Source organism: Streptomyces sp. NPDC090106, assembly GCF_044747265.1.
Classification (GTDB): Bacteria; Actinomycetota; Actinomycetes; order Streptomycetales; family Streptomycetaceae; genus Streptomyces.
On record NZ_JBIVDS010000009.1, the window covers coordinates 115,343 to 230,685 of the forward strand.

The window sequence follows — 115,343 nt, forward strand, 5'->3', positions numbered from 1 at the left end:
GCGCCGAAGGACTCCGCGTGCGACTGCTCGGCGCGGGAGCGGCGGCCGCTCCCCGCGTGCGGGCCGTCGGCGCAAGCCCCAGGCTGAGATCATGGCCACTGATCAGCCTGTCGTCATCTATCCGCCCGCCGAGGACGGAGGCCGACGCGTCCGTATCGGCGACCACTTCACCGGTATCGCCTACGGCCTGGTGGACATCGCCGCCTTCGTCCAGGAAGCCGGGCTCCAGGACTGGGACGAGATGGATGTGGTCCGGTCCGCGCTGGTCGAGTGGCGGGGCGGAGGCCCCGACGCCTGGGCGGCGGTCGGACCGGACTAGGCCGTGTCCGCACCGTCCCGCCTGCCCCGCGGACACGCCCTGGGCCGGGGGTTCCAGCGCTCTCCCCCGGCCGGCCCGGCGGTCACCCGCTCATCCGGTCCTCCCCGTTGCCCGCCGTGGTCACCGAAGCCGTCGCGGGGAGCCGGAATCCGGGGAGGTACGGGCCGCCGCCGGTGAGGCCGCCGGCTCCGGCGAAGGGCCACAGGCCCGGGACGGACGCGGAACCGGTGCCGTAGAGGGCGTGGCCGCTCTCCGTGCGGTGGAAGCCGACCGTGTAGGTCCTGGTGTGCGCCCCGTTCGCCGAGGTCACCGTGATGGTGCGGGTCGTGAGGCGGGACTCGGCCGAGGAGAGCACGGAGCTGCCGTTCGTGACCTTCACCCGGGCACCGGACTGGGCGGGGCGGGCGGTGACGGACGGGACGGCGGCGCTCTTGGGCAGGTCGACGACGTAGGTGGACACGTCCGGGTCGAAGCCGTCGATCGCGAGGCCGCCCACGGTGATCGCCTCGGCGTCGGCGACGCTCGCCTTCGTGGCGTCCACCATGTCGGTCACGGTCACGGTCCCGTCGGCGCCGACGGTGACGTGCGCCGCCATCGCCGCGGCGAGGTTGATCCGCTGCCAGCTCGCCTCGCCGTCCCCGGTGAGGTCGAGCGGGTAGCCGGAGTCCGTCGCGGTCTGCTGGAGGATCTGGGTGCGCTGCCCGGCGGTGAGGTCCGGGAACGCCGTGGTCAGCAGCGCCGCTGCGTCCGACGGGACGGTCAGGGCCTGGCCCGCCTTCCCGACCTGTGAGAACCCGTAGGTCAGGCGCTGGGTGTAGAGGCTGATGTCCTGGGCCGTGCCCAGGCCGTCGTAGGGGTCGCCCTGACAGGCCGTGAGGGTGTCGCCGTACCCCTGGGCCCGGCACCGGGCGAGCAGGACGTTCTCCATCTCGGTGTGCGCCTGTGTCAGGAGCCTCGCGAAGTCGGGATCGGCCCACCGGTGGGCGACGGTGGCCTGGGCCGTGATGCGCCCGCCCATCACGTCCAGCGGGTAGTGGAAGCCGAGGACGACGCGGTTGTCGCCGTACTCCGAGGTGCGGGCGAGGATCGACGGTGCCAGTTCCGGCAGGAGGGTGGCGAGGATCGTGCCGGCCTCGTAGCCGCCGTAGGTGTGGCCGCTGGGGTAGGAGCCGCTGGTGGTGAGGCTGCCGTAGGAGCCGTCCTGCGACTCGTAGACGGAACCGCCGTCGCCGACGAATCCGAGCCGGACGTACGGACGCAGGTAGCCGTAGTGGTTCTTGGCCGCCTCGACCTTGTCGAGGTTCTGCGTCACGCGGGAGAACAGGGCACTGGTCTTGGGGAGTCGGCCGCCCTTGAGGGCGTCGAGATAGAGCTGGCCGAGCCGTGAGCCGAGGCCGTCGGCCATCGTGACGGTGGAGCTGTTGGTGGCGTCGACCTCGGCCCTGTCGACGTCCTTCTGGGTCGCCGCGTTGTTGATGCCCACGGCGATGCGGTCGTTCTCCGCGGTGACCGAACTGCCGCCGTTGAGCTTGGCGTTGGCGCCGAGGATGCCGGAGTCGAGGTCGTCGATGCCGTTGAGGAGGCCTTGGAAGTAGGCGGTTCCGTCACCGGTGCCGGGCCATGTGTCGGACGGGTAGGTGGCCTTGAGGTCGTCGTCCGGGAAGGGGGACGGCTCGTAGGCCGGGTCGGTCGCCTCCTCGGTCGCCTGTTCGGTCGCTGAGACGGCCGTCTCCTGGGCTGCCGAGGTGCCGGCCAGGGTGAACGCGGTGACGGTGGCCGAGTGGGTCCTGGCCCTGCCGGTGGTGGTCAGCAGTGCGGTGTCGGTCGTGGGCGACACGTGTGCGGTGGTGCCGTCGTCCAGGGTGACGGTGTAGCCGATGACGGGTGTGCCGCCGTCCCCGGCCGGCCGCCAGGTCACGCGGACCCGCTTCCCGTCGGTGACGACGGCTGTGACGGACGGCTGCTGCGGGGTGGCGCTCCCGGTCGTCACGGGGGCCGTGGCGGTGCTCGACGGCGAGGCCCCGACGGCGTTGACCGCCTGGACGCGTGCCGTGTACGACCTGCCGCTGCGCAGCCGGGTGAAGGTGGCGGCACGGCTGTCCGGATCGGCGATCGTGATCCGGTGGCCGTCGCTGAGGCTGACCTTGTAGCCGGTGACGGGCGAGCCGCCGGTGTCCTCGGGTGCGGACCAGGCGACGGTCACGCTCGTGCCGGACGAGGTCGCCGAGACGGCGTCCGGCGCGGCCGGTACGGTCCGGGGCTTCGCGGTGAGCGCGGCCAGGGCCTTGCGCAGGGCCTCGTACCGGGCGGTGAGGGTGGTGTCGTCCGCCGTGGTGTCGGCGGTCGCCTCCTTCGCCTCGTCGAGTGCGGTGGTGAACGCCGTCCACGAGGCCCGGGTGTAGCGCTCGTCGGTGATCGCGGAGGCCGTCGTGACCAGGTTCTCCAGTCGGAGTCTGGGCAACGGGACCAACTGCCCGGCGGCGAGGGTGAGGCTGCGGGTGTGGGTGTCGACCTCCAGCTGGGTCGCGTCGTCGGCGTCGACGAGGGCGCGGGCGGCGGCGAGTTCACGGCGGTACACGCCGAAGTCGACGGTGTCGTAGCGGGCGGCGTCGTCCGCGAGGCCCGCGTACCGGTCGACGGCCTTGCGCAGGGCGGACTTGTCGGTGACCGCGGGGGTGTCGACGTGGTCGAAGGTGATCCGGCCGAGGTTCGCGACGTAGGGGTGCGAGGAGTCCGGGGTGGTGGTCAGACGCAGGAAGACGGTGTGGGTGCCGGTGATCGCCTCGGGCAGGGTCAGGGTCGTCGTCCCGCCGGATGACCAGGCGGAGCCCGTCACCGGGAGCGGCACGGTCGCGTACGGCGTGCCGGGGGCGGTCGCATCGAAGGCGTCGAGGTAGAGCTGGACGGCAGAACCGGTGCCGCAGCGGGCGGAGTTGTTGACGTAGGTGATCGTGACGGTGCTCTTCGCGGAGCCGCCGAAGTCGATGGCGCCGTAGTCGAGCCAGGCCCCGTTGTAGGTGCCGCCGAGGTCGGTGGTGGATCCGGCGCCGCTCCAGCCGACGGGCTCGCTCTTGAGTCCGCCGCCGCTGTGGGAGGCGAACGCGGTGGCGTCGAAGCCTACGGGGGCGTCGGCGGTCCGCGTCAGGGTCAGTGCGTAGACGTTGGCGACGTACGGCTGGGACGACGTCTGTGTGCTGGAGACGAAGACCGCGTACATGTCCTGGACGCCCGCGAAGACCTCCGGGTCGAGCCGCACGCTGGTGGTGGCGACGGTTCCCCAGCCCGAACCGCTGTAGTCGAGGGGGATGTCGACGCTCCTGGGACCGTCCTTCGTCCCGAGGTGGAGTTCGATGTGCGAGTCCGACGCCGCACGCGACTGGGGCTTGTCGTAGCGGACGGTCACGGTGTCGGCGCCGTCGCCGAGGCCGGTGTCCTTCCACTCGGCCCAGGCGCCGTTCGTCACGTTCTCGAAGATGCCGTTGGCCAGGTTCATCGCCGCCGAACCGGCCCCGGTCGCGGTGCTGTTGACCGCGGTGAGCGTCGCACGTGTGGTGACCGGGGACGTGGAGACGTCGTACGGGGAGAACTGGTACCAGTCGAAGTTCGACACCCACTGCTGCCCGGACGGGGCGTGGAAGACGAACGTCGCGCTCGACGCCTCCAGCAGGGCTTCGGGATCGGTGACGGCCGCCTGGACCGTGCTGTAGTACTGCCAGCTCCCGGTTCCGGGAAGCTGCACGGTGGCCACGACGGGCCCGTCGGCGGTCCCCGCGTGGATGTCGACGCTGCTCGCCTTGGCGTTCGTGGCCTGGGAGTTGGCGTAGCGGACCGAGACGCTGCGCGGGGCGAGTCCGCCGAAGTCCAGCTTGGCGTACCGCTCCCAGGCGCCTTCGGTGACGCCGCCGAGGTCGCCGTCCGAGTAGTACGCCTCCTTCACCAGGCTGGGGCCTTCCATCTGGTCGGGGGCCTCGGCCTGGAGGACCGCGTAGCCGCCTTCGTCGATGGTGAGCGTGTCGACGGCGGAGCGCAGCGCGTCGGCGGCGGCCATGAGGGTGCCCGTCGCGGAGGTGGTGTCGGCGAGGACGGTCCGCGCGCGTTCGAGCGCCGAGCGGAACAACGTCCAGGAGCCGTCGGAGTAGTTGGCGCTGCGCACCAGCGAGGCCTCGTCGACGAGTGCGCTGAGGTCCTGGCGGTGCACGGGCGCCGCGGAGAGCGTGAGCGGGTCGGTCGGGGTCACCCCGGTGCCGCGGACCGTCGAGGCCCGCACTCCGTGGGCGAAGGCCGCGTCGTGGAAGGTGATGCCGAGGCGTGCGTCGACCCGCGCGGTGCCCGTGAGCGACAGTGTGGCGGTGCGTGAGCCGGTGACGCGCAGGTCCGCGGTGACACCGCCGGGCAGGCCGGTGACGGTCGCGGCGCCGGTCCTGGTCAGGCTGGTTCCGGTGCGGGCGGCGAACTTCGCCGGTCCGGACAGGGTGAGCTTCACGCTGCCGTCGACCTTGCCGTCCGTGCCGGTGGCGACGCTGTCGGGCCGGGCGGAGACGACGGTGTCGCCCTTGCCCGTTCCCGTGCCGCCGCCCGTGTCGCCTCCGTCGGTGTTCAGCGAGTACGCGGGTTCCGAACGGGCGCCCCACTGCGACGGCTTGGAGCCCATGGTGAAGTCCAGGGTGCCGCCGGAGATGATCTGCGCGTAGTCGAGCCAGGTGTTGTCGAACCGCTTGCCGTTCAACGTGGCGTTCTGCACGTAGTAGTTGCTCGGCGACACCCCGTCGGCCTTCACCGTGAACCGGCTGCCGTTGGCGTAGGTGATCGTCGTGGAGTCGAAGAACGGGCTGCCGATCTGGAACTGGCTGGAGCCGGCGGTCACCGGGAACAGGCCCAGGGCGGCGGCGACGAACATGGTCGACATGGTGCCCGCGTCGTTGTCCATGGTCGGCAGGAAGCCGTTCGGGGACAGCTTGTACACCTGTGTCCTGACGGGCGGGGTGAACTGGCCGCCGGAGCTGGGGGCTTCGCTTGTGGAGCCCGTCGCGATGTAGCGGTTCCAGGTCGTGCCGGTGTAGATGGCGCGCACCCACTTCTGCGTCAGGCTCGGTTCACCGACGTAGTTGAACAGGTACGGGGCCTGGAGGTCGATTTCGTTCGCGTTGGAGTGCAGCATGGTCGAGCCGTCGTCGACGGTGGAGTCCTCGCCGAACATGTGCTTGACGGCGGCCTTTCCGGCCTTCTCGCCGCCCATCGCCTCGATGAGGCCGCCCATGTCATAGGCGTCGTACCAGTGGTACTGCCACAGCGTGCCCTGGTAGAGGCCGGCCGCCTCGAACTTCTCGTAGTCCGCGCTCTGCCAGTCGCCGCCCGTGGCACGCGGGGTGAGCAGGCCGACCTTCGTGCCGTCGGCGGCGGTCCAGGCACCGGACCTGACGAGGTTCTCGATGGCCATCGTCGACTGGTCGCGGAGCTTCTCGGCGTCCGTGTCCTTGCCGAGGGCGTCGGCGATCACGGACAGCGCCCACTGGTCGTAGCCGCGCTGGACGGTCGTACCGGGATCGCCGGAGACGTATCCCTGCCTCAACTGCGCGCCGGTGTAGTAGCCGGAGTAGGACAGCAGCGCCGGATAGGCCTCGTCGAGCCGGTCGAAGTTCTTGAAGCCCTTCGACAGCGCGTCGGCGACCAGCACCGCCGATCGCTCCCAACGCACCGTCGGCACCGAGTGGGTGATGCCGCTCAGGCTCTTGCCGGAGGCCCGTACGTCGGCGAAGAGGACGATCAGCGACTGGATCATGTCCCGGTAGGTCGCCGGGTCGATGTACGCCTCGACGGAGTACTTGCGGAAGTCGTCCCAGGTGGACCAGCCGTCGTAGTACGTGAACCCGTTGGCCGTGTGCACCGCCCCGTCCGCGCCCCGGTACGTCCCGCTGGTGCTGGTGGCGTTCACCGGCAGGGCGTACATGCGGTACAGGTGCGTGTAGAACTCCTTGGTCAGCGTCGAACCGGGGTCGGACTGGGCCGAGTTGCGCACGTCGACGGCGCCGAGCGCCTGGTTCCACTCCGCCTTGGTCCGGGCACGGGCCTGGTCGAAGGTGAGGTCGCCGACCTCGACGCGCTGGTCGGTCGCGGCCTGCTCGGCGCTGATCGGCGAGAGCGTGACGCGCAGTTCGATGTCGTCCCCGGCCGACGGGTCGAACCCGAGGACGGCGCCGGTGTCGGAGCCGTCCTGCGCGCTCGCGTCGGACAGCTTGCCGTCGCCGCCCCAGGTCTTCAGGGAGGTCACGGGGACGTTGGTGGTGGCGTGGTAGTACAGCTGGTACGAGGCGCCGTTGAACGATCCCGCGATGAGACCGCCGATCGCGGTGGTGCCGTCCGCCTGCGTCGTCGCCTTGAGGGTCGAGCGCGTGCGGCTGGTGAAGTTGTTCGCGAGGTCGAGGACGAGTTCGGGGTTCGACCCGGCGGGGAAGCTGTAGCGCTGCAACGCCGTGCGCGTCGTCGCGGCCACCTCGGCCCTGATGGTCCCGGCGTCCTGCCGCACCGAGGAGGCGGTGCCGGAGATGGCGCCGAGCCCGACCTGGTAGGCGCCGGGCGTCGCGCTCTCGTCGTCGTGGCTGTAGGTGTGGGCGTAGGTGCCGGTGGCGGGGCGGCTGTCGTAGCGCACGGAGGTCGGGACGACGAGCAGGTCACCGCCGCCGCCGGACCCGCCGACGCCGTCGAGGTTGGTCGCGGTGAACCCGGCGATGTGGTCCTCGTCGTAGTCGTACCCGGTGTGGTTGCGGTTCGGCACGGTCAGCGGGTTGACCTTGGCCAGGCCGTGCGGCGCCTGGGCGCCCGGCAGGTCGTTCCCGTCGTCGCCGGCGGTCGACACGAACGGGTCGACGAGTTTCGTGTAGTCCGTGCCGTCGGCGGTTCCCCTGTCCGCCAGGGCGGTTGGCGCGGCGACCGCGCCACCTCCGGTCAGCGCGGTCAGTCCGAGGGCCGCCGCGAGCAGTGCGGCGACCGTCGTGCGCAGTGGCCTGCGGCGCCTGCCCGCAGGATGCGCGACGACCGTGCGCGGCACGGGGAGGGCGGTGCTCGGGCGTTGCGCACGAGGTGCTCTGCGGGGACCGGATCTGAGGGGCACGTGACTCTCCAGCGATGCGGTACGCGCGGTCGGCCGCACTGTTGGACAACGTTGTCCAAGCGAGTGCCGAACGTGCGGGGAACGGGAGACGGCAGGGGCACGGCGGATCACTCCGCCGCGTCCGCGACCGTACGCGCAGGAGGTGCGAAGAGGGAATACGGCGGGGGAACAATGACCGTACGGTGGGTGCGGCGAGCGGCGTGCCGCACCGGCGGGCGCCCGCATGACCGGGGCCACGTCAGCCTGGCCCCGGTCGGCCTGTCGGCGCGGTCAGGTCCTCGGGAGCGTGTCAGGGCTCCTCGGTTCGTCGAGGATTCCGTGCCCGGCCTCGCCGTCGGCCGCCGCGTCGCCCGTCACCGCGCCGACGAAGTCCGTTGCGGTCAGGCCCTGTTCGGCGTCGATCGGCTCCCGTGCGCCGCCAACGCCGTCCGGGGCGAGCTCCTTCGGGTTCGGTCCCGGGGTGGGCCGCTGATCGAGGCGGAGTTGGCGGAGCCGTGCGAGGAGGTCCTGCACCGCGGGCAGGGGCATGGTCGACAGGTACGTCGAAATGTCGCCTCCGCCGCCGATGAACTGCGGGACGTCGAACCCCGCGAACTCGCGGACGATGCGGATCATCGCCACGTTGTCCCGGCCCAGCGCCTCCACCTCGGCCTTGATCTCCAGGCCCACGCGGCGGGCTTCGGCGCTCGCGAGGTACTGGTCGATGACGTCCTCGCGCTCGGCGTTCCTGACGGTCTGGTCGAGGGTCTTGCCCCGCATCTCCTCCATGAGTTCCGCCTTGAGCGCGGCGAGCATGGACGGGTCGGTGGGCTCGAAGTCGCCGAGGTTGGTCTCGAGGATCTCCACGCCCCATTTGCCCAGCGCGTGCTTGACCCGGTCGGTGAGGTTCTTGCGCACGTCCTCGTAGCTGTCGAGGAACTCGAAGACGGAGTACGTCATGGCGATCTCGTTGAAGTAACCGGTGACGGCGACGCCGAGGACGTCCCGCACGAACCGCTTCATCGGCGCCGGATCGTCCACCAGGCCGCCGAGATCGCCCGTGTCCGCGGCGCTGGAGCCGCCGAACTGGCCGACGAGGGTCGGCGCCACGTGGGGCGGGATCTGGAGGTTCTGCCACAGGTCCACGGACAGTTCGAAGCGCCCCTGGACCTTCACGGTGATCTGTCCGAGATCCGCGTCGTAGTTGTCGGCCTCCGCCTGCTGTTTGTTGTGCCACTTGAGGATCAGCACACGTGTGGGGATCAGCAGCACGCGCACGAACCACGGGTTGAGCGCGTAGGAGGGACCCTTGCCCAGGGTCTCCTGCTGGACGCCCCGCCGCCCGTCGTTGTCGAGGAAGACCCATGGCAGGCGGAAGTTGCGGTGGCCGGGCACCCGGGGGGCCACGGCGTTGTCCGTCTCCTCCTCGGGATCGGCGCCGTCCAGCGCGATGACCACGCCGGTGTAGTCCTCCTTGACGGAGATCTCCCGCAGATGTGTCGCGGTGAGGCCCTCGCGGGAGGCGGCCACGTTGTCGACGGTGATGACGTCGAAGAGTTCCGGGTTGATGTCGTAGCTGTTCCCCCCGCCCAGGATGGCGAGTTGGCGGCCCTGTTCACCGCCACCGGCGAGAAAGGCCTCCCCGTCCTGGAAGTCGTCGCACCACACGTGCCGGCCGAATCGGCGGTCCGGCGGCCGGACGCCGCCTTCCCTCGCCTGGACCAGTCCGATCGTGCCCGCGGGGACGTACGTGCGCGGCCTCATCTCCACCTGGAAGAGGCGCGTGTTGATGTAGTACGACTGGCCGCCGCTCAACGTCCGCAGCTGGATGCCCTGTTCGCCCTTGATCCCGTCGGGCCCGCCCAGCAGGAACCCTTGTCCGTCCTGGAAGTTGTCGCAGTCGACAGGGCGCGCCAGGCGTCCGCGGCCGGACCTGTTCTGCCCTTCGAGGGCCGTCACCACGCCGATCATGTCCGTCGGCACATGCACCCTGGGCACGCAGTCGACCGAGTTGACCACCGGCCACAGCCAGTGGACGCCGGGAGACAGGGTGCGGGCCAGCACTCCGCGCGCGTTGTGCGGGTTGACGTGCTGGTACGACCTGTCCGGATGCTGGGGTACGTACCTGCGGGTGATGACGCCGACATGGTCGGCGGGCACGACGATGCGCGTGTGCCAGGCGACCGCCGCGGCAGCGGCGGCCAGGAGGATCAGCAGTACCAGGGTCACGGGTCATCTCTCCATTCCCGCAGCCGCGCGTGCAGCGCCAGCACGGTGGAACTCCAACGGTCGTACCAGTCCGGGTCGTTCTCATGACCCGGGTCGCGCAGGGTCGGGTAGAACCCGGATCGCCGCCCGGGGCCCGCCAGTTGGGCGAAGTCCCGGTAGAGCCGGGGCACGGCCGACTCGGCCGCGTCGCGCCAGCCCAGCGCGGCGCTCAGCTCGGGGAAGCGCGGGCCGCGCCGTCCCCCGGCCGGGGTGAGCGAGAGCTGACGCCGCAAGCCCTGCCGTCCGGCGGTGTGTCCGGCCCACACGGCGTCGATGCCTCCCAGCAGCCCGCGGGGGACGGCTGCGGCATCGCGGGCGCTCAGCCAGCCCTGCGTGGTCCGGTCGGCCGCCTCCATCACCAGCCGGGTGGTGAGCAGGTCCGCGTGTTCGTACTCCCCCTCGGCGAGGTGGGCGCGGAGTCGCTCCAGTCCGGAGGACGGCGTCAGCCGCGCGGCCGGGCGGTGTGCGGGGCGCGGGGGCTCGGGCAGACGGGGCGCCCGCCGACGGGTGACGTCCTCGCGCAGACGGCGCAGCAGGTCCAGGGCGGTGTCGTCGAGGAGGGCACCGTCACGGGCGTCGACGTGCCAGACGGTGGCGAGATGGTAGTCGGCCTCCCCGTCCAGCAGCACGGGGACGAACGGCCGTCCGTGCACCTGGCCTTCGAGGATCATCCGGGTGACGTCGTCCGAGTCCTGCGACTGCGGGGTCATCACCACGACGACGGCCAGCGCGGCACGCAGTTGGCGGCGGATCGCCCAGAACTGGGCATCGCCCGGGCGCAGATCGTCGACCGACCAGACCGGCAGTTCCGCCGCACGCAACTGACCGGCCAGCGCCCGGCCGTACTCGGCGTCGGCGGGGGCGTAACAGACGACGAAGGCGGGAACTCCGGGTGGGGTGACGGGCCGGGACGGGGACCGTTGGGCGGCGGTCAGGTTGTCCCGGACGCCCGCCCGGCCTGCCCGCCCCGGCCGGTCCGCGATGACCGCGGCGAGTTCGGCGGCCTTCTCGGCGAACTGTTCGTCGTCGAGGTCGCTGAAGTCCCGCCAGACCCGGTTCGCGGCGAACGGCGGTACGGCGACACGGCCCAGCAGGACCGGGATGAAGCGCAGTCCACGCTCGGCCGATGCCGTGGCGAGCGCGGCGTATTCGTCCATGGTGCGGGGTGAGCGCACGGAGGCGGGGCTGATGACGGCGATCCCGTTGCGGGACCGAAGCAGTGCGCTGTCCAGACGGTGGACGATGACGTCCGACGGCTCGATGCTCCAGGGCGCGAAGAACGGCGTCAGCCCGTGCCTGACCAGTTCACCGGCCAGTCGTCCGGCCCAGGCGGCGTCGTCGTCCGCGTAGGAGAGAAACACGTCGTGCGAGAGGTCGTTCAACGGCTCGGCCCTCCCGGGCCTGGTCGTGCAGGGGTCGCCCCGTTCGGGACAGCAGCCCGCGGGGACATCAGATTAGGGCTTGAATCCCGCATTCACGGCGGGAGTTCGACATGTCCGACTTTTCAAAACTTTGGTGCGTGGCGTCGTGCCGAAGGAGTCCGCGGACGGGGCCGGTGCGGGCTCCTGGTGCGTCCGCCGGAGCCGACCGGCCATCGCGGGAAGGCCGATGCCGCCGGAGGAGAACTCGGCAGCCGCCGGACCAAGGGCGCGGCGAGCGCGCCCAGTTCGGACCTGCCCTGCTCCTCCCGGTCGAGAGCTGCCGAGCGCTCCGCCTCGGCCAGCAGGAATGCGGCCCGGGGGCGCCGCTCCGGGTCCTTCGTCAGCCCGGCGGCCAGCAGTTCCCGCAGCGGTGCGGGAATACCGTCCAGCGGCACCGGCCCGGTGGTGTGCCCGGCCATGAGACGGAACAGATTGCGGGTGGGGAACGGCTGGTGACCGGTCAGGCAGAGGTGCAGCAGGCATCCGGCGGCGTAGACGTCGGATGCCGCGGTCGCCAGGCCGGGGCCGCGCCAGACCTCGGGCGCGCGTGCTTCCGGGGCCCCCGTGCCCAGTGCCGCGAGGCCGAGACCCGTCACCGTGACACCGCCGTCCACGCGCACCATCACCTTCGCCGCCCGCAGATCGCCGTGTGCCGTCCGGCGGTCGTGGACGGCGACCAGTGCCCGCAGGACACCGCGGAAGAGCGCGGCGGCGGCGGACGCGGAGAGCGCCTCGCGTCTCTCCAACAGGCGTGCGAGCGGGGCTCCTTCCGCCGCGTCACTGACGAGCGCTCCACCGACGGCGACACTGGACCGCTCGTACGCGGCACGGAAGGCGGGCGCCTGGACGTACTTGTACGGCACCGCCACCTCGGGCAGGAGCAGCCCGGCCAGCCGGTCGACGTCCGCACGGAACGCGGTCGCCCGAGCCCGGTGCACCAGCAGCCGTGCGGGCACGTACCGCACCACGACCGGGCGCACCTCCTCCGCCCCGGCTCCGCCCAGCGCTCCCCCCGCGCCCCACCCGTCGCCCGCGAGCGCGGTGTCCCTGCGGCGTTCCGGCACAGGGGCCGGCCACGCCAGCACGATCCGGCCGCGCGGCCCGTGGTGCAGTTCCCGCACCTCGGTCCACCGCGGCAGCCGCCACTGCCGGACGACGCCCATGTCAGGCCCCCGCCGTGCGCGGGGCCGCGGAGATGGTCCGCACGAGACGGGCGACCTCGCGGTCGTAGTGCTCGGTGTCCGGCCGGGTCAGGTCGAGTGCCTGGTGGATCGCGGCGAACGGAGGCATCGGATCGCCGCTGGTCCTGACCGGGACGAACCGCAGTCCCGCCTCGAACTTGCGGTGCAGCAGGGCCGCGTACTCGTGGCTGGCGCGCTCGTCGGCCGTGGTCCCCGGGCCGAAGACCAGCACTCCCCATCCGGCCTCGGTGAGGGCTTGGTCGGCCTCCAGGAGCGGGACCAGGCCGGGCGCGACCCAGCGCGCCAGGAACACCTCCAGGTCCACCGCGCGCAGCCGTCCGGCGAGGAGTTCGGCCGCGTCGCCGTCCCCGGACGCGTACGACACGATCACGTCGTACGCCCTCCGCGGCGCCGTGGAGTCCGGCGGCCGGGGTGAGCGGCGGGTGCCGCCGTCACCTCGTCCGGGGCCCGATCGCCGCTCGCGGTACTCGTGATGGGCGTAGTAGACGCCCGCCACGGCGGCCACCCCGCTGACGATCCCGATGACCTGGTTGACCCAATCGACCCCCGTCATGACGAGGAGTGTAGGCGTGATGGCTCTGCGTGGTTGTCAACTTGCCCTTGCTGGTACCAGTTTGCGGCGGTGGACGGGCGCCCCGTACGAGATCGGCGCGTGGTCAGGCGCCCGCCGCGAGGAGCACGGCGATCGTTTCGGGGTAGGGCCCGGTCCTCGCCCATTCGAGCGGGGAGCGGCCGGTGCCGTGGTCTTCGCGGAGCCGGGGGTCCGCGCCGTGCGCGAGCAGGGCACGCACCGTTGCGGTGGAGCCCCAGCAGGCCGCGGCACACAAGGGGGTGCCTTCGCTGCCGTGCCCGCTCTCGGCGTCGGGGGACGCTCCGGCCTCGAGCAGCCGCAGGACACTGTCCGTCGCCCCTTGGACCGAGGCCGCGTAGAGGGGTGTGGTGCCGTCGGCGTCGCTGGTGTGCGGGCAGGCTCCGGCCCGCAGGAGAAGGTCGAGGCGGGTGACGTCACCGGACGCCGCCGCCTCGACGAGGCGCCTGGACAGTTTCTTCCGCCGTCGTCTGTTCACGATCACTCAGGCTATGGCCGGCGGCCCGGTGAAGCGGATTATTTATGAGCGCCGAGGTCGGCGGGTTCGTATGATCGCGGGCGGGATGGGGCTCGTAGCGCAGCGGTCGTCGCGCCTTCACCTCATGTGGGAGGACGCCGGTTCGAATCCGGCCGGCCCCATCCCGCTCCGGCTCACGCTCCTTCCGCCGCCTCCTCCAGTTCGGTCGTCTCGTCCGACTCGTCCGACTCGCCCTGCTCGCCTGCCAGATAGCCTCCGAACGGCCGGGTGACGACGAGGCGGCGCACCTCGTAGGACATCTCGCGCGTCCCGGGTTCGGGGGCGGGGTGGTAACGGCCCGCGCACACGGACAGGTTGACGATGAGGTAGGCCTGCCAGCCCGAGCCCACGCCCCGCCTGTCGGCGAAGATCCGCTCGCCGTTGAGGGTCCACACCACGTTGCGCCGCCCGAAGGTGACGCCGAGGTCGAGGACGGCTCCCGGGCTCACGGCGCCGTGGCGGACGTAACTCTGGCCCTGTCGTACGTGGTTGGTCAGTTCGAGGAGGTCCGGGTTGTCGGGGTGGTACTCGAAGATGTCGACCTCGTCGCCACCGTCCCGCCAGGTCCAGATGGCGGGCCAGGCACCCAGGTGGGTGGGTAACCGTACGGTGGCCGCCAGATGGTCCCCGGTTCGCACCATGAACCCGTCGGCGCTTCCCTCCGTGGTCAGCAGCCCGGCGTCCCACAGGCCGTCCGCCCTGCGCCGCGCCCTGAACGTTCCCGTCCGGGAGTAGGCGGGGTCGGCCGTGAGGTGATCGAGTTTGTTGTCACCCCGGTTGGTGGGCCCTCCGTCCGGATAGGCCCAGGACCGGCCGGCGACCCACTGGCGTTCCGAGGAGAAGTCGGCACTGAACACGACTCCACTCACATCTGCACTCCTCACTGTCCGTCACGATCCCCCTTCCGTTGCATCTCCTGCCCCCTTCGCCCCCATGCGCCATCCGCCCACACCAGAAGCGCAATTCAGCCTTGAGGGTGACAAACCCTTCCGGACGCGACCTTTCGCGCTCGGCGTGCGCGCTCACCCGGCCGCGCGAAACGCGCCCGCCCCCCTACGCCGCGCCGTCGCCTGCCAGGCCGCCGCTCCCGGCGCCGCCGCTGGCTGCGCCTCTGTCGTCAGTGGCAGGGTGCGGTGGCGTCGCCGCCAGCGGCACGGGTGCGGTGACGTCGCCGTCAGTGGCACGGGTGCGGTGGCGTCGCCGCCAGCGGCACGGGTGCGGTGGCGTCGCTGTCAGTGGCGCCTGCGATGCTCCGGAACGGATCGGGGACCGCACGGTGGGAGGGTTCATGTCTTTCGGCTTCAAGACGTCATGGCTTGCCGTGCGCGACGCCGGGCCGCAGGAGGTGGCAGATGCCCTCGGCCTGCGGCATCAGCGGCCCCTGGACTGGAAGACCGGCACCGAACTGGCCTACCGGCACGGCGTCTTCGTCGCCAGACCCGTCCCGGAATGGACGCTCGCGCACGGGAGGATCCACCTCCCCCACCACACCGACCCCAGCCGCCCGGACTTCCCCGCCTGGCTGCGGACGCTGGCCGCGCGCGTCGGAGACCTCCAGTTCTTCGTCACCGACCGTGTCACCGACTGTCACGGCTGGGCGAAGGTCGAGTCGGGCCGGCTGACCCGCGCCTACTGCTCCATCGGACTGAGCGGCGACATCCCCCTGCACCTGGGCGAGCCCACCTCCGTCGAGAGGGAACTCGGCGTCGGCCTGACAGGGCTCGAGCAGGTCCGAGAGGACTGGACCGAAGCCGACTGGGACGCCTGGCACGACGCCCTGCCGACCGAGCGACAGGTGATGCGCATCGCCGCCGACTGGAGCATCTGCCCGCCGCTCATCGACGACACCGCCATCGGCCCCGGCATCCACGGACTCCCGGCGGGCGTCCGCCCCGAGAGCACCCCCGGATGACCTGAAGCCGGCCCGGGGCGCGAGCCGTTCGCGAGGAGCATCCCGCCTCAGGCGTTCGGCAGGAGCTGGCTCGTCAGCGCCTGGCGGGCCCAGGCACGCCACGCGCCATGGGTCCAGTGACGCTCGGACACGAGCAAGGTGTACGTCTCCGGCGACAGGGTCGCGAGCGCGATGTCCGCGGCGAGGTCCAGGGTGACCCCTTCCCGCAGGGCGGTCTTGCGGGCCAGGGCCTCGGCGAAGACACGCTGCACCGTCAGCCGCTGCTCCAGGTTGGTGCGCCACAGCCGGGACAGGTCGGGGTCGGTGGGTGCGGCACTGCGCACCACGTCCAGCAGGGGTGCCGCACGACGGAGGATGTCGCCGGCGCCCGCGGCCTGGAGCTCCAGCTGCCGGTGCGGGTCGGGTTCGGCGATCACCTGGTTCGCCCAGGAGCGCTCCAGGGTGGGGACGGGCTCGTCGTCGCCCGCGACGGCCTGGTCCAGGGCGGCGGCCAGGACGGCCTTCTTCGTCTTGAGGGCGTAGTAGACGGTCTGCTCGCCCACCCCGGCCGCGGCGGCGATGGCGCCGATGCTGGTGGCGGTGTAGCCGTGCGCGGTGAAGAGATCGGTGGCGGCGGCCAGGATGCGGGCGCGGGTGGCGCGCGACCGTGCGGTGCGGCCATCGACCGTCGTGCCGCCCCGGCCCGTGGGGTCTGTGTGCTGTGACTCGGCTCTCACCCTCTTGATTATAGCGGCACTACAAATATCTTCTTGTAGCGTGACTACGAAAACTACGGGGCCGGGCGGCACGCCCGTCCTCCTCCTGCTCACGTCCGTCGAACTGCTGGTGTTCCTGGAGGTGTCGATCGTCAATGTCGCCCTGCCCGCACTGGGCACGGCACTGGCCCTCGGCTCCGCCGGTCTGGCCTGGGTCGTCAACGCCTACCAACTCACCTTCGGCGGCTTTCAGTTGATCGCCGGTCGGGCGGTCGACGTCCTGGGCCGCCGCCGGATGTTCCAGGCCGGAGTCGCCCTGTTCACCGGCGCCTCGCTGCTGGCCGGACTGGCTCCGGACGCCGCCACCCTGCTGGCCGCCCGCGCTCTCCAGGGGATCGCGGCAGCCGTCGTCGTACCGGCCGAACTCGCCCTGCTGACCGCACTGTTCACCGAGCCGGCCGCCCATCGCCGGGCCTTCGCGGTGTGGAGCGCGATGGCTGCGGCGGGAGCGGGCGCGGGGGTCGCGCTGGGCGGTGTGCTGACCCAGGTGGCCGGCTGGCCGTGGATCTTCTTGATCAACGTGCCCGTCGGAGTCGCCGCCCTGATCGCGGCGCCGCGCGTCCTGCCGGCCGATCCACCCGTCGACCGCGCGTCCGTCCTGCCTCGCCTCAACCTGCCGGGCGCCCTGGCCGGCACCGGCTGCCTGCTCGCCGCGGTCTTCCTCGCCGCCGAGCTGCCCGGTCGCGGCGTCACCGACCCGGTCGCCGTGACCGCCGGGATCACGGCCGTGCTGCTGGGCGTCGCCTTCACCGTCAACCAGCGCCGCCACCGTGCGCCGATCCTGCCGCCGCACCTGCTCACCCTGCCCGGGGTGCGTGCGGGCGCGGTGTCCAACGCCCTGGTCGGGGCGTCGCACGTACCCGCGTTCGTCCTGCTGTCGATGCTGTTGCAGGAGACCATGGGCTACTCGGCCATGGCGGCCGGATTCGCCGTCCTGCCGATCGCCGCGATCAACATGGCCGTCGCCCGGACCGCCCTGCCCCGCGCGCTGCGCCGCTACGGGCACCGCGCCGTCCTCGCCGCCGGCATGACGCTGGTGGCCGTCGGCACGGCGGGACTCGCCGCCGGACTCCACCCCGGCGCGACGTACGCCACCGCCGTTCTGCCCGCGAGCGTCCTCTTCGCCGCCGGACTGCCCGCCGTCTTCGTCGGCGCCACCGCCCCCGCCCTCAAGGCCGTGCCCGCGGAACACACCGGCTCCGCCTCCGGCCTCCTCAACACCGCCCAACGCCTCGGTGCCGCACTGGGGTTGACCGCCCTGACCCTGCTCGCCACGCACTGGACCGCGCGGCACGGCGGCACGGCCGACCCGCACGCCCTGTCCGACGGTCTGCGGCTCGCGCTCGCCGGGGCGGCCGGGCTCGCGGCGGTCGGCACCGTCACCACCCTGGCCATGCTGCCGCGCCACGGGCCCGCCCCGACCCGGCAGAGCACGAGCGCCGAGCCCGTCCCGGCCACCATCGACACCACCGACGGAGAGACACGATGACCACCGTCCTCATCATCGGCGGCTACGGCGCCGTCGGCCGGCACACGGCCGCGGCGATCAACAGCCTCGCGCCCGACACCACCGTCCTGACGGCAGGCCGTCACCCCGAACGGGCCACCCCGGTCCCCGGAACCACCGCCCTGCGCTTCGACGCGGCCGATCCCGACGCGATGCGTGAGGTCCCGAGGGACGTCGGCACCGTCGTGATGTGCGCGGCACGGGACAACGTCCGGATCGCCGAGGCCTGCCTGGAACGCGGCATCGACTACGTGGACGTGTCCGCCTCGCACCCCGTCCTGGAGGCGATCGAAGCGCTGGACACGGCCGCCGGCCGCACCGGCGCCACCGCGGTCCTGAGCGTCGGCCTCCTACCCGGGGTCAGCAACCTCCTGGCCCGCCGCCTCACCGACCGGCATCACGGCGCCGACCTGCACATCAGCGCGCTGCTCGGCTCCGGCGACCGGCACGGCCCGGCCGCGCTGGAGTGGACCCTCGACGGCCTGGGCAGCCTTCACGGCTCCTGGAGCGCGGAGTTCCCGGCCCCGTACGGCCGACGGACGGTCCACCGGTTCCCCTTCTCCGACCAGTACACCCTGCCCGCCACCACCGGCGCCGCGACGGCGGCCACCGGCCTGTGCCTGGACTCACGCCTGATCACGGGCCTGCTCCACGCCGCCGGCCGGCCCGCCGTGGCGCGGCTGCTGCGCCGCCCCGCCGTCCGCCGCCCGCTGCTGGCCGCACTCGGCAGAGCCCACATCGGAGGGGACGGTTTCGCCGTCACGGTCCGCACCGAGCACGCGTCCCTCGCCTTCAGCGGTCGCGACCAGAGCCACGCGACCGGCCTGACCGCGGCACTGACCGCCACCCGCATCGCGGACATGGCACCGGGTGTCCTCCACCTCGATCAGGTCGTGGAACCCCTCGGCTTCCTGGAGGAACTGGCGGCCCGCGGCGGCTTCACCCTCCACCCGCCACGTACCGCGTCCGAAGCCCCGCACTGATCAGCCGCCCAAGCGCTCCGCAGCCCGGCGGCGGGTGGACCGATGCAGCGGCGTCGCCGTGTCGGTCACCGGCAGGCCGGTCGTCACCGGGCGGGGAGTGCGGCGGCGGGCCGGGTCCGCGGCACCGCCCGCAGCGCGACGTCCACAGTGGCGTGGAGCGCCTCCCGCTCCGCGCCCGCAGCCGCGTGCACGGCGTTGCCCTCGCTGACGACCATGACGTAGCGGGCGAGGACGTCGGGGTCGGTGTCCGCGGGCAGGTCGCCCTCCTCGACGGCACGGGCCAGCCGCCGCGCCAGAGCCCGCTCTCCGGCGAGGCGGCTGTCGGCGAGGAACCTGGCGATGCGCCCGCTGTCCCCGCCCTCGGCCAGGCCGCCCTGGACGGACAGGCACCCGGAGGGGCGGTCGGCGCGGGTGAGGGCGTCGGCGTTGGCGCGGAGGAAGGAGGCGATGACGTCGTACGCGGTCGGCTCCGCGAGGGCCTCGCGGGCATAGGCCATGTCGGCCTCGGCGTAGCGGGCGACGGCCTGGTGGAACAGCTCCTCCTTGTTGCCGAACGCCGCGTACATGCTGGTGCGGTTGATCCCCATGGCCTCGGTGAGGTCCGTGAGCGACGCGCCCTCGTACCCCTGGCGCCAGAAGACCTCCACCGCACGGTCCAGGGCCGCGTCCGCGTCGAAGCCCCGGGGTCTCCCGCGTACCGCCATGGCGCCCTCCCGTGTCAGCCGTCCCGTGTGGGCCCTCGAAATTTTAACCGAGCGGTACGGAATAGGTCTCACGATGCCGTGGTTCTGGTCTACCGAACGACTTGAGTACCGAACGGTACAGAAATGGAGAACCCATCATGGGACAGCTGGACGGCAAGACCGCCCTCGTCACCGGCGCCACCTCCGGCATCGGTCTGGCCGCCGCCCGGCGCCTCGCCGAGGAGGGCGCCCACGTCTTCCTCACCGGCCGGCGCCAGGAGACGATCGACAAGGCGGTGGCCTCCATCGGAGACCGCGCCACGGGAGTACGTGCCGACGTCGCGGACCTCGACGACCTCGACCGCCTCTTCGCGCGGATCGAGCAGGAGCGCGGCAGCCTCGACATCGTCTTCGCCAACGCCGGCGGCGGCGAGTTCGCGGCCCTGCCCGACATCACCTGGGACCACTACGCCGACACCTTCAACACCAACGTCGGCGGCACCCTGTTCACCGTGCAGAAGGCACTGCCGCTGCTCTCCCCCGGCGCCTCGGTCATCGTGACCAGTTCCAACATCGACACCAAGGGAGCGGCCTCCTTCAGCGTCTACGCCGCGACCAAGGCCGCGCTGCGCTCCCTGACCCGCAGCTGGGCGGCGGAGCTCGTCACCCGTGGCATCCGCGTCAACAGCATCGCGCCCGGACCGATCGAGACGCCGGGACTCAGCGGACTCGCGGGCGGCCCCGAGGCGGCCGAACAACTGCTCCAGGGGCTGGCCGCCGGGGTCCCCATGCAGCGCCTCGGCCGCCCGGAGGAGATCGCCGAGACCGTCCTCTTCCTCGCCGGTGCGGCCAGCAGCTACATGACCGGCGCCGAGATATACGTCGACGGCGGAGCCAGCCAGATCTGACCACCGCCACCGATCACCCGCACCCCCGCCCCTGACACCATCACAGCGGGGCGTCCGACCGAGCTCCCCCGAGCCGGCCGGACGCCCCGCCCCGGCACCCCGAACACCTTGAAGGAAGCACCATGCGATCCGTGACCGACCTGCTCGCGGCCAACCTCCACGAAGTCTTCGGCAACCGCGACCCCGCGTCCCGCCGCGCGGCCGTCGACCGCATCTACACCGACGACGTCGTCTTCACCGACCCGGAAGGTGTCTCCACCGGCCGCGACGCCGTCGAGGACAAGGCAGGCGCCCTCCTCGCCAAGGTGCCCGCCGACTTCGAGTTCACCGAGGACGGCCAGCGCTACGCGGGCCCCGACACCGGCGCTCTCGCCTGGGCCTTCGGCCCGCCCGGGACACCCGCCGTCCGCGGGATCGACATCATCACCGTCCGCGACGGAAGGATCGCCACGATCGTGACCCTCTTCACCGCCTGACCGCTCGTCCCGGCATCCGCACGCCGGACACAGGCCCTCACCGCCCCGCAGGACCGGGACGGTGAGGGCCGTCGCGCTGCCGCCCACGCAAGGCACAGGATGTCAGTGGCCCCTGCTTGGATGCGGGCAGGCCGATGACCGACCGGGGGTGGGCGCACATGTCCGAGCATGTGATCGAGGATCTGGTGGCGGACTCGATCCGTCTGCTGGACGCACACGCCCCACCGGACGATCCGGACGATCCCCGCGTGCGCGACCGGTTCGCGAGGCTGTACGGCTTCCAGGACGGGTTCGACTGCTCGTTCACGCACTTCCGCGTGATGGACGTCCTGCTGCGCCGCGGACACACCTACCGCTTCCCGCTCGACCGGCACCCCGACCACGCCGAACGGACCGCGTACTTCGCCGCGTTGACCGGGTTCACCGCGCTGCGCACGGTCGACGAGGGCTCCCCCGACGTCGAGGGCCACAACTCCTGGCTCCAGGACGGTTACGTCGACCCGCCGTTCCTCTACTGCGACGCCGGCACCGCTCTGTGGCGGCGCATGGTCGCCGCCGGTGAACTCCGCGGTCCCGACGCCGTCCCGCCACGTCACACCCCGCTGATCGACGTCGTCCGTGAGATCGCCGTCGCCGCCGAGCGGAGCGGTCAGCCCGAACTCATCGGTGAGTGGTACGCGTTCGGCTGCGAGACGCTGCTCGGCGGACCCGCGGGCTGTCCCTTCGACACCGGCGAACTCGCCGACATGCCCGCGGTACGCGACCTTCGCGCCATGGTCCGGCGCACCGGCGTACTGGCCGTCGCCCGGAAGTCGCCCTACGCGGCCCCGGTGGAGTGCGCCGACGACCAGGAACTCGAAGCCTGGTGGTGGGACCTGTGACGAGCCGATCCGGCAAACCCTCAGACGGACGGCGGCAGGCGGAGAACGTGTTCGCCGCCGACGACCGTCCTCGTGGACCCGTCGGGAAGCAGGATGTCGGCCTCGACGCCCTCCGGGACCCGGACTCGGAACTCGATGTCCGTGCCCTCGCGCCGCCAGTGCGACTCGATGCGCCCGTGCGGGCTGTCCAGGCCGGCGCTGACCCGGTCGAGGCCGGGCCCGGGAGTCGGGGTGAAGCGCACGCGCGCGTAGCCGGGCGCGGCGGGCTGGATGCCTGCGACGACCTTGTAGAGCCAGTCCGCGACGGCGCCCAGGGCGTAGTGGTTGAAGCTGGTCATCTCGCCGGGGTTGATGCTCCCGTCGGGGAGCGTGGAGTCCCAGCGTTCCCAGATCGTCGTCGCGCCCATGGTGACCGGGTAGAGCCAGGACGGGCACTCGGTCTCCAGGAGGAGCCGGTACGCCTCCTCGACGTGGCCGGTGTCGGTCAGGGCCCAGGTGACGAAGGGGGTGCCCGCGAAGCCGGTGGTGATCCGGTACCCGTGCTCGCGGACGAGTTCGGCCAGCCGGGCGCCCGCGGCCGTCCTGGTCTCCTCGGCCAGCAGCCCGAAGCGGATCGCCAGGGCGTAGACGGTGGCGCAGTCGGACAGGACGCGCCCGTCGGGCTCGACGTAGTGGGTGAGGAACGCCTCGCGGGTGGTGGCGGCCAGGGAGGTCCAGCGAGCGGCGTCGGCGTCCTCGCCGAGGATGCGCGCGGCGTCGGCGGCGAAGGACGCCGAGCGGTGGAGGCAGGCGGTGGCGACCACTCCGGGGTGTGCCTTGGCGGCCCAGGGCTCGTGCGGGGAGGCGTCCGGGTCGAGCCAGTCGCCGAACTGGAAGCCGGTGTCCCACAGACCCGTGGCGGACAGTCTCGGCAGCACGCTCTCCAGGTGCAGCACCATGCCCGGGTAGTGCGCGGCGAGCCGGTCCCGGTCGCCGTAGGCCTCCCAGAGCGCCTGGGGCACCCATACGGCGGCGTCGCCCCAGATCGCGGTGGGGCCGGTCCAGTCCTGGAAGAGGGTCGGGTCGGGGAAGTCGGCCAGTCCGAGGACGTCGGGGACGATGTGGGGGACGCCCTCGGCGCCTGCGGCGCGGGTCTCGGCGGCGAGGTCGAGCAGCCAGCGGTGCAGGAGGTCCGCGGTGTCGAACTGGTAGGAGGCCGTGGCCGCGAAGGCGGCGATGTCGCCGGTCCAGCCCAGTCGTTCGTCACGCTGCGGGCAGTCGGTGGGAACGTGCAGGAAGTTGCCCTTCTGCCCCCACACGGAGTTCTCGACGAGCCGGTCGAGCAGGGCGTGCGACGACGTGAAGGTGCCGAGGCGCCTCATGTCGGAGTGCACGACCACGGCCTCCAGGTCGTCGGCCGTCAGCGGCCGGGGGTAACCGGTGACCTCGGCGTAGCGGAAGCCGTGGAAGGTGAAGGTCGGTTCGAACGCGTCGTCGCGGCCGGAGAGGACGTAGGTGTCCGTGGCCCGGGCGCCGCGCAGGGGCCGGGTGCCGAGCACGCCGTTCTCCAGCACCTCCGCGTGCCGTACGACGATCCGGGTGCCCTCGGGGCCGTTGGCCCGCAGCCTGATCCAGCCGACGAGGTTCTGCCCGAAGTCCACCAGGGTCTCGCCACCGGGCAGGGTCCAGATGCGTTCGGGGCGCAGGATCTCCTGACGGGAGGCACGCGGTCCTTCCTGAGCCACCAGGACGGAACGGTCGAAGGGGATCTCGCGGACGTCGAGGGGGGTGTGGACCTCCCGCAGCCGGGCGTCGACGGTCTGGCCGTCGTAGAGGCTGTTGGCCGTGACGTCGCTGACGCGGGCGGCCCAGGAGCCGTCGGTCGGGGCGAGTTGACGGTGCCCGTCCGTGAAGGCGATGTCCAGCTCACCCACGAAGCCGATGTCGGTGCCGTAGTTGGCGTTGGCCTCGGCGAAGCCGAGATCGCCGCGCCACCAGCCGTTCCCGAGCAGGACCTCGATCGTGAACGCGTCGCCCGAGCCGGTTCCCAGGAGCGGGGTCAGGTCGAACTCCTGGACCTCCAGGCGCCATTGGAACGACGTCCAGCCGGGGTCCAGGACGGATCCGGACACCGGCCGCCCGTCGACACGCGCCTCGTACACGCCGTGAGCCGTCGACCTCAGCACGGCACGAGCGATCTGCGCGCGGGGGCGGTCGAGGGCGACGGTGCGGTGGAGGACGACGGCCGCCTCGCGGCTGTCGCCCGCGGTGATCATGTGTGCGTGGTCGAGCACGGTGAAGTACCTGCTTCGTTTCGGCGGCCCTGTCCGCGACACCTTCCGGGGAGGAGGCGCGGGCGGACACGGGCCGGGGTGGGACGGCTGGGTTCCGCTCGGGTCAGGTCATCGGCCGGCGGTACGGGGCCTCGGGCTCACACCTCACCTCGCTCCTCCGGACGCGGCCACGGCACACGGAACTCGTGCGCACCGCCGCCGACCTCCTTGGACAGGCCCGGCAGGTCGACCTCCGCGGTGGTGTTGAACGGCACGGTCGCGCGCACGGTCAGCTCGGCACCGGCGAGCGACCACTCGACCTCGGCGGGCCCGTACGGCGTCAGCAGCCGCGCCCGCGCGTGCGTGAGTCCGCCACCGGGACGCGGCGCGATCCGCAGGCGCCGGTAGCCGGGAGCGGCGGGCGCGAGTCCGGCGACGACGCGGTGGAGATAGTCGGCTACGGCCCCGAGCGCGTAGTGGTTGAAGGAGTTCATCTCCCCCTGGTTGACGGTGCCGTCGGGCAGCATGCTGTCCCAGCGCTCCCAGATCGTCGTCGCCCCCATGGTGACCGGGTACAGCCAGGACGGGCGCTCGGTCTGGAGGAGCAGGCCGTAGGCGACGTCGTCATGGCCGGTGTCGTTGAGCGCGTCGCACACTTCCGGTGTCCCGGCGAAACCGGTGGCGATCCGATGTCCGTCCCTGGCCACGAGTTCTGCGAGCCGCTCCCCCGCAGCGCGCCGGGTACCGGCGTCCGGCAGGAGGTCGAAGCGGAGCGCCAGGGCGTAGGCGGTCTGGGTGTCCGACGTCAGCCGGCCCGACGGTTCGGCGAAGGCGGCGAGGAACGCCGTCCGGGCCTGTTCCGCGAGGGCGAGGTAGCGCTGCTCGTCGTCGTTCTCGCCGAGTTCGGCGGCGATCGACGCGAGGGTCCGCGCGGAGCGGAACAGATAGGCCTGGGCCACCAGATGCGGCTCGGTACGGGACTGCCAGGGGTCCTCGGGCGGCGAGGCGGGGTCCAGCCAGTCGCCGAGCTGCCGTCCCGCCCGCCACACGCCGTCGGGCCCTCGCTGGGAGTCCACCAGGTCGACCCAGGCGCGGGCGCTGTCGTACTGGGCGCGCAGCACACCTGTGTCGCCGAAGCGCTGGAACAGGGTCCAGGGGACGAGCACGGCCGCGTCGCCCCACAGTGCGGCGGCCCACGCGGGGGTCCACTCGGCGATCGGGATCGACGGGACGATGAAGGGGACGGTGCCGTCGTCGTACTGGTCGTGGGCGAGGTCGGCGAGCCATGAGGCGAGCATGCCCGCGCAGTCGTAGAGGAAGGAGGCGGCGGGGGCGAAGACCTGGATGTCGCCGGTCCAGCCGAGCCGTTCGTCGCGCTGGGGGCAGTCGGTGGGGACGTCGAGGAAGTTGCCGCGCATGGACCAGCGGATGTTGTCGTGCAGCTGGTTGAGCCGGGAGTCGGAGGACGAGAACCAGCCGGTGCGCCGCATGTCGGTGTGCAGCACCTGTGCGGTGACGTCGAGGGGCGAGCGGTCCTCGGGCCAGCCGGTGACCTCGACGTAGCGGAAGCCGTGGAAGGTGAACCGGGGCTCCCACTCCTCCGGTCCCCCGCCCTTGAGGACATACGTGTCGAGGGAGGTGGCGTGGCGCAGGGGGCGGGTGTAGAGCTCGCCGTCCTGGAGGACCTCGGCGTGCCGGAGGCTGACGGTCGTACCGCGTTCGCCCTGGACCCGGATGCGGACACGGCCGGTGAGGTTCTGACCGAAGTCCAGGACCGTGCGACCACTGGGCGTGGTGAGGACGGCCTCGGGTGCGCGGCTCTCGATGCGGCGGACCGGGGGGCCGGGCGGTGCGCACAGGGCGGAGGCGTCGAAGTCGATCCGGTCGACGGGCCGCCATCCGCGGGCGTCGAACCGGGGGCGGGACCAGCCGGTGAACTCCGCGCGGGCGTCGTACCGTTCACCCTCGTACAGTCCGGCGAAGGTGATGGGGCCGTAGGCGTAGCGCCAGTCACGGTCGGTGCCGACGACGACGCGGCTGCCGTCCTCGCAGTCGATCTCCAGTTGGGCCAGCAGCCCGGTATGCGCTCCGTAGTGGCAGGTCTGGCCGCCGTGGATGCCGAAGCGGCCGGTGAACCAGCCCTCGCCGAGCCAGGCACCCAGGACGTTCTCGCCTTCGGAGAGCAGGGCGGTGACGTCGTGCGTGGCGTAGCGCAGCCGGTGGTGGTAGCTGCTCCAGCCGGGCGCGAGGACCTCCTCGCCCACCCGGGAGCCGTTGATCTCCGCCTCGTACAGGCCGTGGGCCGTGATGTAGAGGCGGGCCCGTTTCACGGGGGCGCCGAGCTGGAACGAGGTGCGCAGCTGGGCGGGGCGGGTGAGTTCGGGCACGGACGGGGAGACCATCGCGGCGGTGAAGTCGCCGGGTGAGAGCAAGCCCGCTTCCACGTGCAGCACCGGGCTCCAGGCCGAGACACCGGTGTCCTGGCCCCAGACCCGGACACGTATCTCGCGCCGGTCGCGGGAGGCCAGCGGGGCAACCCCGTCCGGCCAGGCGACCAGCACCGATGCGCCGCTCTCGATCCGGCCGCTGCTCCACGGTGGACCGGCCTCCGGCGCGATCTCCAGTTCGTAGGCCTCCTGTTGCCATCCGTCGGGCGCGGTGTCGACGGTCCAGGAGAGCCGGGGACGGTCCACACCGATACCGAGCCCGCTCCTGCGGTGCTCGACCGTGGGCTGGGACAGGGTCACGTGGTGGCCGGAGGGGTGGTTCCGGGGCATGAGTCAGCTCCTGTTCCCGGGCGGGGCGGACGGCGTCGTCGGTCGTCCGTGGCGGTCCCGCCTCGGAAGTGAGTGAAACGCTTCATTAGTGGACCGGGCTCACCGTAGGGAGGCCGGTCCGATCCGGTCAAGCGATCTCCCTCGGGAACGTGGCGCGACACGACGCCGGGGAGCACCGACGCCTTCAGGGCGCACGCCTTTGAACTGCCCTTTTCTTGATTTACCGGCCGCCCGGGCGCAGTTCGTCGGCGGTCCTCGGACGGCACCATCCACAGCGCCGGCCGCCTCACACTTCGACGACTCTCTCGAAAAATGACGGTGCAGAGGCATTGAAACGCTCCACAAGCCGTCATAGCATCCGGCCGTCTGAAGCGCTTCACAGTGGGCGCGCACCATTTCAAGGAGGAAATGTGACCACAGCGGCCCGGCCCTCGCGCCGTCTCTTCGCTGTCGGGGTGTTCACCACGGCAAGCCTTCTCGCACTCAGCGCCTGCTCCTCGTCGGCCGACACCGGCGGCGTGGGCAGCTCGACGTTCACGTTCACCGGGATCACCAGCAACCAGACGCCGGCCGACACCCTGAAGGCGCTGAGCACCGGCGCCTGCAAGGCCGCGAACGCCGACGCGCCACTGAAGACCGACAACGTCGAGCAGAGCACGCTCGACCAGAAGGTGCAGCTGCTCGCGGGCCAGAACGCGCTGCCGAGCGCACTCATCGCGCCCGGCACGCCGAGCCTGGTGACGGACCTGATCAAGAACAAGCAACTCGTCGACCTGACCGACGAATTGAAGAAGGCAGGGCTGAGCGACGCGGTCCTGCCCGCCGCCTCCTCCACCATCGAGAAGCTCTACGGCCAGAAGGGCGTCCACGCCCTGCCGAACGAGTTCAACATCGAGGGCATCTGGTACAACAAGAAGATCTTCGCCGACCACGGCATCGAAGTCCCGGCCACCTGGGACGAGTTGGTGGCCGCCACGGAGAAGCTCCAGGGCGAGGACGTCCAGCCCCTCACCGCGGACGGCAAGGACGGCTGGGACGTGACCCGTTGGGTCGGCGCCTACCTGTTCCGCTCACTGGGCGCGGACGCGCTGGAGAAGGTCGCGGACGGTTCCGCGAAGCTGACCGACGCCGAGTACGTGAAGGCGGCGGACGCCGTCGCGGCCCTGGGCAAGGCGGGGGCGTTCGGCTCCAACGTGGCCTCCAACGACTACAACGGCACCGTCAACGACTTCCTCACCGGCAAGGCCGCCATGGTCTACATGGGCTCCTGGATGCTGTCGAACATCAACGACGCCGAGCAGAACAAGATCGGCACGGAGAACGTCGGCTTCATGCCCTTCCCCGCGGTGACCGGCGGCAAGGGCAGCATCGACGAGGTGCCCGCCAACGTGGGCCAGCCGATTGTCTTCAGCCAGAAGTCCTTCGGCACCAACACCTCCGCCTGGGTCAAGTGCATCGCCCAGAACTACGGCGACGAGGTCCTCGACACGTCCGGTGTGATCTCCGGCTTCAAGCTCCGCAAGGACCACGACCTGCCCGAGGTGACCCAGGTCGTCCAGGACGAGGTCACGAAGGCCAAGTCGAGCGTGCTCTGGTTCGAGGCCCTCTTCAACGCCAAGGCGAGCACCGTCTCGCAGCAGCAGGGCGGGCTCCTGGGCAGCGGCGGCCTCAGCGGCGCCGACTTCATGGCGAAGGTCCAGGCCGCCCTCTAGTCATCACGCCGACGGGGGCGCCGCCGGGCGCCCCTGCCGTAAGGAGAACCATGAAAGACGTCCTCGGCGACAAGCGCATGGTCGCGCTCCTGATCGGACCCGCGCTGCTGCTGTACACGCTCGTGACGATCGTCCCGATCGTGTGGTCGCTCGTCTACACCCTCTTCTCGGGCGGCCTCATCAGCGGCATGCACTTCACGGGCCTGTCGAACTTCACCAAGTTCTTCACCGACGAAAGCGCCCTGGACGCCCTGTGGTTCACCGTCCGGTACGCGCTGATCATCACGGTCGGCCAGGTCACCCTGGGCTATCTGCTGGCCCTGCTGTACGTGTTCTTCCTGCGCAGGGCCTCCGCGTTCATCCGTACGCTCGTGTTCTTCCCCGTGGTGCTGCCCACGGTCGCGGTGGCCCTGCTCTTCCAGCAGATCGTCCAGGTGGCCCCGACCACCGGCCCGGTCAACGCCGCCGTCCAGTACTTCGGAGGCGACGGCACCGACTTCCTCGGCAGCACCACCGGCGCGTTCTGGGTCCTCGTCGTCATGGACCTGTGGCGTTCGATGGGGTTCTACGCCGTGCTGCTGTACGCGGGCCTGGTCGACATCCCCGACGAGGTCCTGGAATCGGCCCGGCTGGACGGCGCCGGCGGCTTCACCCTGATCCGCCGGATCGTCCTGCCGCTCTCCCTGCCCGTCCTGCTGTCGTCACTCATCTTCAGCATGAACGGCACCCTCAAGGTCTTCGACTCCATCGTGGCCCTCACCAACGGCGGCCCGGGCAGCTCCACCACACCCCTGACGCTGTACATGTTCCAGACCTCGTTCAGCTACGGCGACTACGGATACGGCTCCACCCTCGCGACGATGCTCACCCTCCTGTGCCTGCTGTTCACCCTGTTCATCTTCCGGTCCACGCGCCGCGACCTCACGAAGGGCTGACCGATGAGCACCCCGCACGCGAACCATCGCGTCATCCGCTTTCTGCGGCGCCTACCCCTGCATCTGGCCGTGACGTTCCTGCTGGTCATCGTCGCGTACCCGCTGATCTGGCTGCTGCTGGGCTCGTTCAAGACCCAGGACGAGTTCCTCAACGAACCGTTCTGGACCCTGCCGGACCACTGGAGCCCGGACAACTACACCAGCGCGTTCCGCGACGCGGGACTCGGCACCTACCTGCTCAACAGCGTCCTCACGGTGATCCCCGCGCTGCTGCTGTCCCTCGTCATCGGCGTCGCGGCGGGCTTCGCCCTGGAGGTGATGGTGTGGCGGGGCCGGGGCCCGGTCCTGCTCTACTTCCTGGCGGGGATCATGGTGCCGGGGCAGATGCTGCTGCTCCCCCTGTTCACCTCGTACTTCAAGCTCGGCCTCACCGGCACACTGTGGCCGCTGATCATCACCTACACGGTCATGGCGACCCCGCTGACGGTGTTCATGGTCGCCACCTATTTCCGCGCGGTGCCCCGGGACCTCTTCGAGGCCGCCACCATCGACGGCTCCGGCGTGCTGCGGATGTTCTGGTCGATCGGGGTTCCCGTCGTGCGCAACGCCATCATCACCGTCGCCATCGTGCAGTTCTTCCTGCTCTGGAACGACCTGCTGATCGCGCTCACCTTCACCAACGACGAGAGCCTGCGCACCCTCCAGGTGGGCCTGCTCAACTTCACGGGCCAGTACGGATCGGTGCAGTACGGGCCGCTGTTCGCCGCCATCTCCGCCAGCATCGTCGGCATCCTCGTCCTCTACCTCTTCCTGAACCAGCGCGTCATGAAGGGCCTCGCGGCCGGGGCGGTCAAGGGATGACCGGGCGGCACCGCCCACGGGCCGCCCGGCGGTCCCGGGAACAGCGCCCAGGGCGCCGGGCACCTCCCGTTCCGCACGCCGGCCGGTTGGCGCCGGATATCATTTCCCCAGCCGATTGAAGCGTTACAACAGACGGCCGCACCACGGCCACCGGAAGGGTTCACGGAGATGACTACAGTCGGGATCAAGGACGTTGCGTTGCGCGCCGGAGTCTCGATCGCCACCGTCTCCAACGTGCTCAACAAGCCGGACCGGGTGGCCACGGCCACCCGCCAGAAGGTCGAGGACGCCATCGACGTCCTCGGCTACGTCCCCAACCTGGCCGCCCGGCAGCTCGCGGGCAGCCGCGGCAGCGTGGTGGGGCTCGTGGTCTTCGACGTGCGCAACCCCTTCCTCACCGATGTCGCCCGGGGCGCGGAGGATCTGCTACACAGCCAGGGGCGCTCGGTGATGCTGTGCAACACGGACGTCCTGCCGGAGAAGGAGGAGCGCTACCTCCAGCTGCTGGCCCAGCAGAACGCGGCCGGCGTCCTCATCACCCCTGCCGACCTCAACCGCGCCTGGCTCGACTCGCTGCGGGCCCGGGGACTGCGCATGGTCCTGCTCGACAACACCGAGGTCTACCCGGACGTGTGCTCCGTGGCGGTCGAGGACGTGGCCGGCGCGGACCTCGCCGTCACCCACCTGCTGGCCCGCGGACACCAGCGCATCGCCTTCGTCACCGGGCCGATGCACATGCGGCAGTCCCAGGACCGCCTCGCGGGCAGCGTCCAGGCGCTCGAACGCGCGGGCCGCCCCGCCGACATCCTCCAGACCGTCGAGACGGCCGGGTTCACCGTCGACCAGGGCCGCCGCGCCGGCGAGCAGCTCCTGGCGTCGAGCGACCGCGTCACCGCCGTGTTCTGCGCCAACGACCTGCTCGCCCTGGGCGTCATGCAGACGGCGTTCCAGGCCAAGCTGCGCATCCCCGACGACCTCGCGATCGTCGGCTACGACGACATCCACTCCTCCGCGACCGCGGGGGTGCCCCTCACCTCGGTGCATGTCGGCGGCTACGACCTCGGCAAGGCCGCCGCCGAGCTGCTGCTCGACGAGGACGACGCGCACCACACACACCGGCGGATGGTCTTCACCCCCCGCCTGATCGAACGCAGCTCGACCTGATATCCGTCGGCCGCCGCCCGACCCGATCCGCGGCCCGACCTGACCGGGCGGCGGTCCACCCCGCACGCACGGAGCCCCGGCCGCGCGCGGCACCTCGTTCGACGGGCGCCACGGGCGCTTGAAGCATGCCCTGCGCGGGGTGGGTGACGGGCGGTCGGTGGGCCGCGGCGGCTCCCGCCATCGCCGTAGAACGATTTTCGTCAGGAGCGTTGCCGCTCCCTGATGAACCCCCTACGGTAAGGGCCGTCGCCGCGTAAATCGTTCTACGTCAGCTGGTGGGCCACGAGGAGAACGGGATCTCCCCGGCCCGCAGCGAGCCCTCTCCCGCTTCACACGGGCGGGTCGAGACAGGGCACTCCCCCTGACGACCCGCTCCCCTGCCGATTCGTCCATCGGCCCGTTCCGGCACCCCACCCCAGGCTCCGCGCACCCCTGCGCGGCAGGCAGACGAGCGACCTCGATTGAAACGTTACAAGGAGGCAGTGTGTCCCCCTGGCAGAGATCTCGCCCGGTGAGCGGCCTACGGCGCCGAGGCGCCACGGCCGTCACGGCGGCCTTGTTGATCACGCTGATCCCCGCGGCGACCGGTACCGCCACGGCCGACGGCGCGGCGGCCACGGACTGTTCCGCGGTGCCGTGGATGAACAAGCACAAGTCGGCCGACCAGCGCGCCAAGGCGCTGCTGGCGGCCAGCACACAGCACCAGATCTACCGGTGGCTGGTCGAGCAGCCCGCCAACAACCCGACGCAGACCACGTTCCAGGGCGTGACGTATCCCGTGCAGGTCGCCTGCACCCCGGCCGTCACCTACACCGACGGGCCGGAGGGAGTGCGTTCCGGCGAGGGGGTCACCACCTTCCCCGCCCAGATCGCCCTGGCCTCCTCGTTCAACGAGGACACCGCCTACGCCAAGGGCCGGGCCATGGGCCGTGAGGCCTTCGACAAGGGCAAGAACGTCATCCTCGGTCCGGGCGTCGGCGGCGGGCGCACCGCGCTGGCCGGGCGGACCCCGGAGTACTTCGGCGAGGACCCGGTCGTCAACGGCGTCCTGGCCGGCGCCCAGGCCCGCGGCATCGAGAGCAGCAAGGACAAGCCCGTACTGGCGGACCTCAAGCACTACGTGGCCAACGAGCAGGAGACCGACCGGCAGACCAGTTCCTCCAACGTCGACGAGCGGACGCTCAAGGAGATCTACGAGCTGCCGTACGGCATCGCCCTGGCCGAGGGCGAGCCGGAGAGTGTCATGTGCTCGTACAACCAGATCAACGGCGTCTACGCCTGCGAGAACGACCTGCTCGACAAGAGCCTCAAGGGTGAACTCGGCCTGGACGGCTACGTGATGAGCGACTACGGCGCCGTCCACTCGACCGCCGCATCCCTCAAGGCCGGTCTCGACCAGGAGCTGAACCGGCCGATCCACTTCACGCCGGACAAGCTGGACGCGGCCCTGGCGGCCGGAGAGATCACGCGGAAGGACATCGAGAGGGCCGCCTTCCGCGTGGTCCGCTCCTACATCCGCGGCGGCCTCTTCGACCACCCGCTGGCCGCCGAGCCGAAGGCGGACGTGTCGACGCCCGCGCACAAGGCACTGGCGCGACAGATCGCCGAGGAGGGCTCGGTGCTGCTGAAGAACAAGGGCGGCACACTGCCGCTGACCAAGCGCAGCGGCAGGACCATCGCCGTGATCGGGTCGGTCGCCTCCGCCGATCCGGACAGCGGCCTGAACGCCAGGCAACTGTGCAGCCTTCCGCTGAACTTCGGCGGCACCACCTCCGGGCGCAACACCATGGCGTGCGAGGACGTCGTCGCGCCCCTGGACTCCCTCACCGAGCGGGCCGCGAAGCTGGGCGCGACGGTCGTCTACGACGACGGCAGCGACCCGGAGCGTGCCGCGCGGACCGCCGCCGCGGCCGACGTCGCCGTCGTCTTCGGCTACAAGCAGGTCGGCGAGTTCTCCGACCCCGCCGACCTCGGTCTGGACGCCGGCGGCGACGCCCTCATCAGCACCGTGGCCGCCGCGAACGACTCCACCGTGGTGGTGCTGGAGACCGGCACGGCGACCACGATGCCGTGGCTGTCGAAGGTCGACTCCGTGCTGGAGACCTGGTACCCCGGCGAGCAGGCGGGCCCGGCCGTCGCCGCCCTGCTGTTCGGGGACGTCAACCCCTCCGGCAAGCTCCCCATGACCTTCCCGAAGTCCGAGGAGCAGCAGCCCGCGCACACCGAGGCGCAGTACCCCGGTGTCGTCCCCGAGGGCGGAGGCATCCGCCAGGTCGACTACAGCGAGGGGCTCCAGGTCGGCTACCGCTGGTATCAGGCACAGGACGAGCAGCCGCTGTTCGACTACGGCTACGGGCTGTCGTACACCGACTTCGACGTCTCGAAGCTGAAGGTCTCCGCGTCCGGCAGGAACGGGCTGAGCATCCGGTTCAAGGTGACCAACAGCGGCAAGCGGTCCGGGACCGAGGTGCCCCAGGTATACCTGGAACTGCCGCGCAGCGCGGGCGAACCCGCGGCGCGGCTGGCCGCCTGGGACCGGGTCACGCTCAAGGCCGGCCAGAGCCGGACCGTCACGCTCCAGCTGACCGGGGAGCAGATCGAGACCCGCCGTCTCACCCAGTACTACGACAGCGCGCGCGGCACGTGGCGGACTCCGTCGGGGACCTTCACGGCGCACGTCGGTACGTCCTCCGACACGAGCCTGTCGGCCGGGTTCACCCTCGGCGGGCGCTGACCGCTCGGGTGACGATCCTCCTCACCGGACGGAACCCCGGCGCGAACGGGAACCTCCGGGCGGACACACCCCCTGTGAGAAGCTGACCGCGGCCGGCCGGGATCTTCCGGCCGGCCGTGCAGCACCTCACCGAGCGGGGTCGGTCCGGCGACGCGCGACCGCGCCGGTGGAACAGTCGCGGTGACGGCTGATCCTCAGGGAGGGACCACGTGACGGAAGCCAGCGGGCGACGCCGGTCGGTGACGATCCAGGACGTGGCGGATACGGCCGGGGTGTCACGGGCGGCCGTGTCCAAGGTGATCCGCGACGCCGCCGGGGTCAGCCCGGCGATGCGCGCCCGGGTGAACGCGGCCATCGAGGAGCTCAACTACCGGCCCAGCGTGGCCGCCCGGTCCCTCAGGGGCGCGAGCTACACCCTCGGGCTCGAGGTACCGCACCTCGGCAACCGGTTCCTCACCCAGATCGTGAGCGGCGCGGTCCAGGCGCTGAAGGGCACCCGCTACCAGTTGGTCATCGCTCCCGCCGACGGCCGCGAAGGGTACGGCGCCATCGAGGCCCTCGCGGACCGGCAGGTCGACGGGATCGTGGTCGTCTCGCCCCGGGTCGACGCGGCCTGGCTGGAGCGGCTGGCACGGAACGTGCCCGTGGTGATGCTCGGCCGCCACGACCGCTCCGCGCACTACGACACGGTGGTCGGGGACGACGAGGCCGGAACGCGGCAGGTGATGGAGTACCTGCTGGGCCTGGGGCACCGGCGGATCGTGCACCTCACCGAGGACGAGGCGGTGACCGCGCCCGGCACGGGCAGTCCGCACGCCCTGCGGCTGCGCGCCTTCGAGGAGACCGTGCGCGCCGCGGGCCTGTCCGGTCAGGCCCGCGTGCTGCGGACCGGGCAGACCGAGGCGAGCGCCCGTGCCACGGTGCGGGAGCTGCTCGCCGAACATCCCTGGCCCACCGCCGTGTTCGCCAGCCACGACCAGCTCGCGCTCGGCGCGCTCGCCGCCCTGGTGGACCACGACGCCGCCTCCGCCGTCTCACTCGTCGGCTACGACAACACAGACCTCGCCGCGCATCCCGCGATCTCCCTCACCTCGGTGGACCAGAGCGGGCCGGACATGGGGCGGCTGGCCGTCGAGATGCTGCTGGAGCGGATCGGTGGCCGCGGCCGGCCGCAGCATCACATCGTCACGCCGTCGCTGGTCGTACGGGGGTCCAGCGGGCCGCCGAGCGCGATGGGCTGAGCCGACGGGGCGTCGCAGGCTGGTGAGCACGGCGGACTGGTGGGCGTCATGAAGTGGTGGGCGTCATGAAGTGGTGGGCGTCATGAGGTGGTGGGTGTCGTGAGCTGACAGGGCGTCGTGCGAGCGGGCTCGTGTACCGCGGGCGTCCGGGCGTTCGCCCGTTCGGGTGAAGGTGTGGGGCGATCCCGCAGACGCGAGAAGCAGGATTTCCGGCCACCTGTTTCAGGTCGGATCCGGGTGGATTTCCGGGGCCCTCGCCGTGAAGGCTCCCGGCGCCGCCGGTACCGGCAAAGCGGTGCCCCGTGTTCCGCAGCGCCCTCTTGGGCATGCGGGAGACACATGAACGGCGAGTATTCCACCCGAAGGATGACCTCGGAGGTTTTCGCCCGAACTGCCCCTCACTCTATGTGAGGATGCGACACCGTTCACCTGATGGCCGTGCCGGGGGGCACGGCACCACAGCCAGAGGCGCCGACCGCCTCACTCGTACCCGACCACCCGGTAGCCATGTCCACAGCATCCGAGATGGATCAGTTCACCCCGCCGACGACCACCGAGGCGGGCGGACGTCCCCTGCCCGCGTCGGATCCGGACACCGTCGTGGCGCGCGTCGCCGCGCCGCTGCTCGACAACACCGCCCGTACGGTCACCTGGATCGCTCCCCGGGAGGGCCGCCATCACCGGGTCGTACGCTGCACGGCGGACGGCCACGCGGATCTGCGGGTGAGCGGTCAGGACATGGAGGCCACCGGCGTACCGGGCCTGGACGACGTGCTCGCGGGCACCGTCGCCACCCCGGTGCACGGGGATCTCCTCACCCCCGCGCCGCAGTGGCTGGCCGGCGCCCGGGCCGAGGAACTGCACGCCAGCCTCGTCGTACCGCTCGTCGGCCAGGAGCAGTCGCTCGGGGTGCTGGTGCTGCTCGGGGAGCAGTGCCAGGCCGAGCGCTGGACGGGCCCGGACGCGGCAGCCGTCACCGCGCGGGCCCGCAAGGCCGAACTACTGCTGGAGGCGGTCCAGTTGCGCCAGAGTCTGCTGGCCGCATCCCGGGAGATCGGCGCGGGCCTGGATACGGTGCACGAGCGACGGGTGCTCGGCGTGGACGTCCAGGTGCGCTGGCGGCCCGCCGACGCGGGGCGGGGTCTGGGGGTGGGCGGGGACTTCTACGCGTTCCTGCCCCGGCCGACGGGGGTGACGCTCGCGGTGGGCGACGTGTGCGGCAGCGACACGGTGGCCGCGCTGCGCGCCCTGCGCGTCCGGGGCCAGCTGGAGGCACTGGCGCTGACCACGCGGGACGACGCCGAACTGATCGACCGGCTCAACCGGTTGTGCCCGACCGGCCCGCCCGCCGAATTCTACGCGTTGTCCCTCATCCACATCGCGGAGAGCAGCGGTCCGGAGACCCGGATCCTGCTGCACCAACTCGGCATGCCCGACGCCCAGATCGTCCACCCCGACGCCCGGCTGACGCGAAGTCCCGCACGCGGCACGGTCCTCGGGGTGGCGGACGACCTCGCCTACACCCCGCACGATCTCACCCTGGCCCCCGGCGACACCCTCGTGGTGAGCACCGACGGCCTCGTGGAAGCGCGCAACCCGGGCGGCGACATGCTGCCGACCGCGTACATCGAACGCTGTCTGCGCCGGTGCGCGCAGGCACCCGGCAGCGTGGTGGCCGATCAACTTCTCATGCTGATGCGGCAGTGGCTGGGCGGAGAGGACCACGACGACACGACGCTCGCGGTCGTTCACGCTCCCCGCCCCCACTCCCCGGATCCGAAAGGAGCCTCATGACCTCCTCCCCCGACCCCGACGACACCCATCTGTCCACCGTGCGAGAGGAGTTGCTGGAGCAGTTGCTCCACGGTGACGAGATGGCCGCCGTCCAACTCGTCCTGAAGAGCCTGGAGAACGGGGCCCGCCCGCAGAGCCTGCTCCTCGACGTGCTCGGCGAGACCCAGCGCGAGGTGGGGCGGCGATGGCAGAGCGGGCAGATCACCCTGGTCGAGGAGCATGCCGCGAGTGCGCTGACGGAGCGGCTGGCCAGCGTCATCACCGTGCATCCGGCGGCCCGTTCGCTGCCTCCGGTCAAGGGGCCGATCACCGTGGCCTGCGCGGAGGGCGAGTGGCACGCGCTGCCGTCCCGGCTGGCCGCGGATGTCCTGCGCATCAACGGCTGGAAGGTCGTCTACCTCGGCAGCGACGTCGAAGTGTCCTTCCTGGCCCGCCATCTGGCCACCTCGCACAGCCGTCTCCTCGGCATCAGCTGCCAGGTGGCCACCCATCTGCCGATGGTGCACGCCGCGATCAAGGCGGCGACCGCCCTCGGTATCCCCACGCTCACCGGCGGCGCCGCCTTCGACCCGCAAGGCGTCCTCTCCGCCCGCCTCGGCGCCGCCGCGCACGCGTCCGATCCCCGCCACGCGCTGACCCAACTCCAGGACGGCATCGTCCCGTTGTCGTTCACCCTCAACACGACCACCCCGCATGTGCCGTGCGAGGAGTACCACTCCCTCAACAACCGCCGCGAGGCGATCACCCGAGCGGTGGCCGTCGCCCTCCACGGCCCCGACGCGCCTCCGGTCGAACCGCAGAGCCCGCCCGACCTCCTCACCCGCTTCCTGCTGGCGGCGCTCTACACGGACGAACCGTCCGTCCTCACCCACGCCTTGCTCTGGCTGGGCACCGCACCGGACCAGCCCGACGAAACGGCCTACGACCCCACCCCGGCCCTGCAAGCACTCACCGTCGCCGTGCACGACCACCCCACGGCACTGCGCCTGCTCCAGGAGGCCACGGCCTCCACGACCGGCGACGTCTGAACAGCGGTGTCCGACCGGCGGGCTCCCGGCAACAGGCGGGCGACGCTTCCTCCGCCCGCCCTCTCACTACTGTGACTTCGTATGACCGACACCGAGACCGAGATCACCGCCGAACTGGTTCGCGACCTGCTGCGGGAACAGCATCCGGACCTGGCGGGGCTGCCCGTCCGTGAGGTGCCGGGCGGCTGGGGCAACCAGATGTGGCGCCTCGGGGACGAGCTGGCGGTGCGCGTGCAGCGCATGGACCCCACCCCGGAGCCCCAGCTCAAGGAGCGGCGGTGGCTGCCCCTGCTGGCTCCGCTCCTGCCCCTGCCGGTGCCGACCCCGGTACGTCTCGGTGAACCGTCCGGGCGCTTCCCCAAGCACTGGACCGTCATGACATGGGTTCCCGGCGAGCCGCTGGACCTCTGCCCGCTCACCCGTCCCGCCCACGCGGCCGACACCCTGGCGGACTTCCTGCGGGCACTCCACGTGGAGGCGCCCGCGGCGGCACCGGTCGGCTCGGACTTCGGCGCACACCCCAAGAAGTGCGCCGACGGCTTCGAGCACTTCTTCCAGGCAGTCGCCCCCGCCGATGTAGCCGCCGCCACCCGCGCCGTCTGGGACGACGCCGTCGCGGCCCCCGAGTGGGACGGCCCGCCGCTGTGGACGCACGGTGACCTCCACCCTGCGAACGTCGTCGTCCGCGACGGGACCCTCTCGGGCATCGTCGACTTCGGCGCCCTCTTCGCCGGCGACCCGGCCTGGGACCTCGCCGCCGCCTGGGTCCTGCTCCCCGCAGGCACGGCCTCACGGTTCTTCGCCGGCTACGCGCGCGCAGACGAGCCGACGATCAGGCGCGCCCGGGGCCTGGCCGCGATGAAGTGCCTCTTCCTGATGCTGATGGGTCGCAACGGAACCCAGGGCCTACCCGGCGGCAAGCCGCACTGGGGGCCGCTGGGCCGGGAGGCACTTGACCGTGTTCTGAGGGGCGTCTGATTCCCTTACTCCGCGCTTCTCGCCAGCCAAGCGCTCACCGGTGAGCCTCATCTGTAGAGCACGGCAGTGAACCCACGTCCCCTGATGGGACGAGCCATCGCCATTCGCCACGCGATAGCCCGTCTTGGCCGTTTACGATCCGGCAACCATCGCATCCTTGGGGAATTCCATGACCGAAAAGCCGCCGAAGCCCGCAGCACCGCCACCCGGCCCGCTGGCCCCGCCCTCCAACAGAAGGAACCGCTCCAGTCTGATCATCGTCGCTTCTGCGGCGGCGATCATCGCAACCATCGTCGCCACGGGAATCATCGTGGTGCAGAGCCGCGACAACGAAGGCAGTCCGACCAGTTCGGTGTCGCGTCCCACACCGTCGCGCGCCTTGGTCAGCACCGCGGACGAAGAGCAGGTGGCCCCTCAGGAAACCGAGCCGCAAATCAAAGGGCTGCAGGAACGGGCTGTGTACGAGAGCGGTATTGCCGTAAGTCTGTCCGGTTACAGGCGCGGCACGTCGACAGCCATTGCAGCACCAGCAAACGTGCCGTTCGTGTCGTTCACCGTCAAGATCGAGAACAAGTCCGCCTCGGCGGTAGAACTCGGCACCGCCTACCTCACGTGCTTCCACGGTGACGAGATCCAGGAATCCCAGCAGGTTTTCGACGAGAATTTGCACGGCCTGCCTGACTTGCGACTGAGGCCGGGCCGGACAGCGAAGGCTACGGTGGCCTGTGAGATGCCGAAGGACGAGACCTATCTGCAGGTGGAATTCACGCCTTCGCCACTCCTGACGAAGACAATCTTCGCGGGTGACGTGAAATAGGTCGCGCAGCAAGAGGTGTCAGGTCTCACCTACGTCCGTGCGCATCTATAGCGGCAGCGCACGGACGCCTCCCGCCAGGGCTGAAGGCAGCGGGCGGCGGGGTGAGCGGATGGGTGGGTGGCACTCTTGGCCCATGAGTGAGCGAGAGCAGCCGACCCGGCGGCGTGTGCGTGTGCGTGCCCCCGAGCTGACCGGTGAGGGCGGGTGGCTGAACACGGGTGATGCGCGGTACACCCTGGCGGATCTGCGGGGACGAATTGTCGTTCTGGATTTCTGGAAGTTCACTACAGAACACTGAACTTCTGGAGATACTCAATTGGTGCACCAAGACACAATCTGTGATCTGTACCTGCGCCTGTCCCTCGATCGGGATGGCAAGACTGCAATCGAACGACAGGAAGCCGACTGCCGTGCATGGGCCGAACGCAACGGGCTGACGGTCCGCAAGGTCCACATCGACCGGGGCCGCTCCGGTTACAAGTCCGTTGAGCGCAAGGGATTCGACGCCGCCCTTGCGGCTGTCACGGCCGGTGTCGTCGGCACGCTCGTCGTCTGGAAGCTCGACCGACTGTCACGCAAGGGCATCGGCCAAGTCGGACAGGTCTTGGACGACATCGAGAAGGCGGGCGGCCGTCTCGTCTCCGTCATCGACGGACTCGACACCTCAAACGATTCCGCTCGCATGGTCGTTGCCATGCTCGCCGAACTGGCACGGACGGAATCAAAGAACCTGAGCACGCGCGTCAGTCACGCGAAGCGATATCTACGGGGTGAGGGCCAGTGGATCGGCGGGCAGCCGCCTTACGGGCTCCTGGTGGACCCGAAGACCAAGAAGCTGACCCACGACCCGGAGCATGCCGTCTACGCCCGGCTGATCGCCGATGAGGCGCTGGCCGGTAAGTCACTCGTGAACATCGCAAGGACGCTCAACGAGTACGAAGTCTTGTCGCCCTGAGGCGGCCAGTGGAACGCGGCAAGCATCATGCAACTCCTCCGCTCTCCGGCGTTCGCAGGACTCATGCCCGAGACCGAAACCGTGGAGTCGGACGACGGGGAGCGCAAGTACACGAGTCGCGTCTTCCCTTACCGGGATCCCGAGACGATGGACACCGTGGAGATCGGCGAAGGCATCATCACCTTCGGCGAACGGGAAAGGATCATTCGTCAGCTTGAGGCGCGGACGTTCGTGCATGCTGGCAAGCGTCGCCCAAAGCCCGAGGGCATGGCACTGCTCACCGGGCTGATCTTCTGCGGCGTCCCAGGTTGCGGGCGGCGCATGCACCGGGTGGGAAACAGCTACCAGTGCATGGCACGCCGTGCGGGAAACCAGTGTCCAGGCGCTTCGGCCCTCGCTGACCGTGTGGACGACTACGTGGCTGAGCGCTTCCTGACGAAGCTTCCTGCTCTTGAGCCGGACGGCCCCTTGGTCGTCGCCATCGCCGACCGTTTGGTGCACCGCACGGACCCGGAGACATTCGCCAAGCGGGATGCGATCAGGGCGGAGATCGACGACGAGGAAGCGAGACTGGCCGATCTCGAAGACGCCCGCTATGTACGCGGCGAGTTCAAGGGTGCGGCAGCCGTGGAGCGATACAACCGACTGGCTGACCGGCTCAAGGAACGCATGGATGGCCTACGCGCTGATCTCGCGAAGTTGCCGATGCCCTCGGTGGATGTGAGTCCGATGCTCGATGCCGAACTCCTCCGAGAAGCCTGGCAGGCATCTGAGGACGCGGACCGCAGGGGACGGCTGTCCCTGGCCATCGACCGCGTGGAGGTCAGCAAGGGCAAGCGGGGCCAACAGTTCGTTCCGGAGCAGCGAGTGCGGATCGAGTGGGCCACCCTGGATGACGAACCGCCCTTGTGAGCCCAAGTGAGCACGTTGTCGGCCCGTCACTGGGAAACCCGGTGACGGGCCGTTCGCGCTTCGTGGACCAGGGGAGGTTCGCCTCCGGTCACACCAGGGGTCACTGACGTCACCTCACCACCCAGGGGGGCACTCCCGACCCTCTCCCGGCCTGATCGGCAGGGAGGGAAAACTCTTGCGTGGCTGATTGGGGTGATTGCGCGGGTTGTTGTCCTGCGTCATCAAACTTTGAGTGCGTGACGCCGAAGCCTGGCTGCTTGGCCACCACCGTTCAGTGTCAGTGGCGAGCGGCAGACTGCAGGCATGGATGATTCTCCCGTCTCGGACCGCTGCGACCGAGCCAAGCCTGCCTGGGTCAGCTCGATGGGCGGACCGTTGATCGTGGTCCCGGAGTCCTGCATCAGCGCATGGGGTGGCTGCACAGAGGACGGCTCCGTCCTGGGCGAGGCCGATGGCCAAGATGATTACGACCGAGCCTGCGCGGTGGACGACTGGGCTGGAGTGATCGCCGTGGGCGCGGAAGGTGCCACCGCGCTCGTCCTGGCCGATGAACCTGCAAAGACGTGCTTCCTGCCAGAGGAGCAGCTATTCGTGCGGTGGCTGGCTGCGGATTCGGAGGAAGAGTTGCTCGCCGGCGCCGAAGCGGTCACAGCCGACCCGGACACTCCTTGGGAGGACTGCGGCTTGTGGGCTTCTGATGGCCCAGCTGTACTGATGGACTCGGCAGAAGCGGGCGTGGATCTCGGCGTGGAGTATCCCAACGGTGGCCAGCCAGAACAAGCTCCCGTACGGCTCCCGACAGGGCGGTGGAGGGTCCGTGCAGTCCATGCAAAGAACGAGTTCGCATGGGTGGTCGTGGTGCAGCTTGTCGCCGAGGAAGGTTCGATCTGACGACCGTTGCACCGCTGTTGCTGTGTGTGACGATCGCCAGGGCATCCATCAAACGATGGTTTGTGAGACACCCCTCCCGTCACCCCGTTCACCCTGGCATCGCGTTCAAAACCCGTCTCAGAGCTTGCTCCGAACTCTAGAAATTGTGAGACGAGTTATGAGGCGATTGGGTCATGGTGAAGAACACGGGGCACCTCATCGGATACGCGCGGGTCAGCACGGACGACCAGGAGGCACAGCTTCAGCTGGACGCCCTTGAAGAGGCGGGCTGTGCACGGGTTTTCAAGGACAAGGCGAGCGGGAAGAACACCGACCGTCCGGAGCTTGCCGCCGTGCTGGACTACCTGCGCCCCGGAGACACCCTGTGCGTGTGGAAGCTCGACCGCTTCGCCCGCTCGCTGATCGACCTGGTGACCCTGGTCGACCACCTCGCAGAGCGCGAGGTCGGCTTCAAGGTCCTCACGGGCGCACTGGCGCACTGGCGCACTGGCGCACTGGCGCACTGGCGCACTGGCGAGCATCGACCCGAACACTCCGGACGGCCGTCTCATGCTGCAAGTGGTGGGCGCCATGGCGGAGTTTGAGCGCAGCCTGATCAAGGACCGCACTCGCGCCGGTCTGGACGCTGCCCGTGCGCAAGGGCGTACCGGCGGCCGTCCCACCGTGATGGACGCCGACAAGCTCGCTGCCGCCAAGGCCCGCAAGGCGCAGGGCGAGAGCGTCACGGCCATTGCGAAAGCCCTCAAGGTGTCCCGCGCAACGCTGTACCGGGCGCTGAGCGAATCCGATTAGTCCGGCCCGACTTTAGAGGCGGCCCTTGTGCGATGGTGGATGACCCTTTTCATGTCGGCAGCGAGGGGCACTCCGGGGCTCGAGAGGAGAGGGTCCGCTGCCACACCCCTGCACATCGCCAGGAGATTGCGCGCAGGTAGCTGCGGCGCTGTCTTCAATGCTCCTGATGGGGCCGAGTCATGCCGCTGTCGGTCGTGACCACTGCCGAGTCCGAAGGCTGCACTTCGACCCGGAGCATCGGCCATGGCGTAGCGTCCTGACCGACTCCGCCGGTAAGGAGCATGCGGCGAACGCAGGCGCCCACAAGGAACCCGCGTTCGGCGAGCTGACTGACGTACTGCTGAATCGCCTTCTCTGCGTCACGGTTCTCACGGACACTTGCGAGATCCCCAGCTATGTCCAGGTAGTCCCGCAGCAGATCCATGAACTCGACGATCAGATCTTCGTCATCGTCATGCAGGCCATCAGGAAGCGCGTACTCAAAGGTGACGCTCTCCTTGACCATGTTCCAAAGCGGGTTGCCCCGCGTGATCAGCTTCAGCACCGTGGGCTGCGGGAACATCGGATCGGGCACCAGCCTCATCCGGCCTGCCTCAGCGTGCATCACCGACCGTACCCATGCTTCGTGGTCTGCTTTGATCTGTCGCAGCCGCTCCACGGTGAAGTGCCCCGGTTGGTCATCCACTCGCTTGTGATCCTTGCTGCACAGCAGGATCAGGTTCGCGTGCCCATTGATCAGCTCTGACGCCAAGCCGCCTGCCCGAGGGCCGCCCATCGACTGCGCGACGATGTGCGCTTCCTCGCCAAAGACAGAGGGGTCATCCGAGTCAGTCCCAGGCGTGATCACCTGCTCTTTGCAGATGGCGCACCGTCCACCAGCCTGAACCCAGAGGATCTTTCGAGTCTTCTCCGAGACGCCCATGATGGAACGTAGCAAGGAACGCCGGTGCGGCATGACTGCCCGTCGTATTCCGACGTTTCAGCCGAGGTAGGGTCGTTCCCGCTGCTCTAGATAGTGGGTTAGTCGTAGCCGCTGGGTGTTGTGCATGGGTAGCGCGTCGAGTTCGCCCGGCCCTACGAAGCAGAGTTCGGTGCTCTCGTCCGAGATGGCCAGACTGCCACCGATCACCCGCGCCGTGAAGCAGACGTTGAACTGCCGGCGGACCTCTCCGTCGCTGTACGCGATGACGTGCCGGGGGTCCGTGTACGTGTCTACAAGGCCTGTGATCTCGACGTCCAGGCCCGTCTCTTCCTTGACCTCTCGGACGGCCGTACCGGGCAGCGAGTCCCCCATGTCCATGCCGCCGCCTGGCAGCGCCCACAGGTCGTTGTCCCGACGCCGCTGGAGCAGGATGCGCCCCTGGTCGTCCGTGACAACCGCAGAGGCACCAACTACCAGACTGTTGGGCTTCGGCGCGTTCGGGTCGTCGTGGTACTCGGTCCGTGCCATGCGGTCACCCTTCCACGGGTCGGGCTGTCTCCCATACGGCGTTGAAGCTCTCCGTGCAGGTGTCGAACATGCCCCCGCTGCCACCGCGCCGGAGGTGCCACACGGGCGCCCCGTAGGCGTTCACACCCCACCCGTGAGCATTGACCAACACCTGGTCGTCGGCTCGGTACACGCTGTTGCAGAGCGTCGTGGCGTGGGTCCGCAGCTCGATGCCGGGTACCCCCAGCAAGGGCCGGTAGTGCATGAGCGCCAGACGACAACGGCTCTCGATGCCGTGCCCGAACTTCTCCTCCTGGCCGCGCTGTTGGACATACGAACTATCAGCATCACCTAGGGCAATCCGCACCGCACACCCTTCGGCAGCACGCTCCCTCAGTAAGTCGTTCAGTCGCGGCTACGCCTCATGAAGGAAGACGGCGGCGTACACCAACACGTCGATCCGCTCCCGCGCTGCGCTGAGGAGATCCACGTACACAGACACGGGCAAATCCGCGCGCTGGTCGTACAGCGCCACCAGCTCCGGACTGACAGCCCGCGCAGCACGGGCCTGCCTCAACGAGGGCCAAAGTGCGTGCACGTCTTCCCCCAGGATCTCAGCGGCCTTGAGCGCCGTTACCAGCTCGCCACACCACACGCGAGGGGACGGCTGACGATGGTGAGCACCACCGAGACCACTGACGCAAGTACCTGGGAGTACACGACCTATGCCCCGTCCGGTGAGACGTGCCCTGCGTGCATGCGGCGCATCAAGCCGCTTGAGAGGGTGCGACGCGGCACCATGGAACGCCAGTCAGGGCCAACCGTGGTGATCTACCGCCACGCCAATGGGTGCCCGGAGACCGCCCGGTGAGCGCGCACAGTGCCGCGCAACGCCCGTTGATGACGATTCGGGTGTCTCGCGACGGTGGCCGGACGTTCGGCCCTGAACGGGCCGTACACCGCTCGGAAGGTCTGCCCCCGCCGGCTTCCTACGCATGGCCCCCATGCCAGTGCGGCCGGTGCCGCCCGGCCCACCGCTGACAAGCCCCGGCCCGCCGGGCGACGGCGAACGAGGCAGCCGGGCAGGGCTCACCTGTCTCCGCCACACGTGAGTGATCGTGCGTTCATCCCGGGATGGCACCCTGGACTGCATGAACGCTGCCTCTCCTGCCCCTCGACGTGCCCGTGTCCGTGCCCCCGAGCTGATCGGCAAAGGCGGCTGGCTGAACACGGGCGGCAAGAATCTGACGCTCGCGGACCTACGAGGTAAGTGGGTTGTTGTAGATTTCTGGACGTTCTGCTGCATCAACTGTCTGCACGTCCTCGACGAGCTGCGTGAGCTGGAGGACAAGCACCGGGACACGGTCGTCGTGATCGGTGTGCACTCGCCGAAGTTCGTGCACGAGGCGGAGCACGCGGCGGTCGTCGACGCGGTGGAGCGGTACGGGGTGGAGCATCCCGTGCTGGACGACCCCGAGCTGGCGACGTGGAAGCAGTACGCCGTGCGGGCCTGGCCGACGCTCGTCGTCATCGACCCGGAGGGGTACGTCGTCGCGCAGCACGCGGGCGAGGGGCATGTGCACGCGATCGAGCGGCTCGTGTCCGAGCTGGAGGCCGAGCACGAGGCGAAGGGGACGCTGCGGCGCGGCGACGGCCCGTACGTGGCGCCGGAGCCGCAGCCCACGGCCCTGCGCTTCCCCGGCAAGGCCGTCCTGCTGCCCTCGGGGAACCTCCTGGTCAGCGACACCACCCGGCATCAGCTCGTGGAGCTGGGCCCCGACGGGGAGAGCGTCGTGGGCCGGATCGGGTCCGGGGAGCGAGGGCTGGTGGACGGGCCTGCGGACAGCGCCGCCTTCAACGAGCCCCAGGGGCTCGCGCTGCTCGACGGGGAGGCGGTCGTCGTCGCCGACACCGTCAACCACGCCCTGCGCCGTCTGGACCTCGTCACCGGTGAGGTGACCACCCTCGCCGGTACCGGCCGCCAGTGGATGCGGGGGGACGCGACCGAGGGCCCCGCGCGGGACGTGAACCTCTCCTCCCCCTGGGACGTCGCGCCCTGGCAGGGCAAGGTGTGGATCGCGATGGCCGGCGTGCACCAGCTCTGGGCGTACGACCCCGCCGACGGGACCGTGTCCGTCACCGCCGGCACGACCAACGAGGGCCTGGTCGACGGCCCGGCCGCCGAGGCCTGGTTCGCGCAGCCGTCGGGGCTCGCGGCCACCGACGACCGGCTCTGGCTCGCCGACTCCGAGACGTCCGCGCTGCGCTGGGTGGAGCCGGACGGCACGGTCCGTACCGCCGTCGGCACCGGGCTCTTCGACTTCGGGCACCGCGACGGCGCCGCCGGACAGGCCCTGTTCCAGCACCCGTTGGGCGTGACCGCGCTGCCCGACGGTTCCGTCGCCGTCAGCGACACCTACAACCACGCGCTGCGCCGTTACGACCCGGCGACCGGTGAGGTCACCACGCTCGCCACCGATCTGCGCGAGCCCAGCGACGCCGTGCTCGTCGGCGGCGACATCGTGGTCGTGGAGTCGGCCCGGCACCGGCTCACCCGGCTGCGGCTGCCGGAGGAGGCAGTGAAGGTCGCCTCCCGAGCCCACCGGACCCGGCGCGCGGCCACCGAAGTCACGCCCGGCAGGCTCCGGTTGGACGTGGTCTTCCAGGCACCGGCGGGCCAGAAGCTCGACACGCGCTACGGTCCGTCCACCCGTCTGCTGGTCTCCTCGACCCCGGCCGAACTGCTCCTGAAGGGTGAGGGCGCGGACACGGATCTCACGCGGACGCTGGAACTCAACCCTGACGTGACCGAGGGCGTGCTCCACGTCTCCGCGACCGCCGCCTCCTGTGACGACGATCCGACGGTCGAGTACCCGGCGTGCCATGTGCATCAGCAGGACTGGGGCGTCCCGGTCCGGCTGGCCCCCGGCGGGGCGGACCGGCTCCCGCTCATCCTCGCGGGCATGGACCCGGCGGAGGACTGACCGCCCACGCCCCACTCCCGGAACACGGCCGGGGCGGACCGGAGTTCCGGTCCGCCCCGGCCGCACGCGCTGTTCAGCAGTCCGGGACTCCGGCGATCTTCTCGCCGCCCTGGATGTACAGGTTGTTCACCCAGGCGATGTCGCTGCCGGAGAACTCCATGACGGCGGTCCACCAGTTGTTGGTGCCCACCGCCGGGTCGTGGACGGTCTGGCCCTGCGTCTGGCACACGGCGTCGCCCCACCACTGCGAACGGACCGCGAGCCGCGGGGAGTCCGTGGTGGGCTGCTGGCGCAGATTGACGTCGGTGGCCCAGATGTAGACGTCGGTGAGGGTCGGGTCACCACCGTTGGCCGCGGCGGCCGGAGCGGCCTGGGCGGAGGTGGCGAGGGCGCCGACGGCGAGCGCGGCGACGGCCAGGCCCCTGGCGGTACGGCTGATCAGTTGCTTCATGTCTGTCCCCCAAGAAGGTCGGTGTGACGGGTCGTTGTCGCTTCCGGACTCAGCAACTCGCCGTGGCGGGCAGGCCGCCGTACTCGTCACCCTTGAGGTAGACGGCGCTGACGTAGCCCTCGGCGAGCTTCACCCAGACGTTGTTCGTGTAGCCGTAGTCGCTGACGGGCTCGCCGAACTCCCAGCAGTAGGCGCCGCGCGCCTCTCCCGCCGCCACGGAACCGACCGCGGGAAACGCGCGCGACGGCCCGGTCCGGACGTTGACGGCTTCGTAGGGCACGACCGCGTACGGCGCGCTCATCACGTGGACGGACTCCTGCCCGCCGGTCGAGGCCGCGACAGCGGTTCCCCCGGTGAGCGGACCGAGCAGAGCCAGCGCCCCGGCACCGACCAGCGCGGCCCGGGCGACGATGTGAGTGGTCATGAAGAGATCCCTCTGGACGGTGTCGTTCACTGTGTCGTTCGAACACTGTGTCGTTCGACGTCCAGAACGTTAGAGAGCCCCGCGGCTCCGTGGTCCCTGACAGATGTCAGGACGGAGGCGGGGCAGGGCAGGGCGCGGTGAGCCGGAGCGTCCGGAGGCGTCGGGCCGGTCGGCGCCTCCGGCCTCCGAAAGCCTGTCGCTCAGTGACCGGGCGGGACCCGGTCCTGGGGCCAGTCGGACGTCCCGGCCTCGCCGTCGTCCCATCGTGCGCGCTCGGCCACGGACGGGTCGGTCGAGTCCGAGATCAGCTCCGCGACGCGCAGGGTGCACTCCCACTCGGTCAGCTTGCCTTTGATCACGACCAGGTAGGTCTCGCGGTCGGTGAAGCGGTACACGTGCCGGCGCTTCTCGACGATGTTCTTGCTCGGCACATACGTGTGGAGTGCCCCGCGCAGGGCCGTCAGCGCGTGCTCCTTGGTCTCCAGCCCACGGTGGACGAACTCCGTCCTGTGCACGTCGCTGTAGTACTCCGCGATCACGACCCAGTTGCCCATCCGCTCCCCCTCGGCTCCCCTGCGGCTCCGCTGTCAGTCAGCCACAGCCCCGGCTTCCGGAACAAGGGTGATGCGGGCGTGGGAAGGGCGGACGGGTCAGTCCTCGGTGAGGAGCGACCGGACCAGGGTGGCGTAGTACCGGACGCCGAGTTCCAGGATGTCGTCGTTGAAGTCGTAGTCCGTGCTGTGGAGCGGGGCGCCGCCCTCCCCGGGTGCGGTGCCGTTGCCGATGAAGGCGAAGCAGCCCGGCACATGGCGTGCGAAGACGCCGAAGTCCTCGCTGCTGAGGTTCACGGGGCAGCGGGCGTCGACGTGTTCCTCGCCGAGCAGGTCACGGGCTGCCCGCACCGCCGCCTCGACACACGCGGCGTCGTTGACGGTCGGGTCGAACTCGTGGGTGTAGGTGACCTGGCAGGTCGCCCCGTGGCCCGCGCAGATGCCGTGGGCCAGCTCTCGGATGCGGCGCTCCAGCACCTCCCGTACCTCGTCGGTGAAGCTGCGGGTGTCGCCGCGGATCACGACTTCGTTGGGGATGGCGTTACGGGCGCCGTCCGTCACGAACTGCGTGCAGGAGACGACGGCGGACCGGCTCGGGTCCAGGGTGCGCGCCACGATGGTCTGCAGCGCGAGAACGACCTCCGCGCCGATGACGATCGGATCCACGACCAGGTGCGGTGAGGCGGCGTGGCCGCCGCGCCCGACGACACGGATCTCGAAGTTGTCCTCGCTCGCGAGGAACGGGCCCGTGCGGGTGCCGAATTCACCGGCGGCGAGACCGGGGATGTTGTGCAGTCCGAAGATCGCGTCGATCGGGAACCGCTCGAACAGCCCGTCGTCCATCATGGCTTGCGCTCCCCGGCCGGGTTCCTCCGCGGGCTGGAACAGGAACCTCACCGTCCCGTCGAAGCCGCCCTGTTCCGCGAGGAGTGCGGCGGCCCCCAGGACCATCGTCATGTGCCCGTCGTGACCGCAGGCGTGCATGGTGCCGTCATGGCGTGAGCGATACCCGTGGGAGCCGGCCTCCTGGAGCGGAAGACAGTCCATGTCGGCGCGCAGGCCGATGGCCTTCCCGCCTGTTCCCCTGCTGAGCGTGGCGACGATTCCGGTGCCGCCGACGCCCGTGACCACGTCCTCGACCCCGACGGCCTTCAGGACCTCCGTGAGGTAGGCGGCGGTTTCCCTTTCCTGGAAGGCGAGTTCAGGGTGCTGGTGCAGATGGTGGCGCCACTCACGGAGCCGGGCGCCCAGTTCGGCGGGAAAGGCGGGCAGGGCCGAGAAAGGGGTGCGCATGGAGGGGCCTTTCAGGAAGGGCGGAAGGGAACTGCTGCTGGGCGAATGACGGTTACCGGCGCGCCCCGCTCATGCGGACGCGGTGGCGGACCGTGCCCCTTCGGTGCTCAGCAGGACGATCACCGACTCCGGGGTCAGGCCGAGCGTTTCGCGGCCCTCGGGCTCACCGAGAAGGGACCGCACGGCGGGTACGCAGGCGGCGCCGCACGGGCCGGCCGGGACGCCGTGAGCGGCCAGCTCGGTCACCGCGGCGGCGGCCTCGGGGTCGGACACCGTGGTGACGGCGTCCAGCCCGTCCCTCAGGAACGGCCAGGCGAGGGCGGACGGCGTACCGCAGTTCAGCCCGGCCATGATCGTCGCCCCGGTCGGGACGCTGACCGGGGTTCCGGCCCGCACGCCCGCCAGCACGCACGCCGCGGTGTCCGGTTCGACGCCGAGCACGGCGACGGGCCGGGTCCGGCTCTTGCAGTGGGTGATCACCGCTTGGGCGAGCGAGCCGACGCCCATCGGGGTGACGACCAACGAGGCTTCTCCCTCGCCCAGTTGAGCATCGATCTCGGTGAACATCGTCGAGTAGCCGTCCACGATGTACTGCGGGACGGTCTCGTAGCCGGGCCAGGCCGTGTCCTGCACCAGCACCGCCTCCGGCCGCCCGGCGGCGTGGGCCGCCGCCAGGGCCACCGTCCTGTCGTAGTCCTCCGGTACGACGACGACCTCGGCTCCCTCGGAGCGGATCGCCTCGATCGCCGTCGCGTCGACCACGTCCGGGACGAACACGACGGCGGGGACGTCCAGCCGAGCGGCCATGTGCGCGAGGGCGCGCCCGTGGTTGCCGTCGGTGGCGGTGACCAGTGCGAGCGGGCCGCCGGCGGCCGCGGCCTCGCGAAGGGAGTCGAGGCCGTGTACGGGTACGTCGAGGCCGTGTGCGGGTACGTCGGGGCCGTGTACGGGTACGTCGGGGCCGTGTGCGGGCTTGTCGGGGCCGATCCTGTCCTGGATCACCCGGGAGACCGCGTAGAAGACGCCGAGGGCCTTGAACGCGGGCAGGCCGAGTCGCGCGGACTCGTCCTTGACGACCACACGCCGCACTCCCCACTCGGCGGCCAGATGAGGAACCTCGCGCAGGGGCGTCGGCCGGTACGCCGGCAGCGCGCGGTGGAAGGCCGCGGCATCGCCCGGCGGTGGCGCGCACCGCCAGTCACGGGCGAGCGGATTGGCCTGCCAGGAACGCCCGGAACGCGGAGAAGTGGTCATACGGCAACGCTGACAGGCACAACACATCACGTAAAGTGATCTTTTGCCAACTGAATCGTTCGGCGGTATCGAAAGAACGGGGTGGGAGTGGGATGTACGACGTGCACCGGCTCCGGCTGCTGCTGGAGCTGAAGCGCCGTGGAACCCTGACCGCGGTGGCCGAGGCCTTGAACTACAGCCCTTCGACGATCTCCCAGCAGTTGTCCCAGCTCGAGAGCGAGGTCGGGGTCCCCCTCCTCGTCCCCGCGGGCCGTCGCGTGCGGCTCACTCCGCAGGCGGACGTGCTGGCGGCTCACGCCGAGATCGTGCTGCGGCAGTTGGAAGCGGCCGAGGCCGCGCTGGCGCAGTCGCTCACCGAGCTGACGGGCACGGTCCGGATCGCGTCGTTCCAGACCGGCCTGCTCGGCCTGCTGTCGCCGGTCCTCACCACGCTGGACGCCCGGCATCCCGGTGTCCGGGTCGAGGTCTTCCAGGTCGAGCCGCAGATCGCGCTGCCCGGCATGCTGGCTCACGAGTACGACCTCGTCATCGCCGAGGAGTTCCGCCATCAGCCGCTTCCCCGGCAGAGCGACATCGACTACCGGGAGTTGTTCCAGGACCCCTTGCGCCTGGCGCTGCCGGTCGCCGACGCGGATGCCTCGACCACGGCCGGGGACGGCGGTGTCTGGGAGGTCGTGGCCCAACGTCCGTGGGTCGCCGAGGCGTTGGGCAGTGCGTCGCGCAACTGGCTGCGCACGCTGTGCCGGGAGGCCGGCTTCGAACCCGACATCCGCTTCACCACCGACGACCTGCTCGTCCAGCGGCAACTCGTGGCCGACGGCCATGCCGTGGCGATCCTCCCCGACCTCCTCGACGCGGCCCAGAACCCCAAGGTGGCGCTGGTGACCGTCCCCGGCGGTCCCCACACCCGCCGGATCCTGACCGCGAGCAGACGTGACGCCTCCGCCCACCCCGCGATCGAGGCCTGCCGCGCGGCCTTCGCGGCGACCGCGCGGGCCTGAGCGGGAAATCCTGCCCCGGAGGTCCTGAGCGGGAGGCCCTGCCCGGAAGGGCCGACAGAGCGTTCGCCAGGGCGCGTCAGGCTTCGCGGACCGCCTCGTGGCCCTGCTCCTCCGTTCACGCCGCAGGCCCCGGGACTCGACGGCGAGTCCCGGGGCCTGCGTGCACAAGGTCGCTCCCGGTCAGGCGTGCGGGCCGCCGAACGGGGCGCCGCCGGTGCCGTAGTACGTACCGAGTTCGGCGCGGTAGCCCTGGTCACCCAGGTGCTTCTCACGGTTGAACTCCGGTGCGTCCTTGATCTGTTGCTTGGTGAGGCCGATGTGGACCTTCTCCTCGTTCGGGTCGATGCTGTCGACGGTGCTCGCCGGGAGCAGGACCTCCTTGCCGAAGATCCACACGCCGGTGTCGACCACCAGGTAGGCGTCACCGACCTCGTCGGAGTGCTTGTCGACCTTGCCGATGGCACCGTCCGTCGCCTCGACCTTGTAGCCGGTGAGGTCGGCGTCCGCCAGACGACCAGCGGTCGAACGGTAACTCCACACATTCTCAGTCACGCGAAAACAACTCCTCGAGTACCCGGAGGACGGCGAGGAAATCCGCCGGTCCTCCGTTCATGTACTTCGTACTTCGTACGCGGCGGGCTCATTGGCCGCCGCGGGACGAGTGCCCATCACCCGCGACCACACGCACCGAATTCGAGCCGGATCGGTGCGACGGCCGCACCGGAGAGAGCCGGGGGACATTCAGGTGGCCGGGACCCTAGGGCGTCGTCCGGGCGAGGGGGAACGCGTGATGTCGTGCCCCGGTGACGATGAGCAGGCTGACGGCCCCGAGGGCGGCGCCCGACGCGGCGACCGCGGTGACGCCCGAGGCCTGGAGCAGCAGACCGCCGATGATCCCGCCGAGGGCCATGGCGGCGTTCCAGAGGGTGACGAGGATGGCTTGCGCGGTGTCGGCGACGGCGGTGCCGTGCCGCGTCCCGGCGTGTCCGGCGGCGGTTTGCAGCAGGGTCGGGACTCCTCCCCACCCGAGGCCCCAGAGCGCGGCGGCGCCCCAGACGATCGGCTGCGCGCTGGTGAGGGCGAGTGCCGTGGCGGCCAGGGTGAAGAGCAGCGCGGTGGTGATCATCAGGGTCCGCGGTCGGCGGTCGACATGACGTCCGACGCCCCAGATGCTGACCAGACACGCCACACCGAAGGCAAGCAGTACCGCGTCGGTCGCCGGCCCGAGCCCCGCGTGCTCCAGGTAGGGGGCGATGTAGGCGTAGACGATCGTGTGGCCGAGGACGAACGTCGCCACCGTCGCCATGACGGCCGCGACACCGGGCACCGCCAGGGTCTGCCGCACGGTCGGCTTCGCCGGTGCCGCGGTGGTGCCCGGTCGCCCGGTCCCACCCCGTTCCGTGCCGGGCTGTCCCACCCCTGGGACGGACACTCCGATCCAGCCGATGACGGCCACGGTGACGAGGGAGACGGCGGCGAACGCCGCCCGCCATACCACCTGCTCGCCGATCAGCGTGCCCGCCGGAACTCCCAGGGACAGGGCGACCGGGATACCGGTCATCGTCACCGCGATCGCGCGGCCCTCCAGCCCGGGAGGTGCGATACGGCGGGCGTGACCGGCGAGGATCGCCCAGGCCAGGCCCGCGGCCACTCCGGCGAGGAAGCGGGCGGCGAGCAGGACGACGTACCCCGGCGCGGCGGCAGTGAGGGTGTTGGCCACCAGGAAGACGGCCATGGCGCCGAGCAGGAGTGCCTTGCGTGGAACGGACGCCGTCGCCTTGGCGAGCGGGATCGCGGTCGACGCCGTACCGGCCGCGTAGACGGTGACGGCCTGCCCCGTGGCGCCCGGGCCGACGCCCAGCGAGGCGGACATCTGGGGCAGCACGCCGGCGGGCAGCGTCTCGGTCAAGCTCGTGATGAAGGCGGCGGTCCCCAGCGCCAGCAGCGCCGACCATGGCAGGCCGGTCTGTCGCGCACGGGGCTGGATGTCGCAGGACGTGGCGGTCATGCACCGCATCGTGAAACGTTCACATAGGTGTGATGGTCAAGCCGGGGTGTCCCGACTAGCGTCGGCGGATGTGAGGATCGGTGAACTGTCGCGACGGACCGGCGCGTCCCGTCGGCTGCTCCGCTACTACGAGGAGCAGGGGCTGATCGTCCCCGACCGCGGCGCGAACGGGTACCGGGAGTACGACGACCGCTCTGTGGACCGGGTCAACCAGATCCGTGGTCTGCTCGACGCGGGGCTTCCCACTCGCATCATCAAGCAGATCCTCCCCTGCCTCGACACACCGCGGTCGATCCACTTCCCCGACGCGACACCGGAGATGCTCGCCCTCCTGGCCACCGAGCGGGACCGGCTCTCCGAGCGGATCGACGTGCTCGTCCGCAACCGTGACGCCATGAGCGAGTACCTGAGCGAGGTCGCACGGTGCCGGGCACCGGCACGTGCTCCGCACCAGGTCAGTGGCACCGACCCCATGCCGCGGGGACGCCGTACGCGGAGATCGTCCGACGCCGGTTAGTGTGCCTTCGTCGCGCCGACCGGCGCGAGACGGGGGACAGCGGACGGGAGACGTCTCCATGGCAGGGAAGGACCTCCGGGCCCATCAGCGCGAAGCCGTCGACGCGGTGCTGCGCGCCCTCGAACTGCCCGCGGGGTCCGTCGTGCCCCCGCAAGGGCTCCGGACGCAGGTGATCATGGCCACCGGGTCGGGCAAGACCCTCGTGGCCGCCCGCGGCGCCGAGGAGCTGCGCGCGGACCGTGTGCTGGTGCTCGTTCCCTCGCTGGACCTGCTGGCGCAGACCGAGGCCGCGTGGCGCGAGGGCGGGCGAAAGGGCCCGGTGATCGGGGTGTCGTCCCTGCGGGGCGGGGAGGTGCCCTTCCCCAACACCACGGACCCGGCCGAACTGGCCTCCTGGGTGCGGCCGTTCGACAAGGTCACCGTGTTCGCCACGTACGCCTCCCTCGGGCTCGGCACGTTGGAGCGGGCGCACCGGGCCGGCCTCCCGGGGTGGGACCTGATCGTGGTCGACGAGGCTCACCGGACGTCGGGCCGGATCGGGAAGCCCTGGGCGGTCGTCCACGACAACACCCGCATCCCCTCCCTGCGCCGCCTCTACATGACCGCCACGCCGCGGCTGTGGCAGCTGGACGAGGAGCAGGAGCGGCAGGGTGGTGCGCCGGGTGAGCTGGTCGCGTCCATGGACGACGATCCCGGCGGTCCGTTCGGCGCCCGCTGTCACACGCTGACGCTGTCCGAGGCGATCGACCGGGGCATCTGCGCCCCCTACCAGGTGGTGTGCCTGGACATCACCGACACCCAGCTCCAGGCGGCACAGCTGCTCGGTGCCGAGGCACGCTCGGACGAGGTGCGCGGGGCCCGACTGGCGGCGCTCCAGACCGCGTTGGTGAAGGCGTCGGCCCAGGAGACGTTCCGGCGCACGCTCGTCTTCCACCATGTCGTCAAGGAGGCCGAGGCGTTCGCCGCCGGCCTGCCCGGCGTGGCCACGCAACTGCACGCGTCCGCACCGGAGTCGTATCCCCGGACGATCTGGGCGGACTGGCTGTGCGGCGAGCACAAGCCGCTCCACCGGCAGCGGGTCCTCGGGGAGTTCACCGACGGCGTCACCTCCGACGGCACCGTCGTGGACAGGAGCTTCCTCGGTTCGGTGAAGGTGCTGGGCGAAGGCGTCGACACCCGCACCTGCGACTCCGTCTACTGGGCCGACGTACGCGGCTCCATGCCCGACCTCGTCCAGGCCGTCGGCCGCGCCCTGCGCATGCGGCCCGACGAGGGCAAGATCGCCTCCCTGGTGGTGCCGGTGCTGCTCGGACCGGGCGAGACGTCGGACACCATGCTCACCAGCCGGGCGTACGGCGGGCTGGCGAGGCTGCTGGAGGCGCTGCGGGCGCATGACGCCCGGGTCGTCGAGCAGCTCGCCGAACAGCAGGCGCCCAGCGCGTACAAGCCGGTCGCGGAGGACGGCCGGTCCCGCGAAGTCCGGGGCGAGGGCGGGGAGTCCGGTCCGTCGGCGTCGGCGCGCAAGCTGCTGAGGTTCTCCACGCCGCGCGACCCCGCGCAGTTGGCCGCGTTCATCAACCTGCGTGTCCTCAACCCGGAGCACGCGCACTGGCGGCGCGGTGTGGAGGCCGCCGTCCTCTACGCCCGCGCGCACGACGACCTGAAGGTGCCGTTCACGTACCGGGTGCCGAAGGGGCCCGAGGCGGTGGAGGCGGGGTGGCCGGCCTCGCTGGGTGACTTCCCGCTGGGGCAGTGGATCGCCGACGCCCGTCGCTTCCACGCCCGCGGGGACATGGACGAGGACCGTGTCCGGCAGTTGGAGAAGCTGGGCATGGTCTGGTCGCACTACGACGTGGCCTGGGAGGAGGGCCTGGCAGCCGCCCGCGGCTGGGCAGCCGAGAACGGGCACCTGCTGGCCCCGCTGGACGCCACCTACCAGGGCCTGCGGGTGGGGATCTGGCTGAAGAACGCGCGGGCCGCCGCCCGCAAGGCCGACGAGATCCAGCGGCGGTCGGCGGAGGGCCTGCCCGTTCCGTCGGCGGCGGGCGCCCTGTCGGACGAGCGGCGCGAGCGACTGGAGGACATCGACCCCGCATGGTGTCCCGGCTGGCCGGTGGAATGGCAGCGCGCCTTCCACCTCACGCGGCTCCACCTGGACGCGGCCGGTTCGCTGCCGACCGAGCCGGGTCTCGTCCTGCGCCAGGGCGAGGACCTCGGGCGGTGGGTGAGGGCGCAGCGGCTCGGCTTCGGCGGCCTCACCACCGTCCAGCGGTGGCTGTGCGAGCAAGTCCTCGGCATCACCCCCGCGGCCGACCACGAGAAGCCACCCGCGCGCCGCACCCAGGCCGACAAATGGGCGGCGAACTACCGGGCGGCGCGCCAGTTCTACGAACGTGAGGGGCATCTGCGGGTGCCGCGCAAGCACGTGGAACGGATCGCCGAGGATCAGGCGGAGCGCGAGATCAAGCTCGGGGCGTGGATCGACAACCAGCGCAGCAGAGCCGCGGCGCTCGCTCCCGAGCGGGTGGAGCAGCTCTCCGTCATCGGCATGCGCTGGACATAGAGGACCGAGTCGGTGTCACGTGGCCGTCGGGCTCGCGGTTCGTCTCACGTGGCCGTCGGGCTCGTGGTTCGCCTCACGTGGCCGTCAGACTCGCGGTTCGTCTCACGTCGTCGCCAGGCTTCTCCGTCCATGTCACGTCGTCGCCAGGCTCTCGCTCCATGTCACGTCGTTGTTAGGCTCTCGTTCCGTGACCCTGCCGCCGTCGACGTCGAGGTCGACCGACTGGACCGGCCTGTACGACGCCTATGGCCGGGCGTCGGACGTCCCGGACCATCTGGCGGCCCTGTCGGACCCCGACCCGGCCGTCCGTCTCGCCGCCACGTCGGCCCTCGCGGGCAGCGTCTGCCACCAGGGCACACGGTGGCCCGCCAGCGCACATGTCGTCGGCCCGCTCGTCGACCTCGTCGACACACCCGCGACACCGGACCGGGGCACCCTTCTCCACCTCCTGCACGCCCTCGCCGTCGGCAGTCGCAGCGACACCGAGCTGCCGTTCCATCCCGCGCGCGCCTTCGCCCCGGCCGACCGTGTGGGCCAGGCGGACGAGGGCGCGCTGCTCCGGGTGCTCTTCGAGGAGGAGGACCCGGACATCGACGCCGTCGCCGACACGGCCGACGCCATCGCCCTGCTCTGGGCGGCCCGGGCCTACCGTGCGGCCTCGCACCACACGGCGGCCTTCTTGCGGTGGCTGGACGATCCCGACCCGGCCGTGGTGACCCGGGCTGCGGCACTGCTGGTCTGGTTCGCCCCGCTGCCGGGGCTCGCGGGCACGCTGGCCGGCGTACCTCGCGACACCGTCGAGGCTCGGGCGTCGGCGAACCTCGCGCTCGCCCATCTGTCCGGGCATCTCGGTGCCGAGGAACTCGCTGTCCTCACCGCATGTCTGTCCTCACCCCACGAGCCGGTGCGGGTCACCGCCGCGATCGCCCTGGCACGCCGACAGGCCGGCGGGCTGCCCGACCCCGCGCTGACCCTCCTCGTCCACGCCGACTCGATCGCCGTCCCCGGCGCCGTCCAAGGCTGGGACCGCTCCCTACGAGGTCATGTCGCCGTCACGCTACGCCACTTGGGCCTGTAGCCCGCCGCCCAGCGCACTTCACGCGGCGCGCCCGCACCACGCTCCCGGCGACCTCCCGCGCCCGGCTGGAGGCGCACGGATCGGCCGACGATCTCGCGGGTCCGTGCTCCGTGTGACGCCGAGGTTCGAAGGATCGGTGGCCGTCGGCTCACGGCGGGTGCTCTCATGCGGTCATGAGGGGTGGGGGCGGTCGGCAGGGCGGTTGGTGGCTGGTGGTCGCTGTGGCCATCGGCGTGTCGGCACTGTCGTGGGTGTCCCGGCTGCTGCCGGGGGTGGTGGGTGGAGCGGCGGTCGCGGCCGGGGCCGCCGTGGGCGCGGTGCTGACGCAGCGCGGGCAACTCCTTGTCGAGCAGACGGTCCGGCAGAACACGGACGTCAGGAGCCGACTCCTGGTGGACGACCGCGGGAAGCCGCCGCGCGTCACGGATGTCCGGGACCTGGTCGAGATCGGCGTCCATCCGGCCGCGCCCGCGCCAGGGTCGGCGCACTCCGGATCCGGCGGCACCCGACTGCCGCCCTTCGTCAGGCGCGATCGCAGCGCCGAGATCGAACAGGCTCTGCGCATGCACCGGTTCGTGCTCGTTGTCGGCGAGTCGACGGCGGGCAAGTCCCGGGCGGCCTTCGAAGCGGTGAGAGCGGTCCTCGCCGACGCGACTCTCCTCGTCCCTGATCACACCGAACCGGGATCGGTCACGACGGCGGTGACCGCGTCACGGCGGCTGGACCGTTGTGTCGTCTGGCTGGACGACGTCGAACGGTACTTGGGCACCGGCGGTCTGACGCCACGCCTGCTGCGCGAACTCACCGGCCGTGACGGCGTGTTCGTCGTGGCCACGATCAGGGCCCACGTACGTGCCCGCTTCATGGACGTACGGACCGAGGGGATGCCGGAGAGCGGGGACGGCGCGCTCGGCCCGGGCGCCGGGCGGCACATCCTGACCAGGGCGCACGAGATACGGCTGGATCGGCGTTGGACACAGGGGGAGTTGGCCCGGGCGCGGGAGCGGGGAGAGCAGGACGAGCGCGTGGCCCGGGCCGTGGACAGCGCCGAACGATACGGCGTCGCCGAGTTCCTGGCCGCCGGTCCCCAACTGTTCGCCGCCTGGCAGGACGCCTGGGCGCCGGAGGGCGAGCACGTGCGCGGGGCCGCGCTGGTCGCCGCGGCCGTGGAGGCACGGCGTGCGGGCTGGCACCGGCCCCTGCCCGTGACGCTGCTCCGGGAACTCCACGAGGACCATCTCACCGCCCGGGGCGGCCCCGTGCTCCACCCCGAGAGCTGGGACGCGGCGCTCCGCTGGGCGACGACACCGTTCTTCGCCACGAGCGGCCTGCTGCTCCCCCACCCCACCGCGGTGGACCACCACGACGTCTTCGACTACCTCGCCGACGCCATCGACACCGCATCCGGACGCACGCCGATCCTGGACAGCACCTGGAGCCGGCTGATCTCCGCGGCGGATCCCGCGTTGTGCGAGGACCTGGGCTGGGCGGCGCTGAGCCGGGCCGAGCCCGCGATCGCCCAGGACGCCTTCCGACGTGCCCGGGAACTCGGTGTGCGGACGGCGGCGGTGGGGCTGGCGCACGTACTCGGCGAGGCGCTGCGCTTCGACGAGGCCTGTCGGGTGTTGCGCACCGCTCTCGAGTCCGCGCCGCCGGACGCCGATGGCGACGTGCTGTTCGTCCTGCGGTCGTCGCTGGCGTGGTGGAGCGGGGCGGCCGGAGAACCGGGCGAGGCCCTCGCCCTGGCCACGGCGCTGCACGAGGAGGCGGCACACCGGTACGGCGAGGATCACCCGGAGACACTGGAGACGGCGCTGAGCCGGGCCCGCTGGACCGGCCGTTCTGATCGTCCCGAGGAAGCGCTGGCCCTGGCTCTCGCCGCCGAAGAGCGTGCCGTGCGCGCCCTCGGGGCGACACACCCCACCACTCTGAGCTGTCGTTTCGAGGTCGCGGTGTGGACGATGCCCGGCGGTCGTCCCGAACACGCCGTGCGCCTGTGGCGCGAGTTGACCGACGATGCGCAACTGGCCCTCGGCCCCTACGCGGGACTTGCCCGGGACGCCCGCTGGAACCTCGCCCACGTCCTGCGCCGGACCGGCGAGGAGGAGGCCGCGCTGGACGTGTTGGCGGAGGTGATCGAGGCCCGGAGAGTGGCCTACGGTGACGATCATCCGATGACGTTCGCGATCCGCCTCCAGCACGCGGGGCAGACGGGCGCCGCCGGTCACCACGCGGAGGCGCTGCGCCTCGTCGTCCCGCTCGTCCAGGACACGGCACGGGCGCTCGGCCCCGACGACGTCCTCACACTGGCCGCTCGACATCAACACGCCCTGTGGACGGCCCATTTGGGGCAGCGCACCGAGGCCGTCGCCGCGTTCCGCGCGCTGCTCGCCGACTGCGAGGCCGCGCTCGGCCCGGATCACGAACTCACCGTGGACACACGAGCCCGGTCGGAGCGGCCGGACGACGGGATCTGGGTCCACCACGCGCCTTCCTGGTGATCCGACCGGTACCCGAGGACGGCTCGGGCCGCTGTCAGGTCGCTGGTCGCTCAGCGGCGGCGCCGGTCCGGCCGGAGGTCGAAGTCGCCGTAGCTGTTGTCGACGGGGTTGACGGTGACTCCGGGGGCGACGATGTCGTCGATCGCGTCCAGCACCTCGGTGGAGAGGGTGACGTCGGCGGCCGGCAGGAACGCCTCCAGCTGCTCCATGGTGCGCGGTCCGATGATCGCCGAGGTGACTCCGGGATGGTTGACGACGAAGGCGACGGCCAGCTCGATCAGGGTGAGGCCGGTCTTCTCGGCGAGGACGGCGAGTTGTTCGACGGCGTCGAGCTTGCGCTGGTTGGCGGGCGTGCTCATGTCGAAGCGGGCCTGGGGGCGGGCCGCGGAGGCGGGGCCTTCGGTGGCGTGCCTGCGGTAGCGGCCCGACAGCCAGCCACCGGACAGGGGGCTGTAGGTGAGGGTGCCCATGCCGTGGCGGCGCGCGGTGGGCAGGACGTCCTCCTCGATGCCGCGGACCAGGATCGAGTACGGCGGCTGCTCGGTGACGAACCGCTCCAGGTGCCGTTCCCGCGAGGTCCACTGGGCCTCGACGATCTGCGAGCCGCTGTACGACGAGGAGCCGATGTAGCGGACCTTGCCCTGGTGGACGAGGTCGGAGAGGGCCCCGAGGGTCTCGGCGACGTCGGTGTCGGGGCTGGGGCGGTGGACCTGGTAGAGGTCGATGTGGTCGGTGCCCAGGCGGCGCAGGGAGTTCTCGACCTCGCGGATGATCCAGCGCCTGGAGCCGCCACGCCGGTTGGGGTCGTCGGGGTCCATGGGCATGAAGAACTTCGTCGCGAGGAAGACGTCGTCGCGGCGGTCCTTGAGGGCCTTGCCGACGATCTCCTCGGAGACGCCCGCGGAGTACACGTCGGCGGTGTCGACGACGTTGATGCCCGCGTCGAGGGCGCGGTGGACGATCCGGATCGAGTCGGCCTCGTCCTCGTTGCCCCAGGGCCCGAACATCATGGCGCCGAGGCAGAGCGGGCTGACGTGGACTCCGGTGCGGCCGAGCGGTCGGTACTGCATGGAAGGGGTTCTCCTGGTTCGTGGGGTCAGCCGTTCCCCGTGCGGACGGCCGTGTCGTCCGTCGTCCAGACGGCGAGGAGGTCCAGTGCCTCTCGCGCCGGGGAGTCCGGTTCGGGGGTGTAGAAGTTGAGGCGCAGGCCGGGGTCGGACGGCAGCTCCATCGCCTCGTAGGGCAGGGCGAGGGTGCCGACCAGGGGATGGTGGAGGTTCTTGACGCCGGAGCGGTGGAACTTCACGTCGTGGCGGGCCCAGCGGCGGGCGAACTCCCCGCTCTTGGTGGTCAGTTCGCCGACAAGGTCGGTGAGCGCCCTGTCGTGCGGCGTGCGGCCCGTCTCGATGCGCAGGAAGGCCACGGCGTCGTCCGCCCCTTTGTCCCAGTCGACCCAGAAGTCCTGGGCCGCGGGGTCCAGGAACAGGAAACGCGCACTGTTGACCGGCCCGCGCTGGGCGAAGAGGGGCGAGTCGAAGAGCGGCGCGTACAACGCCCGGCCCAGCAGGTTGGCGGCCACGATGTCGAAGCGGGCGTTGCGCACGAACGCGGGGACACCGGTCATCGAGTCGAGCAGCCGCAGGATCGTGGGCCGCACCCGCGAGGCGGTCACCGCGGGACGCCGTCCGACCGGGGTCGAGGCACGGGCGAGGTCGTAGAGGTGGGTACGTTCGGCCTCGTTGAGCTGGAGGGCGTGGGCCAGCGCCTCCAGGACGGAGTCGGAGGCACCGCCGAGATTGCCGCGCTCCAGACGGACGTAGTAGTCCACGCTCATCCCCGCGAGCAGGGCCACCTCCTCCCGCCGCAGACCCGCCACCCGGCGATTGCCGCCGTAGACCGGCAGCCCCGCCTGCTCGGGAGTGATCCGGGCCCGCCGGGTACCGAGGAACTCACGCACCTCGCCCGCCACGTCCTCACGGTTCTTTCCGGACACGCTCGCACTCCTCCCCGCCGACACGGGCACAGCTCCACCGGACCGGCCTGCGTACTGTCCCGGCTCCTCCACCGTAGGTCGGCCCGCGCGGACCTGCGAGGTACTGCCAGTACCTGGAAGAGCGGTGCCCCCGGTGCTCCCACCCGGGCGGACCTGCGCGGTTCCGGCTGTCAGCGGACGACGGACACGATCCGGCACACGGCTTCGGCGAGTCGTCGGTCTCCCCGCACGCGGGCGCGGGCCAGGGCGTCCGCCGGGGCGATGCTCCGTACGGCCGGCCGCCAGGCGGTCTCCGTGTCCATGAGCACGACCGCCGCCGGACGGCCGCTCGGCGCCTCGGCCAAGGACCACCGGTCGTCCTTGGCGGTCGCCGTCCAGGTGCCTCCGGCAGGGCCCTCGGCCGTCACCCGGATCTGGGTCCCGGTGGGTGCCGGCGTGTGCCGGAGGGTGTGGGGCAGGGCCCGCAGGAACGTGTCGAGGACCACGGTCAGGGCGCGGGGCTCCTGGTCGGTCCCGCGGCCTACGGCGTGGCGGATCTGCTGGCGATGGGTCCAGTGCTCGGTGAACTCCCGGGCGATGTCCAGCCAGGCCGGTGCCGGGTCGACGCCCGCCCACGAGACGCCTACGGCGGCGGCGTCGAGGTCGGCCGCGGAGAATCGCCGGGCGAGCCGCGTGCCCGTCGCCGCCAGGGCGTCGACGAGGGAGGCGGGGCTGTCGTCCGCGTGCAGGTCGACCCATTCCTGGTTCGTGCGGTGGATGAACGCCTCGACCGTCTCACCCTCGGCGCGGGAGTTGCGGTGGTCGTGTCCGAGGCGCCCCAGGTGGTCGCCGAGGAGATGGGCGGCGACGGCGTGCACCGTCCAGTGCCCGGCTGCCGTCCGGTGCCAGTCGGCGGCGGTCAGAGCACGCAGCGTGCCGAGCAGCGCGTCGGCTTCCGGGCCGAACAGGGCACGCGCGTCGATCGGGCTCCCCAGCCAAGAGGTGCCGGGTACGCCGCTGGACCGGGTGCTCATGGCCACAGCCTGGCAGCCGGCAGCCGTGGACGGCTATCGAATACGGCCGGCCGCGCGCGCCGTCGTCGGCCGGGTCCGGGGGCGGGTCCGGGGGCGGGTCACGAGCAGTCCGAGCGGTGGGCGAAGGGCCTGTCGGGGCAGTCGGTGCAGGTGAAAAGGTAGATGCCGCCCATGTCACCGAGCATGAGCCCGGGAGGACTCTGGATCTCGGTGCGCTGTTCGTAAGGCAGATCCCAGATGGTCCCCGTGGCCGGGGTGTCCTCCACGGGCAGCCAGGTGCGCCAGCTCTCGCCGTCGAACTCGGAGCTGTTGACGGTCAGGAGGTGCTCCATGCGCGCGTCGCACGCGGGGCAGGTCGGCCAGTCGGGGTCCTGTGTCCAGGTCGGGTATCCGCCGACCTTGATGCCGTCGGACACGGAAAGATGGGACCAGTAGGACCAGCCCGTCTCCTCCTCCACCTGCTCGAACCTGGGTTCCAGCGTCTCGGCGACCTCGTCCGGGAGGTCCCAGTTCGGGTAGTCGGTGACGCGTTCGGGGTGCAGGACGCACGGGTTCGGAAGGTAGTCGTCGTCGGCGCCGGCCGGGCGGGGCGGATCGGCCGGCCGCAGGTCGTCCCGGGAGCTGTCGCGCCAGTGGATCTCGGGGCGGGGAACGTAGCCCTCGTCGTGGTCGAAGGGACACCAGAGCACGTGCAGCAGATCGGCGGCGCCGGGAAAGGGCAGTTCCGGCACGTCGGCCGAGAAGAGCTGGAGGACCGGGACGAGCGGGACCGGACCCGGCCCGGGCGGGGAGAACGCCGTGTCCGGATGGTCGTCCTCGCAGTGGGGCCAGGGCTCCGAGAGCGGCCACAGCACGGGCCCGCCCAGGGAGCTCTCCCGCGCGGTCGGCTCACCGGGACGCGGATGCAGACGAACGGCGGTCTTCCGATGGCTCGTCAACTCCGGAAACAGCGCCTCGACATCGAGCGGACGCGGCGGGGTGGTACGAGCCATGGGAAGGCGCTCCTCACAGACCAGGACGTCAACCGGGCCACACCCGGCGGCCACAGTGGCCGAGAGTAGCCGTACGGCCTGCCGGGACCGCCATCAGGTCCGTGGTCCCGCTCGTCGCCGCCCTCCGGTGTCGCCGCGCCGCGGCGGTCAGCCGGTGTCGCCGCCCTCCGACACGGTCTCCACCCGCGTGAGCAGCCCGGTGAGGTCCGTCAACTGCTCGGCCGTCAGCGTGCCGAAGAACCGCCGGAGCGCGCCGGTCCCCGCCTCCTCCGCCGCCGCCAGGGCCGTACGGCCCACGTCCGTCAGGTCGACGCTCTTACGGCGGCGGTCCTCGGCGTGGCTCGTCCGGCTGACCATGCCGAGCCGCTCCAGGCCCTCCAGGATCTGGGTGACGGAGCGCGGTGCCTGCCCGAGGACGGTGGCGAGTTCGGCCTGGTGCAGGGCGCCGTGGGCGGCCAGCGCCTGGAGGACCTTGGTGCGGGACAGGGACAGTCCCGCGGTCGCCGTCATGTGCCGGTCGACCTGTTCTCGCAGGGTGTGGGCGAGGGTGAGGAAGGACAGTCCGACCTGCTCAGGTGTAACGGCGGCGGCTGTCGCGTCGTGCTGCTCCATGGTTCGGGTATCCTCCCACAACGTAATCATGAGGTACCTCACGAAAAGAGTGCGCCATGGAGCGTCCCATCGCCCTGATCACCGGAGCCACCTCCGGACTGGGCCGCGTCGCCGCTTTCGAGCTGGCCCGGCGCGGCTACCGCATCGGCACCGTGGCCCGCTCCCGCGACAGGGCGGAGGCCCTCGCCGACGAGCTCGGGGCCGTGACCGACGAGCCCCTCGACGTGTTCCACGCCGACCTGGGGCTCGTGTCCGACGCGCGGCGCGTCGGTGAGGAGATCGCCGCCTACTACCCGCGCCTGGACGTCCTCGTGAACAACGCCGGCCTGCACGCCTTCGCGCAGCGCGTCACCGCCGAAGGGGTCGCGGAGATGACGGCGGTGAACTACCTGGGTCCGTTCGTGCTCACCGAGGCGCTCCTGGACAGGCTCGGCACCTCGGCGCCGGCCCGTGTCGTCAACGTGGCCTCCGAGGCGTCCCGGCAGGCCGGGAGCATCGCACCGCATGCGGATCTGCGGCGTACGGACGCCTACACCCGCCGCGAGTCGATGGCCCTGTACGGGCGCACCAAGCTCATGACGATCATGTGGACGCAGGAGCTGGCCCGCCGTCTGGACCCGGACAAGGTGACGGTGAACTGCTGCGATCCCGGCTTCAACGCGACGGGCCTGGGCCGGGATCTGCCCGGCGCGGCGGTGCTGCGACGCGTGCTGGGCGCCCTGCGGATCGGCGACCCCCGCAAGGGCGCCGGGATCATCGTGCGGCTCGCCACCGACCCGGCGCTCGCTCGCACCAGCGGCGCCTACCTCTCCGTACAGGACGCCCGGCCGCTGCTGTGTCCCGAGCCCGACAGCTCGCCGCCGGCGCAGAAGGAGCTGTGGGAGGAGACCGTGGCGCTCCTGGCGGCGCACGCCTGAGGCCCGCGCCGCCCCTGCCGCCTAGTGGCTGCCGGTGAGTTCGCCGCTGAGCCTCTCGTGGATCCGGGCGCTGGGCTGATTCAGGCCGATGATCTCGACGACCTTGCCCCGCTGGGCGTACTTGCTCTCGATCGCGTCCAGGGCGGCGACGGAGGAGGCGTCCCAGATGTGGGTGGCGGACAGGTCGATGACGACCTTGCCGGGGTCGCCCGCGTAGTCGAACCGCGTGACCAGGTCGTTGGAGGAGGCGAAGAACAGTTCGCCGGTGACCCGGTAGACGACCTGGGTGCCGTCGGGGTCGGTGACCGCGGTGACCTCGGCGAGGTGGGCGACCCGCTTGGCGAAGATCACCATGGCCGTGACGCTGCCGACGACGACGCCGATGGCGAGGTTGTGGGTGGCGACCACGACGGCCACGGTGAGCACCATGACGGTGATCTCCCCGGCCGGCATGCGCTTCAGCGTCCCGGGCGCGACGGAGTGCCAGTCGAAGGTCGCGCAGCACACCATCACCATCACGGCGACGAGCGCCGCCATCGGGATGTCGGAGACGACCGGTCCGAAGACGATGCACAGCACCATCAGGAACGCGCCCGCCAGGAACGTCGACAGCCGGGTCCGGGCGCCGGACACCCGTACGTTGATCATGGTCTGGCCGATCATGGCGCAGCCGCCCATGCCGCCGAGGAAGCCGGTGACGATGTTGGCGATGCCCTGGCCGATGGACTCGCGGGTCTTGTTCGAGCGGGTGTCGGTGATGTCGTCGACCAGCCTCGCCGTCATCAGCGACTCCATCAGGCCGACCAGCGCCATGGCGAGCGCGTAGGGGGCGACGGTGGTGAGGGTGTCGAGGGTGAACGGCACGTCCGGCAGGCCGGGGGTGGGCAGCGAGGAGGGCAGGGCGCCCTTGTCGCCGACGGTCGGCACCGCGATCCCGGCCGCGACCGTGATCACGGTGAGGACGACGATGGAGACGAGCGGCGCCGGGATCACCTTCGTGACCTTCGGGAAGAGGACCATCAGCGCGAGCCCGGCGGCGATCAGCGGATAGACCGGCCACGGCACGTCGTGCATCTCCGGCACCTGGGCCATGAAGATCAGGATGGCGAGGGCGTTGACGAAACCGACCATCACCGAGCGCGGCACGAACCGCATCAGCCTGGCGATCCCGACCGCACCCAGGAGCACCTGGAAGACGCCGGCCAGGATCACGGCGGCCACGAGGTACCCGAAGCCGTGTTCCCGGTTCAGGGGCGCGATGACGAGGGCGACGGCGCCGGTCGCGGCGGAGATCATGGCGCGGCGTCCGCCGACCACGGAGATCGTGACGGCCATGGTGAACGACGCGAAGAGGCCGATCGCCGGGTCGACCCCGGCGATGATCGAGAACGAGATCGCCTCGGGGATCAGCGCAAGGGCGACGACCAGGCCGGCCAGGACCTCGGTGCGCCAGACCTTCGGGTCGTCCAGCCAGTCGGGACGCAGAGCGCGCAGCCGGGCGGCGGGAGACACAGCGGCAGAAGACAAGGGAGTCGCGTACCTGTCGTGCTCGGGCACACCGCGTCGGCCGGGCCGGGGGCGTGCGGGACGCTCGGAGGCCGGGCCGGCACTCCGCGGGCAGCCCGAGGGACGGGCCTGAGGTCAAACGGCTTGGCGGCGCGCGCGGACTCGGCGGCCGGGCGGGGAGCAGGCGGCGGCGATCCGCGGCATCAGTTCGCGCACGCTCTCTCTCCTGCAAGAATCGGGGCTTCGCCGGGCACGCCATCGGTCCCGGTTCAGCAGCAGGAGGACACCCCGCGTCGCCCTCACCACCGGCAACTCTACCCTAACGTTAGGGTAGAGATCGGCGAGGCCGGCCGGGACGCGGTCCTCCCTGAGGAGAAGGGCCAGGGCCCACGGGCGTGGACGACGAGCACATGCAGATCGGCGAGGTGGCCGCGCGGACGGAGCTCTCCCTGCGCACCATCCGGCACTACGAGGACACCGGTCTGGTCACCCCCTCCGCCCGTTCCCAGGGCGGTTTCCGCCTCTACACCGAGACCGACGTCGCCCGGCTCATGGTCGTCCGCCGGATGAAACCCCTCGGCTTCTCCCTGGACCAGATGCGGGACCTGCTGGACGCCACCGACCGCCTGGACGCCGTCGGCCGTACCGCTCCGGGCGACGGCTCGGACGGCGACGCCGGGCTCGACTCCGACGAGCGCGAAGCCCTGCTCCAGCGCATCCGCACCTACCAGGAGGCAGCCGCCGAACAGGTGGAGAAGCTCCGCGTCCAGCTGGCCCGAGCCGAGGACTTCACCGCCACACTGGACGCCCGACTGAAGCCCGACACACCGGACGCCCGCACCTAGGGTCCGTCCGGCGGCCAGGCACCGGGCCGGGTGCGTCGTCGCGTGCCCGGCGGGCGGAAGTGCCGGGCAGAGGGCGCACCCCTTCCACCGCCTCAGGCCACGTCGTACTCGACCGCGGGAGCCAGGAGGAGACCGCCGTCGATGACGAATCCGGCGCCGCTGACGAAGGACGCCTCGTCGGAGGTGAGATGGAGCAGGGCACGGGTGACGCCCGCACCCAGGTCGGTCAGTCCATGACCGACCTGGCCGTGTCGAGGAACGTCAGCCTGTTGTCCTCCAGGTAGTCCCGCACGCTCTCGCCGTCGGGCAGGCCTTCCCACACCGTCCGGTTCAGATCGAGGAAGTACGCGCGTGCCGCGTCGTGCACGGGCAGCGGGAACTGGACGCGGACGAGCCGCTCGGCGACCCAGAGCCTGTTCATGACGTCCTGGGTCCTGATGTGCCACGGGTGGGTGTCGTCGAACTCGGCGGGCCGGGTGAGGGCGGAGCGTTCGGCCTCCGCCGCCACCTCGATGAACCGCTCCAGCAGGGCCAGCCGTTCCGCGCGCCGGGCCTCGGACAGGGCGTCCCGCTGCCGTTGCCGCTCGGCGCGTTCCGCCGACAGCTGCGTCCTGTGCTGCACGAGATAGGACAGCATCCCGCCGAGGACGACGCCGCCCAGCGATATGAGTGACACCCAGACCTGACCCGCCATGGCGGTCATGGTGCCATGCGGTCGATCACCCGGACGGTCTCGCCGTCCTCAGCCCCGCATCCGCCGTTCCATCGCCTCGACGGGTTCGTCGAGCCAGTCGGCGAGTTCATCGGGGTCGGCGTGGCTCTCCAGCCATTCGACCAGCACCTCGCACAGACTCTCGGGCAGTCCCGGGATCGGCTCCGGTGCCACGGGCGGCTTGCGCAGCCGGTCGACGCTCACCCACCGTCCGTCGGGGTCGGCCTCGGCCATGACGGCGGTGAAGCCGTCGTAGGTGTCGTGGCAGGACGCCAGCAACCGGCCCGTGCGCTGCTCGCGGACCTCCCAGTCCGCTTTGCCGTCGTCGCCGTGGAAGCCGATCTGCCCCATGGCGACGACGGTCTTCCCCTCGGCCGCCAGGTCAGCCATGGCCTTGTCGTAGGCGTCCAATCTCTCTTCGTTGGAGCTGAGCCACTGACGGACGTATACCTTGACCAGGTCTTCGGACACGCGGGTCTCTCCCGGGATAGCGCTGACGAGCGTGGAGGCGGGTGGTCCGGTGCGCGCTCGGCCTCGTCCGACCACCGCACCACCGCTCGCGCGCGGCCACGCCTCTCCCCCAACTGGCCCCAAGACTAGTGCTGTTGGGGCTCGCGACGCTCGGGAGAGGCCCGTCGCGCGGAGAGGCGCACCCTGCGCTGGTCCCGGTCGATCCCGGTGACGACGACCGTGATCCGGTCGCCGACCCGGACCGCGTCCGACGGAGTCCGCACGGGTGTCCAGCTCAGCTCGCCCAGGTGGACCAGCCCCTCGATTCCCTCGGCGACCTGTACGAAGACGCCGAACGGGACCAGCTTGGTGACCGGCCCGCACAATGTCCGGCCCACCTCGGTGCCGTCGGCGAACGACTGGAAAGGATCCGGCCGCATCGCCCGCAAGGACAGTCTTGCCTCCAGGTTCCAGGTGTCGAACTGAAGGAACTCGCACGCGACCCGCTGTCCGACCCGCACGACGTCGGAAGCCGCTTCGATGCGGTGCCAGGACAGTTCGGGGATCGTGATGAAGCCGACGCCGGGGAAGACCGGATGATCGGGGCCCTCGTCCAGCGCGACGAACACGCCGAACCGCTCGATCCCCGCGACGGTGCCGGCGAGGATCTCGCCGTCGTGCAGCGATTCCAGGAATGTCCAGAGCTCCGGGTGCCCGGTCCGTCCGCCCAGCATGGTGTCAGCCTTTCACGCGGAGCCGTGGCGGGGAGGAGGGGCGGGCAGACTGCCGGGACGTGGGGGGCAACCGTTCGGGGGTGGCGGGAGTCTAGGGAGCGGCAAGTTGTTTTTCGGAAGACATCGTCCGTTCACCCGTGTTCTCACAGAGGTTCTCGCCATGCCGAAGTTCCCGCACAACCGTCGCACCCGTCGTGCCGCAGGCGCCGCAGGTGCCGTTCTCGGTGCTGTCGGTCTGGTCGCGGTGGCCGCCGCTCCCGCCGCGTTCGCCGAGGAGGCCGCGCCCGAGCTGGTCGTCGGAGGCGTCGGCCCGGTCGACGGGCTGGAGCCGGGGAGCAGCTTCGCGGCGCCGGTCACCGTGGCGAACAAGGGCACCGCGGCGGCCGAGAAGGTGTGGATCTACTACGCCGTGACGCGAGGGCTCGACTTCGCGGAGGTCCCCTCCAACTGCCGTACGCAGCAGGTGCGGGCCTATGACGAGATGCCCGAGCGGTGGACCATGGCGTGCGAGTTCGACCAGGTGGTGGAGCCGGGTGCCGTCTACACGCCCGAGACGCCGCTCCGGGTGAAGGCGCTGGACCGGGCGTACGACGACGAGCTGCGCCTGCGCGTCGGGGAGAACGATCCGGGGGTGGACGACAACGGCACCGATCCGGTGGCGGGCACCGCCCCCGCGGTGAAGCTGGTCGAGCGTCCGGGCGGGGACGTGGGGTCCACGTGGGTCGTCGACGTCCCCGTGGCCTCCGTCAACACGGCCGACTTCCAGGTGACCGGAGCCGCGCTGACGGGCAGCGTCGGGGAGACGGTGCCGATGAAGGTGGAGTTCACCAACGCCGGGCCCGCCTGGGTCATGGCGAGGCTGGACGTGCCGACCGTCAGCGTCCTGGTCACGCCGCCCGCCGGAACGTCGGTGGTCAAGGCCGGCGCGTTCTGCAAGGCCAAGGGCGAGAGCTACAAGTGCGGCATGGGCCAGAGCGCGCTGCACGAGGACGGCGGCCAGACCTACGCCTTCCGGTTGAGGATCGACAAGAAGGTGACGGGGGCGAAGGGCTCCGTGACGCTGGGCGGTGAGGCCCGGCCGGCCGACCCCGACGCGAGCAACGACAAGGCGGTCATCGCCCTGGACGTCACGGGTGCGGACCCGACCGCCTCGCCGAGCGACCCGGCCGGTGCCTCCGGCGGCTCCGGCGGTTCGTCGCCGGTGGACGGCGGCGGGGCGACGCCGCAGGGCGACACCCTGGCGGAGAGCGGGTCCTCGGCACCGGCGCTGACGGGCGTGGCCGCCGCGGCCGTCGCCACGGGTGCCGGCACCGTCGTGCTCGTGCGGCGCCGGACCCGGAACCAGGGCTGACGACCGGCCCGGTCAGCGCTCCTCGCGCAGTCCCCAGGGCGACCCGTACTCGGTGAGCAGGTCGAGGAAGGGGCGGGGCGGAAGGGCCTCGGGGCCCAGGACGCCGCTCCCCTTCCACGTGCCGGCGGCGATCAGTTCGAGGGCGATCACCGGGTTGATCGCCGTCTGCCAGACCACGGCCTGGGAGCCGTACTCGCGCATCGACCACTCGTTGTCGACGACGTGGTAGAGGTACACCTCGCGCGGGGCACCGTCCTTGGTTCCCTTCACCCAGGTGCCCGCGCAGGTCTTGCCCGTCATCCGGTCGCCGAGCGAGGCCGGGTCGGGCAGACAGGCGGCGACCACGTCCCGCGGGGAGACCTGGACCGGACCGTCGGCGCCGGGGACGGTGACCTTCGCCGTGGAGTCGAGGCCCAGCGCGTGGAGCGTCTTGAGCTTGGCGATGAAGTCGTCGCCGAGGCCGTACTTGAACGTCACCCGGCGCGCGTCCACCCAGCGGGGCATCAGCAGCACCTCCTCGTGCTCGACGTTCACGCACTCCACCGGGCCGATGCCCTCGGGGAAGTCGAAGACCTCGGGCTCGCTGAACGGAGCGGTGGTGAACCAGCCGCGGCCCTTCTCGTAGACCACCGGCGGGTTGAGGCACTCCTCGATGGTGGTCCAGATGCTGAAGGAGGGGGCGAAGTCGTAGCCCTCGACGGTGAGGTTCGCGCCGTCGCGGACGCCGAGTTCCTCGATGTCGTCGAAGAGCTCGTCGGCCGCGTACCGGGCGAAGACGTCCGAGAGGCCCGGCTCGACGCCCATGCCGACCAGGGCCAGGCGGTCCGCGCCGCGCCAGTCCTCGGCGCGGGCGAACTGCTCGTCGCCGAGCTTGACCCCGCACCGCTCGTACGGGGTGGTGGCATGCGGCACGGACAGGGACATCGCCATGTCCAGGTAGTGCGTGCCCGCGGCGAGCGCGGCCCGGAACAGCGGCATCACGAAGCGCGGGTCCGTCGCGTTGAGCAGCACGTCGCACCGCTGCGAGAGAAGGGCGTCGCGTACCGCTTCCTCGTCGGAGGCGTCCAGGCGCAGCGCGCTGAAGCGGCCCTCGGCGTCGGTGAGCGCGGCGACGGCGGCTTCGGCGCGGGTGAGGTCGTAGTCGCCGACGACCATGTGGTCCAGGAAGCCGCGGCGGGCCGCGATCCGGGTGACGGCGGTTCCGACACCGCCCGCACCCACGAGGAGGACACGCATCTCACACACCCTTTTCGTCGTTTCCGTCCCGGGTCACGGCCGGGCATGTCCCGATGCAACACGACCTCCGCGGTTAAGGTCTACAGCGTTGGCATAAGAGTCGGGCGGAGCGGCGGGGTGGTGGCGCGGTGCCGAAGAAGGTGGTTCCGGAAGCGGAGCGGCGCCGGCGGCGGCCGACCCGGCAGGGCACCGTGCTGTCGGAGCGGCTGATCGTGGAGACCGCGCTGCGGATACTGCGCGAGCACGGGCGGGCCGGGCTGACGGCGCGCCGGCTCGGTGCCGCGCTGGGCGCCGACCCCAGCACGGTGTACCGGTACTTCGCCGGGCTGGACGGGCTGACCCGGGCCATCGGCGAGGAGCTCATCGGGCGGGCCCTGGACAACTGGACGGCGACCGGGGCGTGGCGCGCCGACCTTCGGGCCCTGGGCCTGGCCATCCACGCCTCCTACCTCGCCCATCCGGAGGCGGCTCTACTGACCGCCAGCCGTGTCACCGGGCGGCCCCGGGAGATCGAGGTGGACGAGACGATCCTCGGCATCCTGCGCGGAGCGGGCTTCGGCGATCCGGACGCCGTCGGCGTCTACCACGCCTTCATCGACCTGGCGCTGGCCTTCGCCGCGCTCGACGCGGGCGCGCTGGCGGTCACCGCCGAGGCCCGGGAGACCGACGAGGAGATGTGGACCTCCACGTACGCCCGGCTGCCCAGCGCGACCCATCCGCACATCGCCGCCACCGCGCGCCTGCTCGCGGACCGGATGAACCACAGCGCGTACCCGGTCCTGCTGGACACCCTCCTGGGCACGGCACAGGCGCGGCTGGCCACGGCACGGAAGTGAACGCACCGCACGCGGTGCGGCACCGTGGGCGAATTTCCAGGCTCCTTCTTTTTCTGCGTCCGTTCAATGAATACGTAGCCGATACGGTTTCGGATTGGTCCGGGAATTAAGTTCATCCGATCGGGGATTTGACCAATCCGTCGGGGCCGCCGAGTCGGATTCCCCACGTGAGGGACGACAAGAAGGACACGCGGCGGCACTCCGGCTGGACCCGCCCCGCTCTGGGGGCCGTCAGCGGTGTGCTGGCGGGCTTCGCCGCGCTCTCCGTCGCCGAGTTGGTGTCGGTGGCGGTGCGTCCGCAGGCCGGTCCGGTCGTGGCGGTCGGGGGTGCGGCGATCGACCGCACACCGGCTTCCGTGAAGGACTGGGCCATCCGGAATTTCGGCACCGACGACAAGCTGGTCCTTCAGCTCGGAATTCTCGCGGTGCTGGCCCTTTTCGCCCTGGCGCTGGGAATTGCGGCCACGCGATTTCGGCGGGCCGGTGCGGCCGGTGTGCTGGTGTTCGGAGTGGTGGGCGCGGTGGCGGCCACGAGCAGGCCGGACTCGGCCGGTCCCACGGACGCGCTGCCCTCGGTGGCGGGCGCGGTCGTCGGTGCCGCGGTGCTCTACCTCTTGGTGGGCCGTCTCACGTCCCCGCGGCCCGCCGCCGTACCGGTCGGGGGCGAGCAGCCGGGTTCCTCGGCCGGTGCGGGATGGGACCGTCGTGGCTTCGTGATCGCGGCGACGGCTGTCGCGGCGGCCTCGGCCGGAGCCGGTGTCCTCGGCCGCGGTCTGAACCGGGCGCGTGGCGGCGACGCCGTCGCCTCACGCAACGCGCTTGCCCTGCCCCGGCCCGCTTCCCCGGCCGCCCCGGTTCCCCGGGGCGCGCACCTGCGCGTCCCCGGGGTCAGCCCGTTCGTCACGCCGAACGGCGACTTCTACCGCGTCGACACCGCGCTGGTGGTGCCGAAGGTGGACGCGACGTCCTGGCGGCTGCGCATCCACGGCGAGGGGGTGACCCGGCCGCTGACGCTCTCCTTCGACGACCTCCTGCGACGCGAGCTGATCGAACGCGACATCACGCTCACCTGCGTCTCCAACGAGGTCGGCGGCCCCTACGTCGGCAACGCCCGCTGGATCGGCGTACGGCTGGCGGACCTGCTGGCCGAGTGCGGGGTCCGGCCGCCGTCGAAGGGAGGCAGGGCCGACCAGCTGGTGGCCCGCTCGGTGGACGGCATGACCATCGGCAGCCCGGTCGAGGACGTGATGGACGGCCGCGACGCGCTGCTCGCACTCGGCATGAACGGTGAGCCGCTGCCCTTCGCGCACGGCTTCCCGGTGCGCATGGTGGTGCCCGGCCTGTACGGCTTCGTCTCGGCCTGCAAGTGGATCGAGGACATCGAGCTCACCACCTTCGACTCCTACGACCCCTACTGGGTCAAGCGCGGCTGGGCCCGCGAGGCACCGGTCAAGACGCAGTCCCGTATCGACACACCCAAGCCCTTCGCCCGTCCGAAGGCCGGTCCGGTGATGGTCGCCGGGGTGGCCTGGGCGCAGCATCGCGGCATCGACAAGGTCGAGATCCGGGTCGACGACGGCCCCTGGCAGGAGGCCCGGCTCGCGGCCGAGGACACCTCGGACACCTGGCGGCAGTGGTCGTTCCCCTGGCGTGCCGGCAAGGGCGCCCACACCCTCACCGTCCGCGCCACCGACCGCACCGGCCGGACGCAGACCGAGAAACGGACCCGCACCATCCCCGACGGCGCCAGCGGCTGGCACTCCGTGGTCGTGACCGTCGACTGACCCTCCCCCGAACCCACTTTCCCCTACCCCCGATCAGGCAGCGCCCGCTGCCGTGACCTATCAGGAGAAACACATCATGAACACCCGTATCAGCCGCATCGCCGTGACCGTGGCCGCCGCTGCCGTCCTGCCGCTGGCCCTCACGGCGTGCTCCGACAGCGGCAGCGACTCCGCCAAGTCCGACTCCTCTGCGAAGGCATCCGCCTCCGCATCGGACGACGGCATGGCCAACTCCGGCAGCGACACCACCATGGACGAGCCGTTCGGTCCGGCCTGTTCCGCGGTGCCCGCCAGCGGTGCCGGCTCCTTCGACGGCATGGCCCAGGACCCGGTCGCCACCGCCGCCTCCAACAACCCGGCCCTGTCCACCCTGGTGAGCGCGGTGAAGAAGGCCGGTCTGGTCGACACCCTCAACAACGCCGAGAACATCACCGTGTTCGCGCCCACCAACGACGCCTTCGCCAAGATCCCGAAGGCCACGCTGGACAAGGTCCTCAACGACAAGGCCGAGCTGACGAAGATCCTCACGTACCACGTCGTCGGCCAGAAGCTCGCGCCGAAGGACCTGGAGAAGGGCTCCTTCGAGACGCTGGAGAAGTCGAAGCTGACCACGTCCGGCTCGGGCGAGTCCTACACCGTCAACGACTCCGCCAAGGTGGTCTGCGGCAACGTGAAGACCGCCAACGCCAACGTCTACATCATCGACACCGTCCTGATGCCCACCAGCTGACGGACCGCCAGAACGCCGGACCGTCGGGTACACGTGGGTCGTTGCCCGGCGGTCCGGCTCAGGCGCGTGGGATGTCCCGGCCGGTGGGCCGGTACTCGATCAGCAGCACCCGGCCGTCCAGGGCCCGGTGGCCGACGAGTTCCAGGTCCGCCGACGCCACGTCCTCGAAGAGCGGTTCGCGGCCCGAGGCTCCCACGAGCAGAGGGAACGTCATCAGCCGCAACCGGTCGACGAGGTGGGCGTCCAGCAGTTGCCGGGCCACGGAGAGGCTGCCCATCGTGCGCAGCGGGACGTCGCCGTAGCGCTTGAGGCGGGTGATCTCGCCGAGCAGGTCGTCACGGCAGACGCGGGTGTTCGGCCAGGACGTCGTCCCCAGCGTCTTCGAGAACACCACCTTGTCCGTCGCGAGGAGCCGTCCCGTGGTGTCGCCGCGCGCCTGATCGGGCAGCCCGGCGAGCGCCTCGTAGGTGCGGCGTCCGAGGACGACCGTCCGCGGCAGGGCGGACTCGGCGTCGATCCACCGTTCCAGCTCGGGGCCGGGGTACCCGAAGAAGCCCGGCGAGACCGCGCTGCCGGCCCACCCGTCCACCGAGAGAAACACATCGACCGTCAGTGTCTGCATGACCCGTCCCTTCGACGACCTCGACGACCTCCACGAAGGAGACGTCGGGGCCGCGCCGGGTTTCTCTACACCTCGGCCGGGCGGGGCCGGGTCACGTGGACCACGTCACCGTCGAACCGTCCATGATGACGACCTTGCCGTCCGTGCGCAGGATCAGCTTCGCGTTCGGGTGGCCCCAGACGTCCGCTCCCCAGATGGGCCGGTCGTCGCCGTTGTGGATGACGAGGTTGCCGTCCGTCTGGAAACGGGCCGTGTGGTTCTCGCCGAAGGTCATCGACGCCCAGGTGGCCTTGCCGTTCTCGTTGTAGACGACGAGGTTGCCGTCCGGTTGCATGACCATCTTGATCCGGTTGGTGCTCCAGGACTCCCCGACGGACAGCGTGCTCGGCGCCGTGACGGACGTGGTGGTCCACACCGGCGCCTTGGTCTTCGTCGCCTTCGGGGACGGGCTGGGGCTGGGACTCGCCTTGGGCTTCACGTCCGCGCCGGACTGGCTCACCGGCGCCGTGGACTTCGTGGGGCTCGGCTTCGCGGGCGCCTTCGACTTCTTCTCGCTCGGGCTGGCGGAAGGGGTCTGGGTGGCATAGTCGTCCGGTGCCTCCTGCGCCGCGTTCGCGTCCAGGAGGGTGTCGCTGTCCTCCTGCGCGACGGAGTTCGCCGTCGGCTGCTTGGCATCGTCGTCCCGCGCCCCCATCAGCAGGAACGGGACGGAGACGAGGACGGCTCCCACGATGGCCGCGGCGGCCAGCATCGGCTTCTTGGGGCGTCCGCCGTGGGACTCCTCCGCGTCGGGGTCGCCGGAGGGGCCGTCGGCCGCCGTGGCGACCGGCGCCACGGCCGTGGCCGGCTCGGGCGACCCGCCACGCGCCTCCGCGGGAGCGGCTCCCTCGCCCTCGCCCCGCTCGGGCTCCCCGGCAGCCGCCGTCGCCTCCGGTTCCCGTGCGACGGCGCCGGCCGACAGCGTTGTCGTCCGCTCTCCCTCTTCTTCCTCCGCTCCTTCTTCCTCCGCCGGGACGGGGACCGGTGCGGCCGTGGGGGCGGTACCGGCCGTGGGGGCCTCGTGCTCCGTCTCTTCACCCGTCGTCGTGTCGGGGGTGACGGCCGGGGTCCGGCCCGGGGTCAGCGCCCCTTCGGGCGGCTCCGAGAACGCGGGCAGGGCGACCGCCACCCGGACCTGCGGCGCGCCCTTGGCGCTGTCGGGGGATGTACCGTCTCCCGCGTTTCGTTCGGCACTCATTCGGGCCTTCTCCGTCAGTCGTCGATGGTCGGTTGTGGGGGGGGCGGGGCCTGGGTGTGGGCGGAGGTGCGGGTCAGAGGATCCAGCGGTCGGCGGGGCCGCACCCGCCGATCTCCAGGTGCGCGTCGTTCCCGGCTGACCCGCCGCCCTCGAGTCCCAGGCAGAGGTTGCTGCTCGAGTAGCTGCGGATCCAGTACGAGCCGTCCGAGCGGGGGTCGAGCCACCACAGCTGGTTGTCGGAGGTCGCGCGGCAGTAGTACTCGGTGATGTTGGTGCCCATGGCCGCCGCGCCGTAGTAGGGCAGGTCCATGCAGAACTTGTCCTTGCTGTTCCTGATCAGGAACAGCGAGGAACCGTTCGGCCCGCCCTTGGCCTCCGTGACCTCCAGGTTCCACAGCTGGTTGTCGTTGGTGGTGCCGTTGCACGGGTACTGGTTGACCGGGCCGTCGATCTTGCCGTTCCCGTAGTTGGGGACGTCGGCGCACTGGCCCGTCGTGGAGTTCTTCAGCAGGATGTTGCTGGCGCTGGAGGCCGCGTTGGCCTCCTGGCGCAGCTTCTCCGCGGCGCTGAGCGTGGTGGTCTTCTTCTCGGTCTTCTTCGACGCCGAGGGGGTCGGGGAGGGCTGGTCCCGTTTGACGACCGGCGCGTCGACCGTGTCCTTGGTCCGCTTCTCCTCGGGCGACTTGCTGGGCGAGGGGGACGCGGAGGCGGACGGGGAGGGCGACTCGGTCGCGTAGCTCTCCGGGGCCTGCGGAATCCGGTCCGTGTCCAGCACCGTTCCGGCCGCGTTGTCCGTCCGGTCGGAGACGCGCTCGTCCTTGTCGCCCTGTCCCGCCACCAGGAAGGGGACGCCTATCAGGATCGCGCCGACGATCGCCGCGGCGGCGAGCATCGGCTTCTTGGGTCCGCCGTGCGCCTCCGCGTCGGCCGTGGGACCCGGGCCGCCGCCGCTGGCCGACGCGACGAGCAGGGTGTCGGCACCGGGGTCGGCGCCCGCGGTCGCGGGTACGGCGGCCGAGGCGTCGGGCGCGGGCGCGGGAACAGGGTCGGGCGTGGCGGATCCGGTGGTGGAGGAGGACGCGGCCGACGCCTGCTCCTCCCGCTCCGACGACGCCTGCTCCTCCCGCTCCGACGACGCCTGCTCCTCCCGCTCCGACGACGCCGCCTCGGCGCTCCCGCCCTCGGGCGGGGCCGGTGCCGGTGCCGGGTCTGGCGCGGCGGGGACCTCCGGCGCCGCGGCGGGCGTCGGGGCGGCCGACGCGCCGCTCGCCTTGGCCCGGCGGCCCGCGCCCGGTGCCAGCGCCGCGCCGGGGTCCTGTGCCTCGCCCTGGAGCGGTACCGCCCGGCGGATCGTCACCGGGGACGATCCGGACGCACCCGACGTCCCGGAGGCTCGGGAGGCGCCCGACGCTCCGGACGCGTTCGGTGACGTCTCACCGGCGGGATCGGTCTGACGAGCCATACGACTCCCCTACTCGTGTCAGTGGTTCGCTGTGGTTTCCGACGTCGCGGCGCCGAAGGGCCCGGAGCAGCGCTCCGGCCACTGTTCGGCACCCGCCGGAGCGGAGCGTCCGCGCACGGCCTCGTCCAGACGGGCGAGTGCGGCACGGTCTCCTTCGGGATCGGGCCTGACCGGCCCCTGGGAGCCGGGCAGTTCACGCAGGAAGATCTGCCGGGCCTCGTTCCGTCCGGCCCGGCGGACGTCCAGCACCCTGAACAGGGTCCCGGGGGTGAACACCACTTCCTCCGGTCCGTCGCCGGGGTCGAGCAACTGCCGTACCCGGCGCGCCCCGACGGACCAGATGACGTAGCTGGCGCCGGTCGTCATCGACGGCCGGACCGGGTCGAGCGGCGTCGCACTCACCGGAGCGGCGTCCCGGAGCAACGCCCCCGGACGCGGCACACCGCCGTCGGGGATGCCAGCCGTGGCGCGCAGCACCACACCTCGGTACGAGGGCAGTCGGTTGAGCCCCGACGCCAGGCACGCCACGTACGGCAGCAGACCGCCGTCGTGCGCGTCCAGGGCGCGGCCCAGCGCCTGGTGGCTCAACGGCCCCTCGGTGTCGTGCAGATACAGCCGCAGCGCGATCAAGTCGGCGCGAGCGGCCTCCTGTTCCTTGCCGCGCAGGGCGGGCATCCGGGCGAGGGCCCGGGCCACGGCGGTACCGTGCCGGTCCCACTCCGCGTCCGCCAGCCCACGGAAGACGTTGCGTTCGCCTTCGGTACTGCGGTGGCCCGGGCTGAACGGGACCGGGGGCGGGGTGACGCTCTGCGGCAGCGGGGGTTCGGGGAGGCCGGGACCGTCGGCGGACGGGTCCGCGCCGGTGTCCGGCTCGGGCGTTCCCGCTGCCTCCGCCGCCTCTTCCTTCGCCTTCGGCGTTTCTTGCAGCCCGGGCGTCTCTTCCGCCTTCGCCGTTCCTTCCGTCTCCGGCGCCGCTGCCGCTTCCGGTTCGGCGGGCGACGGTTCAGGACGCCCGTCGGGGATCTCTCCGGTGGCGGGTTCGGGTGCGGAACCGGTCGTGACCAGGCTGCGCGGAGCGGCCGGCGCCGGGAGGGGGTCCGGGTCCGGCAGCGGGGCCGGGCCGGGCTCGGGTCCGGGTTCCGGGTCGGGGGCGGCGGCCTCGTGCTCGGGCTTCTCGGTGACCGGTTCCTCCGGCCGCTCGGCAACCGGTTCCTCGGGCTTCTCGGCGACCGGCTCTTCCGGCCGCTCAGCGACGACCGGCCCCTCCGGCGCGCCGCCGTTCCGTGTGGGCTCCGAGGTCTCGGGCTCCGCTGCGGTGCCGCCCGGAAGGCGTTCTCCCACGGTCGTGCCCGCTGCCGCCGCCTCGGCCTCCGCCTCCGCGCGTCGTACCGTCTCGATGACGGATTCGCGTCCGGGCGACGTCCGTCGGGGAGCCGCCGGTGCGGGCGCCGGCGTGCCGGTGGAGGAGCTTCCGGCCGTCGCGACGGCCGCGCCCTCGGGGACCGAGCCCTTCCGGGGCGTGCGCGTCGGCGCGGCTCCCGTGGCCGCGGTCGCCACCGTCTGGCTCCGTGCCGGGGCCGGTGCCGGAACCGGTGCCGGGAACTCGCTGCGATCCGGGTCGGAGCTCGTGCGGGGCCTGCTGATCGCCTGTGGCGGGCCGTTCTCCTCCCGCGGGGCGGGCGCCGAGGGCGAGAACGTGGCGAACCGGATCGTCCGCAGACCGTGCGCCGCCGCCAGTCGGCGCAGTTCTCTGCCGCCGTCGTGCGGGGTGCCGTGGACGTGGAGCGTCACGCTCGCGCGCAGGGCGGGCAGCAGGGCGCCGAGGAGTCCCGACAGGGCGGGCCACAGCGTCGGGTCGAGCCGTTCACCCGGCAGGCCGACCTCGACGAGCGGACCGGACGGACTCACCTGACGGGCCGTGGCGGAGAGGTCGGGGCCGTCCAGCGAACCGACCCACAGACCGGCCCGGGTGACCGTGACCTGCCACTGGTCGGAGAGGGCGAACACCCCGTCCGAGGGCTGGGCGGCGCCCGCCAACGGCGGTGTCCAGCGCAGCGGCCGGGGCTCCGGGGCCTCCTCGGCGCCCCGGGCCGGACGGCACAGGACGGCGTCGACGAAGGGCAGCCAGCGCGGCGTACGGTCGGCTCCGACCAGTACCGACTGCGCGGAGTACGCCCCCAGGGGCCGGCCGGCGGCGATGAGCGGCAGCCCGGTCATCAGCTCGACCTCCGTGTCCAGCCGGTCGGCGACCGACTGGGCCAGGGACAGCAGGTCGCGACGGCCGCCGGGAGCGAGCCGCACGGTTGTCCTGACGCCCTCCGGGAGGGCGGACAGCACGTCGGCGACGTCGTCCGCGAGGACGTCCTCGCCGTAGGGAACGCCGACCACGACCGCGAGGCGTCCGGGCGAGACCGGCACGGAGTGGTAGAGGTCGCCGGGCTTGGTCGGGGCCGCCTCGGCGGGCCGGATCAGGACACCCGCCGGGATCTGCTCGACGACGCAGCCGCCGCCCGTGCGCGCGGGCAGGGCGCGCAGGGCGCTCTGCCAGGACGGGGCGGGGCTGCGGGGGCCCAGGGGCCTGGGCTGCGTCTCGGGGGCGAAGCGCCACCAGCCGGCGTCGGTCGCGGACCCGACCGGGAGGCCGGGTACGAAGAGGGTGCCGCCGGGCACGAGGAGGGGCGCCCCGTCCGGGGCCTCCACCTTCAGGCCCCACGCGTCCGCGATCCGCCGTGCCGTGGCGGGCCGTTGGGGGCTGTCCTGGCCCGCACCGGCCATGGCCAGCCGCACGGTCTCCGTGCCCGAGTCGCTGAGGGTGTCGAGCAGGTGGCTCAGCCGGGGCCAGAAGGAGTCGGCGGCCACGCTCTCGGTGCCGGCGATGAGGGTCACGGCTCCGTCGTCGGAGCGCTGGCCCCGGGCCAGGTCGCCGATGTCGGCCGGGGTCAGCGAGTCGTCCGAGGGGGAACGCAGCAGGAGCAGGCCGTCGTAGTCCTCCACCAGCACCTGGTCGGCCGCGCCCGCCGTGCCCTCACGGGGCGCGGAGCCGGTCGGGCCGGTTCGGTCGGGGGTTCCCCGCCGATCGCTGCCGCGGCGCCTGCCGAAGGCGCTCCAGCGCGTCATGCCGCACCTCTGGCGATCAAGGCCGTGGCCTTCGAGGCGGGACCGTATGCGTGCTCGGTCACCGGCACGTCCTCCAGCAGCACAAGACGCGTTCCATCCCTTCGGCTTCTCCAGCCTCTTCGAACACATTAGCTTGGGTCGAGCAGTCTGCGGTCGATTCCCCAACCGCTGCGGCCCTCTTGGTTACTTGACGATGTGCGCCAGGTGAACCGCCGGTTCCGAACGGACGATTCCTCGCCCGCCGGGACGTCAGAAACGGTTTCCCATCAGCGAGTTGGCGCGAATGCAGGACGATAGACACCCCCGACCAGGGCCAGGACGATAGCAGGTCCGCCGACGGGTCCGAACTGCCGTACCCCGCCTTCCGGTTCGATGATCGTCAGTCTGATTCCCAGCTCCTCGGCGAGTAGTCCGGCGATGGCGTCGGTGACGGGGCCGCTCTCCGTGATCTGCCGCAGCAGCCGGTACCGCTCGGGCAGCGGCGGATCGACCTCCGCCGCGGGGAGGGCCGTCCCGCCGAGTTCGACGAAGACCCTCTGCTCGGCGTTGAGGGGGATGCCGGCCTTCGTGAGGTCGTCGGTGGACAGTTCCGGGCGTCCGCCGAGCCAGTCCGGGCCCGCGAGGAGCGGTGCGTGGACGGCCGCGTCGGGGGCGGAGAGCCGCTGCTCGACCCACTGGTGCAGGGCGTCGGGTCCGTCCGCGGCGCCGAGCGCGTCGATCAGCGCGGCGTCGCCCCGCGTCGGGTGCGGGAGGTCGGATCGCAGGGCGTGGATCAGCGACTCGGCGAACCGGTCGCCGTCTCCTGGCACTTCGGGCAGGTGGAGGGGTGTCCCGCCCAGGGTGAGGACGCCGTCGGCGGACCAGGCGGGAACGGGCGGGGCGGTGGTCCGGGCCGCCTCTTCGGTGGGAGGGAGGTGCGTGGTCCCCTGCTCCGACACCACAGTGCCGTGCTCCGACACACCAGTTCCCTGCTCCGACAGCGCCGTCGCCTTCTCCGAGACGGTCTGCGTGGTCTCCGACACGGTCTGCGTGTTCTGCGTGCTCTGCGTCACGGTCGACGTGCCGGGCGCGGGTCGGAGGGCGCCGGTGGACTCGGCCACGGTCCGCAGGCGGGCCAGCGTCGACGCCGTCAGTCCGGCCGTCAGTCGGCGGGCGTCGGCCTCGTCCGTCCCGTGCCGGCGCAGGAGGTCGGCGAGGCCGTCGCGTGTCTCCTGGTCCTGCGCGTTCAGGGCTGGCGGCGACGGCTTCGGTACCGGCCGCGGGACCGGGGAGCTGCCCGTGGATGTCGAAGTGGCCGGAATCAGCGCCTCGTAGTGGTCCCGGCCGTTGTAGTGGATGTACACCGTGGGGCCGGTGGCGTCCGGGGCGAGGTCGATCGTGGTGTGTCCCCCGTCGCCGCCCGGCTGGACGAGGACGAGGCGTACGCCCAGCCTGCGGGCCAGCAGCGCGGGCGCGTCGTCGTAGAACGGGGTGTGCCAGAGCGCCGTGGACCTGAGGGAGCGCGCGACGAGCTGGCCGTAGCCGGTGGCGAGGAACTGACCGCGGTCGGCCGCGACAAGGGCCCTGGCCCGCGGGGGGAGGGCCGAGCGGACACGCTGCCAGGCCGCGTCCGCGCGTGTGTCGCCCGCGGGGGCGCGCAGCAGGTTCAGCGCCTGGGCGCGCAGCGTGTCGGCCTGGGCGAGCCGGGTCAGGCTCAGGGCGCGGGCCGGGTCCGTCTCCCAGGGGTCGGACGCGGCCGGGGGCAGGAGTGCGGCGACGGCCGCGGCAGGGAAGCCGGAGAGCAGCTCGCGTTCCTGGTCGTCGCCCGCGAGGGACCGCAGGTCCGCCTTGCGCTGTTCCTGCGCGAGCTGACGGGTGATCCGGTCGCGTTGCCCGTCGGTCAGGTCCGGAGCGGTGCCGAGGCCGAGCAGGCCCTGAAGTTCGGTGAGTCCGGGGAACAGGTCCGCGACCAGTGTCTCCAGAGGGTCCTGGGTGGCGTGCAGGGCACGGAAGGGGGCGGCGTCGGCGGAGTGGGTGTACCAGTCGGCGAGGTTGCCCCGCACGCGGTGCACGGTCGCGGTGGAGCCGGGTACGGGCAGGCCGGGCTGCTGGGCCTGCATGCTGTCCAGCACCGCGATGAACAGGCAGTTCCCGTCGCCGCGTACGGGTCGCACGGTGAAGGAGCCGTCTCCGGTGTCGATCCGGCGGCCGGTGGGCTTGGGCAGGACGGGTGGCACGGGCGGGGGGACGGGGGCGGACTCGTCGGCGGGCTTGATCCCGACCGCGCTCTCCCCATTGGCGTCGGGGGGTGCCGGAGCCTTGGGCTCGGTCGTCGTCGCCGGGTCCTTCACCGGTGCCGTGGTTCCCAGGGGCCGGGCCGGCCGGTAGTGGCTGTCGGTGAGGCTCAGGACCACGTGCGGGCGGGGAGCGTCGGGGTCGTCGACCAGGCCCTGGAGTCCGCGCCTCGGCGTTGCGGACCGCGAGCCGCTGTCGGGGTCGTAGTGCTCGAAGCTGCCGTCGGCCCCGACCACGGTGACGCGGACGCCGAAGGTGCGGGCGGCGAGCATCGGCAGCAGGTCGGCGGCGGAGTGGTTCCAGCCGCCTTCCGACGGGGCGTCACCGCGTCGCAGGAGCTGGGCGACGGCGAGGCCCGCGCGGGCCTCGGCGCTCAGGTCGGCGGCGTGCGGGAGGTAGCCCAGGGCGTCGAACTCGCGGCGGGAGGGGGTGTCGGTGCCCAGGTCGACGCCGGCGTCGTCGAGGTCGCGGGCGCTGAAGGTGTCGGTGTCGTCGGGGGTCGCGAAGGCCAGCAGGTCGACGTCGGCCGGGTCGGTGAGCCGGGCGGCGAGCCTGCGGCGCAGGGCGGGGACCGCGTCGGGGCTCGTGGGGTCGACGCCGATGGCGGCGAGCAGGGCGGGGTCTGCGTCGGTGAGGCCCTGGAGGAGGGCGCGGAAGAACGCGTCGCCGTCCCTCGGCACGTCGTCGACGACGTACGTCTCGCCGCCGGGTGCGGTGAGCAGAGGGGCCGGTCCCGTGTCGTCCCTGGTGTAGTGGGGCCGCTCGGGGGTGGGGTCGGGGGTGGGCACGGCCGGAGCCAGGTACGTGACCTCGGGCGGTTCCGTGATGCCCTCGAGTTCGCTCTTGCCGGCCTCCGTCGCGGCGAGGCGGTGCCAGCGGGTGAACTGGTCGGCGGCGGCGCGGACCCGGTGGTATTCGGTGGCGGCGGTGTCGGCCGCCGTGCGGAGCCGGTCGAGTTCCTGGCGGCGGGTGTCGAAGGCGTCGCGGGCGGCCTTGAGCCGTTCGGTGGCGGCGTCGTGGGCGCGGGCGGGCGCGAGGAGCCGGCGGTTGGCGCCGGTCTGCCGAGTGCGGGCGGTGGCGAGGCGGCGCTCGGCGGTCTCGCGGATGGTGGCGGCGGTCCGCCGGGCCCGGGTGGCGTCGGCGGGCGGGGCCGGGGTGGTGGCCGGGCCGGCAGCCGCCTGTTCGAGGGCGGCGAGGCGGGTCTCGGCCTCTTCGTGAAGGAGACGGGCGGTCTCGACGGCGAGGTCGGCGGCGGCGCGGATCTCCTCCTCCCGCCGCCGGGCCGCGTCGAGGTCGTCGGCGGCCCGCTGGAACTGGTCCGGGCCGAGTTCGTTCCCGGGCAGTTCGGCCCAGCCGGGCAACATGTCGAGGGTTTCCCGGGCCGTCGTCACGAGGTTCCGCGCGGTGGTGCGGTCCTGGTCGGCGGTGTCCCGGGCCGTGCGCAGGCCGGTTTCGGCCAGGTCGAGGGCGTCGGCGGCGTCGCTGAGGTCCCCCGCGGTCTCGTGGTCGGCGCGGAGGTCGGCCTCGGCCTGTTCGACGGCGGTGTCGGCGCTGTCGGCGGCGTCCAGGTAGGGGTTGAGACGGTTCTGGGTCTCGGTGACGGCGGTCTCGGCCGTACGGACCGCGTCGCGCAGATGGACCGCGGTGCGCCGCTTGGCCCAGTACTCCTTGTCCGCGTCCACCCAGCCGGCGCTCGCCTCGCCGACCGCGTCCCAGGCCTTGCCCGCGGACTCGGGGAAGTTGGTGTCGGTGAGGAGCATCAGCTCGCGGGCGACGTCCTCGCGGACCCACGCGACGACGTACGCCTCGCTCTCCATCGCCTGCGCTCCGGGCCGGGCGTGGCCGAAAGTGCCCCGCAGGTAGGCCATGGCCCGGGAGTCCTTGAAGGTGCGGTGGACGTCGCCGACGCCGACGAACCGGGTGGGGACGGCGAACAGGAAGATGCGCGGGGTCTTGGGCTTGAGGTTCCGCGAGGCCAGGTGGTCGTCCGTGACGGGGATGGCGTCGGCGTCGAGGGCGTGCGGGCCGCCGCCGAGGAGGCCGACCTGGTTGAGGCCGATGTCCTGGGAGGCGTCGTAGAGGAATCCGGCGCCGAGGTGGCCGGTTTGGGTGTGTTCGTTCGACACGGCGGTGGCGGCGCCGTCGCCGGACTGGTGGAGCACCTCCAGGCGGGCCCCGTCGGCGACCGTGAGGAGCAGGGCGCGGCTGAAGTCGGGGGTGGAGTGCAGGGCGAGCTCTCCGGCGTCGCTGCCGAGGAAGGACTTCTCGGTCAGTCCGGCGACCTGGTAGCCCTCGGGTTGCAAGGTGCGCGGGTAGAAGGACGTGACGGCCATGTGGCTGGTGCCGTCCTCCAGTGCCTGCGCGGAGCCGGTGCCGAGCCGGGTGAGGCCCGTCTTCCTTGTCCTTCGCAGGAGTTGGGTCAGCGCCTCGCCGTCGGGTCCGTCCTCGGTCTCCAGGACGGTGAGGGAGAAGCCCGCGTCGTAGGCGCGGGTGAGGAGGAGGTCGTTCGCGGTACGGATGTTGTCCACTCCGAGGACGCCCCGGGGGTGAAAGCCGGTCTCGGGGAAGGTGAACGGCCGTTGCACGCCGTCGCCGTAGACGACCGTGATCTCCGTGCGGACGGCGGGCAGGGGCGTCGGCCGGGGTGCTCGCGCCAGGGCGGGGTCGGTCCTGGGGTCGGGCGCTGGCAGCGTCCTGCGCGAGGTGGTGGTGTCCTCGGGTGTCGGCTCCATGAGGCTGAGCGGCACGTGTTCGCGCAGTTCCCCGACGCCGTGTTCCTCGACGATCCGGTTCCTGCCCAGGAAGCGGTCGAAGGCGCTGAGGGTCCCCTCGTCGGCCTCCCGGCCGGCCGGGTCGCCCTGGTGGGGGGTGTCGTCCGCCTCCAGGGTGATCCGCAGGGTGTACGGGGTGACGATCTCGGCGTGCGGTTCGGTGGTCACCGAGCGGTAGATCGTGACGGTGGTGTTCGAGTGGCTGGACGCCACTGTCCGCTTGTGGGTGCCGGTTTCGGTGTAGGTGGGTCCGGCGCCCACGATCGAGGGGTTGTCGGTGTGCGCGATCTGGCTGGTCACGATGCCGAGGTCCATCCCGGAGGACGCCTCGGAGGACCGCGTGACGACTTCGGAGGCGCGCCGGTTGTCCTCGATCTCGGAGCCGTGGTCGAGTCCCTGGAACTCGGCTGTCCCGGGGATCAGTTCGACGCGCACCCGGACCCACCGCTTGCCGATGCGGACACTGCCCCAGCCCGCTCCCCTCTTCCTGACCATCGCGGAGGGGCCGGTGGTGGTCATCTCGCCCTTGAGGGCCCGGGTGGCGCGGGCGGTGACGAGCTGGCGGATCTTCTCCCGGCTCGCGTCGTCGAGCCCGAGCCCGTCGAGGCGGCGCTCGAAGGCGAGCAACGCGTCCGTCGGATCGAGGGAGTTCACCGCGTACGTCCCGAACGCGGCGCTGATCAGCCAGGGTTGGGGCGACCAGAGGTGCTCGGAGTAGCGCGGCACGTCACCGAGGCCGTCGTCGATGAGGCCCATCCGGTGGGCGCTCTTCTCCGGCAGGTGGGCCAGCATGCCCGCGGGGGTCTCCAGTTCCGCGCCCGCCGCTCCGGCGAGGATCGAGGGGACGAGCGAGCTGCCCGCCGCGGCCCGCCCGATCCGTCCGGTCCCGAGGCGGCTCGTGGTGAGCGCGAACCAGTGCTGTACGTCGCCGGTGACCAGCACCTGGTTGACGGAGGAGGCCCGGTTGACGTCGGCGACGACGGTCCGCACGACGGAGACGGCGAACGCGCGGGACGTCGAGACGGGGTGGGCGACCAGGCCGTACACGCCCATGAGTCCGTGCCCGGGGTGGCGGACGGCGTTGTAGCCGAGCTGGCCGCCGAAGACGAAGGTGGTGACCTTGGTGACCTTGCCGGCGGCCTGGCGCGTGGCGCCGAAGGCCAGCTCGGTGTCCATGGCCATCGAGCCGGTGAGCAGGCTGAGGCCCGACACGGAGGTGGCGTAGCGGTAGGTCCCCCAGAGGGAGGTGGCGGGTCCCTTGCCGAGCAGGCCGCTGCCCGTCAGGCCGAGCGGGCCGGAGCTCTGGTCGAAGTTGGCGGTCAGGTACTGCGGGGTGAAGACCCGGATGATCGCCTCCCGGGTGGGGGCGCCGTCCTTCACCAGGTGCCAGGTGCTGCCGGAGGCGCTGTGCAGGACCTGGTTGACGGTCGAGACCAGCCGGGGCGTGAGGACCGCGTTGACGATCGCGTAAGGGTGCTGGCGCAGTTCACGGAACTGGTCGGTGCCGCGGGTGGAGAGACGCCCGTCGCCGGTTCCGCCGCCGGGGAGCACGAGGTCGCCCTTGGCGAGGGCCAGGGCGCGTTCGGTGCTCATCGCCACGGGTTCGGGCTCGGCGGCCAGGTAGGGGTTCAGCGCCCCGTCGGCGTGCGGGTCCGCCTCGGGCGCGTGCTGGACGGGGACGCTGATGAGGACCTGGCCGCGGACCGGGCCGCCGCCCTTGAGGAACCCCATCGACGTACGGCCGAAGATGATGTCGGTGGGCTCGTCCAGGACCAGCAGTCCGGGCAGGCCGAACCCGAACCCGCGGATCAGGCCGCGGGGCCGCCAGTAGCCGCCCATGGTCGCGGTGAGGTCGAGGGTGTAGCGGTAGAGGTGGGCGGGCGACTTGCTCACCGACATCGGCTCGGTGGTGACCGTGGAGCCGAAGCCGGTCTCCGACTCCCGCTGCCAGCCCTTGCGGGCGCCCAGGGAGAGACCGAGCGTGTTCAGTCGCCGTCCCGCCTCGTCCACGTTGTTGTCCCGGCCCGACAGCGTGCCCTCGAAGCCCACCTCGGCGCCGCGGCGGGCGGCGACCTGGCCGTCCATCCGCTCGGCGCCCTGCGCGCTGAACCGGATGCCGTCGGTGATGTCCTTGCCCTCGAACTGCCGTCCGCTGAGCGTTCCGTGGACCCACACGGTGTAGTACGTCTGCCCGACGGTCCCGGGGTCGGTGAGGCGGACGCGCAGACCGATCGTGGTCAGTGCCTCCAGGCCGCCGTTGACGTTCTGCTGCGACAGCACGCCGAGGATCTGAAGGGTGTTCTGGAGGGCCGTGTGGTAGTGCTTGGCGTTCCGCCAGCGGGGCGGCACGGGGAGGTTGCGGGCCTCGGCGGCCAGCCGGTCCGGGTCGCGCCGGACGAGGTCGTGGAAGCGGGCGCGCCAGCCCTTGGGCAGGTTGAGTTCGTGCAGGGGCACGACCAGCCCTCTGCGGCGGGCGGCCACGGCGGCCACGACGCTGTCGGCGAAGTCGTCGAGCAGGGTGCGCCCCACGCCGTCGGCGTCGTCCGGCACGACCCGGGTGGGCCGACCGTCCTCGAAGGTGAACTCCTTCACCCGGTGCATGCCCAGGGTGCGGGGCCGGTCCACGCTCAGATAGGCCGGGGCGTGCGGCACGGCGCCGTGGCGCAGCACCAGCGCGGTGCCGTCGTCCCAGCCGGCCAGCCGGCGCGCCTCGGCGCTGGTCATCCGGTCCAGGCTCCAGGTCAGGAACTGGGTCGGCGGCCCCGTGTCGCCCGCGCGGCGCACCCGCACCGACTTCACGACCACGTACAGGGCGGTCTTGGGACCCTTGACCTGGCCGACCGCCTTCAGGGCGCCGGAGCCGCCGAGGCCGCCCGCCCGGTTGCGGGTGAAGGAGTACTGGGCGTTCGGTCCGAACTGGAGCCGCAGGTCGAAGGGGGCGAGGCCGGGGTCGAAGAAGTTGAACGCCGGTCCGGCGGCGCCCTGGAGGACGATGTTGCGGCCCTTGGTGCGGACGCGTTCGCTGCGGATCACGGACGTGCTGCTGTCCCGGATCTCGGCCATGTCGGTCTCCCCGAACAGCACGGCGCTGCGCGGGACGACCTCCTCGACGACGAACACGCCGAGCGGTGACTTCTTCTTGTCGTCGGCGAACAGCGGAGGCGTGGTGAGCCGGCCGCGCGCGAGGGTGGCGCTGTGCCGCTGGAAGCTGTCGCCGGAGAAGAACGTGTCGAGTTCCTCGTAGGCGGTGCTGCCCGGCAGGACGCCGAGGAGCGAGGCCGCCCAGTCGCGGATCGCGGCGACCGGCCCGTATCCCTCGACATGGACGAACCGGTACTGCGTGCCGCGGTCCAGGTTCATCGAGCGCGGGATCCGGCCGGGCTCGCCGACCTTGGTGACGCTGTCGGGGAGCCTCGCCTTGATTCCGTTGCGCATCCCGAACTCGAAGCGCGCCGGGACGATCTGGACGACGTCCGCCTCGGGGTCCTCGGTGGCCGGGGTGGCCTCGGTGGCCGGGGTGGCCGTGATCGCCGGGGTTGCCGTGGTGGCGGCCGTGTCGGTGTGGGTGTCGGTGACGACCTGTCCCTCGGAGTCGACGACCCACATCTCGTAGTGGAGGTCGTCGAGATAGGTCCGGGAGTCGTCGAGCGTGCGGGTCTCCGTCTGGTTCTGGCGGCCGTCCGTCAGCGTGTAGCCGACCTTGTTGATGAAGCCGAACCGGAAGGCGAGCCGCCCGTACCCGCCGTAGGCCGCCGAGCCCACGGGGCCGAGCGGCCCGCCCGTGCCGTACGACGTGTTGGACTGCACGGTCTTGGTGAAGCCGAAGAGCGCGGCGGCCTGGTGCATGGTGTCGAGCTTCGCGGTGTGGATGACACCGTCGTCGAAGAGCGTCCAGGTGCCGCGGTGGCGGGCCTTGATGTGCAGGACGCGCAGTTTGCCGTCCTCGTTGACGTACGGGAACGGGCGCCCGCGGTCCGCCAGCGACTTCGGCTTCTCGCGCAATGTCCGGGCGATGTCGGCCGACAACTGCGCCTGGTCGCGCGGCCGTACGCCGGGCCGGTTCGCCAACTCCTCGCGGATACGGGTCACCACCTGGTCGATCCCGCGCAGGGCGACCTCGCTCTGGCCGAACGTGTGCGGGCTGTCGAGGAGTTGACGTCGTTCGTCGTCGGTCAGGCCCTCCGGCAGCAGGGCTTCGAGGTCGTCGACGTAGGCGGGCATGGTGCGGTCGTCGTCGAGCTTGGCCGGGGTGCGCCGGCCGGCGGGCGGGGCCGTCATCCCGGGGTCGAGGACGGGGTCGTCGCCGCTGCCCTCCGACTTGGGCGCGGGCGGGGCCTCCTCGGTCGTACGGTCCAGGGGCAACTGGACGGCGTGCGTGCCCGCGCTGCCCTCCTCCGGGGTCAGAAACACACCGGAGGATCGATTCGCCACCAGGGTGTACGGGGCCGTGCCGGGGTCGAGTTCGTCCAGGACCTGGCGCAGGGTGTCGATGTTCTCGACGCGGCCGATCCAGCCGCTGTCACCCCGCAGATAGGCGCCCGACGGCACATGGACGAAGTCGTCGCCGAAGCCGACCCAGCCCTCGGCGGAGAGTTCCTCACCGTCGGGCAGGCGGACCCGGCCCGTGGTGCTCACCTCGTATCCGAGCGTCTGCGCAGCGGAGGAACCGGAGGCGATCGACGCCGTGTCGGGCGCGACCGGTGTCCTGAGGGTGACGGGGAACCACGTCTCCTCCGGGGTGTTCTTGCCCTTGCCCCCCGGCACGGGGACGTCCGCCACCGGGATCTCGACGACACCGGTCTCCCCCTCCGGGGTGCGCCGGGGCTCCATCAGGGTCACCCCGCGGCCGAGCGGCCACCGCGACGCCAGCGGGTCGACCCCGTTGTCCCGGGAACCGCCGCGCAGACCGCCCCGGCGCGGCCCTCCGGACCCGGCGTTCGGGTCGAAGGCCATCGACGGGAGCAGCATCGGCTCCTCCTGGGCCGGCGCGCGGTTCACGGAGGCGTTCGGGTTGTAGGCCGCCTGCGGCAGGAGGAGACCCTCGTTCGGGTTGTACGCCGCCTGCGAGAGGAGCTGGGGCGGGTTCGGATCGTAGGCCGCCTGCGGGAGGAGCATCGGCGGGGCGTGGGGGGCGGGCGCGCCCGGGGAAGCGGGCGGGGAGTCCAGGTCCGAGGTGGAATCGTCGTCCGAGTCGTCGGCGTCGTCGTTCCCGTCGTCGGAGTCCTCGTCGTCGGAGTCGTTCTCCTCGTTCTCGTCCCCGTCCTCGTCCTCGTCCGAATCGGACTCTTCGAGGTTCTCGGGGAGCGGGGGCAGGGCTGCTCGGACCTCGTCCATGTCCAGCGGGGCGCCGTCCGCCGGGAGGGTCGCCACGGCCTCGATCGTGTTGAGCACGTGGTCTTCGAGCAGGCTGTCGTCGGGACCCAGCTGGTAGACGCGTACGGCGTACTCCTGGATGCCCTGTTCGCTGGTGGCTTCGGGGAAGAGCTCGGCGGCCGTCTCGCGCAGCCGGTGGAACGCGGCCATCCAACGGGTCTCACTGGCCTCGTCGGTGGTGGGGATCGAGTCCCCGAACATCCCCCTGGCGATACGCACCGTGTCGACCACCCGGACGCGCTGGTCCCCGACGGACTCCTCGGTCAGCCCCATGGCGCGGGCCAGGCGGTCGACGCGCGCGGTGTCCCGGGGGCCGCCGAGCTGGTTGAAGCTGTCCCAGCGGGCCCAGCGGACGTTCTGGTCGAACCGCTCCATGCCCTCCTTGAGATCGGCGACGATCTCCGGCAGGGAGAAGCCGCCGAGGAAGAGCGACTGGGAGTTCATCAGCACGGAGGGCCTGAAGCCCTGCTCCAGCAGGAACTTCTGCATCAGGGTGTGGACGTTGACCCGGCTGTTCGCGTCGGTGAAGGGCTGGAGGATCTGCAGGGCGCGGGTGACGCGCGCGATCGCGGTGAGCTTCTCGTCCGGACCGAGCGCGAGGGCCACCTCGGCGTAGTACCGGTCCAGCAGGAACTGCACCGCGTTGCGGGCGTCCTCGATCGTGTAGTTGCTGGAGACCTTCTTGTTCCAGAACACCATCAGCGGCCTCGGCCCGTCCGACCGCTGCCCGACCCCGTCGGTCAACAGGGGCCGCCCGAGGACCACTTCGTCCTTGACGTCGTCCGCGAGACGGGTGACGCCCGTGCCGCGGTGGGTGGTCAGCGCCGAGCCCGACCAGGTGGTGGTCCTGTTCCTGCCGCCCTCCTCCAGATGTCCGGTCGCGAGGTCGTGCATCCGCTCGTAGGCGTCCACGTCGACGCGCGACCAGTCGCGTCCGCCGTCTCCGTCACGGCCGCCGTCGAGGACCTCGGCGTACAGCTCGGTCATGCCCTTGCGGTAGCCGGGGTACTTGGTCCGGTCCAGATGCCCGCCAATGTCGTCGGGGTCGGACTGGAGCACGTCGTCGTGCACGTTCGGGTCGATGAACAGCCGCCACCAGGAGCCCTGGAGGAGCATCTGCGACAGCCGCGGCACCGCGGACCGGGGCGGCGTGCCGGAGGTGCCGCCGAGGTAGAACTCGCGGACCCGCTCGTTCGGGAACCGGCCGCCGATCGCGACGTTGTCGCGCAGCTCCTGCTCGGTCAGCGGACCCAGTTCGTTGTAGCGCCGCCAGTTGTCGTGGTACGCGAAGTCGAGGCTGTGCCGGTCCGGGTGGGCCTCCTCGGTGGCCCACACCTCGATGGCCTTGAGGACCTCGTGCAGCGAGTGGTGGCGGTTGGCCAGGAGCGTGCCGACGAGCGCCAGGCGCATCAGCCCGAGGTCGAGTCCCGCGTTCCACTGCCGGTTGGCCGCCTCGACGGCGTTGAGCCAGAAGTAGGCGGTGCCGGAGAGGCCGGTGACCAGCAGGGCGCCGGTCCGCTGGGCGGCGAAGTGCGGGGAGTCGTCGACCGTGAGCCTGAGCCTGCTCGTCTCCGGCAGCGTGGGCGGCCGGTGCGCGATGCCGGAACGCTCCGCGCCGGTCGTCCAGTCCGCGCCGTCGGAGGAGAACTCCCGCTCGGCCTCGCTGAGCGGCGGGCGCGCCCGCGCCGGGTCGGGCAGATTCAGCGGACCGTCCGAGGGGGTGCCGCGCCAGAGGCGGTCCGCCGCGATCAGGGGTGGATAGGTCTTGCGCGTGCCGTGCAGCTGGTCGAAGACGTGGTAGCGGAGGCCGTTCCACAACAGGACCGTCTGCTCGCGGAAGTTGCCGCTCTCCACGACGGTCCGGAGCGCGTCGACGGACCTGCCGACGGAACCCGCGACGGAGTTGTCGATGGAACCGAGCATGGGCCGCAGCAGCTCGGGGGTCCGCTCCCACAGCATCGTGACGAACCGCTTGACCTCGGCGACCACTTCCGGGTGCTCGGAGAGGTAGTCGCCGAGCCGGGCCTCGTAGTCCTCGGCCTCGCTCTGGTAGCGCAGGCGCTCCAGGTCGTCCCCGCGGATCGGCGCGTAGTCCGGCGGCAGGGTCAGGACCCGGTCCTCGGCCGGGACTTGGAGGGTGTCCGCGAGGATCCCGGCCATCTCCGGGACGGAGTAGCCGCCTTGGAAGAGCGAGGCGAGCCGGGTGGTGACGACCGGGCTGAAGCCCTGTTCGAGCAGGAACTTGTGCAGCAGGAGGTGGACGTTGATCCTGCGGTTCGCGTCGTGGAACGGGTGGATCACCTGGAGCGTGCGGATGGCCCGGCTGATCGCCGCGAGCCGGTCCATGGGCGTGACCGCTCGTCCGACCTCGTCGTAGTACCGGTCGAAGGTGAGGTCGACGAACTTCTCGACCTCGCCGACCGCGTAGTTGGTCTGGAGCATGGGTTCGTCGGCGGAGAAGGTCTCCACCGCCGTGATGAACTTCGTCTCCGGGTCCTGCTGGGACCAGTAGTGGGAGTTCAGGTTCACGACGAGCGGCCGGCCGTCCAGCCGCTCCGCGAGCAGGTCGTCGCTGAGGACGGTGTTGCGCAGCGGGAAGCTGGTCGGCTGTCCGCCGGACCAGCCCGGCTTGTCCTTCAGATGGGCGACGGCGAGATCGTGGAGCGCGAGGTAGGACCGGGAGTCCATGCGGTGGGCGACACCGTCGTGGCTGTCCAGGTACAGCCGGTAGGCGTCCTCCATGCCCTGCCGGAATCCCGGGGACTTGTCCCGGTCGTACACGCCGCCGGGGTCGTGCGCGTGGAACTTGACGACCCGCTCGTGGTCGCGGGGGTCGATGAAGAGCTTCCACCACTCGGACCTGGAGAAGAAGTCCGACAGCCGCCGGCTGGTTCCGTCGGACGGCGCGAAGTCCCGCGTCGGGTCGAAGGGCGGCACGACCGGACCCTGCGGGGCGGGGTCGCCTGACGGTTCCGGGGACGTCGAGGCGGCGGGCACCGGGGGCGCCACGGGTCGTGGACCGCCACGCACGGGCAGGGCGAACAGGCCGTCGTCGGACTCGTCGTCCGAGTCGTCCTCGTCGGAGTCCTCGTCACTGGACTCGTCGCCGGGCTGTCCCCCGGGGGCCGCCGAGGGACGAGCGGGACCGGACGCGGTCGCGGCCACCGGCACGGGCCGCACCAAGGGCAGCGCGAACAGATCGTCGTCGTCCGACTCGTCGTCGGAGTCGTCGGACTCTTCCTCGGCGTCCGACTCCTCGTCGCTCTCGCTGTCGGACTCCTCCACGGCCACCGGCGCCGCAGCCGCGGGCCGAACCGGCACCGGAACCGGACGCGCCACCGGAGCAGGCACCACATCGTCGTCCGACTCCTCGTCCGACTCCTCCTCGTCCGACTCCTCCTCGTCGGAATCCTCCTCGTCGGAGTCCTCGGCGTCCGGCTGTTCCTCGTCCTCGCTGTCCGACTCGTCGTCGGATTCGTCGTCGCTCTCGCTGTCGGACTCCTGCACGGCCACCGGCGCCGCAGCCGCAGGCCGGACCGGCACCGGAACCGGACGCGCCACCGGACCGGGCACCACATGGTCGTCCGACTCCTCGTCCGACTCCTCCTCGGAGTCGATGTCGGAGTCGGCGTCGGAGTCGGTGTCGGACTCCGGCGAAGGCGTCGAGGACGTCGTGACGGGGACCGGGGCCGCGGGACCCGGACGGGAGGTGGAGTCGCCCGCCGTGGGGATCGGGGTCGGGGCGGAAGGGGCGCCGCCGCGCAGGCGCTGGGGCAGGCCGAGGCCGTCCCGGAGGCGGTCGGCGAGGGTGGTGGCCGAGTCCCGGTCACCGGTCGTCACGAGGTGGACGGCGACCTGCCGTACGGCGTCCCGGTACGCGTCGACGGCGTGGCGGGAGTCGGCGAGGACCGGGTGCAGTTCGAGCGGCAGGACCAGTGCGGCGGCGGTGTTCCACGCCTGGTCCGGCGTGAGCGGGGAGTCCTGGGGTGCCGCGGCGGCGAAGTCGGCGTAGGACTCCTGCCAGATGCGCCGGGAGGCGTGCGCGGCCGTGGTGTCGAGCGAGCCGTGCCACGGGCCGGGCCGGGTCATCAGCTCCTTGACCTGCTCGACGACGGCGGGGTCACCGAGGTCCGTGTACGCGTCGAAGCCGAGGTCGGTCAGATCCTCGGGCAGGTCCGCCGTGGTGATGTGGTCGGCGATCCACTGCCGTTGGACGTCGTCGCGCTGGACGACCGGCACGATGTCGCTCGGCGAGTCCGGTCCGTAGGGATCGACGCCCAGGTCACGGAGCTGGTCCTCGGTGTGCGTGAGGTGCGCCCGGGCCTGCTCGACGTCGGCCGTGGCCTGGGTGAGGGCGTCCGCGTCACGGCTGGATCCCACACCGGTGTCGATGCGGTGCCGGATCGCCTCGGCCCTGCGGGTCGCGTCGGCGACCGACCGCGCCGCGTCCGCGTGCTCGGCGCGGGCCGCGGTGACGGTGTCCGGGTGGACCGTTGCCGGGGGGTTGCCGAGGCCGGAGTCGCCGGGGAGGGAGCTCTCGCTGTCGAGGTCGGCGTCGAGGCCGGTCCGCTGGTCGCCGGTGACGGCCGCCTTGCCGCTCGTCTTCCCGGTGTCGGTGCGGGTGTCCGAGGCCGGGTCGTCTCCGGTCGTCCGGTCCCCCGGGTCCGCTCCCTGGGTGACCGGTGCACGGCCCGGTGTCGTCGTGCTCTGCTGCGACGGGTTCTGCTGGGACCCCGGGGTGCTCTGCGGCCGGCCCTGGCCGGTGTCGGCGCCGGAGGAGACGGAGGAGGACGGGGTGTGCGACGTCGTCGTCACCGGGTTGGCCGGGGTGTCGATCGTGTCCGGGTCGGCGAACGAGGTGTCGAGGTCCAGCCCGTTCGTGACGTTCGTGCCCGGCGTCGTCGAAGTGCCGGTCACCTTCCCGGGGTTGAGCACGGACTCGATGTCGGAGGGGGTGGTGGTCGTGCTGGAGGGGTTCGGCGTCGTGACCGTCTCGGTGTCGATGTCCGTGTAGTCGGTGAGGTCGGTGTAGTCGGAGTGGTTCGACCCGGTGGACGTCGACCTGATCGACGGTGAGGAGAGCGGCGAGACGGGCGAGTTGGTCGTCGTGGAGGTGGAAGGGGACGGCGGTACGTAGGTCGTCGTCGAGGTCTGCGGGTTCGTGGTGATCGAGGACGTCGGCGTGGGGGACGGCGTGAACGTGGCCGCCGAAAAGGTGGTGGACGTCGTCGAGTTCGCGTCGAACGTCGTCGTCGTGGAGAGCGGCTTGGCCGTGGGGACCGGGGACGGGATCAGCGTCGTCGGCGGGGTCGTGACGGGCGGGTTGACGTAGTCGCCGCCGCCGGTGACCGACTTGCCGCCCGATCCGGAGCCGTTCCCGGAGCCGCCCGAGCCGCCGCCGTCCAGGTCGAGGTCGTTGAAGTCGACGTCCAGGTTCTTGTTGAAGTACTTGTTGTAGACGAAGAACCCGGCGCCGCCGAGCGCCACGGACGCGCCCAGTTCGAAGACGGCGCTGGAGCCGCTGCCGACGAAGGTCTCCCACTTGAAGTCCCAGTTGCCGGAGAAAGCGCCGTTGACGACGTACTCTCCGAGCCCTTCGGCCGCGCCGTAGACGACGAAGGCACTGACGATCTCGGGCGGACCGTTCTTGAAGATCTTGTACGGCATGCCGTTGGGATTGAAGTGGAACTTCGTGAGCACGTCGGCGTTGAAGTTCTTGAAGATGTTCTTGAAGGGCTTGGCGACCCATTCGAAGACGCTGCCGAAGAGGCCGACGACAGCGCCGAACGCGGCGGCCTTGCCGACGTCGCCCCAGTCGATGCCGTCGGGCTTGCGCCGGCCGCTGTTGAGGGCGATCTGCGCCAGCCGGACCGCGAGGGTCTGGAGGGCCTCGGTGACCGCCTCGGTGAGGGTCGGCATGATGTGCGTCATCGTCAGCAGCCGGTCGATGATCATGAGGACCGCGAACCGGCTCCTGGCCCGGGCCAGCAGGATCTGTGACAGGGACGCGCCGCCCGTGAAGGCCATCAGGGCGGTGAGGATCGCCAGTTCGGCGATGAGCATGATGATCTCGGCGATGATCTCCCACTTGGACGCCTGGACGTTCTGGGAGAGATCGATCTGCCGGTTCTCGAACTCGGTGATCTGGTCCAGGACACGCTGGACCGGGTCGGGGCCGCGGCCGTCGCCGACCAGCATGGTGAGACCCTGGACGTACTGCTCGGCGACCGCGGGCGGCAGGGAGTCCCGCGCCTTCGTGATGGTGTCCCGCGCGGTGTCCCTGAGCTTGCCCAGATTCCTGCCGTAGAACGTGTACAGGTCCTGGCTCGCCCAGAGCAGGTTCTCCCTGGCCTGCAACGGCATCTCGCCGATGAGGCCAAAGAGCATCTTCCGCACGTCCGGCGGGAAGTTGATCTCCTCCATGTGGTCGCCGCGCCGCTCAGTGCTTCCCGGATCCGCCCTCGGACCCGTCGAGCTTGTTGCTCTGCAGGTTGATCCCGTCCAGCGCGTCCTGCTGGGTGCCCTCGATGTTGTGCAGGGCGCCGAGGGTGGCGGATCCCAGGTACGAGAAGGCGGCGCCGTACTCGCGGAACACCGACAGCAGGATGTCGTTGGTCTCCGCGAACTGCGGATAGTTCTGCTGGTAGAAGTCGTCGTCGTAGCCGTACGCGCCCAGGTACTCCGCCTGCTGGGACAGGAAGGAGTCGCCGCCCTTCTTGGCCAGGGCCGGGAGGCTCTCGATCAGTTCGATGCCCTGTCGCAGTTCGGCGGGGTTCGCCTCGTACCGGTCTCCAGACATGGTCACCTTCTCCGCTCTCGGTGCTGGTTGTCGTCCGGGTCCTCGTGGATCTCGTCGCGCAGCCGGTCCCTGGCCGCGCGGCCTCGTCCGCCGCCGTTGCCGTCGTCGAGCGCGGAGCCGAAGACCCGCTCCCAGTCGACGTCGATGCCGCCCGTCCCGGCCAGGCCGCCGCCCTGCCGGGTGAGCGGGGCGAACGTCTCGATCACCCGGTGCGCCATCTGCGCGCGGGCGTCCTGCACGGCCTCCACCACGGACGCCGCGACCTGGGGCGCGGGCAGGTTGCGGAACCGGCCGTCGAGGAACTTCAGCCCCGTCAGCTCCCCTTGGGGTCCGACGGTGGCCTCCACCATGCGGTCGCGGGACCGTGCGGTGGCCGTGGCCTGGCCGAGTTCGTTCTCGGCGCGGGCGACCGCGCTCTGCACGGCCTCCAGGTCGGCCATGGCCTGCGCCAGCTTCTCCTTCATCGACTCGCTCATCGGCCGATCACGGCGGGCGCGCCCCCTTCGTCGGCTCCCCAGACGTCGTCGTCCTCGGGCTCCCACGCGTCACGGGCGCGGTTGCCGCTCTCGGTCTCCGGCCGGCCGGGGGTGCCGCCGCCCTGCGGCGGGAGGAACGGGGTGCCGCCGGTGGTGGGTCCGCTCGCCGCCACGCGCACCTCGTCGTCGGCGTAACCGCCGTTGCCGCGGGCGCCGTTCACGCCCGCCCCGGGGCGGCGGTTGCTGACGATCTCGCTGTCGATGACGTTGCGGACGCGTTCGCCGTCGTTGTTCCCGGCGCCCGCACCGGCGCCTCCCATGCCGCCCATGCCACCCATCGGCATGCCGCCCATCGGAGAGCCGCTGCTCCCGGAGGCCGCCGAGGAGGCCTCACCGGTCGCCGCGCTCGAACCGTCCAGTCCCATGGCGGCGAGGCCGGGGAAGGCGCCCGCGTTGAGGAGCTGGCGGTTGCTCGACGTCGTCGTGGGAGTGGACGAGGAGCCGTAGTCCAGCGGGGACTGGTAGGGGGTGTCGTCGTACAACTCCTCCTCGTAGGAAGGGTAGTTGTACGGCGAGTTGCCGGAGGAGGTGTTGTACGACGGGAGGTCACCGCCGTTGAGGTAGCCGGAGGAGGTCGAGCCGTCCGGGAGGGTGATGGTGGTGGAACCGGTGTCCGGGTCGACCGTCTGGACGGTGCCGTCGGAGTACTCGGTGACCACGTTCCCGTTCGGGTCGAGGTGGGTGACGCTGCCGTCCGGATTGGTCAGCAGATCACCGGTGTTGAGCGGGCCGGAGATGGTGGTGCCGTCGGGGCGGGTGATCGTGGAGCTGTGGGTGAGCGGGTCGATCGTGGTGGAGCTGCCGTCGGGGTACTCGGTGACGATCCGCCCGCTGTCGTCGATGTGGGTCTCGCCGCCGCCGGGAAGGTCCAGGGTCGCGTCGTTGACGGGGCCGGAGATGGTGGTCGGGTCGAGGAGTGACAGGTCTCCGTTGTTGAGGAGGCCCTGCTGGCTGTTGCCGTACTGGGAGTAGGCCTCCTGCTGGCGCTTCTCCGCCTCCTGCTGGAGCTGCTCCTGCTTGGCCTCGGCCTCGGCCTGCTTCTTCTCCTGCTCGGCCCGGAGCTGTTCCTGCTTGGCCTCCTGCTCGGCCTGCTTCTGCTCGGCCTTCGCCTCCGCCTGGGCCTGCTTGGCCTCCTGCTCCTTCTCCTTGGCCTCCTGCTTGGCCTCCTGCTCCGCCTCCTTGGCCTCCTGCTCGGCCTTGGCCTCGGCCTGTGCCTTCTCGGCCTTCTCCTCCGCCGCGGCCTGCTTGGCCTCCTGCTCCTTCTCCTTCTGCGCGGCCTTCTCCTCGGCCTCCTTCTCCTTGGCCTCCTGCTTGGCCTCGGCCTCGGCCTGCTTCTGCTCGGCTTCCTTCTCCTTGGCCTCCGCCTTCGCCTCGGCCTCGGCCTCTTTCTGCTCCTGCTCCTTGCGCTGGCGCTCCTGCTCGGCCTTCGCCTGGTTCATCTGGGCGATCTGGAGCTGTTCCTGGCGCGCCTGGGCCTCGGCCTGCTTCTGCTCGGCCTCCTTCTCCTTGGCCTCCTGCTTGGCCTCGGCCTCGGCCTGCTTCTGCTCGGCTTCCTTCTCCTTGGCCTCCGCCTTGGCCTCGGCTTCCTTCTCCTTCTGTTCCTGCTTGGCCTCGGCCTCGGCCTGCTTGGCCTCCTGCTCCTTCTCCTTCTGAGCGGCCTTCTCCTCGGCGGCCTTCTCCTTGGCCTCCTGCTCGGCCTTGGCGGCGGCGGCCTTCTCCTCGGCTTCCTTCTCCTTCTGAGCGGCCTTCTCCTCGGCTTCCTTCTCCTTCTGGGCCGCCTTCTCCTCGGCCGCCTTCTCCTTGGCCTCCTGCTCGGCCTTGGCCTTGGCCGCCTCGGCCTCCGCCTTCGCCGCCTGGTCCTTCATCCACTGCATGTAGGCGGCCTGCTGGGCGGCGGCCTCCGCGGCGGCCTTCTCGGCCTTCTCCTTGTCGATCTCCGCCTGGTCCTTGGTGAGGTTCTCCTCAAGGGAGTTCCCGGCGCGCGACTTGAGTTCACCGAGGTCGAAGCTGGAGTTGCTCCAGGCGTTCTTGACGTCCTTGAGCGCCTCGACGGCCGCCTTGTCGAGTTCGTCGACGACGGTCTTCTGCCAGTCGAGGAGCGCCTGGTTGCCGATCTGGGCCCAGGTGGAGAGGTCCTTGAGATCACCGAAGTCGTGGGCGGCGTGCTTGGCGTCCCCGGGGTCCTTGGCCTGGTTGTCGAAGCCGGCTTCCGCTACGTAGTTGACGTAGGTGCTCTCACCGGCTGATTCGATCTCGTAGGTGATCTTCGTGATGTTGTGGTCCCAGACGTGCTTCATGACCCGGGACAGCACGCCGTGCAACGCGATCAGCGGGTTTCCGTGCAGGTTCGACCAGTTGGCCCAGGCGTTGCGCAGATCCGTGGCGGCGCCGCTGAGCGCCTTCTTGGCGTCCCGGATCTCGTTGCCCTGCTTGGAGAAGTAGCTGCCGTTGGGGCTCATGTCCTCCGCGTAGTCGGAGTACTGCTTGTTGAGCTTCTTGACGAGGTCCCAGAAGACTCCGGCGGCCGTGCCGCGCCAGGCGTCGTTCTTCTCCACGCCGACCCTGGTCTGCCACTCCTCGATGACCTTCTGCTGGTCGATGAAGAACTTGGCCACCCGGTCGAACGCCCCGGCCACCACGTCGAAGTTCTTCAGGGTGACGGACGCCGCCTCGTCGACGGACCGCTCGTTCCAGCTGAAGCCGTGGGTGCCCTCGGGCTGGTCCAGCAGGGCCTGGAGGGCGAGTCCGGTGCCGTAGCTGTACTGCGTGAGCGGGCGCGAGTCCCAGGTGACCTTGCCCATCCCCAGGTGGTTGTCGTACTGGCTGCTGAAGGTGGAGCCCTCGTAGTAGCCGCCGGACGGCGAACCGTCGTGGCCGCCGCCCTTGTTGCCGAGCATGGTGATCCGCGCCTTGTGCATGGACACGGTCGAGCCCGCTCCGCCGGACCCGCTGGTGGAGTAGAACGGGATGACGAAGTCGGTGTTCTGGATCATGTAACCGGCGTTCTCGTACAGCCAGTTGAGATCCTCGGTGTCGACGTAGTCCACCTGGGAGACGTCGGATATCTCCACCTTCATCAGGGGAATGCCCTCGTTGCCCACCAGCGTGTCGAAGATCTCCTCACGCTTCGGCGCGTCGTACCCGGTGAACAGCTTGACGGCCGCGTGCCAGTGGTCGTTCGTGGAGGTGAGATCGCCGGTGATCTTGGTGGGGTCGAGAGCCATGCCGAGGGACCTTTTCCATCAGGTGAGCCGGAAGGGGCGTGGGGGGCGTACGGCGCCGGGGTCAGTCGTCGTCGTTGTTGTCGCCCGAACCCGGGCCCTCGGAGAAGATGCTGTCGACGTCCTCGAAGAAGTCGAGGAAGTCCTCGCCCTTGATCTTCTCCAGGTTGTCGTCGCGGGTCTTGAACAGCTTGGCGATGGTGTCCTCCAGGCTGTCCTCGATCTCCGCGAACAACTCGTCCTGGAGGTCCAGGATCGCCGTCACCTCGGCGATGAAGGTGGTCAGCGCCTTGACGAGGTGCTGGCCGTTGGTCCAGGTCGTGTCGGTCCCCATGTTCCCGATGGCGATCGGGAACTTCTGGCCCGTCAGGAAGCCGGCCGGGGTGCCCCCGCCTTCCTCCATGTCCTTGAACGCCGGGACCTCCAGGGTGAGGTCACCGGGGGCGTAGCCCGACTTGCCGAGCTTGCCGATCGCCTCGGCGAACGGCTTCACGTCGTTGTCGAGGAAGTTCTGCAGCCACGCCTTGTTGAGATTGACCGTGGGGGCGGTCTCCGCCATGCCGTACTCCTTCTGCCAGTGTGCCTGTCGGTTACCGCCCCGTGGTCATGGGGCCGCGCGGGTGGGACCGGTCAGCCGCCGATGCGGACGCTCTGCCAGAGCTGGGTGAGGGAGTTCTCGCTGTACTTGTAGCCACCGGAGACATCGGTGAGCAGCGCCGAGTTCTCGGCGAGGATGCGCTTCATCGTCTCGACAGCGTTGTCCCAGGCGGCCTGCTTCTCGCTGTAGACACTGCGGTCCTCACCTTCCCAGGTGTTGCGCAGCTCCTGGAGCTCCGCCTCCAGGTTGGTGAGGATGCTGTCGATCGCCTTGGTCTGCTGGACCATGTCGTCGGCCGCGTTCTCCATGTGGGAGTAGTCGACGTAGATGAGTCCATCGGTGAAGTCGGGCATGGCTGTCCTCGTCTCGTGCCAGGTGTTTCGGGCGGGAGGGCTTGCTGTGTGGGGGTCGGCCCGCGCGGGCCGGGGGCGTCAGCCCGCCAGCTCGTTGAAGATCGCCTCGGAGCGGTCGTACGCCTCCTGGATCGACTGGGTGGCCGAGCCCTGCTGGAGGCCCTTGGCGCGCAGCGTCTCGTTCAGGGTGTCGATCATGCTGTTCAGGTTGACCGAGATGACCTCGGCCTGCTGGTCCCAGCGCTCCAGCAGCTGGTTGAAGGCTCCGCCGTCGCTTCCCGCGTATCCCGACGACAGGTTGTTCTTCATGTTGTCGACGTCCTGACGGCAGCGCTGCACGCCGGAGAAGGCCTGCTCCAGCGCGGTGACGCCGTTCCGTGTCGCCTGTTCCTCTGACTGCTGCTTGCCGGTGGGCGTTGTCATGGGGCCGCGCCTCCTGTGATTCAGGTTGAGTAAGTGAGCTTAGATGATGGTGAGTTGATTGGGATTTGGTCTACCCCACCTCGGGCGCGTGTGACCAGCCCGAGCGAAGGGACGTCGTCCGGAGTTCATTCCGGGTCCGCTTGGGCCCCGGCCGGTGCGTTCTCCGTCCCCTCGCCGGCGGCGCCGCCGGGTGTCCCGGCGGGGGGTGCGCCGGCGGTCTTCCTGCCGTCCGTGCCGCTTCCCGGGCCCGTCGCGGTGCCGGCCGTACCGGTTCCGCAGCGCGGCGCCGTCGTGGTGCTGGTGCCCAGCGCCGCCGCCTCGGGGGTGAGATCGGGCCCGGTCGGCAGCATCGCGAGCAGGGGTGCGGGCAGGCCGCGCGCCTGGCTCTCCGTGTAGCCGAGCGCCGTCAGGGCGTCCGCCGAACCGATGCGGTACTTCATCCCGGTGTCCGTGACGAGGTAGACGGTGCCGCCGACCTCGCTGCCGCTCGCGCCGAGCGCCCGCACCAGGTCCCCGCCGCCCGCGGGGACGGTGATCCGGCCGACGGGCACGCAGGCCGGGGTGAGTCCCTCCGCCGGGGCCTGGGCCGCCGGTCCGAGGGTGCCGGACGGGACCAGGGCGACGCTGATGCGCGGACCCTTCTGACCCGGCTGGACGCGCACGCAGGCGGTCGTGTCCTCCTCGACGCCGACCACCTCCGGGGGCGAGGCGGGCCGGTCGGTGTCCTGGGCCGAGGTGTCGGCGCCGGGGGCGAGATGGCCGCTCAGCGCGTCCGCGCCGAGGGTCGCGACCTGTGCCGCGCGCCCCTGGTAGACCTTCTCCCGGATGTCGGGGGCGCCGAGCAGCAGGGCCGCGCCGGTCGCGGTCAGCGGGACCAGGCCCTCCTGGCGCAGCAGGTAGTAGCGTTCCGCGGAGCCGGGCACGGTCACCCGGAACACCTCACCGATCCGGGTGCTCCGGCCGCCGAGTTCGGGGCCCTTCCCGCCCAGGTCCGCGACGTCCGCCGGGGTCAGGTCGGGGCCGGACGGCACGGAGTTGAGGAAGGCCGCCGAGACCGCCACCCGCGGCGTGGAGCCGTAGCCCAGGGCCTCGCGGGCGTTGGTCTCCTTGTCCAGCCGCAGCTTGCTGCCGCGCCACACCAGGTAGTCGGCCTTGTCGGGGCCGGTGACCAGCAGCGCCTGTGCGGTGGGCAGGCCCGCGGTGCCCGCGGCCACGCCGATGGCGAGGGTGGTGCCGGTGGTACCGGTGGTGGTGCCGGAGCAGACCTGCCAGGGGCCGTCGTCCAGGTCCCCGCCGGCGGGCAGCGCGTCGGGGGCGCCGGTGATACCGATGGGCGTCCCGTGCGGCGTGCCGCTCAGCGAGGCGGCGCCGACCGAGGAGACCGTCATGTCGGCGCCCACGAGCAGCCGTGCGGAGGCGTAGTTGCGCACCGGGCGCAGGCGGCCGTTCAGGTAGAGGTAGCGGGAGCCGGTCGTCTTGCTGACGACGAGGGTGCCCGCCTCCTGCCAGGAATCCTTGGTGCCCGGCTTGAGCAGGCCGAGCACGAACGCACCGGCGGAGATCAGGACGGCGATCACCACGCCGATGACCACTCCGCGGTTGGTCCGGCCCTGCGGGCTCTCGGGGGCGTCCGGGTCCGCGCGCAACATGCTGGAGGTGAGCCGCCCCATGACGAACATGTGCGCCTGGACCTGATCACGTCGGGACTGCATCGCAGCGTTCGGTGCCTTTCGGTTCAGCTCGGGTTCAGCTCGGCCCTGCTCGGGTTCAGCTCGTGCTAGGTCGGATTCAGCTCGTTCGGGTGGTCGGCTCAGCCGTTGATGGACCGCAGCATGCTGTAGACGCCGAGCACCCACAGGGCGAGCGGCAGCAGGCTGATGGCCAGGGCGGAGTGGAGCAGTTCGGCCAGCCGGCCCCAGTAGGGCACGAGACGGCGGCCGGGGACGGTCCAGGACGCGATGGCGATGGCCGCGGTCACCGCCAGCAGACCGGTGGCCACCCCCAGCCGGGAGCCCGGCGCGAGGTGCGGGGCGTCGGCGACGACGAGCAGGAGCAGCCCGGCCACGCCCGGGAACACCAGCGAGAGCCGCTGCCAGACGTTGCCGAGCCCGCGGGCGTGCAGCAGGAGCAGCAGGGACAGCACCGCCGTGGTGATCACCTCGGCGAGTCCGCCCTCCCGGGCGAGCACGGCGACGCATCCCGCGGCGACCACCCCGACCGCCGCGTACAGCGAGGTCATCCAGCCGTCGGCGAGGACGGCACGGTCGGCGACCAGCGACGCGGGTCGATGCCCTCCTGCAACTGCTGGGCGTTGGTGGGCAGCGGCGGCATCCGCATGCCGGACATACGGAACGACAGCGAGGGCACGAAGGCGCCGAGGGCCACCGCCACGACGGCGAGGATGCCCGCGACGTGCGCGGGCGGGAGGTCGGCGGCCAGCATCAGGGCCGCGGCGACCACGCCGAACACGGCGACCACGGCCAGTCCGAGGAACAGCGCGGCGAACGCGGCGACGACCGCGAGCGCCAGCACCGCGCCGCCCGTCGCCGCCGCGCCGGCCGACAACAGGCGTGCGCCCAGCGCCTCGTAGGCGTGCCGGCCGCTCAACTCGCCGCCCGGCAGCAGCCAGCCGGCGAGGGCCAGGTACGGGGCGACCATGAAGCCCAGCACGGCTCCGGCCCCGGCGTCGCCGACCGCACGGCTCGCCGCGCCCGCTCCGGCGAGCAGCAGGAGCCCGGCCACGGAGGCGAACACGGCCCGGGGCAGGGCCGATCCGCCGGGCAGCGCGACCAGCAGCAGCCCGCAGCCGAGCACCGCGACCGCGATGCCGAGCAGCAGTCGGCGGCTGATCTGCGGGGTCCAGCCGTAGGGGTGGCGGCGCATGGTGGTGGCGATGCCGTCCACCAGGTCGTCGAGGTGCACCTCGGGCAGCGCGTCGGTGCGGGGCCTGAGGAAGAGGGTCTCTCCGTCCCGCAACCCGTAGGAGTCCAGGGTGCGTTCCTCGTCCATCGGCTCGCCGCCGAGGCGCTGGAGCACCCAGCCCCCGTGGTCGAGTCCGGCTTCCTCGAGGTCGTCGCCGCCGTAGCCGAGGACCGCGGGCAGCAGGTCGGCGACGGGGACGTCGGCGGGCACCGCGAGGTCGACGGTCCTGGCCGGGGCACGGACCGTCAGACGGCACAGTTCGGCCACCTGAGTGTCAGTCATGGGGCTGGCTCACGCCTCTCCGGAGTGGGTGCTGACGGGAACATGAACACCGGATGCACATCGTCGAACATCGGGTCACCGTCCGGGGCGTACCGAAGTCGCGCAACGAGGACGGTAGTTCACCACCGGTCCGACGATCGTAGTATCAACGGACCCATGGTGGCGCCCCCGCCCCTCCCTCCTCCCCTGCCCCACAAGGAGACGGCCCTTGAGTGTGGTCCTGTTCCGCCGCCCGGCCCGGCGCCGAGGCCCGGAAATGCCCGACGGGGAGCTCAGCCTGCAGGAACCGCCGCCCCTGCCCGAAGTGGTGCCGGACTCGTCCGCCATCTGGACCTACCTCCCGATGGCCCTGATGTCCGTCTCCATGATGTTCATGTTCCTTCGGCCCGGTTCCACCCGGGGCAGCGGCGGGTTCATCTATCTCGCGCTGGGCGTGATGGTGGTGGCCGCCGCGGCGATGATCGTCGGCCAGACGATGCGCCGCAGCAGCGAACGCAAGCAGCGCCTGAAGGGCGAACGGCGCGACTATCTGCGCTATCTCGGCCAGATGCGGCGCAAAGTGCGGGGCGCCGTCGCCGACCAGCAGCACGCGCTGTCCTGGCGCCACCCGGAGCCGGTGGCCCTGTCGTCCATGGTGGGGACCACCCGGCTGTGGGAACGCAGGCCACGCGACGAGGACTTCGGTGAGCTCCGGGTCGCGGTCGGCGACCAGAAACTTGGCCTGAAACTGACTCCGGTCACCACGAGTCCCGTCGAGGACCTGGAGCCCCTCAGCGCCCACGCGCTGCGCAGCTTCATCCGCGCCTACGCGACCGTGCCGGACCAGCCGATCGCCATCTATCTGCGCGCCTGGGCCCGGGTGCTGTTCCGCGGCGACGAGGAGCGCATCCGTGCCGTCACCCGCGCCCTGCTGGCCCAACTGGCCACCTTCCACTCGCCGGACGACGTGTGGATCGTGTTCTGCGTCGCCGACGAACGGCGCTCGGAGTGGGAGTGGACCAAGTGGCTCCCGCACGCCCTGCACCCGCACGACACCGACGGCGCCGGTCCCGTCCGGATGACCGTCTCCGCCCTGGGCGAGCTGGAGGACCTGCTCGGCGCCGAGTTCCAGGAGCGGCCGGCCTTCGACCCGGAGGCCCTGCCCGGCCGCGAGGAGCCGTTCACCGTCATCGTCATCGACGGCGGCACCGTCCCGAGCGGCCACCGGATCGACGGGCCCGGCTTCCGCAACGCCGTCGTCCTCGACCTGTCCGGTGCCCTCACCTGGCGGCCCGGACGCGTCACGCTCCGTTTCGAGGTGTCCGGGGACTCCTTCGCCCTGGTGCGCACCGACCGGGACCGCAAGGAGCAGACGACCGTGCTCGGCCGCCCCGACGCCTTCGGGACGACGGGCGCCACCGCCCTGGCCCGGCGCCTGGCGCCGTACCGCATGGGCATGGGCACCGGCCCCGACGCGGCCGAACCGCTGTCCACCAACGTCGAACTGACCACCCTGCTGGGCATCCCCGATCTGCACCGGCACGACCCGGCCGCGCTGTGGCAGCAGCACACCGGCACCGCCCGGCTGCGCGTGCCCATCGCCGTCGGCGCGGACGGGCAGCCCGTCGAACTCGACATCAAGGAGTCCGCCCAGGGCGGCACCGGACCGCACGGCATGCTCATCGGCGCCACCGGCTCCGGCAAGAGCGAACTGCTGCGCACCCTCGTCCTCGCCCTCGCCCTGACCAACTCCTCCGAGACCTTGAACTTCATCCTCGTCGACTTCAAGGGCGGCGCCACCTTCCTCGGTCTGGACGAACTCCCGCACACCTCCGCCGTCATCACCAACCTGGCCGGCGAGGCGGCCCTCGTCTCCCGTATGCAGGACGCCCTGCACGGCGAGTTGATGCGCCGCCAGGAGCTGTTGCGGGCCGCGGGCAACTACACCTCGGCCCTGGACTACGAGAAGGCGCGTGCCTCCGGAGTCCCGCTGGAACCGCTGCCCAGCCTCTTCGTGGTGGTCGACGAGTTCAGCGAACTGCTGGCCGCGCACCGCGAGTTCATGGAGCTGTTCGTGATGATCGGCCGGCTCGGCCGGTCGCTCGGGGTGCATCTGCTGCTCGCCTCGCAGCGCCTGGACGAGGGCCGTATGCACCAGCTGGAGAGCCACCTGTCCTACCGGATCGGCCTGCGCACGTTCTCCGCCATGGAGAGCCGCGGGGTCCTGGGCGTCCCGGACGCCTACCAGTTGCCGCCCGCGCCCGGCAGCGGCTTCCTCAAGTCCGGTGTGGAGGCGCTGACCCGCTTCCGCGCCGCGTACGTCTCCGGCACCTACCAGGAGCGGCGGGGCGTCGCCCACCAGGCCCGGGTGACCAGCCAGACCGTCCCGTGGACGACGACGTACGTCATGCCGCGGCAACTGCCCGTGACGCCGGACCCCGACCCCGAGCCCGCCCCGGACGAGAGCGAGGAGACGCTGCTGTCCGCCGCCGTGGCACGGCTGCGCGACGCCGGTCCGGCGGCCCACCAGGTGTGGCTGCCTCCGCTCGACCGGCCCACGACCCTGGACCAGGTGCTGCCGCCGCTCACCCCCGACCCCGACCTGGGGCTCACGTCGGTGGACTGGCCCGGACGCGGCCGGCTGACCATCCCCATCGGGATCGTCGACCGCCCCTTCGACCAGCTCCGCGATCTGCTGACCCTCGATCTCTCCGGCGCGGGCGGGCACATCGCCATCGCCGGCGGTCCGCAGAGCGGCAAGAGCACCATGGTGCGGACCGTCCTGACCGCGCTCGCTCTCACCCACACACCCCGCGAAGTGCAGTTCTACTGCCTGGACTTCGGCGGCGGCGCCCTGGCGGGGCTGGCCGGGCTGCCCCATATGAGCGGGGTCGCGGCACGGCTGGAGGCCGAGCGCGTCAGCCGTACGATCGCCGAGGTCACCTCGCTGCTCGCGGCCCGCGAACGGTTCTTCCTCGACCACGGCATCGACTCCATGGCGACGTTCCGCCGCCGCCGCAACGCCGGGGAGTTCCCCGAGGAGCGGCACGGCGACGTGTTCCTGGTCATCGACGGCTGGTCGACCGTCCGCCAGGACTTCGACCGGCACATCCAGACGTTCGGCGCGATCGCCGCGCGCGGGCTCAACTACGGCATCCACCTGATCGTCACCACCTCACGCTGGGTGGAGCTGACCTCCTCGATCCGCGACCAGGCCGCCACCCATCTGGAGCTGCGGATGGGCGACCCGATGGACTCGGAGATCGACATGCGGAAGGCGGCGACCGTGCCCCGTCTGCCGGGCCGGGGTCTGACCCGCGACGCCAAGCTGCACTACCTCACCGCGCTTCCCCGGATCGACGGGACGGAGTCCGCCGACGATCTCACCGACGGCGTCGCCGACCTCGTCGCGGCGATCGGCGAGAGCTGGTCGGGCCCGCCCGCCCCGCCGGTGCGGATGCTCCCGACGAAGCTGCCGTACGCCGACCTCCCGGCTCTCGCGCAGGCGTCGGGTCCCGAGGGCGGCTTCCGGATGCCGATCGGTCTGGAGGAGGAGGAACTCTCCGCCGTCTGGCACGACTTCACCGAGAGCCCGCACATGATCGTGGTCGGGGACACCGAGAGCGGCAAGACGAACCTGCTGCGGATGGCCGCCAAGGCCGTCATGGACCGGTACACGCCCGCCGAGGCCCGGATCCTCGTCGTCGACTACCGCCGCGAGCTGGTCGAGGCGATCCCGGACGAGTACCGCCTCGGCCACGCGGTGTCGATGGACGCGCTGAAGGAGATGATCTCGGGTGCCGCCCGGGCGGTCACCACCCGGCTTCCGGGGCCGGAGATCTCACCGTCGCGGATGCGCAAGTGCGACTGGTGGAAGGGTCCCCGGCTGTTCATCCTGGTGGACGACTACGATCTGCTGGGCGCCGGTCCCATGAACGCCCCGTTCGACCCGCTGCTCAACCACCTCGCCCTCGGCTGGGAGGTCGGGCTGCACCTGATCGTCTCCCGCTCGGCGGCGGGCGCGGGCCGAGGTCTGAACGAGGCGCTCCTGCGGCGCCTCCAGGAGGTCAACTCCCCCACCCTGCTGCTGTCCTGCCCGCCGTCGGAGGGGTTCATCATCGGCAGCCTCAAGGGCCGCAACCTGCCGCCGGGCCGTGCGACCCGCGTCACCCGGCGCAAGTCGACGCAGCTCCAGACGGCACTGCTGGACGAGGCCGGCGCGGATGCGTGAACCGGCCGGGGCCGCCGCGGGCGGGGGCGAGGGGCGCGCGGCGACCGGCGCCCCGCGGCCCGTCGTACCGGCCCGTCCGTCGGCGCGCTCGGCGCCCGCGGACGGGGCGGGTCGCGGAGGGTCAGCGGCCCGCCGCGCGCCAGTTCCTGGCCCGGCCGCGCGGGACCACGACCGCCGCGGCGGCCACCAGGGCCACCAGCCCGGCGCTCCCCGCGGCCACCACCAGGGCGCGGGCGCGGGGTTCGGGCGCGGGGTCCGCGGGGACGACGGCCGCCTCGGGGCGGGGCGCGCCACCGGCGGTCTCGGGGAGCACGGCGGTGAGCGCGGCGTAGGGGTCCAGGCGGGGCGGGCTGGCCGGGTAGGCGGCCTCCGTCAGCCGCCGGGCCACCTCGGCCGCGGTGAGGTCCGGGTAGCGTGCCCGGACCTGGGCCGCCGCCCCGGCGACGTGCGCGGCGGCGAGGGACGCGCCGGAGCCGATGTAGTGCCCCTTGCCCGCCGGGCCGATGCCGACCACGGAGTCCCCCGGCGCGGCGAGGTCCGCGCCGGAGACGACCGGGGCGTTGGCCGGCCGCGATCCGTCGGGTCCGAAGTCGGTCACCGCGAGGACGCCGGGCGCGGCGGCGGGCCAGTACCAGGGCTCCGCCTCCACCACGTCGCCGTTCTGGTCCTTGGGCAGCGCGTCGGGCGCGAGCGGGGCCACCACCAGGGCGTCCTTCTTGGCCGCGTACGCGACCGCCGACGTCAGCACGGCCTTGCCGTCGGCCAGCGCCCGGCCGACGTAGATCACCGAGGCGCCCTCGTCGGCGGCCCGGCGGATCGCGTCCGCGAGCTGCTGCGCCGTGCCGCCGCCGCGCTGGTCCGTGCCCCGTACGGCCAGGATGTCCGCCCGGGGCGCGAGTCCGGAGGGGCCCGCCGCGTTCCCCGCGGCGGGGGCCGCGGCGATCAGGCCCGCCGCGAAGGTGCCGTGCCCGACGCAGTCGCTGCCCGCGTCGCCGACGGGCGTGACCCGGCCGGACAGTCCGGGGGCGTTCTCGCTCACGCCGGTGTCCACGACGGCGACGGTCGTCCCGGCGCCCTCGGAGAGGGTGAGTGCCCGGGCCGCGCCGAGCGAGGTCAGGGCCCACGGCTCGGTCTCGACCTGCCGGGTGGAGGCGCTCGCACAGGGCTCGTCCGCCCCCAACGCGGAGCGTACGGCGGGCAGTTCCACGGATTCGGCCGCCGCGGGGACGGCCCCGGCGGCGACCAGCAGAACGGCGACGGCGGCCGACGCGGCCGTGGCGGCCTGCGGGCGGTGGGTTCGAACAGCGCGCATGGCGCACATCCTAGGCACGGCACCGCGGACGCACCGCGCCGGTGCCCTCCGTCATCAGCCCTGCTCGACCTGGCAGTTGGCGGTCGGCGTCCCGTAGCGTTCGCCGTGTGCGCACCACCGCACGACCGCGTCCCGACCGGGCGGAGCGGTGTCGGCGGGCGCATCACATCAAGGAGGATCACAGCGTGTCACGGCAGTTGCTCAGGGTCTGCCCAGGCCGGTCGGACAGTTTCCAGAACATCGGCGACGCCCTGGCCAAGGCACGCACGGGCGCGGTGATCCGTATCGCTCCTGGGCGCTACGACGAGAACCTCACCATCCGGACGCGCGTCACCCTCGTGGCCGACGGCGAGCCGGGCAGCGCCGAGATCTGTCCCCGCCGGGGCACCGCGATCGTCCTGGTCGCCGACGCCGTCCTGCTCACCGACCTCACGCTGCGCGGCGGCAGCGAGGACCTGCCCGTGGTGGACGCGCCGCGCGGCCAGGTCGCCATGGACGGCTGCACGGTCATCGGCTCGGGCTGGACGGCCGTCCTGGCCCGGGAGTCCGGTTCGCTGGCCCTGCGCGGCTGCCGGATCAGCAACCCGGACGGCGCCGGCGTGGTGGACACCGCGTCGACCGGCAGCATCGTCGCCGACTCCCTCATCGAGAACCTCGGCACCTCCGGCGTCGTCATCAGCGAGGAGGCGGACACGACGGTGCGGGACTGCCGCAT

79 protein-coding genes, 1 tRNA gene and 2 pseudogenes (1 of these 82 cut by a window edge) are annotated in these 115,343 nt (G+C 71.4%); 37 read left to right on the top strand and 45 right to left on the bottom strand.

Annotation, left to right across the window (positions count from 1 at the left end; all coding sequences use genetic code 11):
- The first annotated feature begins 91 nt into the window (after window positions 1–91).
- Window positions 92–319: a hypothetical protein gene (locus tag ACIPSE_RS28000; RefSeq protein ID WP_401667470.1), complete on the top strand. Its 228-nt coding sequence runs from the start codon at window positions 92–94 to the stop codon at window positions 317–319.
- An 82-nt stretch (window positions 320–401) separates the two neighbouring features.
- On the opposite strand, the gene ACIPSE_RS28005 is transcribed toward ACIPSE_RS28000, so the two are convergent.
- The 6 genes from ACIPSE_RS28005 to ACIPSE_RS28030 form a co-directional block, all read right to left on the bottom strand.
- Entirely contained in the window at window positions 402–7,364 is a 6,963-nt protein-coding gene (locus ACIPSE_RS28005) for a glycoside hydrolase domain-containing protein (RefSeq protein WP_401667473.1), read from the bottom strand.
- 333 nt (window positions 7,365–7,697) lie between these two features.
- Window positions 7,698–9,635 carry an SPFH domain-containing protein gene (locus tag ACIPSE_RS28010; RefSeq protein ID WP_401667476.1) on the bottom strand — a complete coding sequence of 646 codons (1,938 nt, stop codon included), beginning with the start codon at window positions 9,633–9,635 and terminating at the stop codon, window positions 7,698–7,700.
- Window positions 9,632–11,056, bottom strand: coding sequence for a toll/interleukin-1 receptor domain-containing protein (locus ACIPSE_RS28015; RefSeq protein WP_401667478.1), 1,425 nt, complete (start codon window positions 11,054–11,056; stop codon window positions 9,632–9,634). The genes ACIPSE_RS28010 and ACIPSE_RS28015 overlap by 4 nt, the downstream gene beginning before the upstream one ends.
- 122 nt (window positions 11,057–11,178) lie before the next feature.
- Window positions 11,179–12,258, bottom strand: coding sequence for a protein kinase (locus tag ACIPSE_RS28020; RefSeq protein WP_401667480.1), 1,080 nt, complete (start codon window positions 12,256–12,258; stop codon window positions 11,179–11,181).
- Window position 12,259: 1 nt separating this feature from the next.
- Window positions 12,260–12,850, bottom strand: a complete 591-nt coding sequence (locus tag ACIPSE_RS28025; protein ID WP_401667483.1) for a toll/interleukin-1 receptor domain-containing protein — start codon at window positions 12,848–12,850, stop codon at window positions 12,260–12,262.
- Window positions 12,851–12,953: 103 nt separating this feature from the next.
- Complete coding sequence (locus ACIPSE_RS28030) at window positions 12,954–13,364, bottom strand: ankyrin repeat domain-containing protein (protein WP_401667486.1); 411 nt, start codon at window positions 13,362–13,364, stop codon at window positions 12,954–12,956.
- Window positions 13,365–13,451: 87 nt separating this feature from the next.
- Here ACIPSE_RS28030 and ACIPSE_RS28035 point away from each other — a divergent pair.
- Window positions 13,452–13,525, top strand: a tRNA-Met gene (locus ACIPSE_RS28035).
- A 12-nt stretch (window positions 13,526–13,537) separates the two neighbouring features.
- Here the strand turns inward: ACIPSE_RS28035 and ACIPSE_RS28040 are convergent.
- The gene (locus ACIPSE_RS28040; protein ID WP_401667489.1) at window positions 13,538–14,272 is read right to left on the bottom strand and encodes a beta-glucanase; all 735 of its coding nucleotides are present in this window, start codon (window positions 14,270–14,272) and stop codon (window positions 13,538–13,540) included.
- A 419-nt stretch (window positions 14,273–14,691) separates the two neighbouring features.
- Here ACIPSE_RS28040 and ACIPSE_RS28045 point away from each other — a divergent pair, with 419 nt between their 5' ends.
- Window positions 14,692–15,315, top strand: a complete 624-nt coding sequence (locus ACIPSE_RS28045) for a hypothetical protein (RefSeq protein WP_401667492.1) — start codon at window positions 14,692–14,694, stop codon at window positions 15,313–15,315.
- Window positions 15,316–15,362: 47 nt separating this feature from the next.
- Here the strand turns inward: ACIPSE_RS28045 and ACIPSE_RS28050 are convergent, their stop codons facing one another.
- Window positions 15,363–16,031: a TetR/AcrR family transcriptional regulator gene (locus ACIPSE_RS28050; RefSeq protein ID WP_401667494.1), complete on the bottom strand. Its 669-nt coding sequence runs from the start codon at window positions 16,029–16,031 to the stop codon at window positions 15,363–15,365.
- 40 nt (window positions 16,032–16,071) lie between these two features.
- Here ACIPSE_RS28050 and ACIPSE_RS28055 point away from each other — a divergent pair, with 40 nt between their 5' ends.
- Together ACIPSE_RS28055 and ACIPSE_RS28060 are read left to right on the top strand one after the other, a co-directional pair.
- On the top strand, window positions 16,072–17,559 hold the full coding sequence (locus ACIPSE_RS28055) for an MFS transporter (RefSeq protein ID WP_401667496.1): 1,488 nt from the start codon (window positions 16,072–16,074) through the stop codon (window positions 17,557–17,559).
- A complete protein-coding gene (locus ACIPSE_RS28060; RefSeq protein ID WP_401667498.1) occupies window positions 17,556–18,560 on the top strand; it encodes a saccharopine dehydrogenase NADP-binding domain-containing protein in 1,005 nt (334 codons plus the stop codon). The genes ACIPSE_RS28055 and ACIPSE_RS28060 overlap by 4 nt, the downstream gene beginning before the upstream one ends.
- Before the next feature lie 83 nt (window positions 18,561–18,643).
- On the opposite strand, the gene ACIPSE_RS28065 is transcribed toward ACIPSE_RS28060, so the two are convergent.
- Entirely contained in the window at window positions 18,644–19,264 is a 621-nt protein-coding gene (locus tag ACIPSE_RS28065) for a TetR/AcrR family transcriptional regulator (RefSeq protein ID WP_401667500.1), read from the bottom strand.
- Window positions 19,265–19,401: 137 nt separating this feature from the next.
- Here ACIPSE_RS28065 and ACIPSE_RS28070 point away from each other — a divergent pair, with 137 nt between their 5' ends.
- The 3 genes from ACIPSE_RS28070 (at window position 19,402) to ACIPSE_RS28080 (ending at window position 21,508) form a co-directional block, all read left to right on the top strand.
- Entirely contained in the window at window positions 19,402–20,151 is a 750-nt protein-coding gene (locus ACIPSE_RS28070) for an SDR family NAD(P)-dependent oxidoreductase (RefSeq protein ID WP_401667503.1), read from the top strand.
- Window positions 20,152–20,273: 122 nt separating this feature from the next.
- The gene (locus ACIPSE_RS28075; protein ID WP_401667505.1) at window positions 20,274–20,627 is read left to right on the top strand and encodes a nuclear transport factor 2 family protein; all 354 of its coding nucleotides are present in this window, start codon (window positions 20,274–20,276) and stop codon (window positions 20,625–20,627) included.
- A 158-nt stretch (window positions 20,628–20,785) separates the two neighbouring features.
- Window positions 20,786–21,508, top strand: a complete 723-nt coding sequence (locus ACIPSE_RS28080) for a hypothetical protein (protein WP_401667508.1) — start codon at window positions 20,786–20,788, stop codon at window positions 21,506–21,508.
- Window positions 21,509–21,528: 20 nt separating this feature from the next.
- Here the strand turns inward: ACIPSE_RS28080 and ACIPSE_RS28085 are convergent, their stop codons facing one another.
- Together ACIPSE_RS28085 and ACIPSE_RS28090 are read right to left on the bottom strand one after the other, a co-directional pair.
- On the bottom strand, window positions 21,529–23,781 hold the full coding sequence (locus ACIPSE_RS28085; RefSeq protein WP_401667511.1) for a family 78 glycoside hydrolase catalytic domain: 2,253 nt from the start codon (window positions 23,779–23,781) through the stop codon (window positions 21,529–21,531).
- Window positions 23,782–23,918: 137 nt separating this feature from the next.
- Window positions 23,919–26,537: a glycoside hydrolase family 78 protein gene (locus ACIPSE_RS28090; RefSeq protein WP_401667514.1), complete on the bottom strand. Its 2,619-nt coding sequence runs from the start codon at window positions 26,535–26,537 to the stop codon at window positions 23,919–23,921.
- Window positions 26,538–26,947: 410 nt separating this feature from the next.
- Between ACIPSE_RS28090 and ACIPSE_RS28095 the strand changes: the two genes are divergently transcribed.
- From ACIPSE_RS28095 to ACIPSE_RS28165, 15 genes are all read left to right on the top strand, one after another.
- Window positions 26,948–28,249, top strand: coding sequence for an ABC transporter substrate-binding protein (locus ACIPSE_RS28095; RefSeq protein WP_401667517.1), 1,302 nt, complete (start codon window positions 26,948–26,950; stop codon window positions 28,247–28,249).
- A 50-nt stretch (window positions 28,250–28,299) separates the two neighbouring features.
- Window positions 28,300–29,184 (top strand): carbohydrate ABC transporter permease, encoded by an 885-nt coding sequence (locus tag ACIPSE_RS28100; RefSeq protein WP_401667519.1) that lies wholly within the window; start codon window positions 28,300–28,302, stop codon window positions 29,182–29,184.
- A 3-nt stretch (window positions 29,185–29,187) separates the two neighbouring features.
- Complete coding sequence (locus ACIPSE_RS28105) at window positions 29,188–30,045, top strand: carbohydrate ABC transporter permease (protein ID WP_401667522.1); 858 nt, start codon at window positions 29,188–29,190, stop codon at window positions 30,043–30,045.
- A 168-nt stretch (window positions 30,046–30,213) separates the two neighbouring features.
- Window positions 30,214–31,209, top strand: a complete 996-nt coding sequence (locus ACIPSE_RS28110; protein ID WP_401667524.1) for a LacI family DNA-binding transcriptional regulator — start codon at window positions 30,214–30,216, stop codon at window positions 31,207–31,209.
- 559 nt (window positions 31,210–31,768) lie between these two features.
- The gene (locus ACIPSE_RS28115; protein ID WP_401667526.1) at window positions 31,769–33,943 is read left to right on the top strand and encodes a beta-glucosidase; all 2,175 of its coding nucleotides are present in this window, start codon (window positions 31,769–31,771) and stop codon (window positions 33,941–33,943) included.
- 209 nt (window positions 33,944–34,152) lie between these two features.
- Entirely contained in the window at window positions 34,153–35,184 is a 1,032-nt protein-coding gene (locus ACIPSE_RS28120) for a LacI family DNA-binding transcriptional regulator (RefSeq protein WP_401667529.1), read from the top strand.
- Between the two features lie 507 nt (window positions 35,185–35,691).
- Window positions 35,692–36,978: a PP2C family protein-serine/threonine phosphatase gene (locus ACIPSE_RS28125; protein ID WP_401667532.1), complete on the top strand. Its 1,287-nt coding sequence runs from the start codon at window positions 35,692–35,694 to the stop codon at window positions 36,976–36,978.
- A complete protein-coding gene (locus tag ACIPSE_RS28130; protein ID WP_401667534.1) occupies window positions 36,975–38,006 on the top strand; it encodes a B12-binding domain-containing protein in 1,032 nt (343 codons plus the stop codon). The genes ACIPSE_RS28125 and ACIPSE_RS28130 overlap by 4 nt, the downstream gene beginning before the upstream one ends.
- Before the next feature lie 81 nt (window positions 38,007–38,087).
- Window positions 38,088–38,984 (top strand): phosphotransferase, encoded by an 897-nt coding sequence (locus ACIPSE_RS28135; RefSeq protein ID WP_401667536.1) that lies wholly within the window; start codon window positions 38,088–38,090, stop codon window positions 38,982–38,984.
- Window positions 38,985–39,153: 169 nt separating this feature from the next.
- Window positions 39,154–39,801, top strand: coding sequence for a hypothetical protein (locus tag ACIPSE_RS28140; RefSeq protein WP_401667538.1), 648 nt, complete (start codon window positions 39,154–39,156; stop codon window positions 39,799–39,801).
- A 319-nt stretch (window positions 39,802–40,120) separates the two neighbouring features.
- On the top strand, window positions 40,121–40,756 hold the full coding sequence (locus ACIPSE_RS28145) for a recombinase family protein (protein ID WP_401667541.1): 636 nt from the start codon (window positions 40,121–40,123) through the stop codon (window positions 40,754–40,756).
- Window positions 40,757–40,819: 63 nt separating this feature from the next.
- Window positions 40,820–41,668 (top strand): zinc ribbon domain-containing protein, encoded by an 849-nt coding sequence (locus ACIPSE_RS28150; protein ID WP_401667544.1) that lies wholly within the window; start codon window positions 40,820–40,822, stop codon window positions 41,666–41,668.
- Between the two features lie 303 nt (window positions 41,669–41,971).
- A complete protein-coding gene (locus ACIPSE_RS28155; RefSeq protein ID WP_401667546.1) occupies window positions 41,972–42,559 on the top strand; it encodes an Imm21 family immunity protein in 588 nt (195 codons plus the stop codon).
- A gap of 173 nt (window positions 42,560–42,732) precedes the next feature.
- Window positions 42,733–43,143 (top strand): recombinase family protein, encoded by a 411-nt coding sequence (locus ACIPSE_RS28160; RefSeq protein WP_401667549.1) that lies wholly within the window; start codon window positions 42,733–42,735, stop codon window positions 43,141–43,143.
- Window positions 43,130–43,351, top strand: a complete 222-nt coding sequence (locus tag ACIPSE_RS28165; RefSeq protein WP_401667552.1) for a helix-turn-helix domain-containing protein — start codon at window positions 43,130–43,132, stop codon at window positions 43,349–43,351. Before ACIPSE_RS28160 ends, ACIPSE_RS28165 begins: the two co-directional genes overlap by 14 nt.
- A 154-nt stretch (window positions 43,352–43,505) precedes the next feature.
- Here the strand turns inward: ACIPSE_RS28165 and ACIPSE_RS28170 are convergent, their stop codons facing one another.
- The 3 genes and pseudogenes from ACIPSE_RS28170 to ACIPSE_RS28180 form a co-directional block, all read right to left on the bottom strand.
- Window positions 43,506–44,273 (bottom strand): HNH endonuclease signature motif containing protein, encoded by a 768-nt coding sequence (locus tag ACIPSE_RS28170; RefSeq protein WP_401667555.1) that lies wholly within the window; start codon window positions 44,271–44,273, stop codon window positions 43,506–43,508.
- Between the two features lie 57 nt (window positions 44,274–44,330).
- Window positions 44,331–44,801, bottom strand: coding sequence for an NUDIX domain-containing protein (locus ACIPSE_RS28175; RefSeq protein WP_401667558.1), 471 nt, complete (start codon window positions 44,799–44,801; stop codon window positions 44,331–44,333).
- A gap of 4 nt (window positions 44,802–44,805) precedes the next feature.
- Window positions 44,806–45,414 (bottom strand): annotated as a pseudogene (locus ACIPSE_RS28180) (XRE family transcriptional regulator); the annotation flags it as partial.
- A 517-nt stretch (window positions 45,415–45,931) separates the two neighbouring features.
- On the opposite strand from ACIPSE_RS28180, the gene ACIPSE_RS28185 reads away from it, so the two are divergent.
- The gene (locus ACIPSE_RS28185; RefSeq protein WP_401667561.1) at window positions 45,932–47,764 is read left to right on the top strand and encodes an NHL domain-containing thioredoxin family protein; all 1,833 of its coding nucleotides are present in this window, start codon (window positions 45,932–45,934) and stop codon (window positions 47,762–47,764) included.
- Between the two features lie 73 nt (window positions 47,765–47,837).
- On the opposite strand, the gene ACIPSE_RS28190 is transcribed toward ACIPSE_RS28185, so the two are convergent.
- The 5 genes from ACIPSE_RS28190 to ACIPSE_RS28210 form a co-directional block, all read right to left on the bottom strand.
- Window positions 47,838–48,215: a peptidase M23 gene (locus ACIPSE_RS28190; RefSeq protein WP_401667563.1), complete on the bottom strand. Its 378-nt coding sequence runs from the start codon at window positions 48,213–48,215 to the stop codon at window positions 47,838–47,840.
- Between the two features lie 49 nt (window positions 48,216–48,264).
- Entirely contained in the window at window positions 48,265–48,639 is a 375-nt protein-coding gene (locus tag ACIPSE_RS28195; protein WP_401667566.1) for an SH3 domain-containing protein, read from the bottom strand.
- Window positions 48,640–48,839: 200 nt separating this feature from the next.
- On the bottom strand, window positions 48,840–49,193 hold the full coding sequence (locus tag ACIPSE_RS28200) for a hypothetical protein (RefSeq protein WP_401667569.1): 354 nt from the start codon (window positions 49,191–49,193) through the stop codon (window positions 48,840–48,842).
- A gap of 96 nt (window positions 49,194–49,289) precedes the next feature.
- The gene (locus ACIPSE_RS28205; protein WP_401667571.1) at window positions 49,290–50,483 is read right to left on the bottom strand and encodes a M20 aminoacylase family protein; all 1,194 of its coding nucleotides are present in this window, start codon (window positions 50,481–50,483) and stop codon (window positions 49,290–49,292) included.
- Window positions 50,484–50,552: 69 nt separating this feature from the next.
- Window positions 50,553–51,737: a pyridoxal-phosphate dependent enzyme gene (locus ACIPSE_RS28210; protein ID WP_401667573.1), complete on the bottom strand. Its 1,185-nt coding sequence runs from the start codon at window positions 51,735–51,737 to the stop codon at window positions 50,553–50,555.
- Window positions 51,738–51,829: 92 nt separating this feature from the next.
- Between ACIPSE_RS28210 and ACIPSE_RS28215 the strand changes: the two genes are divergently transcribed.
- Entirely contained in the window at window positions 51,830–52,738 is a 909-nt protein-coding gene (locus ACIPSE_RS28215; RefSeq protein ID WP_401667576.1) for a LysR family transcriptional regulator, read from the top strand.
- 180 nt (window positions 52,739–52,918) lie between these two features.
- Here the strand turns inward: ACIPSE_RS28215 and ACIPSE_RS28220 are convergent, their stop codons facing one another.
- Window positions 52,919–53,290 carry a PRC-barrel domain containing protein gene (locus ACIPSE_RS28220; protein ID WP_401667579.1) on the bottom strand — a complete coding sequence of 124 codons (372 nt, stop codon included), beginning with the start codon at window positions 53,288–53,290 and terminating at the stop codon, window positions 52,919–52,921.
- A 205-nt stretch (window positions 53,291–53,495) separates the two neighbouring features.
- Window positions 53,496–54,746, bottom strand: a complete 1,251-nt coding sequence (locus tag ACIPSE_RS28225; RefSeq protein ID WP_401667581.1) for an MFS transporter — start codon at window positions 54,744–54,746, stop codon at window positions 53,496–53,498.
- A gap of 70 nt (window positions 54,747–54,816) precedes the next feature.
- Here ACIPSE_RS28225 and ACIPSE_RS28230 point away from each other — a divergent pair, with 70 nt between their 5' ends.
- The 4 genes from ACIPSE_RS28230 to ACIPSE_RS28245 all read left to right on the top strand — a co-directional run bounded on the left by ACIPSE_RS28230 (window position 54,817) and on the right by ACIPSE_RS28245 (window position 61,405).
- Window positions 54,817–55,263: a MerR family transcriptional regulator gene (locus ACIPSE_RS28230; protein ID WP_401667584.1), complete on the top strand. Its 447-nt coding sequence runs from the start codon at window positions 54,817–54,819 to the stop codon at window positions 55,261–55,263.
- Between the two features lie 58 nt (window positions 55,264–55,321).
- The gene (locus tag ACIPSE_RS28235; protein ID WP_401667586.1) at window positions 55,322–57,826 is read left to right on the top strand and encodes a Helicase associated domain protein; all 2,505 of its coding nucleotides are present in this window, start codon (window positions 55,322–55,324) and stop codon (window positions 57,824–57,826) included.
- A 187-nt stretch (window positions 57,827–58,013) separates the two neighbouring features.
- Window positions 58,014–58,904, top strand: a complete 891-nt coding sequence (locus tag ACIPSE_RS28240) for a hypothetical protein (protein ID WP_401667589.1) — start codon at window positions 58,014–58,016, stop codon at window positions 58,902–58,904.
- 173 nt (window positions 58,905–59,077) lie between these two features.
- The gene (locus ACIPSE_RS28245) at window positions 59,078–61,405 is read left to right on the top strand and encodes a tetratricopeptide repeat protein (protein ID WP_401667592.1); all 2,328 of its coding nucleotides are present in this window, start codon (window positions 59,078–59,080) and stop codon (window positions 61,403–61,405) included.
- A gap of 50 nt (window positions 61,406–61,455) precedes the next feature.
- Here ACIPSE_RS28245 and ACIPSE_RS28250 read toward each other — a convergent pair whose 3' ends face one another.
- From ACIPSE_RS28250 to ACIPSE_RS28270, 5 genes are all read right to left on the bottom strand, one after another.
- Window positions 61,456–62,475: an aldo/keto reductase gene (locus tag ACIPSE_RS28250; protein WP_401667594.1), complete on the bottom strand. Its 1,020-nt coding sequence runs from the start codon at window positions 62,473–62,475 to the stop codon at window positions 61,456–61,458.
- Window positions 62,476–62,501: 26 nt separating this feature from the next.
- A complete protein-coding gene (locus tag ACIPSE_RS28255) occupies window positions 62,502–63,398 on the bottom strand; it encodes a helix-turn-helix transcriptional regulator (protein WP_401667596.1) in 897 nt (298 codons plus the stop codon).
- Between the two features lie 170 nt (window positions 63,399–63,568).
- Complete coding sequence (locus ACIPSE_RS28260) at window positions 63,569–64,411, bottom strand: maleylpyruvate isomerase family mycothiol-dependent enzyme (RefSeq protein ID WP_401667599.1); 843 nt, start codon at window positions 64,409–64,411, stop codon at window positions 63,569–63,571.
- A gap of 98 nt (window positions 64,412–64,509) precedes the next feature.
- Window positions 64,510–65,403, bottom strand: coding sequence for a DUF1963 domain-containing protein (locus tag ACIPSE_RS28265; protein WP_401667601.1), 894 nt, complete (start codon window positions 65,401–65,403; stop codon window positions 64,510–64,512).
- A 147-nt stretch (window positions 65,404–65,550) separates the two neighbouring features.
- Entirely contained in the window at window positions 65,551–66,015 is a 465-nt protein-coding gene (locus ACIPSE_RS28270; protein WP_401667604.1) for a MarR family winged helix-turn-helix transcriptional regulator, read from the bottom strand.
- A 56-nt stretch (window positions 66,016–66,071) separates the two neighbouring features.
- Between ACIPSE_RS28270 and ACIPSE_RS28275 the strand changes: the two genes are divergently transcribed.
- On the top strand, window positions 66,072–66,932 hold the full coding sequence (locus ACIPSE_RS28275; protein WP_401667606.1) for an SDR family NAD(P)-dependent oxidoreductase: 861 nt from the start codon (window positions 66,072–66,074) through the stop codon (window positions 66,930–66,932).
- A 21-nt stretch (window positions 66,933–66,953) separates the two neighbouring features.
- On the opposite strand, the gene ACIPSE_RS28280 is transcribed toward ACIPSE_RS28275, so the two are convergent.
- Window positions 66,954–68,444 carry a SulP family inorganic anion transporter gene (locus tag ACIPSE_RS28280; RefSeq protein WP_401667608.1) on the bottom strand — a complete coding sequence of 497 codons (1,491 nt, stop codon included), beginning with the start codon at window positions 68,442–68,444 and terminating at the stop codon, window positions 66,954–66,956.
- 389 nt (window positions 68,445–68,833) lie between these two features.
- On the opposite strand from ACIPSE_RS28280, the gene ACIPSE_RS28285 reads away from it, so the two are divergent.
- Window positions 68,834–69,283: a MerR family transcriptional regulator gene (locus ACIPSE_RS28285; RefSeq protein ID WP_401667610.1), complete on the top strand. Its 450-nt coding sequence runs from the start codon at window positions 68,834–68,836 to the stop codon at window positions 69,281–69,283.
- A 226-nt stretch (window positions 69,284–69,509) separates the two neighbouring features.
- Here the strand turns inward: ACIPSE_RS28285 and ACIPSE_RS28290 are convergent, their stop codons facing one another.
- From ACIPSE_RS28290 to ACIPSE_RS28300, 3 genes are all read right to left on the bottom strand, one after another.
- Window positions 69,510–69,986 (bottom strand): hypothetical protein, encoded by a 477-nt coding sequence (locus ACIPSE_RS28290; RefSeq protein WP_401667612.1) that lies wholly within the window; start codon window positions 69,984–69,986, stop codon window positions 69,510–69,512.
- Between the two features lie 39 nt (window positions 69,987–70,025).
- Complete coding sequence (locus ACIPSE_RS28295; RefSeq protein WP_401667615.1) at window positions 70,026–70,466, bottom strand: hypothetical protein; 441 nt, start codon at window positions 70,464–70,466, stop codon at window positions 70,026–70,028.
- Window positions 70,467–70,591: 125 nt separating this feature from the next.
- On the bottom strand, window positions 70,592–71,179 hold the full coding sequence (locus ACIPSE_RS28300) for a S1 RNA-binding domain-containing protein (RefSeq protein ID WP_401667617.1): 588 nt from the start codon (window positions 71,177–71,179) through the stop codon (window positions 70,592–70,594).
- 160 nt (window positions 71,180–71,339) lie between these two features.
- Here ACIPSE_RS28300 and ACIPSE_RS28305 point away from each other — a divergent pair, with 160 nt between their 5' ends.
- On the top strand, window positions 71,340–72,530 hold the full coding sequence (locus tag ACIPSE_RS28305) for a hypothetical protein (RefSeq protein WP_401667619.1): 1,191 nt from the start codon (window positions 71,340–71,342) through the stop codon (window positions 72,528–72,530).
- A 12-nt stretch (window positions 72,531–72,542) separates the two neighbouring features.
- Here the strand turns inward: ACIPSE_RS28305 and ACIPSE_RS28310 are convergent, their stop codons facing one another.
- On the bottom strand, window positions 72,543–73,766 hold the full coding sequence (locus tag ACIPSE_RS28310; RefSeq protein WP_401667621.1) for a saccharopine dehydrogenase family protein: 1,224 nt from the start codon (window positions 73,764–73,766) through the stop codon (window positions 72,543–72,545).
- A 128-nt stretch (window positions 73,767–73,894) separates the two neighbouring features.
- Here ACIPSE_RS28310 and ACIPSE_RS28315 point away from each other — a divergent pair, with 128 nt between their 5' ends.
- The 3 genes from ACIPSE_RS28315 (at window position 73,895) to ACIPSE_RS28325 (ending at window position 77,116) form a co-directional block, all read left to right on the top strand.
- On the top strand, window positions 73,895–74,602 hold the full coding sequence (locus ACIPSE_RS28315) for a TetR/AcrR family transcriptional regulator (protein ID WP_401667624.1): 708 nt from the start codon (window positions 73,895–73,897) through the stop codon (window positions 74,600–74,602).
- A gap of 167 nt (window positions 74,603–74,769) precedes the next feature.
- A complete protein-coding gene (locus ACIPSE_RS28320) occupies window positions 74,770–76,386 on the top strand; it encodes a sulfite oxidase (RefSeq protein ID WP_401667627.1) in 1,617 nt (538 codons plus the stop codon).
- A 76-nt stretch (window positions 76,387–76,462) separates the two neighbouring features.
- A complete protein-coding gene (locus ACIPSE_RS28325; RefSeq protein WP_401667630.1) occupies window positions 76,463–77,116 on the top strand; it encodes a fasciclin domain-containing protein in 654 nt (217 codons plus the stop codon).
- A 58-nt stretch (window positions 77,117–77,174) separates the two neighbouring features.
- Here the strand turns inward: ACIPSE_RS28325 and ACIPSE_RS28330 are convergent, their stop codons facing one another.
- From ACIPSE_RS28330 to eccD, 13 genes and pseudogenes are all read right to left on the bottom strand, one after another.
- Entirely contained in the window at window positions 77,175–77,738 is a 564-nt protein-coding gene (locus ACIPSE_RS28330) for a dihydrofolate reductase family protein (RefSeq protein WP_401667632.1), read from the bottom strand.
- Window positions 77,739–77,829: 91 nt separating this feature from the next.
- Window positions 77,830–78,975, bottom strand: a complete 1,146-nt coding sequence (locus ACIPSE_RS28335) for a mannose-binding protein (RefSeq protein WP_401667635.1) — start codon at window positions 78,973–78,975, stop codon at window positions 77,830–77,832.
- A gap of 73 nt (window positions 78,976–79,048) precedes the next feature.
- Window positions 79,049–80,332: an RICIN domain-containing protein gene (locus ACIPSE_RS28340; protein ID WP_401667638.1), complete on the bottom strand. Its 1,284-nt coding sequence runs from the start codon at window positions 80,330–80,332 to the stop codon at window positions 79,049–79,051.
- 123 nt (window positions 80,333–80,455) lie between these two features.
- Window positions 80,456–83,554 carry a hypothetical protein gene (locus ACIPSE_RS28345; protein ID WP_401667640.1) on the bottom strand — a complete coding sequence of 1,033 codons (3,099 nt, stop codon included), beginning with the start codon at window positions 83,552–83,554 and terminating at the stop codon, window positions 80,456–80,458.
- Between the two features lie 266 nt (window positions 83,555–83,820).
- Entirely contained in the window at window positions 83,821–100,395 is a 16,575-nt protein-coding gene (locus tag ACIPSE_RS28350) for a hypothetical protein (RefSeq protein WP_401667643.1), read from the bottom strand.
- A 16-nt stretch (window positions 100,396–100,411) separates the two neighbouring features.
- Window positions 100,412–100,771 carry a hypothetical protein gene (locus ACIPSE_RS28355; protein ID WP_401667645.1) on the bottom strand — a complete coding sequence of 120 codons (360 nt, stop codon included), beginning with the start codon at window positions 100,769–100,771 and terminating at the stop codon, window positions 100,412–100,414.
- A gap of 2 nt (window positions 100,772–100,773) precedes the next feature.
- Window positions 100,774–101,247, bottom strand: a complete 474-nt coding sequence (locus ACIPSE_RS28360; protein WP_401667648.1) for a YbaB/EbfC family nucleoid-associated protein — start codon at window positions 101,245–101,247, stop codon at window positions 100,774–100,776.
- On the bottom strand, window positions 101,244–104,531 hold the full coding sequence (locus tag ACIPSE_RS28365) for an AAWKG family protein (RefSeq protein ID WP_401667650.1): 3,288 nt from the start codon (window positions 104,529–104,531) through the stop codon (window positions 101,244–101,246). Before ACIPSE_RS28365 ends, ACIPSE_RS28360 begins: the two co-directional genes overlap by 4 nt.
- A 61-nt stretch (window positions 104,532–104,592) precedes the next feature.
- Window positions 104,593–105,087, bottom strand: a complete 495-nt coding sequence (locus ACIPSE_RS28370; RefSeq protein ID WP_401667652.1) for a type VII secretion system-associated protein — start codon at window positions 105,085–105,087, stop codon at window positions 104,593–104,595.
- 71 nt (window positions 105,088–105,158) lie between these two features.
- Window positions 105,159–105,479 carry a WXG100 family type VII secretion target gene (locus ACIPSE_RS28375; protein ID WP_401667654.1) on the bottom strand — a complete coding sequence of 107 codons (321 nt, stop codon included), beginning with the start codon at window positions 105,477–105,479 and terminating at the stop codon, window positions 105,159–105,161.
- 78 nt (window positions 105,480–105,557) lie between these two features.
- Window positions 105,558–105,902, bottom strand: a complete 345-nt coding sequence (locus tag ACIPSE_RS28380; RefSeq protein ID WP_401667657.1) for a WXG100 family type VII secretion target — start codon at window positions 105,900–105,902, stop codon at window positions 105,558–105,560.
- 125 nt (window positions 105,903–106,027) lie between these two features.
- On the bottom strand, window positions 106,028–107,614 hold the full coding sequence (eccB, locus tag ACIPSE_RS28385) for a type VII secretion protein EccB (RefSeq protein WP_401667659.1): 1,587 nt from the start codon (window positions 107,612–107,614) through the stop codon (window positions 106,028–106,030).
- Window positions 107,615–107,712: 98 nt separating this feature from the next.
- Window positions 107,713–109,106, bottom strand: a pseudogene (gene eccD, locus ACIPSE_RS28390) (type VII secretion integral membrane protein EccD).
- 214 nt (window positions 109,107–109,320) lie between these two features.
- Between eccD and eccCa the strand changes: the two are divergent.
- Window positions 109,321–113,316 carry a type VII secretion protein EccCa gene (gene eccCa / locus ACIPSE_RS28395; protein WP_401668284.1) on the top strand — a complete coding sequence of 1,332 codons (3,996 nt, stop codon included), beginning with the start codon at window positions 109,321–109,323 and terminating at the stop codon, window positions 113,314–113,316.
- Window positions 113,317–113,437: 121 nt separating this feature from the next.
- Here the strand turns inward: eccCa and ACIPSE_RS28400 are convergent, their stop codons facing one another.
- Window positions 113,438–114,628 (bottom strand): S8 family serine peptidase, encoded by a 1,191-nt coding sequence (locus ACIPSE_RS28400; protein ID WP_401667661.1) that lies wholly within the window; start codon window positions 114,626–114,628, stop codon window positions 113,438–113,440.
- Window positions 114,629–114,813: 185 nt separating this feature from the next.
- Here ACIPSE_RS28400 and ACIPSE_RS28405 point away from each other — a divergent pair, with 185 nt between their 5' ends.
- Window positions 114,814–115,343, top strand: partial view of a right-handed parallel beta-helix repeat-containing protein gene (locus tag ACIPSE_RS28405; RefSeq protein ID WP_401667663.1) — the beginning only. The gene runs 2,785 nt beyond the window's last position; only the first 530 of its 3,315 coding nucleotides appear in the window; its start codon is at window positions 114,814–114,816; its stop codon lies off the right edge, out of view.

Coding starts and splice junctions, on each gene's coding strand:
- ACIPSE_RS28300 (WP_401667617.1), bottom strand. CDS start 71,179: ATGCTGGGCGGACGGACCGGGCACCCGGAGCTCTGGACATTCCTGGAA.
- ACIPSE_RS28235 (WP_401667586.1), top strand. CDS start 55,322: ATGGCAGGGAAGGACCTCCGGGCCCATCAGCGCGAAGCCGTCGACGCG.
- ACIPSE_RS28165 (WP_401667552.1), top strand. CDS start 43,130: ATGGCGGAGTTTGAGCGCAGCCTGATCAAGGACCGCACTCGCGCCGGT.
- ACIPSE_RS28025 (WP_401667483.1), bottom strand. CDS start 12,850: ATGACGGGGGTCGATTGGGTCAACCAGGTCATCGGGATCGTCAGCGGG.
- ACIPSE_RS28155 (WP_401667546.1), top strand. CDS start 41,972: ATGGATGATTCTCCCGTCTCGGACCGCTGCGACCGAGCCAAGCCTGCC.
- ACIPSE_RS28090 (WP_401667514.1), bottom strand. CDS start 26,537: ATGCCCCGGAACCACCCCTCCGGCCACCACGTGACCCTGTCCCAGCCC.
- ACIPSE_RS28190 (WP_401667563.1), bottom strand. CDS start 48,215: ATGAAGCAACTGATCAGCCGTACCGCCAGGGGCCTGGCCGTCGCCGCG.
- ACIPSE_RS28205 (WP_401667571.1), bottom strand. CDS start 50,483: ATGCGCACCCCTTTCTCGGCCCTGCCCGCCTTTCCCGCCGAACTGGGC.
- ACIPSE_RS28200 (WP_401667569.1), bottom strand. CDS start 49,193: ATGGGCAACTGGGTCGTGATCGCGGAGTACTACAGCGACGTGCACAGG.
- ACIPSE_RS28160 (WP_401667549.1), top strand. CDS start 42,733: ATGGTGAAGAACACGGGGCACCTCATCGGATACGCGCGGGTCAGCACG.
- ACIPSE_RS28245 (WP_401667592.1), top strand. CDS start 59,078: ATGAGGGGTGGGGGCGGTCGGCAGGGCGGTTGGTGGCTGGTGGTCGCT.
- ACIPSE_RS28215 (WP_401667576.1), top strand. CDS start 51,830: ATGTACGACGTGCACCGGCTCCGGCTGCTGCTGGAGCTGAAGCGCCGT.
- ACIPSE_RS28210 (WP_401667573.1), bottom strand. CDS start 51,737: ATGACCACTTCTCCGCGTTCCGGGCGTTCCTGGCAGGCCAATCCGCTC.
- ACIPSE_RS28060 (WP_401667498.1), top strand. CDS start 17,556: ATGACCACCGTCCTCATCATCGGCGGCTACGGCGCCGTCGGCCGGCAC.
- ACIPSE_RS28310 (WP_401667621.1), bottom strand. CDS start 73,766: ATGCGTGTCCTCCTCGTGGGTGCGGGCGGTGTCGGAACCGCCGTCACC.
- ACIPSE_RS28275 (WP_401667606.1), top strand. CDS start 66,072: ATGGAGCGTCCCATCGCCCTGATCACCGGAGCCACCTCCGGACTGGGC.
- eccB (WP_401667659.1), bottom strand. CDS start 107,614: ATGCAGTCCCGACGTGATCAGGTCCAGGCGCACATGTTCGTCATGGGG.
- ACIPSE_RS28140 (WP_401667538.1), top strand. CDS start 39,154: ATGACCGAAAAGCCGCCGAAGCCCGCAGCACCGCCACCCGGCCCGCTG.
- ACIPSE_RS28070 (WP_401667503.1), top strand. CDS start 19,402: ATGGGACAGCTGGACGGCAAGACCGCCCTCGTCACCGGCGCCACCTCC.
- ACIPSE_RS28345 (WP_401667640.1), bottom strand. CDS start 83,554: ATGACGCGCTGGAGCGCCTTCGGCAGGCGCCGCGGCAGCGATCGGCGG.
- ACIPSE_RS28250 (WP_401667594.1), bottom strand. CDS start 62,475: ATGCAGTACCGACCGCTCGGCCGCACCGGAGTCCACGTCAGCCCGCTC.
- ACIPSE_RS28170 (WP_401667555.1), bottom strand. CDS start 44,273: ATGGGCGTCTCGGAGAAGACTCGAAAGATCCTCTGGGTTCAGGCTGGT.
- ACIPSE_RS28370 (WP_401667652.1), bottom strand. CDS start 105,087: ATGGCGGAGACCGCCCCCACGGTCAATCTCAACAAGGCGTGGCTGCAG.
- ACIPSE_RS28080 (WP_401667508.1), top strand. CDS start 20,786: ATGTCCGAGCATGTGATCGAGGATCTGGTGGCGGACTCGATCCGTCTG.
- ACIPSE_RS28020 (WP_401667480.1), bottom strand. CDS start 12,258: ATGGGCGTCGTCCGGCAGTGGCGGCTGCCGCGGTGGACCGAGGTGCGG.
- ACIPSE_RS28335 (WP_401667635.1), bottom strand. CDS start 78,975: ATGAGTGCCGAACGAAACGCGGGAGACGGTACATCCCCCGACAGCGCC.
- ACIPSE_RS28105 (WP_401667522.1), top strand. CDS start 29,188: ATGAGCACCCCGCACGCGAACCATCGCGTCATCCGCTTTCTGCGGCGC.
- ACIPSE_RS28360 (WP_401667648.1), bottom strand. CDS start 101,247: ATGAGCGAGTCGATGAAGGAGAAGCTGGCGCAGGCCATGGCCGACCTG.
- ACIPSE_RS28045 (WP_401667492.1), top strand. CDS start 14,692: ATGTCTTTCGGCTTCAAGACGTCATGGCTTGCCGTGCGCGACGCCGGG.
- ACIPSE_RS28135 (WP_401667536.1), top strand. CDS start 38,088: ATGACCGACACCGAGACCGAGATCACCGCCGAACTGGTTCGCGACCTG.
- ACIPSE_RS28305 (WP_401667619.1), top strand. CDS start 71,340: ATGCCGAAGTTCCCGCACAACCGTCGCACCCGTCGTGCCGCAGGCGCC.
- ACIPSE_RS28000 (WP_401667470.1), top strand. CDS start 92: ATGGCCACTGATCAGCCTGTCGTCATCTATCCGCCCGCCGAGGACGGA.
- ACIPSE_RS28195 (WP_401667566.1), bottom strand. CDS start 48,639: ATGACCACTCACATCGTCGCCCGGGCCGCGCTGGTCGGTGCCGGGGCG.
- ACIPSE_RS28175 (WP_401667558.1), bottom strand. CDS start 44,801: ATGGCACGGACCGAGTACCACGACGACCCGAACGCGCCGAAGCCCAAC.
- ACIPSE_RS28265 (WP_401667601.1), bottom strand. CDS start 65,403: ATGGCTCGTACCACCCCGCCGCGTCCGCTCGATGTCGAGGCGCTGTTT.
- ACIPSE_RS28350 (WP_401667643.1), bottom strand. CDS start 100,395: ATGGAGGAGATCAACTTCCCGCCGGACGTGCGGAAGATGCTCTTTGGC.
- ACIPSE_RS28225 (WP_401667581.1), bottom strand. CDS start 54,746: ATGACCGCCACGTCCTGCGACATCCAGCCCCGTGCGCGACAGACCGGC.
- ACIPSE_RS28355 (WP_401667645.1), bottom strand. CDS start 100,771: ATGTCTGGAGACCGGTACGAGGCGAACCCCGCCGAACTGCGACAGGGC.
- ACIPSE_RS28065 (WP_401667500.1), bottom strand. CDS start 19,264: ATGGCGGTACGCGGGAGACCCCGGGGCTTCGACGCGGACGCGGCCCTG.
- ACIPSE_RS28260 (WP_401667599.1), bottom strand. CDS start 64,411: ATGAGCACCCGGTCCAGCGGCGTACCCGGCACCTCTTGGCTGGGGAGC.
- ACIPSE_RS28270 (WP_401667604.1), bottom strand. CDS start 66,015: ATGGAGCAGCACGACGCGACAGCCGCCGCCGTTACACCTGAGCAGGTC.
- ACIPSE_RS28290 (WP_401667612.1), bottom strand. CDS start 69,986: ATGACCGCCATGGCGGGTCAGGTCTGGGTGTCACTCATATCGCTGGGC.
- ACIPSE_RS28365 (WP_401667650.1), bottom strand. CDS start 104,531: ATGGCTCTCGACCCCACCAAGATCACCGGCGATCTCACCTCCACGAAC.
- ACIPSE_RS28380 (WP_401667657.1), bottom strand. CDS start 105,902: ATGACAACGCCCACCGGCAAGCAGCAGTCAGAGGAACAGGCGACACGG.
- ACIPSE_RS28325 (WP_401667630.1), top strand. CDS start 76,463: ATGAACACCCGTATCAGCCGCATCGCCGTGACCGTGGCCGCCGCTGCC.
- ACIPSE_RS28330 (WP_401667632.1), bottom strand. CDS start 77,738: ATGCAGACACTGACGGTCGATGTGTTTCTCTCGGTGGACGGGTGGGCC.
- ACIPSE_RS28130 (WP_401667534.1), top strand. CDS start 36,975: ATGACCTCCTCCCCCGACCCCGACGACACCCATCTGTCCACCGTGCGA.
- ACIPSE_RS28375 (WP_401667654.1), bottom strand. CDS start 105,479: ATGCCCGACTTCACCGATGGACTCATCTACGTCGACTACTCCCACATG.
- ACIPSE_RS28100 (WP_401667519.1), top strand. CDS start 28,300: ATGAAAGACGTCCTCGGCGACAAGCGCATGGTCGCGCTCCTGATCGGA.
- ACIPSE_RS28400 (WP_401667661.1), bottom strand. CDS start 114,628: ATGCGCGCTGTTCGAACCCACCGCCCGCAGGCCGCCACGGCCGCGTCG.
- ACIPSE_RS28150 (WP_401667544.1), top strand. CDS start 40,820: ATGCCCGAGACCGAAACCGTGGAGTCGGACGACGGGGAGCGCAAGTAC.
- ACIPSE_RS28075 (WP_401667505.1), top strand. CDS start 20,274: ATGCGATCCGTGACCGACCTGCTCGCGGCCAACCTCCACGAAGTCTTC.
- ACIPSE_RS28185 (WP_401667561.1), top strand. CDS start 45,932: ATGAACGCTGCCTCTCCTGCCCCTCGACGTGCCCGTGTCCGTGCCCCC.
- ACIPSE_RS28125 (WP_401667532.1), top strand. CDS start 35,692: ATGTCCACAGCATCCGAGATGGATCAGTTCACCCCGCCGACGACCACC.
- ACIPSE_RS28110 (WP_401667524.1), top strand. CDS start 30,214: ATGACTACAGTCGGGATCAAGGACGTTGCGTTGCGCGCCGGAGTCTCG.